The sequence below is a fragment of the Oceanimonas sp. GK1 genome (genome assembly GCF_000243075.1).
Taxonomy (GTDB): domain Bacteria; phylum Pseudomonadota; class Gammaproteobacteria; order Enterobacterales; family Aeromonadaceae; genus Oceanimonas.
Window position 1 is genome coordinate 2,901,414 of the sequence record NC_016745.1, and the last position, 113,986, is coordinate 3,015,399.

Here is a 113,986-nt window from a genome sequence, read left to right on the forward strand (position 1 = left end):
TGTTGCAGGCGCAGCCACTGGTTGACAAAGTGATCCATAAAGCCGCCCAGGGTCAGCCACATGATAAAGAGGCCACACACCATGCTGATGGCAAAGCCCACGCTGAAGATATTGAGCTGGGGAGCGGCCCGGGTCATCACGCCGAAGCTGAAGTTGATCAACAGCATGGCGACGATGGCCGACAGCGACATGGCCACCGCCGCCTGAAACAGCAGGGTCAGCAGGCCGGCAAGGTTCTGCCAGTCTCCTACGGTAAAGCCGCTGGCCGCCACCGGCACCGAGGTAAAGCTGAGCACGATGGCTTCGATCATCACCAGATGACCGTCGAGGCCGAGAAACAACAGGGTGCCCAGCATCAGATACAGTTGGCCCACCACCGGCGCCGACTGGCCGTTGAGCGGATCCACCATGGAGGCAAAGCCCAGACTGGTCTGCATGGCGATGATCTGGCCGGCGGTGACAAAGGTTTGCAGCAAAAACTGGGACAGCAGGCCAATCACGGCGCCGATCAGCACCTGCTGAACGGTGATCAGAAAGCCCTGCACCGAGAACAATTCCACCGCCGGCATGGCCGGCAGTACCGGCGCCACCGCAATGGTAATGGCCACCGCCAGCAACAGCCGAGTATAGACCGGCGTAAGATTGGCGCCAAACATCACCATGGTCATCATCAGACCGGCAATGCGGAACAGGGGCCAGAGGTAGGACGCCAGCCATTGCATCAGCTCGGCGGTGGTGTAGTTCACCCTAACCCACCACCTGCGGAATCAGCTCCATCAGCTCGTAAAAATAATCTATCAGCATGCCAAAGCCCCAGTGGGCCCCCACGGCCAGGGCTCCCAGGGTCACCAGCAGGCGGGGCAGAAAGCTCAGGGTCTGCTCGTTGATGGAAGTGGCCGCCTGAAAGATGGACACCAGCAGGCCCACCGCCAAGCTCGGAAAAATCACCGCCGACACCAGCACCGTCACCAACCAGAGGGCGCTGCGAAACAGGTCGACAAAGGTTTCCGGGCTCATTAGCTTGCTCCCAGTCCGAAGCTGGTGGCCAGCGTGCCCATGATCAGGTTCCAGCCATCCACCAGCACAAACAGCATCAGCTTGAAGGGCAGGGAAATCAGCATGGGCGACAGCATCATCATGCCCATGGCCATCAGTATGCTGGCCACCACCAGATCGATCACCAGAAACGGCAGAAACAGCATAAAGCCGATTTGAAAAGCGGTTTTCAGCTCGCTGGTCACAAAGGCCGGGATCAGCACCCTGAGCGGCACCTCGGCCTCGCTGTCCACCTGCACATTGGCAATATTAAGAAAGGTGTCGAGATCTTTGACCCGGGTCTGGGCCAGCATAAAGTCGCGAATGGGCAGCTCAGCCCGGGCCAGGGCCTCCCTGGAGCCGATTTCTTCCGCCAGGTAGGGCTGCAGCGCCTCAGCGTTCACCCGGTCCAGTACCGGCGCCATGATAAAAAACGACAGGAACAGGCTGATGCCGATCAGCACCTGGTTGGACGGGCTCTGCTGCAGGCCCAGGGCCTGCCGCAGAATGGACAGCACCACAATAATGCGGGTAAAGGAGGTCATCATGATGACCACCGCCGGCAGGAACGACAGCGCCGTCATCAGCGCCAGCACCTGCAGGGTGAGGCTGTATTCCTGGCTGCCGTCCGGGTTGGTGGTGACCGTCACCGCCGACATGCCCTGTTGGGCGAAAGCCGGACTAGCCAGCAGCAGCAGCAACAGCGGTAATAGGCAACGAACTCGGCTCACCCGTTATTCCTTTTCATATAAATTTGCTCCAACCTGTGCGGCAGATACCATTTTGGTAGCGCCTGAGGCGCTAAGGCAGGCTGGCAGCCTGCGCTCCACCGAAGCGTGTCGTCCTGGAGCGCGGGCTGCCAGCCCGCATATTGCCGCTGAAGCGGCAACCTAGTCCCGACTGCGGAAAATACCCGCTTATTTTTTGCCCTCGGGCATGTCCAATGGCTGCTCCAGCTTGCCCAGACGATTGATATTCTGAGGGGTGATGCCCAGCAGCCACTGTTCCTCGCCCACCTGCACCACCACCAGTTTTTCCTTGTGGCCGAGCGCCAGGCTGGTGACCACCCGCAATTGCCGGTTGCCGCCCAATGCCGGCAGTTTCAGCCGACGCAGACCCCAGCCCAGAGCCAGCAGCAGACCAATCACCAGGGCCGACGACAGCGCCCAGGACCCCCACTGGATCTCCGGGCCGCCCTGAGCGTAAACGGGGGACGTCACTATTAAACAAAACAGGGTAGCTGCCGCTTTAGCCGGCAGGGCCTGTGCAACAGGCCTTGAATCCCCAGCCGCTTGCCGGTTTGCGCCGGCTAAAGCGGCGCCTACAACAGGCCGTGAAGACTCAGCCGTTTGCGGACTTGCTCCAGCTAAAGCGGCGCCTACCGCAGGCAATAAATGCCGACATGCATTCATGATGAAACCGGCGGATATCATCTGAGCTTTTTGATCCGTTCGGTCTGGCTGATCACGTCGGTCAGGCGAATGCCAAACTTGTCGTTCACCACCACCACCTCGCCGTGGGCGATCAGGGTACCGTTGACCATCACGTCCAGGGGCTCGCCGGCCAGCCGGTCCAGCTCCACCACGGATCCCTGGTTCAGCTGCAGCAGGTTGCGAATGCTGATCTGGCTCTTGCCCACTTCCATGGAAATGGTGACCGGAATATCCAGTATGGTGTCGAGCTTGCGCCGCTCCTCCTGGGTGATGGGGGTCTGGCCGTCGGCACTGAAGTCGTCCAGCTCCGCGGGCTTGACGCCCCCCTCCTGCTCCGCCATGGCATCGCCCCAAATATCATCCAGCTCGCTTTGATCGTTCTGCTCGCTCATTATGCGTCCTCAATGGTTCTTTCCAGTTCTTCCAGCTCGGCTTCGCCATCAATGCGCACGCCGCGGCGGGTCACTTCATGCAGTTCGGTTTTCACGGTTTCCGGCCGCTTGATTTTTTCGGTAATGCGAATGGCCATTTTTTCCTGAGTGCGCCCCAGCTGGGCTCTGAATGTGGGCAGCTCCTCCACCGACACCAGCAGATGCTCGGGCATTTCGACGGGAATAATATCCCCGGCCTGCCATTCCATGATGTCCCCCAGGGTGACCTGCTTTTCCAGCAGCCGGGTGGTCATTTCCACTTCCACGTCGAGAATTTCGTCCCGCAGGGCCTTGCCCCAGCGCAGATCGTTCTCGCCCTTGTCGCTCTGCACCCCGGCGTCCAGCAGCTCACGAATGGGCTCCAGCATGCCGTAAGGCAGGGTGACGTGAAAGTCGCCGCCACCGCCGTCGAGATCGATATGAAAGGAGCTCACCACCACCACCTCGGTGGGGCTGACGATGTTGGCCATGGTGGGGTTGACCTCGGAGTCCAGGTATTCAAACTCCACGTCCATCACCGGCGCCCAGGCTTCCTTGTAATCCTCAAACACCAGTTTCAGCAGCAGCTGGATCACCCGGCGCTCGGTGGGGGTGAACTCCCGCCCTTCAATCTTGGCGTGGCGGCCGTCGCCGCCAAAAAAGTTGTCCACCAGAATAAACACCAGCCGGGCTTCCATGGTCACCAGGCCAATGCCCTTGAGCGGACGAAAACGCACCATGTTGAGACTGGTGGGCAAAAACAGCGAATGCACGTATTCGCCGTACTTGATCACCTGCACGCCATTGATGGACACCTCGGCGGTGCGGCGCATCATGTTGAACAGGCTAATGCGCATATGACGGGCAAAGCGCTCGTTCACCATCTCCAGGGTCGGCATGCGCCCCCGGACAATGCGATCCTGGGACGAGAAGTCAAAGGAGGCTACCCCCCCTTCCGACTTGGCTTCCTCTTCCTTGACATCGTCCACCCCGTGCAGCAGGGCATCGATTTCATCCTGGGATAACAGATCGCTCACAACTCACCTATTGCATCACTATGCTGGTAAACAACACTTTTTCGAACAGCCGCTTTTCCAGCACCTCGGCGGTGGCATGGTTCAGCTCGTTCAGGGCTTCCTGGCGCAACGCCTTTTTATTGGCGGCAGTCAGGTAATTGTCGGCACTCTGGCGGCTGAACACCTCCAGCAGGGTGCTCTCCAGCAGGGGCAGGTGCAGCTTGGCCAAGGCTTCGTTCGACTCACCCCTTACCATCAGCTGGGCTTCTATCTGCACCAGCCGGTCTCGGGTGCCGCCGGGCACGCTGAAAATAAAGGGCTGAGACAGGCTGACGTAAATGGCCCGGTTGCTGGTGTCTTCCGGCCCGGCGTTTTGGGCCGGCTCGGCCGGGCTCATCAGCCACCAGGCCGCACCGCCACCGGCGCCGGCCAGCCCCACCAGCAGCAATATCCAGACCAGTTTGCGTTTGTACCATGCCACCCTGGGAATGGTGAGATTCTCTGCCATGGCGTGTCCTTAAAGGTTTGGCCCGTTATATTCAGGCAAAAAAGTCGATGCGGCCATCACTGGCAGACGAGCCCGCAGAATAAGTGCCGTAGGCCGGCTCGCCTTCACCGGCATCCGCTTCAAACGGGGAAGAATTATGCCCATTTTCCCGGCCCGTTGCACCCTGTCCCGAGGCGCCGTTCTGGGCCGAGCCCTGCTGGCTGGCAAAGCCGCCCACCTGGCCCTGGCCCAGCTGAATGCCCTGCTGGCTGAGCAGATCCCGCAGCCGCGGCATGGCCTGCTCCAGCATGTCCCGGGCCTGGGTGTGCTGGGCCTGAATCTGCAGGCTGACCTCGCCCTGCTCAAATTTAAGCTGAATGCGCATGCCTCCCAGCTCGGAAGGATTGAGGCGAATATCCGCCTCCTGCAGGTCCTGGTTCACCATCACCTGCACCTGCTGGCTGAGCTGGCGGGCATTCTGCTCCGGCGCCCCCTGGTGCAGGTTAAGCTGCCGCTCCCCCTGGGGCTGAGGCGCCCGCTCGGCCGCGGTGGCACCGGCTTCGCGACCAGCGGTCACCGCCGCCAACGGCTGTTGCCCGTCCGGTGTCACCGGCGGCTGGCCGCTGGCGTCACGGGTCACACTGCCCTGAGTCTGGGTCATGGCATCGCTCAGCTGCTCGGTGCGGGAAGCATTATCTTCAGGCTCCGCCGACTCGTCTTTCGCCTCGGCGGCGTTATCCATCACCGGCAGGTCGGTATCGGGAGAATCGGTGTTGCTCACCAAGGCCTGCTCGGTGGCCATGCCGGACTGCTGGGCCTGTTGCCAGCGGCGGCCATGCTCAATCTGGGCCAGCCACTCCGGGGTGGCCGGCTGGCGCTGGCTGTCCTGGCGAGTGATAGCGGCATCCTGTCTGGGCTGAGCGGCCTGCACATCACCCTCGGCGGCCGATGGGTCATCAGGCACCGGGGCGGAAGACACCGAGCGGACGGAGGAAGACTCGGCCACCGCGCCTTGGAAGGATGCCCCGGTCTGACGGGGATTGATGCTGTCCGCCGGGCGTTCACCGGCCGGTTTGCCCTCGATAGCCTCCTCTCCGCCAGCGGCGGGCAGGGTTTGCTCACCGGTTGGGAGCCCCGCCGCTTTTTCAGAAACCTGGGGGGTCACCGGCGCGCGTTCGGCTCCGCTGACCGGCGACATGGTGAGGGTGGAAAGGGATATTCCCGCGGCCCGGCCCGCGTTGTTTGATTCAAGTTTGTCTGACTCAGGCTTGCCGGCATCGGGCTTGCCGGGCACCGGTGGTGCCTCGGTCTGGTCGGCAGAAGACGACGGCGCGGCCACGCCCCGGCTCGGCGTGTGTGCCACGGGGCTTTCCTGCGCCACACCCTCAACCACCGTTTTCCCCTCACCGGACGACGCTTTCCCATCGGCGGCCGGCGGCGTCTCAGGCTGGGCCGCGGACATTAAGGGCTTTTGCAACGCATTGCCGCCCTCGGTGGCGGCAGCCGGTGGCTTGCTGGCCGGCTGCCCGGCAGCCTCCTGGACACCGGACACGGGGTTACCCTGCCGGGACAGGGAGGGCTCGTTTTCCGGCGGCTCACTGAGAGTATTTGCCGCCTCCGGCAGCGCCTTGCCGCCCGGCACCACTACCGGCACTACCACCGGCACAACGGCGTCATCGGGCAAAGCGGCGCCGGTGTCAGCTAGCTGCTCCCCGGCGTCAGGCTCACTCTGCGGCTGGTCGGCATCGGTCTTTGAAAGGGGGGCCGTTGACGGCGTCTCGGCACCGGAGTCAGCCTGGGCAGAAGGCTCAACCCCGGCAGGTTCGGCGTTGCCGCCGTCGGCGGGCGCTGCCGCGGCAAGGGTGCCGGCGGACTTTTCCGCGCCGGTGTCGGCCTCGGTGGCGGCCTGCGCCAGCAGCTCGGCAAAGCCGGAGGACTTTGCCGCGTCGCCCACCGGCGAAACGGCCCTTGCTGAACCCATGCCGCCGGACAGGGCGGGAATGACTGTGGTCATGCTGATCCCTTGATTGTCGCTGTGGCCACCGTGGCCCGAATGCTGGTCAACTGCCAGAGCAGGTGATGAAAGCAAGTTATGTACCAACTTTGCGGTTTCCTGCCCCCCCCTTCACGCCCTTCACCCTTGGTAAGGGGAGGTGCACAAGGGCTCGGTCATGTATTCCCTCCCCTTTGCAAGGGGAGGGTCAGGGAGGGATTGGAAACCTACAGCGGCTTGCGGTGAAAGCGGTAAATGGCGAGGTTGTCGAGCATCTTCTGCTCCTGACGGGCGGCTTCCTGTTGCTTGCGCTCGCTTTCGCGCTCCATTAACTTGCCAATGGCCTGCTTGCGGGCGCGCACCGCCAACCAGGCATCGCGGCTTTGGGCCAATTGATCCCGGGCCTGCTGCAGGCCCTGCTGTTGCTGTTGCTGGGCCACTTCCAGCTTGTCGATAAAGCCACGGAAATGGCCGAACTGGTGGGCTTCCAGCCCGCTTCGGCCGCGCTGCTGAAAGGTCTGCACATACTGGCGCTGATACTGGCTGAGGGTCTGCAACTGCTGCTCCATCTGCTGCAGCTGCAACTGGGCGATATTGAGCTCCGCCGCCGCCTTGCGCTCTTCCCCCTCCAGCTGCTCCAGCAACAGGGTCAATGCCCGGCTCATCCGCCAGCCCTCAGCAGCGGCATGGCCACTACCGCCAGCTCCTTGAGGCAGGACTCGAAGTCAAACACCTCGGTCATGGTCTGGGTCAGGAAACGATCCAGGCGCGGACGAATGGTAATGGCCATGTCGAGCCTGGGATCGGCGCCGCTTTTGTAGGCCCCCAGGTTGATCAGATCGTGGTTCTGCTGGTAGAGGGCATAGGCCTGCTTGAGCACCCTGGCCTGCTGCTGATGCTCCGGGGTGGTGACCGCCGTCATCACCCGGCTGATGGACTTTTCAATGTCGATGGCCGGGTAATGTCCGCTGTCGGCCAATTGACGCGACAGCACGATATGGCCGTCGAGAATGGCCCGGGCGGCATCGGCAATGGGATCCTGCAGGTCGTCGCCCTCGGTGAGCACGGTAAAAAAGGCGGTAATGCTGCCCTGGCCTTCGCCGCCGTTGCCGGCCCGCTCCACCAGCGCCGGCAATTTGGCGAACACCGAGGGCGGATAGCCCTTGCTCGCCGGCGGCTCCCCCACCGCCAGGGCAATTTCCCGCTGGGCTTGGGCATAGCGGGTGAGCGAGTCCATCAGCAGCAACACGTTCAGCCCCTGATCCCGATAATACTCTGCCAGGGTCAGGGCGGTTTCACAGCCCTTGAGCCGCATCAGCGGCGAGGCATCGGCCGGGGCCGCCACCACCACGGCGCGGGCCCGGCCTTCGTCCCCCAGGATCACGTCGATGAACTCCTTGACCTCCCGGCCCCGCTCGCCAATAAGCCCCACCACCACCACATCGGCCCTGGCGCCCCGGGTCATCATGCCCAGCAGCACACTCTTGCCCACCCCGGAGCCGGCAAACAGCCCCATGCGCTGGCCCTGGCCTACGGTAAGCACCGAGTTGATGGCGCGCACCCCCACGTCCATGGGCGCCTCAATGGGCTTGCGGGCCATGGGGTTGATGGGGCGGGAGACAAAATCGGCGGTGGTGGCGGTGTGAATGGGGCCGAGGCCGTCCAGGGGCTGGCCAATGCCGTCAATCACCCGGCCCAGCAGCGCCATGCCCACGGGCACGCCGGTGCCCTCGCCGGCCGGGGTGACCCGAGCGCCGGGGATCACCCCTTTCAGGGATTCGCTCGGCATCAGGTAGAGCTTGTCGTCGGCAAAGCCGACCACTTCCGCGTCCATGTCGCCGAACTGGGTTTGTACCTTGCACTGGCTGCCCACGGCGGCGGTGCAGCCCACCGCCTCCAGGGTCAACCCCACCACTCGGGTAAGCTTGCCGCTGGCGGCCATGGGTGGCGTCAGGCCGGCGGTCTGGTAGCCGGCCAGCCGCTCAGCCAGCGTCATGGAAGCGGCTCCAGTTGGCCTTGATAAAGTTGGCCATCAGGGCATCGATACGGCCGGCCAGGCTGATATCCAGCTCCGACATGGCGGTGGTGAGCCGAAGCTCGCCCCGCTCCAGCCCGGGCTCGGCCACAAACTCCCAGCCCCGTTTGGCCTGGGCTTGCTCGTTGTAATGTTCGGCCAGCAGCGCCAAATCCTCGGCGTGCAGGTAAAAGGTCAGCGGGCCGTCGTGACGGGGCAGCGCCTGCAGCGCTTCCTGTACCGTGGCCAGCAACAACTTGGGCGAAACGCTGGCCTCGGCTTTCAGCAGGTTGCGGGCCAGCTCCATGGCCAGGGTAACCAGGCTTTGCTCCACCACCTGATCAACCTGCGCCAGGGGTGCCTGCAGCCGTTCGACCAAGGTATTCAGTCGCGCCAGCTGCTGTTGAATCTGCTCGCGCCCTTCTTCCAATCCCTGCTCCAGCCCCTGTTGCAGGCCGGCCTCATGGCCTTGCTGCATGCCCTGCAGCCGGCCTTCTTCCCGGCCCTCGGCCAGGCCCTGCTCTTTGCCCTCGGCATGGCCTTCCTCAAAAGCGGCCTGACGAATGGCTTCCAGCGTTTCGGCGGTAAGGGGCTCGGGGGCAGGCTCTTCATCGGGCTCGGGAGGGGGCGGCTCGGGCTCGTGGCTGCGCAGGTGCAGGGCCGCGTGCTCTTCCCGGGGCGCACGGGCCGGCTCCAGCTCGGGCCACTGCCAGGCGGCCTGGCCGGCGGGAATACGGCCCTTGGCGTTATAGCCACTCATACGTAATCATCTCCGCCGCCCTTGGACAGCATGAGATCACCGCTGTCGGACAACCGCCGGGCCACCGCCAGGATCTCCCGCTGGGCCGCCTCCACATCGCTGACCCGCACCGGCCCCATGGCCTCGAGGTCTTCCTGCAGCATTTCCGCCGCCCGTTTCGACATGTTGCCGAAAAACTTCTCCTTGAGCTGATCGTCGGCGCCCTTGAGGGCCCGCTGCAGCAGATCGGCGTTAACCTCGCGCAACAGCACCTGAATGCCGCGGTCGTCCACGTCGATGAGGTTTTCAAACACGAACATCAGATCCTGGATCTTCATGCTCATTTCCTCGTCCTGATCACGAATGGAGTCCATCAGCGCGCCTTCCACCGAGGTGTCGAGGTAGTTCATGATGTCGGCGGCGGTCTTCAGGCCCCCCATCTTGGCGGCCTTGGCGTTGCTCTTGCCGACAAACTGTTTCTCCATGATGTCGTTGAGCTCCTGCAACGCCGCCGGCTGCACTTCTTCCAGCTCGGCAATGCGCATGATGAGATCCAGCCGCATGGGCTCGGGAAACTGCTGCAAAATGGCCGCGGCCTGATCGGCATCGAGGTAGGACAGCACGATTGTCTGAATTTGCGGATGCTCGTTGTGAATGATGCCGGCCACCTGGCGGGCGTCCATCCACTTGAGGGAATCGAGGCCGCGGGAGCCGGCGCCAGCGGCAATCTGGTTCACCAGCCGGCCCGCCTTGTCTTCCCCCAGGGCCGCCACCAGGGCGTTGCGCACAAAGTCCTGGCTGCCCACGCCGATTTTGGTGAAACGCTGAATGTCTTCAATGAACAGCCGGTGCACGGCACTGACCCGCTCCGGGCTGAAATCCCCCATGGCGGCCATTTTCATGCCCAGGCGCTGCACCTGCTTCGGGTCCAGGTGGCGAAAAATCTGGGCGGCGTCGTCCTCCCGCAGGCTCAGCATCAGCAGCGCCGCCTTGTCGGTGCCCGTCATGCGCGACAGCAGCTGCCGCTGCGCGTCGGTAATTACCAACTCCTGTTCATTACTCATCGCTCTGTACCCAGTCTTTGATCACCTGAGCCGCCAGATCCGGCTCGTTGGCCACCAGCGCCCGTACCGCCGCCAGCAGGTCTTCATCCTTATTGAGGTTGGGCAGGCGGAGCTGGCCGTCCTTGATGCCGAACATGCCGTCTTCCAGCTCCGCCTGCTGGGCCAGCAGCTCCAGATCGTCACTGCCCGCCAGGGCACTCTGACCATCGAGATCCAGCTCGTCGGCCTTGTCATCGATGTTGAGCAGCCGTTTCACCATGGGCCGCACCAGCGCCAGCAGCAGCACCACCAGCACCAGCACGGCGCCCAGAATGCGGGCCAGCCGCCAGAACCAGGCCTGCTCGTAAAAGGGAATGTCGGCCACGGCGTCGAGATCGGGCCGGTTGAACGACATGCTCACCACCTCGATGGCATCGCCCCGGCTGACGTCAAAGCCCAGGCCGCCTTTCAGCAGGCGTTCGATACGGGCCAGCTCCGACGCTTCGAGCGGCACGCGATCGAGAGCGCCATCGGCCTGGGTGACGGTCTTGTAATCCACCGCCACCGACACCGTCAGCCGGCGGATGTCGCCCACGGCGCTTTCGGTGTGGCTGATGGTGGTGTCGAGCTCAAAGTTGCGGGTGGCCTCACGCCGGCTGCGCTCGGTGCCGGTTTTTTCCGAGGCCTGGCCCGCTTCTTCGGGAATATCCGCATCCATGGGCGGCTGATTGGTGAGCGCCCCGGGAATGCCGATGGCGCCCATGCCGGAGGTGTTGTCTTCCATCACCATTTCCGAGCGCACCGCCGGCATGTCGGGATTGTAGGTTTTCACCGTTTGCTGACGACGGCGAAAATCGAGGCTCAAATCCACCTCGGCGGTGTAGTTGCCCAGCCCCAGCACCGGGCTGAGAATGGCGTCAATCTTCTGGCGGTATTCCTCTTCCTGCTGCTGCTGCAGCTCGAACTCGCGCCGGTTGCGGGCGGCCAATGGATCCTGAGAGCCGGAGTTGAGCAAGCGGCCGTTCTGATCGGTGACCGTGACCCGGCCCGGGGTCAGATCCGGCACCGCCGAGGCCACCGTATCCACAATGGCGTCCACTTCTTCCTGACGCAGGCTGCTGCCCCGGCGCAGGTTCAGCACCACGGTGGCGCTGGGCTTGCGCTTGTCGCGCACAAAGACGTTTTCCCGGGGAATGGCCAGCAGCACCTGGGCCCCGGCCACACTGTTGTACTGCTCAATCACCCGGGCCAGCTGACGCTCCCGGCTGAGGTTGAGGCGTTCGCGCTCCAGCCGCTGGCTAATGCCAAAACCGGGGTCGGACAGCAAAATGCTGTCGCCTTCCGGCGGGCTCTGGGTCAGCCCGGAGCGACGCAGGCTGAGCTGAATGTCGGGGTATTGATCGGCGCGCACCAGCACGCTGTTGCCGTCGATTTTGTATTCGATTTTCTGGGCGTCGAGAAAGTCGAGGGTTTCGATCAGTTCCTGATTGCTGTACACCCCCAGCGGCCGCATTTCGGGCTCCTTGCCCCACAGCAGAACGAACACCGCCATGGCCAGACAGATGGCCAGGGCCAGCACAATCACAATCTGACGCAGTACATCGGCATTGCCCAGCAGGGCAAAGGGCGTGCTCTTGCGCTCCTGGGCCTCCATGGCGGCGCCATCATTATTGGCAGGAAGCGTGCTCTTGTCGGTTTCCGCCAGCGGATTGTCAGCCACCCGTCAGCTCCTTAAACCGGCATGTTCATGATGGTTTTGTAGGCATCCACCAGCTTGTTGCGCACCTGTACGGTGGCCTCAAAGGCAATGCTCGACTTCTGAGCCGAGATCATCACCTGCTCCAGGCCCACGGCAGGATCCCCCAGCTCAAAGCGGGTGCGCAGCTCACCGGTGGTTTGCTGCAGGCCGTTGACCTTGTTCACGGCCTGGCCCAGCAGCTCGGCAAAGTCCTGACGAGGACCGGTGCCCTGCACCGGGGCCAGGTTTTGGGCCTCGCCCTGCATTGACTGCATTTCGGCCAGCAGCGCGGCGGCTTTAATCTCCATCAGGTTGGCTCCTCAATCAGTAAACTCATATCACCAGGCACGCATCTTAATGCAAAGGCCGGGCCAGTTCATCTTTTCAGCGTCAAGCGGGTACTTCAATGCCCGCCTCCCGCATGCGGGCCAGCTTGTAGCGCAGGGTGCGCGGGCTGATGCCCAGCAGCTCCGCCACCTCCCGCCGGCTGCCGCCGCTGCGGCGCAGCGCCTGCAAAATAATGCGGTGCTCCTGGCTTTCCAGCTCTTCTCCCAGCTCCTGAGCCGGGCCAGGGGGCACCGGTACGGCAGCCGGGCTGCCTTCATCCAGCAGAATATCGCCGGCGGCGATGTCACTGCCAGCGGCGAGGATCAGCGCCCGCTGCATCACGTTATCCAGCTCGCGCACGTTGCCCGGCCAGTGCCAGGCCAGCAGGCGCTGTTCGGCCCTGGCGGAAAGCACCACGCCATGCCGGCCCTGAGCATGAGCGTGACGAGCCAGCAGAAACCGGGCCAAAGGCAGAATGTCGGCGGGGCGTTCTGCCAGTGCCGGCCAGGCCAGCGGAAACACGTTCAGCCGGTAGTAGAGATCTTCCCGAAAACGCCCCTCATTCACCGCCTGGCGCAGATCCCGGTTGCTGGTGGCCAGCACTCGCACGTTGAGCCGCAGGGTTTTACGACTGCCCAGGCGCTCCACCTCCTGCTCCTGCAGCACCCGCAACAGCTTGGCCTGAAGAGCGACGTCCATTTCGGTGATTTCATCCAGCAGCAGGGTGCCCTCGTGGGCCTGCTCAAACTTGCCCGGGCAGGCCTGCACCGCACCGGTAAAGGCGCCCTTTTCGTAACCGAACAGGGTGGCTTCCAGCATGTTGTCGGGAATGGCGGCGCAGTTGATGGCCACAAAGGGCCGTTCGGCCCGGTTTGAACGGCGGTGAATATAGCGCGCCAGTACCTCCTTGCCGGTGCCGCTGGAACCTGTGATCATCACGCTGGCATCGGTGGCCGCCACTCGACCCGCCAGTTGCAGCAGTTGGCGGCTGGCGGCGTCTTCGGCAATGGGGTCTTCATCCTGTTGCAGCGCCGGGCGCACAAAACGGCGCACCCGCTCCAGCAGGACATCGGGGGTAAAGGGTTTGGCCAGGTAATCCACCGCGCCGGCGCGCATGGCGGCCACCGCCCCCGACACCTGGGCGTGGGCGGTGATCACCAGCACCGGCAGCCCGGGCAGGCGCTCACTAATCCAGCCAAGCAGCTCCAGGCCGTTCATGCCCGCCATCTGCACGTCGGTGATCACCATGCGCACCGGCCTTTGCTGCAGGTAGATAATGGCGTCTTCGGCGCTGGCCACGCACGCACAAGGAAGGCCGGCCAGCTCCAGGGTATCCTGCAATGCCTGCTGCAGACCGGTGTCGTCTTCCACAATCAGAATATCGGTATTCATGGGGATTCCTCATGCCTTGCCAGTGGCAGCCACAGGCTGAAACAACTGCCTTGTTCCGGTACGGAGCTGACCCCCACCCGGCCCTGATGGGCGCGCAGCACCGATGCCACCGCCGCCAGCCCCAGCCCCGTGCCCTGGTTGCGGGTGGTAAAGAAGGGGGTAAAAATCTGCGTTTGCAGGGCCGCATCCATACCCTTGCCATTATCGGTAAGCCGAATCAGGGCCCAGTCTCCTTCCCGCTCAGCATTCAGTTCAAGCGCATCGGCGCCCGCCTCCACGGCGTTTTCCAGCAGATTGAGCAAAATGCCCTTCAGGCTGTTGCCGTTACCCAGCACGTTCAGCCCACTCTCGCTCTGGCAATCAAGGCGGGCTTTGCCCGCCAGCAGGGCCGTGGCGGCCTCGGCAGCGCTGTGCAGCAGGCGTTCCACGCACAGCGGCTCGGCCAGGGTGGCCTGATCGGGCCGGGCATAGAGCAGAATGTCGCTTATTTGACGCTCAATGTCGGTGAGCCTGTCCATCAGCCGCTGCTGAAAGCGCTGCCGCTGCGCCGTATTCAGCGCCGGGTTCGCCAGGTTGGCGCCATAGAGCATGGCGCCCGACAGCGGGGTACGGATCTGGTGCGCCAGCGTCGCCGCCATGCGGCCCAAGGCTGCCAGCCGCTCGGCGTGGCCCTGCTGCTCGGCCCAGGCCCGGGTGGGAGTGAGATCGGTAAGCTGCACCAGCTGGCCGGGCTGGCCTTCCAGGTGAGAGGTGGCCAACTGCACCCTGCGGCCATCTTTAAGGGAGACTTGCAGGCCGTCGTCGGGCCGGGGGGCAAAGGCCCGGTTGATCACCTCAAGCCAGGGCATGTTCAGCAGGGGCTCGCCCAGCAGCGCCCGGGCGGCGGCATTGGCCCGACTGACGGTGCCCTGGCCATCCACCCACAGTAATCCCCCGGGCATGGTATGAAGAATTTCTTCAAGGCGCTCGGGGCCCAGCAGGGGAAGCCAATGGGTGTTGGTTTGGGTTGGCGTAGATATGCTCATGGCACCCATTATTCAAAATGCGTGCCAGTCGCAATATGCATGGGCAAGGACACAAGGGCAAAGGTGCTGTCATTCCGGCCACCGAGCCGGAATCTTGTGGCACCCAGGGTCGCATTGAAAAAGATGCCGGCTCAAGGCCGGCATGACTGATCTACGCGCAAATGAGCCGGTCAGTCCCGCCCTATGCCGTATTTCTTCATTTTTTCCACCAGGGTGGTGCGGCGCATGCCCAGGTGCTCGGCGGCCCGGGCCACCACGCCATCGTGGGCGTCCAGCGCCTTGCCAATCATGTCCACCTCAATCGTGGCCAACATTTCCTTGAGGTTGACCCCCTCGCTGGAGAAGTCGGGCACTTGCCAGTCGCCGTTGCTGGCGGGGGTATCTTCTTCTGAATCAAAATCAAAGAAGGTGGCGCCTTCTTCATCGAAAGTGGCGGGTTCATCGGCAAAAATAGAAGCCAGCGCCGCTTGCTCGTCCATTTCATCGAACGACTCGGGCACATAGTCGCCCCGGTATTTTTCCGGCAGATCGCCCGGCTCTACTTGCTGATTCGGGCGAAGGATCATCATGCGCTCTACCAGGTTCGACAGCTCGCGCACATTGCCGGGCCAGCGATAGCCCTGCAGGGTCTGAACGGCCGCCGGTGAAAAGCCAAGCTCCACCCTGTGCTCGCTGCGGTGGCGGGACACCAGCTCCGTCAGCAGCAGCGGCAGATCCTCCCGGCGCTCGCGCAATGGCGGCGCCGTGATCGGAAACACATTCAGGCGGTAATAGAGATCTTCCCGAAAACGCTGTTCACCGATCATCACCTCCAGATCCCGGTGAGTGGCGGCAATCACCCGCACGTTGGCCTTGATGGGCCGGGTGCCCCCCACCCGCTCAAAACTGCGCTCCTGCAACACCCGCAACAGCTTGACCTGCATGGGCAGGGGCATATCACCGATTTCATCCAGGAACAGGGTGCCGCCGTCCGCCAGCTCAAAGCGCCCTTTACGGGCCGACACCGCCCCGGTAAAGGCGCCTTTTTCATGACCGAACAGCTCGCTTTCCAGCAGTTCTGCCGGAATGGCACCGCAGTTGATGGGCACAAAAGGGCCATCGGCCTGTTGCGACAGCGAGTGAATGGCGCGGGCAATCACTTCCTTACCGGTACCGGACTCCCCCAGCAGCAATACATTGGCCTGCTTGTCGGCCACCTGGCGGATCAATCCCTTTACCGACTGCATGGCAGGGCTCTCCCCTACTAGGAACTCCTTCAGGCACCGCTCGTGCTGCTGGCTTTCGGCCTTCGGCCGCCATTGCTCAGCCAGCCCCAGCAGCCGGGTAAGCTCGTCGTAGGTCAGTTCGCTCAGGGTGCCCAGCAGATTGGCCGCCTTGCTGCGGCAGGGACTCAGGGTAATGAAGACATGATGGCCGTGGTTTTTCATTAACTCGTCGGGCGGAAAGTCCGTTTCCCCCAGCAATACCGTCATGGTGTGCAGCTGCTCCCGCAACCACGCCAGATCGTTGGCGCGACTGCCACTGCGCCACTGCACCTGCATAAAGGAAAGGATAGCTTCCAGTCTTGACCGCCGTTCCTGGTTATGATCCATGATCAAGACACAGCCGTTAAAGCCCATAGGGTAAATATCCTTTTAATTCAGTTAGTTATTGATTTGACTTGAGAGCTTATCCCTGGCTCGGCACCAGCTTAACATTGAAGCGGTACAGACGTGAAACCAAATAAGTCGTAATTCTGACACAAGCGTCAAAACAACTCGACAAAGATAGACGTAAAAAACCGGATAATGTTGATCTAGATCAAACTTGAGAAAGTGGGTAAGTGGTTTTCAACCTAAAGCAGAGCAAACGAGTCAAGATTGGAGCCCGGCTGTGGCGGGAAAATGGCGCTTACACTTGGCATGGAATATGATATTCCAATGCCTTAGCAATTATAATCACGCACTCACCTCCATGTGTTCGGAGTCGTCCTTGAAGACCATACTGCAACTTGTTGGAAGACAAAAACCGCTTTTTTGCAAGGATCTTACTGCCAATGAACAAGCTTTGCTCGATTCTGTTCGAACTTCCCGTTTCCTCGTTCTCGGCGGTGCTGGCTCCATCGGCCAGGCGGTAACCAAAGAAATATTCAAGCGCAACCCGGTCAAACTGCATGTAGTCGACATCAGCGAGAACAACCTGACCGAGCTGGTGCGTGACATTCGCAGCAGCTTCGGTTACATCAATGGTGATTTTCGCACCTTTGCATTGGATATTGGCTCAGTCGAGTACGATGCCTTTTTCAAGGCGGACGGCGGATATGACTATATTCTGAATCTGTCCGCGCTCAAGCATGTACGTAGCGAAAAAGATCCCTACACCCTGATGCGGATGATCGATGTCAACGTGTTTAACACCGATAAGACTCTGCAACAAGCCATTGACGCCGGGGTGAAGAAATATTTTTGCGTATCCACCGATAAGGCAGCCAACCCGGTTAATATGATGGGGGCTTCCAAGCGTATTATGGAAATGTTCCTGATGCGCCGTAGTCTGGAAATTGATATTTCCACCGCTCGTTTTGCCAATGTTGCCTTTTCCGATGGCTCCTTGCTGCACAGCTTCAACCAGCGACTGGAAAAACGTCAGCCAATCGTGGCCCCGAATGATGTCCGCCGATACTTCGTAACGCCGCAGGAGTCTGGCGAGCTGTGCCTGATGTCATGCATCTTTGGTGAAAACCGGGATATTTTCTTCCCAAAGCTCAGTGAAGCATTACATCTGATCACCTTCGCCGATATCGCCATTAAATATCTGGAGCAAAAGGGACTAGAGCCGGTGCTGTGCAGCAGTGAGGAAGAGGCCCGCGAGCTGGCCAAAACCCTGCCGGACCAAGGCAAATGGCCCTGCCTGTTTACCGGCAGTGACACCACGGGCGAGAAGGACTTCGAGGAGTTCTTTACCGAGCAGGAAACCCTGGACATGGAACGCTTTGTCAATTTGGGGATCATCAAGAACGATCCTGTTTTTGATGCCGAACGTTTGCAGATGTTTGAGCGCCGTATCAGCGAAATGAAAGGTAATCTGGCCTGGAGTAAACAGGAGCTGGTAGAGCTCTTCTTTGAGATGATCCCCGATTTTGACCACAAGGAAACCGGCAAATATCTCGATGGTAAAATGTGAGGTCACCGTGCATCAGCAACTAATCGACTTTATTCGGGATACTTACGCCACCAGCGATTTTATCCCGCTGCATGCCCCTACCTTTGCCGGCAATGAAAAAGCCTATCTGGCCGACACCATCGACAGCACCTTTGTTTCCAGCGTGGGCAAATTCGTTGATGAATTTGAAGTGAAAGTGCGTGAGTTCACCAACACGGGTCGTGCGGTGGCCACCGTTAATGGCACCGCCGCGCTGCATGCTGCTCTGCACTTGGCCGGGGTACGGACGGGCGATCTGGTGATCACCCAGGCGCTGACCTTTGTCGCCACCTGCAATGCTCTGCATCATATGGGCGCCAGGCCAGTGTTTGTTGATATTGAGCCCGATGCCTATGGGCTCTGCCCGGTGGCCACGGCAACCTGGCTGGCGGAACATGCCGAGCTGGATAATGCCGGCGTTTGCCGCCATATAAACAGCGGCGCAGCTATCAAGGCCCTTATGCCCATGCATACTTTTGGTCATCCGGCCAGGCTGGATGAACTGATGGCGCTCTGCCAGCAGTGGAATCTTTGTCTTATAGAGGATGCTGCCGAAAGTCTGGGCTCTTTCTACAAGGGCCGGCACACCGGTACACTGGGTCGGTTCGGGGCGCTCAGTTTTAACGGCAACAAGGTGATCACCACCGGTGGTGGTGGCATGCTGCTGTGCCAGGATGCTGAAGACGGTGCCAGGGCCAAGCATGTGACGACCACCGCCAAGGTGCCGCATCCCTACGAGTTCTATCACGATGAACCCGGCTTCAACTATCGTATGCCCAATCTCAATGCCGCCCTGGGCTGTGCTCAGATGGAGCGACTCAACACCATACTGGCGAGCAAGCGGCAGCTGGCTGCGCGCTATGCCGACTTTTTTCAGAGCACCGATTACCGTTTTATCAAAGAGCCGGCCTACGCCCGCTCCAACTATTGGCTGAATGCAGTGCTGTGCCCGAATGTAGAAAGTCGCAATGCCTTGCTGGAAATCACCAATGCCCGGGGGGTGATGATACGTCCGGTATGGCAGTTGATGCACCGGCTGCCGATGTTTGCTGATGCACTGCGTGGAGACCTGGCTCACTCCGAATGGGCCGAGGCTCATTTGGTGAATCTGCCCAGCTCACCAACAGAGGCCTGACATGCGAAACATTGCGGTATTTACCGGGACCCGGGCCGAATATGGATTGCTGTATTGGTTGCTGAAGGATATTCAGCAGGAACCAGAGCTGAGATTACAGTTGCTGGTGGCTGGTATGCATTTCTCGCCAGAATTCGGCATGACTTACCAACAAATAGAAGCAGACGGCTTTCGTATCGACGAAAAAGTCGAAATGCTGCTGTCTTCCGATTCAGCAGTCGGCACGGCAAAAAGCATTGGTCTGGGCGTGATTGGCTTCGCAGATGCGCTGAGCCGCATGGCACCCGATGCGTTGGTGATCCTCGGGGACCGGTTTGAGGCACTGGCAGCGGCCCAGGCGGCGATGATCCTGCGCATTCCCGTTGCCCATATCCACGGGGGCGAAATCACCGAAGGTGCCTATGATGATGCCATTCGTCACGCCATTACCAAGCTGAGCCTGCTGCATTTCACCTCTACTGCCGAGCACCGGCAGCGAGTGATCCAGCTGGGCGAACATCCTGACCGAGTACATAACGTGGGTGCCATTGGGCTTGACCATTTGCAGCGTAGCAACATGATGACGGTGGCCGAGCTGTCAACGTCATTAGGCTTTGCGCTTGAGCGCCCTTATTTTCTGGTGACCTATCACCCGGTGACATTAGCGTCCGAGCCCGCCAGAGCGTCATTTAAGCAGTTGCTAAAAGCCCTGGATTATTTTCCTGAGCATCAGGTTATTCTGACCTACCCCAATGCCGATGACGGTGGCCGTGACATTATTCCGCTGCTGGAAACCTATGCCAGTCAGCAAGCCAGCCGGGTGCTGGCGATCCCCTCTCTTGGGCAGCAGCGTTATCTGAGTGCGGTAAAGCACGCCGCCGCCGTGGTGGGGAATTCATCCAGTGGCCTGATTGAAGTGCCTTCATTTGGCGTGCCAACAGTAAACATTGGTGCTCGCCAGCGCGGTCGGCTGGCAGCAGACAGCGTCCTGCATTGCGACGCCATCACCCCTGCGATTGTTGACGCGCTGCAGGTGGCGCTGGCAACAGATGTGAGTCAGGTACGGAACCCGTACGGCCAGGGGAATACCAGTCAGTCCATTGTCAATACACTCAAGACGGCGGAGTTGTCAGTGATTAAAACCTTCTACGATATCCACAAGGAAAGCTAGGCATGATCAAGATTATCGCGGAGGCGGGTGTTAATCATAACGGCAGTGCCGAGCTGGCGTTTAGGCTGGTGGAAGCAGCACACGCCGCCGGTGCCGATATCGTCAAGTTTCAGACGTTCAAAGCTAAAAATCTGGTCACCAGGACAGCACAGCAAGCAGAATACCAAACTCGTAATACCGGTGTTGCAGAGTCTCAGTTTGATATGCTCAGTCGGTTAGAGCTGGGCTTCGATACTCATAAAGCTCTGATTGCTCGTTGTCATGAGTTGGGCATCGAGTTTATGTCCACGGCGTTCGACTCCGAAAGCCTGATATTTCTGGTTAAAGAGCTCGGCCTGACCACCCTGAAAATTCCGTCTGGTGAGCTGACCAATGCGCCCTTTGTACTTGAGCATGCTCGTACAGGCTGTGATCTGATTGTCTCTACCGGCATGGCAAGCCTGGCTGAAGTAGAAGCCACGCTGGGTGTTATTGCCTTTGGGCTAACAGCGGACGAAGCAGCCTTCCCCAGTGAACAGGCCTTTACGGAAGCGTATGCCAGTGAAGCTGGCCAATCGGCACTGAAGCGCAGGGTGACGCTGCTGCACTGCACCACCGAATACCCGGCACCCATAAATGAAATCAACCTGCGGGCTATGCAGACCATGGCCACCGCCTTTGGGTTAACGCCGGGCTACTCCGATCACAGTGCAGGAATCACCATTCCGGTGGCGGCGGCGGCACTGGGCGCCCGTTTGATTGAAAAACACTTCACACTCGACAAAAGCATGGAGGGGCCGGATCACAAAGCCTCTCTGGAGCCCGATGAACTGGCCGCCATGGTGCAGGCGGTACGCGATGTGGAGCTGGCCCTTGGCAATGGCATCAAGGGGCCTCAACCCTCTGAAGTCAAGAACAAGGCTGTAGCACGCAAGAGCCTGGTGGCAGCGGCCCCCATCCGCACCGGTGAGCTGTTTACTGAGAATAATCTGGCGGTAAAACGCCCTGGCGATGGTCTTTCTCCCTATGGCTACTGGGCCTGGCTAGGGAAACCGGCAGGGCGCGATTATCAGGAAGGGGAGCTGATCCGTGACTAAGCCGCTGGTGATCCTGGGGGCTGGTGGCCATGCCGCCGGTCTTGCCGAGATCCTGAAAAAACAAGGACATATCCTGTTGGGCGTGGTATCGCCTCACCCGTTGGCTCCTCGTGGACCTCTGGCAGATGTGCCTCATATCAACGATGATGAAGCATTACTAGAGCAGTTCGGCCCGGAGCAGGCTGAACTGGTAAACGGTGTGGGGGCCCTGCCAGGCCAAGACCTGAACTGGAGATTGTTTCAGCGCTTTACCGGCCTTGGATACCGTTTTGCATCAGTGATATCACCTCATGCCATCCTGTCCGAGTATGTCACCCTGGGACAGGGCGTTCAGATCATGGCCGGTGCGATTGTACAGGCAGGTGTGCAAATCGGTGGCAACACCCTGCTTAACACCGGTTGTATTGTTGAGCACGATTGTTGTATTGGTGCTCACAATCATCTGGCCCCAGGAGCAACATTAAGCGGTGGAGTAATCACTGGTGAACAGGTGCATGTAGGAACTGGGGCCAATATTATTCAAGGGATAACCATCGGTAAGCATGCAACCATTGGTGCTGGCACAACTATTGCCAGAGATGTAATTCCTTACCAAAAGTTGATACCGGCACCAAGCCGTATCATTAGCTAAGGGGTAACCTATGGCCGAATGGAAAAGTATTGTTTTAGAACCCCATGCCACCATCCGCGATGCCATGAGAGTAATTGACCAAGGTGCACTGCGTATTGCCTTGGTCTGTGACGCACAGAAAAGATTGCAGGGCACGTTAACCGATGGCGATATTCGCCGTGGTTTACTCATCGACTGTAATATGGAAGACTCGGTTTTAAGAGTTATGAATAGCAATCCCAAGACCGTCAAAGTCAGTGATAGCAGAGAAAAACGACTATCAGTTATGAATAAACACGGTTTATTGTCACTTCCTATAATTAATGACCAGAACATTCTTGCTGGTCTTGAAACATTACAAAATGCTTTAATTCCAAAAGTACGTGACAATCCTGTATTTATCATGGCAGGTGGATTTGGCACCCGTTTGAGGCCGCTCACCGACTATTGCCCCAAACCTATGCTACGAGTAGGCGATAAACCTGTACTGGAACATTTAATTGAACGTTTCATCAGCCAGGGGTTTTATCGATTTTTTATATCTACCCACTTTATGCCAGAGATAATCCGTGATTATTTTGGTAATGGCGAAGAGCTGGGTATCAACATCCAATATGTTCATGAAGAATCACCTCTGGGAACAGGTGGTGCACTGGGTTTGTTACCAGTTGATTTACCGGAATTACCCTTAATCATGGTAAACGGCGATGTAATGACCAAGGTTGATTTTAATCATCTTCTTGCACACCACGAGCAACATACATTTGATGCAACCATATGTGTGCGGGAACTTGAACACCAAGTACCATTTGGTGTAATAGAAAGTAATGACTACCTGATTACTCGTATGGTGGAAAAGCCCACTTTTCGTTATCGTATCAATACTGGCATTTACGTACTCAGTCCTGCCTGTGTGGCAGCAGTGGAGTACGGTACCAAAATAGATATGCCTTCCCTTCTTGAGCAGCGTTTAGCTCTCCACGAAAAGGTTGGTATCTATACCAGCCATGACTACTGGCTGGACATCGGAAGGATGGATGACTTTCAAAAGGCTCAGCAAGACATAAAAGGTTTCTAATCATGAATATTGCCATTATCCCTGCCAGGGGCGGAAGTAAGCGTCTACCGAATAAAAATATAAAACTAATGGCTGGGAAGCCTATGATCTGTTGGACAATTGAAGCTGCGCTTACCTGCAATATATTTGATCACATTTTTGTAAGTACAGACAGTGAAGAAATTGCCAAAATAGCAATAGAGTCGGGTGCAGTAGTACCGTTTTTAAGGCCTGCTAGTCTTTCAAGTGATGAAGCCTCTACCTATGACGTCGTGTCTCATCTGATAGACTGGTTTGAATCAGAGCATGAAGAAAAGGTAAACACCATCACCATTCTTCAACCAACATCACCATTAAGGACAGCTGAAGATATTAAAAATGTCTTCGGGATAATAAACAATCACACTGCCAACGCTGTTATCTCTATATGCCCATTAGAGTACCCACTTGAGTTCTGTAATACATTAAATAAAGGTAACACCATGAAAGACTTCATAAAGCCAGAGAACATCAAGCGCTCACAGTTAGTGAGGCCCGCATATAGAGTGAATGGCGCTATCTACTTAATGAAAAGAGAAATGATAAATAACGGTAAAAACATTTATAGCGAGTCTACATTACCCTATATCATGAGTGCGAAATCATCAGTAGACATAGACACCCTAGATGATTTTGAGTATGCCGAGTATTTGATGAAGAAATCACTCGGCACACTGTACAAATAATTTAGCATCAAATATTGAGCAGCTTCCTGACACTATCCACAATACCATCAATGGCTTGAGCCCTTTTGGCACTGTTGTTTACCGGCAAACTGATATGAGGTGTCCCGGGATAATTAAGTGACTCTTTTACCAGCTCACCATTTTCTGGTAGATAATCGGCACCATAGATAACTGTTCTAGTCCCAACCGCTTCAGCCAAAATAATTGGAGCAATATGAGCCCCTAAAACCAGATCAAGGTTAGATAACATGGCGGCAGTGTTCTCAAAATCATCTCTTTGATCAAGCTCATCAATGTTATAAACTACTCTGCCAGTAAGTTTTTCAATTTTATCAAGCTCTTCACTACACTCAGCATACATGCAGTTAATGAATTCGACCTCAGGTAATTTTGAGATAACAATAGCCATTTCATCAGCAGAAAGATAGTAAGTAGCTCTGGAGCCATAAACCAAGCCACTTCGCCAGGCAATTCCTACTCTGGGCCTATCTGTCGCTATTATTGAATCAAGTTTTCTCTTCCACTTTTTCTTCAGAGAATGTTCAACCCAATAGTAGTCTTTATTGAACAAAGCGTGACCATAGGCTTGATAGTGCAGTGCTGGCAAGTCACCGGACAGCACAATCACATCAGCGTCAGCAAGTACAGAAGCATCCATATTTTTCAATGTACGTGCATTTTTTTCATTCATGGGAATAAATGAAATTTCAGGAAAAAGACGCTCGAAAGGTACTAACAAACGCTCTCTGCAGTAAGCTTTTACAATAGCACCTTGCTCTATTAGCCACTGATAATTGCTGGCAAAGTAAAGCTCATCACCAATACCTTGCTCTCTTAAAAGAAAAACTTTCTTTCCCGCTATGGGCTCACCATTCCAGATTCTTTTCTTGAAAGAGTCAAAGTTACTCTTGAATCTTAAGCTACGACCGCAAAGATACGCCTTATAAAAAGAATCTTTATCTCGAAGAGCAAGATAATAGAAATGTTTATTCCATTCATTTTCTTTATGAGAGGATATATATTTATCCAGGCTACAGCTAACTTCATATGACTTCCTGATCTCGCCAATATTCATATAAAAACGGACCAAATCAGCGGCAATCTCAGTATCACGGGGCATCAGTTTAAAGAGAGTGAACAATTCGTTCGCTGCTGCAACAAGAGCATTTTTATCAAACCACTGCTTACTTTCATCCACTGATTTATATCTGGCCAGCGCTTTATATTTTCTAAAGACAATGTCACTATCATCATCTTCAACTACTGCGGAGAAGTATTCATATGCTTTATGAAAGCTATCATTTTTGTAATTAAAATATCCCAAGTATTTCTTAATCACATTGTCATCGGGGAATTTCTTTGATAGCTTTTCTAAATAGTAAATGAAAGCAGGAGTGCCATAACTCTCTTCTATTACTTCCGCCAGAATATCCAAACAGTCGAAGAAACCTTGGCTTACAGCTTTATCGAGATAATGAAAAGCCTGTTCAAACTCTTCATTCTCTCTCAACACATATCCAAATAATGCATTGGCTCTGGCATTTCCTGAGTCTATCAGTAGTACACCATTCAATAATTTTGAGGCCTGGTCTCCTTTGTCTTGCTTAATCATCTTGGAGCAAGTGAATACAACTGAGTCGATAAGCTCGTTTGTTGATTCTATAGCCCATATATCGGACTCATTATTATCGCCTTCGGAAAGCTCGTACAGAGCTTCGTAGATTGAAGATAACCTTGCCAACACATGAATTTCTGCAGGGTGCGACTCTTGGAGTTTGAGGTAAAGAGGAAGTGCTGATTCGTAACATTGAAGATAGTAATAATTTTCTGCCTGAGATAACATAAAGTCTGAATTATCTGGAGAAAGAGAAAGCAGCTTTTCACCATACTCTACAGCCTTGCCAAAGTCTTTCATCTCCTGCAGCAATTTAACCAGGGTATGCAACAGCTCAATATTATTATTATCGATTTCAAGGAGTTGCTCAAAAACCACCAAGGCCCCACTCAGGTTACCCTCGTGATAACAATGCAGCCCTTCATCGATAAGCTGATCGACTTTTTTGATATTTTCATTCATATTATGCTGCATTGACTATATCCTACTTCATAAAATCGTTATTTCTGATACTCAACCGGGATGGAATCCCAACCCTCTTTTATACCCCTCAGTAAACTACTGACCGATTCCAAACGCTCAGCATCATTGTTACTGTTAGCCTGAACCAGTTCATTCATCATAAATTCATAAAGATTCTCAAGATTGTTAGCTATCTCACCACCAGCTTCATGATCTAATGACATTCGCAGCTCAGCCAATATTAACAAAGTCGCAGTCAACAACTCACCACGCTCGGCATAGTCTTTATTTTCAATAGCCACTCGCGCCTTTGCCATACGCTCCAGTGCACCCGCCAGTAACATCTTTACAACCTGGTACGGGCTGGCTACTTGTTTTTGACTGTCCAACGCCACAGATTTGTATGCTTTCATTGAGCCACGCATAGCATTACCTCTCATTATACTTAATACTATTATACGCCTTAACAAGACGCTTTCCTTTATTAATTTCTTTTAATTTATTACCTAGCTTATTCTGTAACTTCTCAGATTTATCTTTTAAATTTTTAGAGCGTTCAATTAACTTGCTTACATCAGATACAGGGATTGCACCAGATGTTATTAGAATATTCAACTCATCCAGGATCCTGGCTCTGGATGAAAGCTCACTCTGAATTAGAGTCTCATCCAGCTCTTCTTCTTTATCCAGCTCCTGAACTAACCGCTCGTCAATCAGCTCTAAATCCCTAAGCAAACTCACTGGTTATCACCCATTCCTGGCATATTAGAAAAAGCAGCCATAACGGAATTCAACTGCTGATTCATTTTTGCAACCATCATATCCATGGATGAAAACTGCTTATATACTCTCGCTTCAAAACCTGCCATATACTCCTCAAACTTATCGGCATCCGTCTCTAAGCGACGCATTTGTTGATTTAAGGATTCATTTCTCTTGGTTAAAACACCATCTCGACCTGTGTAGCTATCAATTAGATCATTAAATTTATTGCTGATTCCGCTTTCGGATGAAAACAAAAAACCTACTTCATCGAAGTTTGCTGTTAGCTGTTCTTTCAGTACACTTTCATCTAGCTCTAAAGTGCCATCTTTTTTCGTTTTGACACCAAAATCATTCAGGCTTGTCATTGATCCTGATGCACCTGATACAGCTTCACTCAGCATGTCTCTCATTTTTGACTTGAGGCCACGGGTTGTGCTATCACCATTCAATGGGCCAGCCTTTTCACTTACAGCATTATATTCACTCAGGTTGTCAACAACGTTAATAACTTTATTATAGGCCGTTACAAATTCCTTGATGCTTTCCTCAACAGCCTTTTTATCGTAACCTATGGTCAAGGTCGTATTTGGATTAGATCCCGTGGCATCATTTACTTTTTTAAGATCAAATGTAACATCGGCAATTGCATCTTTTATTTCATTGGACTGACTGGTAACTACAGCGCCATCTATTGAAACCTTGGCATTTTTAGCAGCCTGAATCTCGTATGTTGTTCCAAGATTATTTAGGCTAAACCCACCCTCACCATCATTGTTGCTGCTGGCTGCTACAGAGATTTTACTGTCTTCCCCGGTTTTATCAGAGAAATAGACTAATCGGGAACCAAGGTCATCGGTGATGACAGTGGCTCGTACTCCTTTGTTATCTTCAGCGTTGTTGATGGCAGCCGCCACCTCTGCCAGGGTACTTTTTTCTTTATCTATATTGACGGTAAAAGATTCGCTACCGACCTGCATGGTCAGACTGCCTGAGCCTAACGCCTTGTCCGCAGCTACAGCATCAGAGCCAAGCTTATGAGCCTGTGCCAACTGCATTACTTGTATAGAGTAGCTACCGGCCACGGCACTACTTCCAGCTCTGGCAGTAATATAATCATCCTTATCCAGCGTGACTGAGCGCTTTTGAAAGTCTCCATTATCACCCAGTTTTTTCAGAGCACTATTAAAGCTATCAAGCGCACTTTTGATAGAGCCGTAGGAAGATAATTGAACATCAATAGTATCGGCACGTCGCGACAGCTGTTGATCCTTGGCCGCACGCTCACCGGCTACGGTTGCATCAACAAAGGCCTGAATTGGAAAACCGGAGCCTACGCCGGGTAACTTTAAATCAGCCACAGTGGTTTCTCCTATGCTTTGGTATCAATCAAGCCCCTGCTTGCTTCACTCAGACGGGTGATCACATCCAGCAGTTCTTCCGATGGGATCTGACGAACCACATCACCAGTATCGCTGTCTAGCACAGTCACTATATGCCGGCCGGAGTCTTCGTCTACTCTGAATTTGAGGCCACGGTTAAAAGTACTGACAAATGACTCAACCTGCTCTGCCATCTCTTCCAGTTGCTTAGCCGTCAGTTCAGTTTCCTGAGGTTTGCTCACCCCTTGTACTGCCTGGGCGGTTTGAGTAACTTCGTTACCGACAGGTTTAGTTGCCACAGGAAGCTGTTTATTTAGTGCATCAGCTGTTGTGGTTTGCACCCGTTGGGAAGGGATATGCGTGTTCATGTTTGAGCCCTCATCACCAAAACTAAGACGCCGTTCAGCTTAACGACCTATTATCTATGGCATTAAGCTCAACGGCGAACAAACCGGGGGAATGCCCCCGGTAAATATCAGGCTTAGCCCAGCAGAGACAGGGCAGCCTGCGGAATTTGCTTGGCCTGAGCCAGAATGGAAGTACCGGCCTGCTGCAGAATCTGCTGTTTGGTCAGGTTAACGGTTTCGGCGGCAAAGTCCACATCCTTGATACGGCTCATACCGGCTGCAGCATTTTCCCGAATGTTGGCCAGGTTGTTGATGGTGCTGTCCATCCGGTTTTGGAATGAGCCCAGCTTGGCGCGTTGTGAATCAATGGTGCCAATCGCATTATCAATCAATGAAATAGCACTACCAGCCGCACTGTTATCAGCGACAGTAATCGTTTTTACTATCAATGCACTAGCATCCAAGGCGTCGATGCTCAAGCTTACGGTTTCGCCTTCATTAGCACCGACCTGAAAAATTTTACCGGCGAAGGAGCCGTTCAGCAGGTTCTGGCCACCAAAGGTGGTCTTTTCTGAAATCCGATCCAGCTCCGCTTTCAATTGGGTCAATTCTTCCGAAATTGCTTCTCGGTCTTTAGTGTTGTTTGAATCGTTAGCACCCTGCACAGCCAGATCCCGCATCCGCTGCAGAATATTGGTGGACTCATCCAGTGCACCTTCAGCGGTTTGCGCCAGAGAAATACCGTCCTGAGCGTTTTTAATCGCCACCCCCAAGCCACGAACCTGAGAGTTCAGACGGTTGGAGATTTGCAGGCCGGCCGCGTCGTCCTTGGCGGAGTTGATGCGGCTACCGGTGGACAAACGCTCCATGGAGGTAGCCAGGGCGTTGGAAGACTTGTTCAGGTTGCGCTGGGCACCCATTGCAGTGACGTTAGTGTTGACTGTAATCGCCATAATAAACTCTCCGTTGAGGTTTGTTCCGGCCCGTGCCGGTAGTGCGTTGTTATCTTAAGGTATCGGCGAGGTTTTCGGCTTCTTTAGCGTTTTTTCGCTGTGTTCTGACCAGTACCACCCTGCCTTTCATAAGGGCTATCGGCCTCGTTTGACCAAGCTTTAGAGTGTTTTTTGGTAAGGGGAATTATTGCCGCTTCGCGGCAAGTCGCGGGCATTCGCCCGCATGCCCCCCCTTCGCGGGGGTGACGTCAGGTTTAAGCTGGATTGTGCTCCGCCAGCAGTGCAATCAATCCATCTTCATCCATAATGGCCACCCCCAGCTCCTGGGCCTTGGTGAGCTTGGAGCCGGCGGCTTCGCCCGCCACCAGCACGCTGGTTTTGGCGGAGACGGAGCTGGCTACCTTGGCGCCCAGCGCCTGCAGCGCCGCCTTGGCCTCGTTGCGGGGCATGCGGCTCAAGGTGCCGGTCAGCACAAAGGTCTGGCCCGCCAATGGCTGAGCGTCGGCCTTGGGGGCTTCCATGGCCGGCCAGGTGAGGCCGCAGCCGCCTTCATTGCGGGGCTGAACCAGAGCCTCCACCACTTCCCGGTTGTGGGGCTGGCGGAAGAAGTAGTAGATGTGCTTGGCCACAATTTCGCCCACGTCCGGCACTGCAATCAGTGTTTCCACCTCGGCGTTCATCACCGCATCCAGCTCCAGAAAATGCCGGGCCAGGTTATTGGCGGTGGCCTCGCCCACTTCGCGAATGCCCAATGCATAGAGAAAGCGTGGCAGCGTGGTGTGGCGAGCCTTGTCAAAGGCGGCCAGCAGCTTGACCGCCGACTTCTCGCCCATGCGCTCCAGCCCCATCAGGGTTGGCTGGTCAAGATGAAACAAGTCCGCCGGGGTTTTTACCAGATCATGATCCACCAGTTGCTCCACCAGCTTGGTGCCCAGGCCTTCAATGTCCAGCGCCTTGCGTGAAGCAAAGTGGCGCAGGGCCTCCTTGCGCTGGGCGGCGCAGATCAGCCCGCCGGTGCAGCGGGCCACGGCTTCACCTTCGATGCGCTCAATGTCGGAGTCACACACCGGGCAACGCTCGGGAAAGGCCACGGCCCGGGCATGTTCGGGGCGGCGCTCCAGCACCACCCCCACCACCTGAGGGATCACGTCGCCGGCTCGGCGCACGATCACGGTGTCGCCAATCATCACCCCCAGCCGGGCGATTTCATCGGCGTTGTGCAGGGTGGCGTTGGACACGGTCACCCCCGCCACCGCCACGGGTTTCAGCTTGGCCACCGGGGTAATGGCGCCGGTGCGACCCACCTGAAACTCTACGTTCAGCAGCTCGGTCAGCTCTTCCTGGGCCGGAAACTTGTGGGCGGTAGCCCAGCGCGGTGCCCGGGCCACAAAGCCCAGCTCGGCCTGCAGCGCCAGCTCGTCCACCTTGTACACCACGCCGTCAATCTCGTAGGGCAGTTGATCCCGGCGCGCCAGAATATCGTCATGATAGGCCTGGCAGCCCTCTCGCCCGCTCACCCGCTTCACCTCGGGGCTTACCGGCAGGCCCCAGCCCTTGAGGGTTTGCAGCACATCAAAGTGACGCTCGCCCAGGGGCGCGCCTTCCACCAGCCCCACCCCGTAGCAGTAAAAGGCCAGCGGCCGGCTGGCGGTAATGCGGGAGTCGAGCTGGCGCAGGCTACCGGCGGCGGCGTTGCGCGGGTTGGCGAACACCTTGCCACCCTCAAGCCGGGCGCGCTCGTTCATGCGCTCAAAGCCGGCCCTGGGCATATAGACCTCGCCCCGCACTTCCAGCCGTTCGGGCCAGCCCGCGCCCCTAAGCCGCAGCGGCACGGCGCGAATGGTGCGCACGTTTTCGGTAATGCCCTCACCGGTGCTGCCATCGCCCCGGGTAGCGGCCTGCACCAGCCGGCCCTGCTCATACACCAGGCTCACCGCCAGGCCGTCGAGCTTGGGCTCACAGCAAAACGTCAGCGGCTCGCTCCGGCCCAGCCGGTCGAGAATGCGCTTTTCAAAGGCGGCAAGCTCGTCTTCGCTGAACACATTGTCGAGCGAGAGCATGGGCAGGGCGTGCTGCACCTCGGGAAAGGCCGACACCGGCGCACCGCCCACCCGCTGGCTGGGTGAGTTCGCGTCCTGCCATTCGGGGTGTTCGGCTTCCAGCGCCAGCAGCTCGCGCATGCAACGGTCGTACTCCGCATCGGGCACGGTGGGCGCGTCTTCCAGGTAGTATTGGTCATTCCAGGTGTTGAGCTGTTCGCGCAGGGCGAGAAGGCGGGCGTGGGCGTCGTTCATTCAGATTTCACTTAAAAAATTAAAGGCCTGCTGCGCAGGCCCTGCCAGCTAAAGCGGCAGCTACAAAATCCCTGCCGGCCATAGCCGTCGTTACAAGATCCTTGCCGGCAGAAGAGGCAGTTGCAAAGGGCCCGGTATGCCGGGCCCTTGTTGAAAGAAGTTACCGGGCCTGGCTGTCGTAGTCGCGCAACTGCTCGCGGCAGTGGGCCAGGTAGTCGGGGCTGATGGGCGAACGCTCGGCATCAAACAGCAGGGCGTCCAGCTCCTCGGCCAGGTTCTCGGCGGTCTGCACCATCAGGTTGAACTGGTTCTTGGCCATGCCCGGGCGCGGCAACTGCATAAAGATGGACACGCCCGGGGTATGGAAGTCGCTCATGGCCTCGGGGTTGAAGGTGCCGGGCTTGACCATGTTGATCAGGCTGAACAGCACACTGCCCTGCCCCGCCGGGGTCTGGTGATGATGGAAAATATCCATCTCGCCAAAGTGAAAACCATTGGTTGTAAGGGCGCGCATCAGGGCAACACCGTCCATCTGCTGGTTGGGGCGGGCCATCAGGTTGATCACATACACGTCCTGCCAGGTGCGCGGCACCTCGCGCAGGGCCGGCTCGGGCTTTACCGGTTGCGGCGCGGGCGCCACTTCCTCGGCAGGAAGCTCGGGCTCAACGGCTGGCTCGGGCACCGGCTCCGGTTGAACCGCCGCCTTGGGGGCCGGCTCGGGCTGTGTCGGAGCGGCGGCCGGACGCAAGGGCTCGTCAAACAGGGGGTCGAACTCGTCTTCCGGCTCTTCTGCGGTGGCTTGGGGTGCCGGCTTCACGGGCGGCGGCTTGAGCCCGGACACCACGGGCTGTACCTCGTCGTCGTCATCCAGGGCGGAAAAATGGGGCTCTTCGCGCCGGCCGGGTTCGGCCACCGGCTCGGCCGCCTTACGGCCACTCACCACCCGCACTCGGCCGATGCCGTCCTGATCGAAGTTGTTATTCACGGCCGGCTCCGACGCCACCTTGCCCATGGGTTTGTTACGCATGGAAGGCTGGCGCTCCTTCTTGCTGGTCCACAGTCCATGGATCAGCAGGGCGGCAATGGCCATGGCGCCCAGAATAATCAAGATAATTCGCAAATCCTGCATTATCGTTTCTCTGTTTTTGTTGCCGGCCGAGCCGCTGGCACCGGCGCAATCCATAGGGGTTATCCCGAATACTGCGACAAGGGTATGTTTACCATTCGGGTTTGACAAGAGTCTGGCGGGCACTGGTGACACAAAATCATGGGCTTTACCCGCCTGAGCCCGCCTTTAACGGGAAAATACACTGCGACAGGCGCTTTCGCGCGGCGGTGGCGGCCGGGCAGCCGCATCTTTAGAATATGCGCTTCGTTTAAGGAGAGGTGTTATGTCTGCCAGTTATCACAGTGCCAGTGGGCCGCAATATCTGATGAAAGGGTTACAGCTTATCGGCGAACAGGATCTGCGCCCCTTTGTGCTGGTACCGCTACTGATCAACCTGCTGCTGTTTGGCGGGGCCTTCTATTACCTGTTCACCCAGCTGGAAGCCCTGTTCGCCTGGCTGGCCCAGCAAACCCCCGATTACCTGCACTGGCTGGGCTATGTGCTGTGGCCGCTGGCGCTGGTGAGCATAGTGGTGGTGTTCTCGTTTGTGTTTACCGGTTTTGCCAATATGCTGGCGGCGCCCTTCAACGGCCTGCTGGCGGAGCGGGTGGAGCTCAAGCTCACCGGTCATCCGGTGCCCGACAGCGGCTGGCTGGACTTGCTCAAAGACACGCCGCGCATGCTGGGGCGGGAATGGCGCAAACTGGCCTATTACCTGCCCCGGGCCCTGGGCTGCCTGCTGTTGTTTCTGGTGCCGGTGGTGGGCCAGACCCTGGCGCCGCTGATCTGGTTTGCCTTCAGTGCCTGGATGATGGCCATTCAGTATTGCGATTACCCCTTCGACAACCACAAAATCGATTTTACCCTGATGCAGCGGGAGCTCGGCACCAAACGCCGCCTGACCTGGGGCTTTGGTGCCAGCGTCACCCTGTGCTCCAGCCTACCCTTTATCAACCTGCTGGTGATGCCGGTGGCGGTGTGCGGTGCCACGGCCCTGTGGGTGGATCACTTTTACCAGCTGCGTACCGGGCCGGTGTCCAGGTGAACAAAGTTGGAGCTGGGGTAGTAGCCCACTCCCCCCACCGCCAGCTGGCGGGCGGCCTGGCGCAGGTGGGTCAGCTCAACCCCGGGCAGGCGCAAGTCGATGGCCTGGCCCTTCATGTGGTAGCTCTTTTTGGCCACCCCCGAGCTGGTGCGGCGCAACATGGCATTGGTGGACGGTGAGCGGTAGCCGGAGATGATCTGAATTTCGCCCTGCTTGCCCAGACGATGCTGCAGCAAAAACAGCTGGTCAAACAGTTTCGGATCGATGCGGTGCACCTCGTTGCTGCGAAAGTCCCGCATCACCTCGTTAAAGGACGCCAAGCCCTCGTCAAGATACTGGCCTTCTTCCCAGAAGCTGGCACTGACCTTTTCACCGGTATGCAGGTTGTGCAGACTGAGCGTGCGCACCGGCGCCGACAAACTGGCCTCGGCGGGCTTTGGCAGCAGGGCGGCGGCACCCAGTCCTCCCAGCCCCAGCAGAAAACGACGACGACCCAGCTGGCGTTTCAGCATATCACCTCCTCTTAACGACAAACCAACGAAAAGCCGGGTCACGATAAGGTGATCCGGCCTTGTTTAAACATCAAAGTGAGTGAAAGCTAACCCGGAACAAACCAGTGGATCAACAACCATTGGTTATAAGGACCCGTTTGAAAATTAACCAGGCCGGTCAGCTTTGCCGCTGCGACGGCAGGAAGGGATCCGCCAGGTTTTTGTCGAAGTCGTAGATGTCGTCCCGAAAGCGGGGCAGGCCGTCGGCCCCCAGCCAGCCCCGCCAGTACACCATAAATACCGGCAGCGGCTCGCTCACCGGCAGCCAGCGGGTGCGCTGGCTGGCCTTGAGCTCGGCCAGCCGCTCAGGACTCCAGTTGGCACTCAGTAACCACAGCGCCAGTTGCTCGGCGTTGGCCACCCGCACACAGCCGGAGCTGAGCGCCCGGCTGTCGCGGGCAAACAGCCCCCGGGCCGGGGTGTCGTGCAGGTAAATGGCGTCGTTGTTGGGCAGGTGAAACTTCCAGGCGCCCAGGGCATTGCTGCTGCCGGGCTTTTGCCGCAGCCGGAACGGAAAGCGGTTTTCCATATAGAGCACATATTGCCATTCCTCGGCAGGCACCACCCGGCCGGCACTGTCGATCACCTCAAAGCCCTGACGGGCGATATACCCCGGATCCCGGTACAGCTGGGGCACGATGTCTTTATTGATAATGGAGCGGGGCACGTTCCAGGGCGGGTTGACCACCACATTGGTAATGGCACTGTGCATAATGGGGGTGCGGCGGCTGTCGCGGCCCACGATCACATCGCTTTCCAGCACCGACACCCGGTTCTGGTAAAGCCGCAGCCGGTATTCGGGAATGTTCACCAGCAGGTAGGACGCCGGCAGGCTGTCGCCAATCAAAGTGCGCAACATGCTGCGCATCAGCAGCTGGGCCCGGCGCCGGGGCGGCAGATCCAGCCAGCCATAGGTGTGGGGGCCGACCACGCCGTCCACGGTCAGCCCGTGGCGATGCTGAAAGGCCGCCACCGCCGCCGCCAGGGTCTGGTCGAACAGGCCGGGATCCTCTGGCTCGGGCCCGGGGGGCAAGTCCCCCAGCCGTTGCAGCCGCCGGCGCAACTGTAGCACCGCGTCACCACGCTCCCCCGGTCTTAGGGTGGCGCCGGCAATGGCCGGCCAGGGCTCGTCGGCCAGGGCCAGCAGCCGGGCCAGCTGCGCCTTGAGGGCCTCGTAATCACCGTAACCGGGCACCAGCTCGCGCACCAGTGCCAGCCGGTGTTCGCCGGCGGCACCCAGCCGGGCCACTTCCTCTTCGCTGGCGGTGAGCACCAGCTTGTGGGTTCGCAGGTACTGGCGCTGTTCAAAGTCCAGGGTGGCCCACTGGCGCCAGAAGGCGGCCAGCCCCAGCCAGAGGCGGTCGTCCGCCGCCTCAGAGGCGGTGTCGGCAGATACCGCCTGTTGCCAGCGCCGGGTCAGCTCCGGGTGCACGTCGGCCAGGGCCAGCTCCAGCCCCAGCTGGTGCAGTTGCAGCCGGGCCTGGGGTGCTTCCTGCCAGGTCGAGGCCAGGGCGGTGAAACTCAGCAGGCACAGGCCGCACAACCAGCTGGTAACAAGGGTTCTTTTCATCAGTGCGGTTCCGCTACTCCGTGATTTATCATGGCCGGCAGCCTTTGCCGTCCGGCCAGGTTTTTTATGACTGTACGGCAAGGGCGCCGTCAAAAACACCGGTGGTGTTGAAAAACAGACAGGGATCCCGATCACAGGCTTTCATTCAGAGAGAAACAAACAGGCCATAAGGAATATGATTTTATCATTTAATAACATATTGTTATAACAAATCGTCACTTCTCATTCCCGCAGGAAGGATTAAGCTGACACTGTATTCCTTTATTCGTGTTTATTTACATCAGGGACAGCCACCATGAGCAAGATTTTTGAAGACAATTCTCTCACCATTGGCCGCACACCTCTGGTCAAGCTGAACCGGGTCAGCCAGGGCCGCGTGTTTGCCAAGGTGGAAAGCCGCAACCCCAGCTTCAGCGTAAAATGCCGCATTGGCGCCAACATGATCTGGGACGCGGAAAAACGTGGTGAGCTGGTGGCCGGCAAGGAACTGATTGAGCCCACCAGCGGCAATACCGGCATCGCCCTGGCCTTTGTGGCGGCGTCCCGGGGTTACGCCATTACCCTGACCATGCCCAACACCATGAGCCTGGAGCGCCGCCAGCTGCTCAAGGCCCTGGGTGCCAACCTGGTGCTGACCGACGGCGCCAAGGGCATGAAGGGCGCCATTGAAAAGGCGATGGAGCTGAAAGAAGCCGAGCCGGAAAAATACGTGCTGCTGCAGCAGTTCAACAACCCCGCCAACCCGGAAATCCACGAAAAGACCACCGGCCCCGAGATCTGGGAAGACACCGACGGTGAAGTGGACGTCTTCGTGGCCGGCGTGGGCACCGGCGGCACCCTCACCGGTGTGTCCCGCTACATCAAACACACTCAGGGCAAGGCCATCACCACCGTCGCCGTAGAGCCGGTGGAATCCCCGGTGATCACCCAGGCCCTGGCCGGTGAAGAGATCAAGCCCGGCCCCCACAAGATTCAGGGCATTGGCGCCGGCTTTATTCCCGGCAACCTGGATCTGTCCCTGATCGATCGGGTTGAACAGATCAGCAGCGAAGACGCCATCGACATGGCCCGCCGCCTGATGAAGGACGAAGGCATTCTGGCCGGCATCAGCTCCGGCGCCGCCGTGGTGGCCGCCAACCGCATTGCCGCCCTGCCCGAGTTCGCCGACAAGAACATCGTGGTGATCCTGCCGAGCTCCGGTGAGCGTTACCTGAGCACCGCCCTGTTCCAGGGTATCTTTACCAAGCAGGAACTGCAGCAGTAATCTGCCGTTACCGAAAGGCGCCGCCAGGCGCCTTTTTTGATGCCGCTTTTCCCCTTGGCAGCAACTGTTTATCTGCTTTCAGGCCGTGCTATCATCATCAGCTGAATCCTTAAGGAGCTGAGACAATGGGTCTGTTCGATAAACTGAAAAAAATGGTGTCTGACGATACCGGCGAAACCAATGCTATCGAGGTGTTTGCGCCCCTTTCCGGTGAAATCGTTCCCCTTGAGGAAGTGCCGGACGTGGTGTTTGCCGAAAAGATCGTGGGCGACGGCATCGCCATCAGGCCCAGCGGCAATAAAATGGTGGCCCCCTGCGACGGTACCATTGGCAAGATTTTTGAAACCAACCATGCCTTTTCCATTGAATCCGACTCCGGCCTGGAGCTGTTTGTGCATTTCGGCATCGACACCGTCGAGCTCAAAGGCGAGGGCTTTACCCGGGTGGCCCAGGAAGGCCAGCAGGTGAAAAAGGGCGATACCGTGCTGGAATTCGACCTGGTGCTGCTGGAGCAAAAGGCCAAGTCCACCCTCACCCCAGTGGTGATTTCCAATATGGACGAGGTCAAGGAGCTCGGCCGGCAAAGCGGCATTGTCACCGCCGCCGAGGATGTGATCCTGCGGGTGAAAAAGTAACCCTTATGTTCACCTGGCTTAAAAACCTGTTTGCCGCCTCTGCCCCGGCCGGCCCCCGCTTCGAGCCGGAGGAATACAAGGGTTTTACCATCATCCCCGAGCCGGGGGCCGAGGGCGGCCAGTACCGGCTGCAGGGGCGCATCCTGCAGGAGCGGGACGGTGAGCCGCGGGAATACCGGCTGATCCGCGCCGATCTGCTGCCCACCGCCGAGCAGGCCGCCGAACTGATGGTCAGCAAGGCCAAACGGCTGATTGACGAAAACGGTGAGCGCCTGTTTGACTGACTGGCCCGGCTTTCGCCGGCACCTGCGTTACCTTGGTGAGCGCCGCCTGCTGGTGATCAGCGGCGCCGCAGCCTGGACGCAAGCGCAAGCGCAGCAACTGCTGGCCGGTGAGCCGCCTTCAACCACCCTCTGGCTGGGCGATGCCCCCGCCGAATTTCCCCATTGCCCCATGGGCAAATACCACACCGCCCTGGGGCGGGAATATCGCAACCTGGTCTTCAATGCGTACAGCGGCCTGCACCCCGACGCCCTGGGCGCCGCCGGCGGCGCCTTGGCCGCCGGGGGTGTACTGCTGCTGCTGTGCCCTCCCCTAAGTGAGTGGCCCGCTTTTGCGGATCCGGATCTGCGCCGCTACGTGGCCCTGCCCGAGCAGGCCCACGGCCGGACCAGCCGCTTTATTGAACGGATATCATCGCTGCTGAAAGCAGACTCAGACGTGCTGATCTGGCGGCAGGGGCAGGACTTTCCGCCGTTGCCGGCCCGGAGCGGCCCTGAGTGGCACGTGCGTCCCGATGCCAGGGGTTGTCTCAACGACCAGCAGCGCCATGCCCTGGCCCTGCTGCTGCACAGCGCCCGCACTCACCGCCCTCTGGTGCTGACCGCAGATCGGGGCCGGGGCAAGTCCAGCCTGCTGGGACTGGCGGCGGCCCGGCTGCTGCGCGCCGGCAAGCGGGTGCTGCTCACCGCGCCCAGCCCGGGGGCCGCCGCCCAGGCGCTGGCGCACTGCGACCGGCCCCTTGCCTTTATCGCCCCCGACGCCCTGCTGGCGGAGCGGCCCGAGGCCGATGTGGTGCTGGTGGACGAAGCCGCCGCCCTGCCGGTGCCCATGCTGCTGCAGCTGGCCCGCCGTTACTGCTGCCTGTTCGCCAGCACCGAGCACGGCTACGAGGGCACCGGCCTGGGCTTTGCCCTCAAGTTTCAGCCGGCACTGGCGGCCCTTCATCCCGGCTTTCGCCGAGTGCACATTCACACGCCGGCCCGCTGGAGCCACACCGACCCGCTGGAAGCCCTGCTGTTTCGGCTGCTGGCGCTCAATGCGGATCCCCCCGCACCGCCGGCTACCGGCGAGCCCCGCATGGCATGGATAAGCCGCTCCCGGCTACTGGCCGACGAGACCTTGCTGCAACAGATCTTCGGGCTGCTCACCCTGGCCCATTACCAGACTCGGCCGAGCGATCTGCGCCAGTTGCTGGACGCCCCGGGGGTCTCGCTGGCGGTGATGTTCCGGCACACCGTGCCGGTGGCGGCGGCCCTCTTGCTGCGGGAGGGGGGGCTGGACCCGCGCCTGGCAGAGCAAGTCTGGCGGGGCCAGCGCCGGCCCCGGGGGCATTTGCTGCCCCAGTCGCTGTGCTTTCACGGCGGCCTGGCCGAAGCGGGGGAGCTCCGTTATGAACGCATTATGCGCATTGTGGTGCACCCGGCCTGCCAGCAGGCGGGCCTGGGCTCGCGGCTGCTGGGCTGGATCAAGAGCGAGATTAACACCGACTTTCTCGGCACCAGCTTTGGCGCCAGCCCCGAGCTGCTGGCGTTCTGGCAGGGCAATGGCTTTCGGCTGGTGCGCCTGGGCCAGGCCGCCGACGGTGTCAGCGGCCTGCCGGCGGCCATGATGTTGTGGCCGGCCAGCGAGCGGGCTCAGGCCTTGCTGCCGGAATGGCAGCGGCTGTTCAGCGCCGATCTGCATGGAGAGCAGCGCCAGGGACCGGCAGCGCTGTTGCTGCCCCCGGCGCACCCCGATGCGCAGCGGGATCTGCGGCGCGCTTATGACTTTGCCTTTCACCACAGAGACCTGTACTCGGACCGCCCGGCCCTGCGCCGGGTGGTGGAACGCAGGTCACCGGCAGTGGCGCTGAGCCCGCAACAACAGCGGCTGTTGCAGGCGGCGCTGGCACCGGGCGCAGATCCGGCCCGGCTGGCAAAGGAGCTGGGCTACCCCGGACAGAAAAGTGTGATCGCAGCACTGCGCCAGACCGTGGCCTGCTACTTTTAGTTCCAGTTGAAACATGAAGTCATTATGCTATTGACCTGAATGGGGCTAATCTTCAACTGACGGTTTTCACCCACCTGCTTTTTTTCTTCAGGAGCGGCATAGATGGAACTACTTACCTCACTGTTAACTTCGATCAACGGCGTCGTCTGGGGCGTGCCCATGCTGGTGGGCATTCTCGGCCTGGGCCTGTACCTGCAACTGGGGCTGGGCCTGATGCCCATTCGCAAGCTGGGCACCGGTTTTAAGCTGCTGTTTACCCGTACCGAAGCCGGCGCCGGGGAAATTTCCCCCTTTAACGCCCTGATGACGGCCCTGTCGGCCACCATTGGTACCGGTAACATTGCCGGTGTGGCCACCGCCATCTTTTTTGGTGGCCCCGGCGCGCTGTTCTGGATGTGGATGACCGCCCTGGTGGGCATGGCCACCAAGTATGCCGAGGCGGTGTGCGCGGTGAAATACCGGGAAACCGACAAGCTGGGCAACCATGTGGGCGGCCCCATGTATTACATTCGCAACGGGCTTGGTGCCAAGTGGGCCTGGCTGGGTGTAGCCTTTGCCATTTTTGGCGGCTTTGCCGGCTTTGGCATCGGCAACACGGTGCAGGCCAACTCGGTGGCCGACGCCCTGGATGCGTCCTTTGGCATTTCCCACATCATGACCGGCGTGGTGCTGATGGTACTGGTGGGCCTGGTGCTGATCGGCGGCATTCGTTGGATTTCGGAAGTGGCAGGCAAGCTGGTACCGCTGATGACGGTGTCCTACTTTGCCGCCGGCATGGTGGTGCTGGCCATGAACCTGAATGCCATTCCCGCCGCTTTTGGCCTGATCATTGAGCACGCCTTTAGCCCCATCGCCGCCCAGGGTGGCTTTGCCGGCGCCGCCGTGTGGGCCGCCATTCGCTTTGGCGTGGCCCGGGGGGTGTTTTCCAACGAGGCCGGCCTGGGCAGTGCCCCCATCGCCCACGCCGCCGCCAAAACCGACAACCCGGTGCGTCAGGGGCTGATTGCCATGCTGGGCACCTTTATCGACACCATCATCGTCTGCTCCATTACCGGCCTGGCCATTATCGTCACCGGCAGCTGGACCAGCGGTGAGGCCGGTGCCTCGCTCACTACCCTGGCCTTCTCTCTGGCCATTCCCGGTGGTGAATACATCGTGTCGGTGGCGCTGGCGATCTTTGCCTTTACCACCATTCTGGGCTGGAGCTTTTACGGTGAAAAATGCGTGCAGTTCCTGTTCGGGGTCAAGGCGATAGTGCCCTTCCGCATCGCCTGGGTGCTGGCCCTGCCCATTGGTGCCACCCAGTCGCTGGAGTTTATCTGGTTGCTGGCCGATACCCTCAACGCCATGATGGCCATTCCCAACCTGATCGCCCTGGCGCTGCTGAGCCCGGTAGTATTCCGCCTGACCCGGGAATACTTCGCTCGGCAGCAATAACACCCGGAATGAAAAACCGGGAATGAAGATTCAGACGCCGCGATAAACCGCGGCGTCTGTTTTGTTATACTGCTGGCAGCCTATATTCAGGACATTGTTAATGCATTCACATCCCCATTATTCCCAGAGTGCCATCCATGAACTGGTTCGCGCTTATCCGCTGCTGAAGCCGCTGATGGCACTGAAACCGGTCACCTGGTTCAACCCCGAGCGCCAGCCCCTGGAGCGGGCGCTGGCGGGCGTGAACCTGACCGCCGACGACGTGGCCGACGCCGCCGAACGGCTGGGACGTTTCGCCCCCTACTTTCGTGCCGTATTTCCCGACACCCGGGCGCTTAACGGCCTGCTGGAGTCGCCGCTGCAGGCCATTCCCGCCATGCAGCGGGCCATGGATGTGCGCCATGAGCAGCCCCTGGCCGGCACCTTGCTGCTGAAGCGGGACGATCTGCTGCCGGTGTCCGGCTCCATCAAGGCCCGGGGCGGCATTTACGAGGTGCTGCAGCACGCCGAAAAGCTGGCGCTCAAGGCCGGTCTGCTGCATCTGGACGACGATTACGCCAAGCTCGACAGCGACGAATTCCGCGCCTTTTTCGGCCGTTATTCGGTGGCGGTGGGCTCCACCGGCAACCTGGGGCTGTCCATCGGCATGATCAGCGCCCGGCTTGGCTTCAAGGTCAGCGTGCACATGTCGGCGGATGCCCGGGAATGGAAAAAGGCGCTGTTGCGCCACCACGGCGTCAAGGTGGTGGAATACAGGAGCGATTATTCGGTGGCGGTGGCCGAAGGCCGGGCCCAGGCCCAGAACGACCCTTATTGTCATTTTGTGGATGACGAAAACTCGGTGCAGCTGTTTCTCGGCTACGCCGTGGCCGGCCAGCGGCTCAAGGCCCAGCTGGAGCAGCAGGACATTAAAGTGGACCGCGAGCATCCGCTGTTTGTCTACCTGCCCTGTGGCGTGGGCGGCGGCCCCGGCGGTGTGGCCTTTGGCCTGAAACTGGCTTTTGGCGATGCGGTACACTGCGTGTTCGCCGAGCCCACCCACTCTCCCTGCATGTTGCTGGGAGCCTATACCGGCCTGCATGACGCCATTTCGGTGCAGGATCTGGGCATCGACAACATTACCGCCGCCGACGGCCTGGCCGTGGGCCGGCCATCCGGGTTTGTGGGCCGGGTGATGACGCCGATGCTGGACGGGTTTTATACCCTGCCCGACGAGCAGCTGTTCAGCCTGTTGGCTCTGCTGGCGCGGCAGGAAAATATTTATCTCGAGCCTTCGGCCCTGGCCGGCATGCCCGGCCCCTGGCGGGTGGAAGGCGAAGAGCAGGGTTACCGGGAGCGCATGGGGCTGACCCAGGCGCGCCTTTCCCGGGCTCATCACCTGGTGTGGGCCACCGGCGGCGGCATGGTACCGAAGGAAGAAATGGCCCACTATCTGGCGGCGGGGGCTGCCGCAGAATAAGTGTTCCGTCATACCGGCCTTCAAGCCGGTATTTTTTTACCTGTCACCGAGCCACCGGCTTCGGACTCCGGGTCAAGCCCGGAGTGACAACCTCCTCGGGATTAAAACCAGCCGCTGTTCAGCTCATCCTTGCAGCGCCAGTACTGCTCGGCATAGCGTTTGGCCCGGTTTTCCACCTTGCGTGACACCCCCAGCAGCCAGCGCTTTTTCAGGTGGCTGCCGCGGCGGTAGCCGGTCCAGCCTTCGTGGTAGTTGAGGTACTGGCCGTAGGCGTCCCATTTCGACACGCCATTCAGCCGGCTGGATTTGCTCATGTACCAACCCATAAAGTCGATGGCGTCGTCAAAGTCGTCCCGGTCGGCCCAGCCGCTGCCGGTTTCCCGCTGGTAATCGGCCCAGGTTTCGTCCTTGGCCTGGGCGTAGCCATAGGCACTGGACGCCCGGCCATAGGGAATAAACAGAAACCAGCGCATGGGCGGCCGGGCATCGTGGCGGAAGCTGCTCTCCTGAAACATCATGGCCATGGTCACGTGCACCGGCGCGCCCCATTTTTCCCGTGTTTCCTCCGCCGCCTCGTGCCAGTCGGGGTATTGCTCAAAAATGGCGCAAAGATTGGCGGGGTTGTTGGGTGGTGCCGTGGCACAGCCGGCCAGTACCGACACCACCAGGGTAAGAAAAAGACATTGCCGGGCTCTGAACATGATGGGGTCCTATTATAAGTCAGTCTCAAATAGTGCCTTCCGTGCCGGTATTTTTCCACATTCTCCAGACGACATTATTTAATCACTGAAAATGCATAATCATACTTTGTCACTGCCCAGGCCAGGCAGTAGAATGCGGGTCGGCTATCATAGTCACGAATGATCACGCTTTCGGCACTCGGCTTTTGGCACCGGCTTTTAGCAACAAGGGACACCTGATGCGCTTTTACTTTCCCATCGTCATCATCGACGAAGACTTTCGCTCCGAGAACACCAGCGGCTCCGGCATTCGCGAGCTGGCCTCGGCCATTGAAAAGGCCGGCATGGACGTGGTGGGCTACACCAGTTATGGCGACCTGACGTCCTTCGCCCAGCAGCAAAGCCGGGCCGCGGGCTTTGTGTTGTCCATCGACGACGAGGAGCTGGCCGGCAGCCGGGAAGAAGCCCATTCGGTGCTGGAGCAACTGCGCCGTTTTGTGGAGCAGATCCGCCACCGCAACCCGGACATCCCCATTTACCTCTATGGCGAAACCCGCACCGCCCGCCATATTCCCAACGCCATACTGCGGGAGCTGCACGGCTTTATTCACATGCACGAAGACACCCCCGACTTCGTGGCCCGGCATATCATTCGCGAGGCCAAAAGCTACCTCGACTCCCTGGCACCGCCGTTTTTCCGCGCCCTGACCCACTACGCCCAGGACGGATCCTATTCCTGGCACTGCCCCGGTCACTCCGGCGGCGTGGCCTTTCTGAAGTCGCCGGTGGGGCAGATGTTCCATCAGTTCTTTGGTGAAAACATGCTGCGCGCCGACGTGTGCAACTCGGTGGACGAGCTGGGCCAATTGCTGGATCACACCGGTCCGGTGGCCGCCTCGGAGCGCAATGCCGCCCGTATTTTCAACGCCGATCACCTGTTTTTCGTGACCAACGGCACCTCCACCTCCAACAAAATCGTGTGGAATTCCACGGTGGCCCCCGGTGACATCGTGGTGGTGGATCGCAACTGCCACAAGTCGATTCTGCACGCAATCATGATGACCGGCGCCGTGCCGGTGTTCCTGATGCCCACCCGCAACCACTACGGCATTATCGGCCCCATTCCCCGCAGCGAGTTTGAACCGGCGCGCATTCGCCAGAAAATGGAAGCCAACCCCTTCTGCCGGGAAATTCTGGCGAACAACCCGGACATCAAGCCCCGGGTGCTGACCATTACCCAGTCCACCTACGACGGCATTCTCTACAACGTGGAAGAGATCAAGGGCCTGCTCGACGGCGAGATTGAAACCCTGCATTTCGACGAGGCCTGGCTGCCCCATGCCGCCTTTCACGACTTTTACGGCGATTACCATGCCATTGGCGAGGGCCGGCCGCGCTGCGAGGACTCCATGGTGTTTGCCACCCAGTCCACCCACAAGCTGCTGGCGGGCCTGTCCCAGGCCTCACAAATTCTTATTCAGGACGGTGAAAAAACCCGGCTGGATCGCCATGTGTTCAACGAAGCCTACCTGATGCACACCTCCACCAGCCCGCAGTATGCCATTATCGCCTCCTGCGACGTGGCGGCGGCCATGATGGAAGAGCCGGGCGGTACCGCCCTGGTGGAAGAATCCCTGGCGGAGGCCCTGGAGTTCCGCCGGGCCATGCGCAAGGTGGGTGACGAGTACGGCATAGACTGGTGGTTCAGGGTGTGGGGCCCGGACGATCTCACCGATCACGGCCTGGATGAACGGGATGCCTGGATGCTACGCTCGGAAGACGGCTGGCACGGCTTTGGCGACATCGAGCCCGGCTTTAACCTGCTGGATCCGATCAAGGCCACCATTCTGACCCCGGGACTCAACATGAAGGGCCAGTTTGCCGACTCGGGCATTCCGGCTGTGGTGGTCACCAAGTACCTGGCCGAGCACGGCATCGTCATCGAAAAAACCGGGCTCTACTCCTTCTTTATCATGTTTACCATCGGCATCACCAAGGGCCGCTGGAACACCATGGTCACCGAGTTACAGCAGTTCAAGGACGACTACGACAACAACGTGCCGCTGTGGAAGATTCTGCCCCAGTTTGTACAGAGCCAGCCCCATTACGAGCGGGTGGGGCTGCGGGATCTGTGCGATCAAATTCACGCCGTGTACAAGGAAAACGACGTGGCCAGGCTGACCACGGAAATGTATCTGTCGGATCTGGTGCCGGCCATGAAACCGGCGGACGCCTTTGCCCGAATGGCACACAAGCAGATTGAGCGAGTGCCGCTCGACGCGCTGGCCGGCCGCACCACGGCGGTGATGGTGGCCCCCTACCCGCCCGGCATTCCGCTGCTTATTCCGGGTGAGGTGTTCAACGACACCATCATCAGCTACCTGCGTTTTGCCCGGGAGTTCAACCAGCGCTTCCCCGGTTTTGAAACCTATATTCACGGCCTGGTGGCGGAAGAGCAGCAGGGTGAAACCCGCTACTTTGTGGATTGCGTGGCGGAGTAAAAAGCAGAGTGAAGTAAAAAACAGGGCCGGCAAATGCCGGCCCTGTTTTATTTCAGTCGCTGCAGATAGTTATTAAATGTAATTAAACAGGCTCATGTTCTGCACCTTGCCGAACATACTCTGGGTGGCCTGCAGCGCCACCATGGTCTGGCTGAACTCCCCGGTGGCCTTGGCATAATCCAGATCCTCCATACCGCTGCGCAGCTTGTTCAGAGTCAGGCCCATGTCTTCGTGGGTCAGCTGCTGGTTTTCAATACGCTGCATGCGGTTGCCGGTGTCGGCCCGTACTCGGGTGAGGTGATTCGCCACGGCATCCAGTTCAGCTAGAACATCAGCCATCTCACTCTGTCCGGCAGAATTATGACCGTCTTTTTCCAGCCAGTCCTTGGCCCGATTCAGCACATCAAAAACATTGAGCTGGTCTTCACCAGTGCCATCTGTAACGCCGGAAGACAAAGTAATATTATCACCCGACTTGGCTTCCCCTTTGACAACGATTTCCACACCATCCACCTTGATTGGCTGACCGGGCACATAGGCTTGTGCTGGCGTCACCTGAGGATCACCATTTTCATCCTTGTAGCTGACACTGACTTCCATGGTGCCGGCGTTATCGGTAAACGTCAGTCCATAGGGGTGACCGTCATGAAAGCTGCCTTTATCTTTGATCTTGGCTTGTTCAACATTGAGAGAGCCTTGATTATCCTTGTCGTATTCAACAGTGAAATCCCCTTTGGGATTAGGCACACTGCCAAACACCAGCTCACCGCTGTGGTTAATGCCGACCCTTACCTTATCGCCCACCACCATGTTGCGTTCACCACCGTCGCCACTATAAGTCACGGAGCCATCGGGCTGGCGCACAAAAGGTGAGCTGTCGGTCTGAAAACCACCGAAAATATACTGGCCAAATTCGTCCTGGGTATTGGCCAGGTCCAGCATTTCATCGATACGGCTTTGCAATTCTTCCTTGTAAGCATCCCGCTCCAGCTGAGTAATGGAGCCATTGTTTGCTCCCAGCATGATCTCCTTTACCTGCTGGGTAAGCGTTTCGGCGGAGCTCAGTGCCCATTCTTCCCGGCGCAGGCGGTTTTCCGCCAGGTTGATGTTGTTCTGATACTGATCAAGCTTACGCAGCTCCTGCTTATAGTTGAGGATGCCGTTGGCCGCAACCGGATCGTCGCTGGCGTGCTCCACCCGCTTGCCGGAAGACATCTGCCCCAGTTGCTGGTTGGCTTCCGAGGTGCGGCCACTGATGTTGTTCAGGTTGCGCTGAATAAACTGAAAACTGGCAATGCGCATCATGGCTCCTTAGCGGATCTGCAACAGGGTGTTCATGGTTTCGCTGGCGGTGGACACCACCCGGGCCGCCGCCATGTAGGACTGCTGAAAACGCAGCAGGTTGGCGGCTTCCTCGTCGAGGTTGACCCCCGAGGTGGACAGCATGCGATCGTAGGACTGATCGTACGCCGCGCCTGCCGCTTCCGCCTTGACCCCCTGGTTGCGGGTCATGCTACCAATGCCCACGGCGGTCTGGTTCAGGCTGTCGGTGACGGTGGACTTGCCGTTATTGAGCCACTTTTTATTCTGCAGCTCGGCAAAGGCCAGGGCGTTCTGGTTATTACCCGAACCACTGGCCTGGCGGATTTCAAACTGGTCAAATAGTTTGGGATCACCTTCCAGAGTCAGCTCAATATCGCCAAAGGTAATCTTATCGTTTGCATCTGGTGTACCACTGAACAGTGAGGCCCCGTTGCCATCGAGCACGTTATAAACCAAACCACCAGAACCGTCATCTTCGACTTTCAACATAACCGGATAAACAGGTGGACTAGCTGGCGGCGTATTTACCAGGCTCACAGAGACTTTGGCGGTGCCGGTATTATCCCCATCGGGGCTGACCATCAGGGAGCCGGAAGCGGCAATCTGATCACCGGTATTGAGCTTCAGCTCCAGATCAATGGCGCCCTGGCGGGTGGGCTGCACCAGCATTTCGTCATTGGTTGCCGGCTCGTCGGTCAGCGTCAGGCTGAAGCCCAGTTTATCGCTCATATCCAGCACCTTGGCGTTGGGATGCGCCGGATCGACCGGATTGGCTGCCACCGCTGATATGGTGTACTGCTCTCCCGTGGTCACATCGGTCAGCAGGTATTGATCACTACCCTGGTATTTCAGGCTGTACTCCCCGCCGGTGAGCTTGCCGGTATCGGTAATTTCCACCTCGCCGGTGACATTGGGATTATTGCCCACAAAGCGCTTGGCCATGTCTTCCGGGGCATTAATGTCGTTAAACATATTGAGGCCGGCATTACCGTTGAGATCAACGCCTTGTGTCTGAATCTTGTTAAAGGCGTCGGCAATGGCGATGGCGGTTTTGCCCATGTCGCTGAGGTTGGGGCCCAGCACCTGATCGCGGTAATGAAACAGGGCGCCCATTTCACCGCCCAGGGCCTGGCTGCCCTTGATACGGGTGCCCTGGCCGTTACTGTTGGGGGCTACCAGATACAGTTCGGTTTGCTTGTGATCCGGCGAGCCGGGCCGCACCTCCATTTGATAGGCCTGGTTGCCGGACACTAGCGGCTCGCGCCCGCCCAGCATCACCGAAATCATGCCGTTATTATCCTTCAGGGTGGTGATGTGCACCTGCTGGCCCAGCTCCTGAATAAGACGGTCCCGCTGATCCAGCAGATCGTTGGGGGTGCCGTTCTGGCCCGCATTAAGAATTTGCTGGTTAAGATCGGCAATGCCGGCGGTGATCGAGCTGATGTGATCGGCCCGGGATTCGATATCCCGGTTCTTGATCATTTGCTCCTGCTCCAGCGAGCTGTAGAACTCGTTGAAGTGATCAACAATGTCCTGGGCATTGGCCAGCATCAGTTCCCGGTTGCCCAGGTTGCCCGGGTTGTCGGCCACGGCGTTAATGGCACCGTAGAGATCATCCAGGCTGCTGGCCAAGCCGGCATTGACGCTGGTCATGGTCTTGTCGAGATAGCTGAGGTGATTATAGAGCGCCTCGGCCCCGGCCTTTTCGGTGTTGTTGACCAGCACATCCCGAAAGGCGTATTCCTGATACATGCGGGTGACGTCGGTCACTCGGGTGCCGGTGCCGTAAAAATTGCCCCCCGAGAACATGTGCAGGGTGGTGGCCTGCTCGGCCCGCTGCCGGCTGTAGCCTTCGGTGTTCACGTTGGCAATGTTGTGACCAGTGGTGGCCAGCTGGGCCTGGGCCGCCAGCAGCCCGCTCACCCCGGTTTGGTACATATCAACAGCCATGGTGTGTCCTTATGCTTGTGAGGCCAGCCGGTTGACGGTATCGAGCACCGCCGCAAGCTTGCTGGCATAGTTCGGATCGGTGGCGTAACCCGCCTGCTGCAGGGCCTGAAAATATTGCCGGGGGGAGCCGGTTTGCTGCAGTGCCTGGTTGTAGCGGGGGTTCTCGTTCAGAAACTGCACATAGTCGTCAAAGCTGTCGTTAAAGGAGGCATAGGATCTGAACGGCGCCTTCACCTGCACGGCAATGCCCTGCTCGTATTCCAGAGTGCTGACCCAGGTTTTCTGTGCTTTCCAGCTGTTATCGGCCTTGATGCCAAAAAGATTATGGCTGGACTCGCCATTTTTTCTGCCGATGATTTTCTTGCCCCAGCCGGTTTCCAGCGCCGCCTGGGCCAGCATGGCCTTGGGATCCAGCCCCAGCCGCTCCCCCGCCGCCGTGGCCGCCGGCAACAGCCGGCGCACGAAGTCTTCCGGCGAGTCAAATTTTTGTCCGGCCGCCAGGACCACGGCGTCTTCAGATGGGTTTTGCGCCGTCTTCAGCGGCGGTTTGGGCTTGTCGCTCTCGCCTGCGCTTTCTTCCGGCGGACGCACCACCTTGCCATGAATGCGGCGCACATTATCCAGGCTGAAATGGCGCGCTTCGGGAGCCGCCTTGGCCTCTTCACCGCCGCCGAGCTGGCGCACGATAAGATCCGACAATCCCAGGCTGCCCTGACGGCTGAGCTCGCTGCTCATCTGCTGATCGTGCATGTCCTGGTAGAACTGGGTGTAGCGGCTGTTCATGGGGCTGTCGGCTTCAAACACCTTGTTGGCATCCCGCATCGACTTGAACAGCTGCTGGGTGAACAGGCTCTCGAACTGACGTGCGGCCTCATCCAGCGCCTTGCCCCTGTCCTTGGCAAAGCCCTGCTGCCGCAGCCGGTCCAGCCCCTGAATGTCGTTGGCCAGCAGGCTGTTCTGCACGCTGTCGATGTTTTTCATGCCTTGCCTCCGCTCACCCTGTGCCTGTTAAATAATCACCAGTTCACCCTGAATGGCGCCCGCCTGACGCAGGGCCTCCAGTATGGCCACCAGATCCCCGGGGGCCACGCCCACCTGGTTCACCGCCCGCACCAGATCGTCCAGGGTGGTGCCGGTATCCAGCTTGAACATGCGGCCGTCCTGCTGCTCCACATTGATGGTGGAGTTGGGCACCACCACCGTCTCGCCGCCGGCCAGGGCATTGGGCTGGGACACCTGGGGATTTTCATTGATGGTAATAATGAGCCCGCCATGGGTGATGGCCGCCGGCTTGAGCTGCACCTGCTGGCCAATCACCACGGTGCCGGTACGGGAGTTGACGATGATCTTCGCCGCTTCGTCGGCCACATCCACGGTCAGGTTTTCCAGGGTCGACAGAAAACTGACGCGCTGACCGGTGTCCCGGGGGGCATAAACGGTGACCGAGGTGGCATCCAGGGCCTGGGCGCTGGCGGGACCGAGCAGGTCGTTGATCACCTCCGCCATGCGTTTGGCGGTGGTAAAGTCGGGCCGGTGCAGGTTAAAGGTAATGGTGTCGCCCCGGCCAAAGGAGCTGGGCACTTCCCGCTCCACCATGGCGCCGCCGGGAATGCGCCCCACGGTCGGCGTGTTGATCATGATGGAGGAGCCGTCGGCCCCTTCGGCGCCGAGGCCCCCCACCACTAGGCTGCCCTGGGCCAGGGCATACACCCGGCCGTCCACCCCTTTCAGAAAGGTTTGCAGCAGGGTGCCGCCGCGCAGGCTCTTGGCCTCGCCGATGGCCGACACCGTAATGTCGATGGTCTGGCCCGGCTTGGCAAAGGGCGGCAGCTCGGCATGCACCGCCACCGGCGCCACGTCGTTCATCTTGGGCCGCAGGTTGTCGGGCACGGTAATGCCGAAATTGGTCAGCATGGTGCGAAAGGTCTGCTGGGCAAAGGCGTTGTTGCGCTCGCCGGTGCCGGGCAGGCCCACCACCAGGCCGTAGCCCACCAGCTGGTTGGCGCGCACCCCGGCCACCGAGCTGATGTCCTTGATCCGCGCTGCCTGGGCCGGCAGCGCCAGCAGACACGCCAGCAACAGGCCGCTCAAGAATTTCATGCCGTTACTCCTAGAAGGGGAACCAGGGGCTGTTAAAGAACTTCGCCAGCCAGCCTCGGGACTGGGTATTGGCAAAGTCTCCGGTGCCGCCGTAGTAAATGCGGGCATTGGCCACCCGGGTAGACTCCACCCGGTTGTCGGAGCTGATGTCCTGGGGCCGGATCATGCCGCTGATGCGCACATATTCCTCGCCGGTGTTGAGCATCAGCCACTTCTCGCCCTGCACCATCAGGTTGCCGTTGGGCAGCACCTGCGCCACGCTCACGGTAATGCTGCCCTGCAGGCTGTTGCTCTGATTGGTGTTGGCCTGACCGTCGAAGTCGTTATTGCTCGACATGCTGGCGGTCACCGGGTAGCCGGCCACATTAATGGCCTGACCACCGATGTTGAGGGGGTTGATGTTCAGGCTGCTGTCCTTGGCCTGCTGGGTCGTGGCCCGTTTCTGGGCCCGGGTCGACTCGGCCAGATCCACGGTAATGATGTCCCCTACCCGATGCGCCTTGATGTCGGAATACAGGCTGTTGGCGTAGTTGTCCTGAAAAATGGCGCCGTTGGGTTCCAGCTGCTCGTGGCCGGGGCCCGGCATCACGGGAGCATAGTCCGGATCGTCCGGCTTGGGGGTATAGGGCGTGGAGCTGCAGGCCGCCAGCAGCGTGGCCGAGCTCAGGATCAGGACAAGTCGCATGGCGGCCTCCGGTTACAGCTGCTGGTTCACGTAGGCCAGCATGTCGTCCACGGCGGAGATCACCTTGGAGTTCATTTCATACACCCGCTGGGCCTGGATCAGGTTGACCAGCTCCTCGGTGACGTTGACGTTGGAGGTTTCCAGCATACCCTGCTTGAGGGTGCCAAACCCGTCGGCGCCGGCAATGCCCTGCAAGGGCGCGCCGCTCGACTGGGTGGCCAGATAGAGGTTTTCCCCCTTGGGCTGCAGGCCGGCGGGGTTTGCAAAGTCGGTGACGATGATCTGTCCGATCACCTGCCCTTCGGCCTGCCCGGCCAGCTGCACCGAGACCTCGCCGTTGGTACCCACGCTGATGCTCTGGGCGTTTTCGGGGATCTGCATTTCCGGCAGCAGCGGATAGCCGTTGCCGGGCGTCACGATAATGCCTTCTTCGTTGAGGGCAAACTGGCCGTTACGGGTGTAACCGGTGGTGCCGTCGGGCAGCAGTACTTCAAAAAAGCCGCGGCCGTCGATCATCACGTCGAGAGCATTATCGGTAGTCTGCACACTGCCCTGAGTAAAGGTTTTCTGGGTGGCCACCACCTTGCTGCCCGCCCCCAGCATCAGGCCCGACGGCAGGTTGCTGTCGGCAGTGGCCCGGCCCCCAGGCTGGTGCACGTTCTGGTAGAGCAGATCTTCAAAAATAGCCCGGCCCTTCTTAAAGCCCACGGTACTGGCGTTGGCCAGGTTGTTGGAGGTCACGGAAATGTTGGTCTGCTGGGCATCGAGCCCGGTTTTGCTAATCCACAATGCGGGGTTCATTCTGCTCTCCTTTAGCCAATGCGCAGCAACTGGGCATGGGCCTTGTCGTTCTCTTCGGCGTGACTCATCATTTTCAGCTGGGTTTCAAAGCGCCGTTGCAAATCGATAAGGTGGGTCATCTCGGCAATGGGGTTGACGTTGCTGCCTTCCAGGGCGCCGGCAATCAGCTGTACCTGGGCCGAGGCGGGCTCGGCTTCACCGTCCTTGCGACGGAACAGGCCGTCATTGCCTTTTTCAATCTGCTCAAGGGCGGGCAGCACGGTTTTAATGCGCTGCAGCTCGGCGCCGCCATCGGCGGGCTCGCCTTCCAGCCGGGCAAAGATGGTACCATCCTTGTTGATCTCCAGCTTTTCCAGGGGCAGCGGCAACACGATGGGGTTACCGCCGTCATCCAGCACGTTCTGGCCGGTGCTGGTCTGCAGCAACCCTTCCACCGACACCTGCAGGTTGCCGAAACGGGTGTAGGCCTCGGTGCCATCCGCCGCTTCTACCGCCAACCAGCCGTCACCGGCCACCGCCACGTCAAGTTCCCGACCTGTGGTCTGAATGGGGCCGGCGGCAAAGTTTTGCCCCGGCCGCTCGGTCATGGCAAACACCCGGCTGGGCAAGCCTTCACCAAAGGCCTGCATGGCCCGGGCCTGCTCCAGATCGGCACGAAAGCCGGTGGTATTGGCGTTGGCCAGGTTGTTGGCGCGCAGGGCCACGCTGTGCATGTTTTCCTTGGCGCCCGACATGGCGATATAAAGCAGGTGATCCATTTCAGCTCCGCTGTTGGCCGATGGGGTAATGGCGGGATTAATGCAAAATTGGTGCCATTGAAATGCGGTGAGGGGTGAGGAGAGAAGCGTGAGTGAGTAGCCTCACGCCTTATCCCTCACGGTTTGTATTAGCGGATTTGCAGTATGGTCTGCTGCAGGGTGCTGTTTACTTCCAGTGCCCGGGAGTTGGCCTGGAAGTTGCGCTGGGCAGTGATGAGATCCACCAGTTCGCTGGTCAGGTTGGTGTTGGACTGCTCCAGCGAGGCCACGCTCACCTTGCCGAAAATACCGGTATTGGGCTGGCCGGTTACCGCATCCCCCGACAGCAGGGATTCGCGCCACTGGGTATCGCCAATCTGGGTCAGGCCCTGCTCGTTGGGAAAACGGGCCATGGCCACGATCCCTAAGTTCTCGGTGCTGCCGTTGCTGTAGGTGGCCTGCACCAGACCATCGGCGCCCACGTCCACCTTGGTCAGCCGGCCCACGGTATTGCCATCCTGGCTGTTGGAAGTTACTTCAAAGGGGCCGGAGTTAAGGGTCGCTGAAGTGATATTAACATCTATGGTCTGGGTGGGATCCGAGCCATTGGTAAAGCCCAGCGCATTAGTGGTGAGGCTGCTAGGGATCGGAGCCGTCAGCACACCACTGTTGTCAAATTCCAGCTGGGTAGGTGCCCCAACTGCATCGGCGCCATCCACATACACATACATCTGCCACTGGTTAGTGCCCGCCGGTGCGGTGCTATCCTTGACAAAATACTGAGTCAAGGTATGGGTGTCACCCAGAGAGTCGTATATTGTCATCGAGGTCGACGAGGTATAGGTCGCCGAGTTGGTCGGATCAAAACTGGCCGGATCTACCGCTCCCGCCTTAACCGGCAAATTAAGGCCGGTATTGACTTCGCTGGTCGCCTGGGGCTCGCCCGCCTTGTCGGGAATGCGCAGCGGCTGAGTGCTGTTCAGGCCCAGACCCGCCGGCGTACCGTCCTGGTTGGCCCGGTAGGTCTGCAGGTAATGCCCCTGGGAGTTGGTCACATAACCTTCGTCGTTCAGACGAAAGGCGCCGGCCCGGGTAAAGGTGCGATCCAGCGAGCCCACTTCGTTGGACATCACAAAAAAGCCGCTGCCGTTAATGGCCATGTCCAGGGAGTTGTTGGTGAACTGCATCGCGCCCTGGTGGAACTGCTGGGACACGGCGGCGGTCTGCACGCCGCTGCCGGACTGGGTTTTGGCGTTGGCAAAAATGGAGTTGGCATACACATCGGCAAACTCGGCGCGGGATTCCTTGAAGCCGATGGTGTTGACGTTGGCAATGTTGTTGGCGGTCACGTCCAGATCTTTCTGGGAAGCGTTGACGCCGCTGAGCGCAATATTAAAAGACATCGGTTCTCCTTACGCCGCCTTGCGGCTGGCTATTTCCAGAATTTGATTAAGGGGCAGGCCGCCCAGGCCCGCCAGGTTGACCAGAGTCGGGCTGTCGGCACTGCCCAGGGTCACGCTGTTGACCCGGGCAAAGGCCAGGGCGCTGAGCTCTTCCCGCTGGCCGTCGATCAGCCCACTGACCTTGATCTTGTACTTGCCGGTGGCCGCCGGCTCGCCGGCATCGTTCAGGCCATCCCAGGTGAAATTGACGTTGCCACGCTGATCCCCTTCCAGCGGAATGGTGCGTACCAGCTCGCCTTTTTCGTTCTCGATGCGGATCATGACGTTGGAGGCCCCCGAACCGGCCACCACCACCCCATCCACCGGCTCATTGTTGTCCCAGTAGGTCATGGCGCTCGGCACCAATACCTTTTGCCCCACCAGGCTGGAGGCCTGCAGCGCCTGGCTTGAAGTCATTACTTCGCTCAGTCCGCCCAGCTGCTGGCTCATGTTGTTGATGCCGTCGGCGGTGGTAAAGGACGTCATCTGGGCGATCATCTGGGAGTTGTCCGCCGGCTTGAACGGATCCTGATAGGCCAGCTGCTGGGTCAGCAGGGCAAAAAAGTCTTCCTGCTCCAGCTGGGCCCGGCTGTTATCGGCGGCCTTGTCCGCCGGGCTCTGCTCTCCCGGCCACTTGAGGCCGTTAAGGTAGTCGTTATTCACCTGCATGGCTTATCACCCCTTGCCCAGCCGCAGGGTCTGCTGCAGCATCTGCTTGGCGGCGTCGGCCACCTGCACATTGGTCTGGTAATTGCGCGAGGCGCTCAGCATGTCGGTCATTTCTTCCACCACGTTGACGTTGGGCTTGTAGATAAAGCCCTCGGCGTCGGCCAGGGGATGATCCGGGTTAAATTCCTTTTGCAGGGGTTTGTCGGTTTCGACAATGCCCATGATTTTGACGCCGACGCTTTCCTGACGATCCGACAAGGCCCGATCCAGATCGGCGGCAAACACCGGCTTGCGGGCCCGGTAGGTCTGATCGATGCTGGAGCTCACGCTGTCGGCGTTGGCCAGGTTACTGGCGGTGGTATTCAGGCGGACCGACTGGGCGCTCATGGCACTGCCGGAAATATCAAAGACCTTAAAAAGGCTCACATCGAGTCTCCTTTTATCGCTTTCAGCAGGCCGGAGATCTTGCTGTTGAGAAACTCCAGCGAAGCCTGGTACTGCAGGGCGTTTTCCATGTAGCTGGTGCGTTCGGCCTGGACGTCCACGGTATTGCCGTCGCCGGTATCGGGCTGGGTAGGCACCCGGTACTGCACCGTGCCGGGGGGCGCCAGTTCAACGGCGAAATGGCGTTCGCTGGTACGGCTGAGGGAAAAGCCCTGGGCGTCCTGGGCACGGCTGAGGGCGGCCTGAAAGTCCATGTCTTTCGCCTTGTAGCCCGGCGTGTCGGCATTGGCCAGGTTGCCGGCCAGCAGCTCGGCGCGCTCCGAGCGCGCCAGCAGTGCCTGCTGGTGAATACCGAAGGCCTTGTCGAAAGAAATCGTCACCGCCACCTCCTGCGTTGTCGTGACCCAACCATTGGGCCATAACGAAGCAAAAGGTGTGCCAGATTTACTTGAGTCGGTAAATGATCCCCGGGGTACAGCGGATCATTTCAAACCGGTCAGACAGGCCGGTGAGGGACTCGGACGCGCCGAGCAGCAGGTAGCCACCGGGATTAAGGGCACCGGCAAACTGGTTAAGAATTTTGGATTTGTTCTCGGGAGAGAAATAAATCAACACGTTACGACAGAAAATAATGTCGAACTTGCCCAGTGAGGCATAGCTGTCGAGCAGGTTATAGGAGCGAAAGCTGACCATGTTTCTGATCCCCGCCTGCAACTGCATGCGACCCTCGCTCAGGGGAGTAAAAAAACGGCTGCGCCGCTCCGGCGACAGCCCCCGGGCCAGCGACAGGCTGTCGTAAATGCCGGTTTTGCAGTGCTCGAGCATGGTGGCGGAAATATCGGTGGCAAGAATTTGCAGCCCCGGCAAGGCCCCCGGCCGCCGGGCCGAATATTCCTGGGCGGTCATGGCAATGGAGTAGGGCTCCTGGCCCGACGAGCAGGCCGCGGACCAGATACGTAACGATTTGCCGGGCTTGGCCAGCTCCGGAAACAACCGCTCGCTGAGCTGAACAAACGGATAGACATCCCGAAACCAGAGGGTTTCGTTGGTGGTCATGGCGTCGATCACCGCCGTTTTGAGCTCCCGCTCCCGCAACTGCATGGAGCGCTCCAGCAGCTCGCCCATGGACGCAATGCCAAAACGCGCCAGCAACGGTGCCAGCCGGCTCTTGACCAGGTACTGCTTGCTGTTGCCCAGCACAATGCCGGTGTTGCTTTCCAGAAACCGGCAAAACGCCAAGTACTGCTCATCGGTGAAAGTTTTCATCCGTGTTCGTTACACCTTGTTCAGAGCGCGTTATTAACGGCCGTGGCCAGCTCATCGGGCTGAAACTTGGCAATAAAATTGTCGGCCCCGACCTTTTCGACCAGGGCCTTGTTGAAGACGCCGCTGAGGGAGGTATGCAGGATCACGTGCAAATCTTTAAGTGCCGGATGATTGCGGATTTCGGCGGTGAGGGTGTAACCGTCCATTTCCGGCATTTCCACGTCGGAGATCACCAGTGACAGTTGCTCGTGAATGGGGCCCTGCCCGGCCAGCTCCAGCAGCTTGTTCAGCGCCTGTTTGCCGTTTTCGGTGACGATGCATTCCAGCCCCAGGGATTCCACCGCCTTTTGCACCTGACGGCGGGCCACGGACGAGTCGTCGGCGATCAGCACCGGCTTGTGCTGTACCGCCTGTCGGTGGGACTGCTCAATGATGGACGCGTTCACCTCGGTGCTGGCCGGGGAAATTTCATCAAGGATCTTTTCCACGTCGAGAATTTCCACCAGCTCACCGTCGATTTCGGTCACTGCGGTCATGTAGTTGAAACGACCGGCCCCCTTGGGCGGCGGCAGTATCGACTCCCAGTTGACATTCACAATGCGCTCTACCGAGTTCACCAGAAAGCCCTGCACCGAACGGTTGTATTCGGAGATGATGGCAAAGCTGGTATCGGTCTGCTCAATGGGGCGGCCGCCCATGGCCTTGCTCAGATCGATAATGGAAATGGTCTGGCCGCGAATATTGGCCACCCCTCGAATCACCGGATGACGCTGGGGCAGGCTGCTGAGCCGGGGACACTGCAACACTTCCTTGACCTTGAAGACATTGATGCCAAATCTTTGGCGGCCATTGAGCCGGAACAACAATAATTCCAGCCGGTTCTGGCCCACCAGCTGGGTTCTCTGGTTTACCGAGTCAAGTACTCCCGCCATTATTCCGCCTCCAGAACGATTCGTGATGCCAAGCTTAAGGCGCATGGCATGTTTTATGCATTATTTGTCATCTGCTGTCACCTAGCTTAACACCGGCAATGTGCCAGCGCTACTTGAGCCCGGCAAAGAACGGGACCGGCGACAAGGGCGTTATCGGCGATGGAGTGAAGATGCTTAATGGTTTTTTTCCCCGGCGGCACGGCCGCCCGCCGGCCGCAACCCGGTTGGGCCTGGCGCTGCTGGCGTTCATGCCGCTGCTGGCCCAGGCGAACGTGCACGAACAGATTGGCCGCTACGCCGAGGACTATGTGCGCGATTTCGTGGTCGCCGGCCCCCGGGACAAAGTGGAAATCGAGGCCGCCGGCATTGATACCCGGCTGCAGCTGACCGAGTGCCCGGGCATGCTGACCGCCGAGCTGCGCGGCAGCGGCGAGGTCCGGCGCAACACCCATGTGCATCTGCAATGCCATGAAGAGCCGGGCTGGAGCCTGTTTGTGCCGGTACGGGTGCGCATTCTCAAGCCGGTGGTCACCGCCGCCTCCCCCATCGCCCGCAATACCCTGTTGCAGCCGGAGCAACTGCAGCTGAGCTACCAGGACGAGGTGCTGCTGCGCGGTGACGTCTTTGACGATATTCAGTCGCTGCTGGGGACCCGCAGCAAGCGGGATCTGCGCCCGGGCCGCCCGGTGCTTGCCAGCCAGTTGTGCGTGGTGTGCAAGGGCGACAAGGTCACCATAGTGGCCGAAACCGGCGGGCTGTCGATTCGCACCGAGGGTACCGCCGAGGAAGACGGCACCTTCAACGAGCATATTCGTATTCGCAACAGCCGCTCCGGGCGCCAGATTCAAGGGCGGATCAGCGAAGCCGGGGTGGTGAAGGTCGCCCTGTAAATTCTGCTAAAGTTGCCAGTAGATCGGTCGATAACCGAATGACAGCAGCAAATCAGGATTGAATCTTATGGCCATCGACAAGCTTCCTCCCGGCATTCATAACAGCCCGTCGGTCAGCGGCAACAAGTACCCGCAGAAAAACGACGCAACCCAGACCCAGCCCGGCTCTTCGCCTTCGGTCAGTGCCGGCCGGGATGAAGTGACCCTGACCCCGGAAGCCAAACAGCTCAGCCGTATGCAGCAAAGCCTGCAGGCCGGCGGCGACACCGACAACAGCGCCCGGCTGGACGCCATTAAAAAGGCGGTCAATGAAGGCAGCTATCAGGTGAATGCCGACCGGCTGGCGGGCAACATCCTCAATCTGGAACAAGACATAGAGTCCCTGTATTAATGAGTCTTGATACGCTGCTGCAACAACAACAGGAACAACTTCAGCGCCTGCTCGATCTGACCGAGCAGGAGCTTGCGCTTATCGTCAAGCGCAAGGCGCTGGAACTGCCGCCCCTTACCGAGCAAAAGCAACAGCTGCTGCTCGCCATTCAGGCCACCGATGCCAGCCTGTGCGCCCATCCCGAGGTGACCGAACTGACCACCACGTACCGCCCCCGGGTCGATGCCCTGCGTGACCTGATGGCCCGCTGCCAGGACCGTAACCAGGTGGCGGAGCAGGTGCTGGAGCAGTCCCTGGCCGGCACCCGCCAGCTGGCCAATATTCTGAGCCGGCTGCACGAGCGCCAGAGCATGACTTACGATCAGAAAGGCCACACCAAAGGCATCAACAAGGGCGCCGGCTTCAAGGTGTAAGCCGCCCCTTCGCCCGTTACAGCTCGCCCCGCCGCAATCTCTGATAGAGCGCCAGATCCAGCTCCAGCTCGGTGACGTACATGTCGCCGTCGGGGTAGCTGTTGACCACCCGCGCGCCCCGCACCACGCCCCGGCTGGAGCTGCTGACGGTGCCGTCCTGCAGAATATGACTATCGAGCTGGCTGGAACTCGATACCCTCACTCCGCTCAGCTGTTCGCTCAGCTCCCGGTAGGCATCCAGGCGCGAGGCGCGCATGGCGTGCAGCAGTTTCTGCTGATAGTCCCCGGGCCGCTGCAGGCTGATGGGCGCATAACCCACCGCATAAAGATGGCCCCTGGCGGGGGCGTCGGCCGAGCCCTGGCCGGCACAACCGGCAAGGCCGACCAGCGCCAGCAGGGCCAACAGCTTATTTGTCATAACGTCTCCTGATGTGCTCGGGGATCTCGGGACCTCGCGTGTTCAGCATGGCCGCCACCAGGTAGTCGGGCACAAACTGCTGGGCACTGCTGACCATGCCGTGATCCGCCATGGAGATCAGCCGGGCATTAATCAGTTTGCCCCCCAGGGTGTCGCTGATGGTGCCGTGCAGCAGATACTGGGCATTGATGCGCCCGCTCAGCTGACGGTAATCCCGGCTGGTGCTGACATCTCCCTCGGGGGTGATGCGAATAAAGGGCAGCGCCTTGAAGTCCACCACCTTGAGGCCGTACTGATTAAGCTGAAACATCATGGTTTCCGATAACAAGCGGCCGAATTCGTCCTGGCGGGTGTAATCTTCCTGACTGACAAAGCCACTGACGGCAATGCCCGCCTGCCGGTTCATGTTATGGGCCGACGACACCAGCCGGTAGGCCAGCGCCGACATGTGCTGCTGCAGCTGGGTCTGGCCGCCCACCAGTGAAGGGCCGGCCTCGGGCAGGTAGGCGCTGCGGGTGCCGGCACTCATGCGCATGGGCACCCCGTCCTGGCTGTGGCGAGGGGAACGAGCGGGCGCCGGTGGCTCTCCCAGGGCCTGGTGACTGACATAATGAGCCGCATGATCGTGAGGCAGATAGTGGTTTTGGCCGTCAAACCGGGGCTGCCCGGTACAGGCGGACAACCCCAGCACGGCGGCCAGAATAAGGGCTCTGGTCATTCACAGGCTCCCGTTGTTAAAGAAACTGATGATATATCGGCCGCCGGAGCATGAACTTTACTCAGACAGCCGGTGATGGCGGCAAACCGCCCGGCAAGAATTTTGCATAAACCTTGCCATATTCTCACTGGAACCGCGATTTTTTCAAAAGCGGCTCACCGTTTGACAGGATGCGTCCGTGATCAAAAACCCCCTTGCCGTGCTGTTGCTGTTGTTTCCGCTGCTGGCCCGGGCCGACTGGTATCAGGCCGAAGGCTCGGCCCCCCTGAGCCTCGGCGCCGACACCGCCCGCCAACAGGCGCTGGAGCAGGCCCTGAGCGATGCTCTGCTGCAGTCGGGCGCCTCCCTGAACACGGTGCAGTCGGTCACCAACGGCGCCTTTGCCGGCCAGCAGCTGGATATTTCCGCCCAGGGCGAGCTGATGGACTATCTGATCCTCAGCGAGCGCCGGGAGCAGGGCCGGCTGTGGCTGACGGTGCGGGCCGACATCTGGCCCGGCGAGCGCCGCCAGGAACAGTGCGCCGGTCGCTACCGCCCGGGCATGAGCCTGACGCCCATCACGCTGCAGCACCCTCAGCAGGGCGCCACCGGACAGATCTATGAACTGGGCACGGCGCTCACTCGGCGGCTGGCGAGCCGGCTGGAACCCAGCGTCAATATTACGTCTACCCTTGCCCACGGTCTGGACACCGACCCCGCCCTGCCCCGGGAAGCGGGGCTGCGCCGGGGCGGCGACCTGCTCGCCGGCAAACAGCGGTCCCGGCTGCTGCTGAGCGGGGTGATCGAAGACATCAGCATTGAGGATGGCCACTGGACCAAGTGGACCTTTTCCGAGATTCCCCGGGCCTTTCGCATGCGCATCACCCTGGAAGACAGCCTCACCGGCGATGTGCTGCTGCAGCGCCAGTACCAGACCCGCTCAAGCTGGGACTACCGCCGGCACGACAAGGTCAATGTGCATGAACAGGGCTTCTGGCAGTCCGGCTACGGCCAGGCGGTGGAGCAGGTCCTGGCGAACATCGGCCAGGACGTGATCAAGGCCCAGGCCTGCCTGAAGGCGGTGGGCAACATAGTGCAGCAGTCGGAAGAAGGCATACTGATGGATCTGGGCCGGCGGGAAGGCATTCAGGTGGGCGACCGGTTTACCCTCACTCACCGTCGCCAGCTTACCCCGGGCTATTACAGCGAGACCTCGTCAAAGGCCGCCTTTGTGGTGCAGCAAAGCCATGGCGACTACAGCCTGCTGGCCCCGGCCGACGCCGAAGCCAGGGCCATGACGGTGATGCCCGGCGACCGCCTCACCCAGCTGTAGCCCTGCTCGAATAACCGCCAAACGCTCGGCACAACGTTGCGCCACCGGAAGAAATTTGCAATATTGTGCCCGCCTTGTCCCCGTAGTTTAATGGATAAAACAAGCCCCTCCTAAGGGTTAGATGCAGGTTCGATTCCTGCCGGGGACGCCAGGCCTTCGCTGTTTCCCCGCCTTTTCTGTTACATTGGCCCCATCTTGATAACGGGAGCCATTCATGACCAGATCCGTGCTTATTACCGGTTGCGCTACCGGCATTGGCCACGCCGCCGCCCATTACCTGCACCAGCAGGGATTCAACGTCATCGCCTCGGCCCGCAATGAGCAGGACGTGGCGCAACTGCGCCAGCAAGGGCTCAAGGCGGTGCACTTGGATCTGGCCGATGAGGCCAGCATCGAGCGGGGGCTGGAGCAGGCCCTGACGCTGACGGACGGCCAGCTGTATGGTCTGTTCAACAACGGCGCCTACGGCCAGCCCGGCGCCCTGGAAGACGTGCCCACCGCCGCCCTGCGCGAGCAGTTCAACACCAACCTGTTCGGCACCCATCACCTCACCCGGCTGGTACTGCCGCTCATGCTCGGTGCCGGAGCAGGCCGCATTATTCAGAACAGCTCGGTGCTGGGGCTGGTGGCCATGCAATACCGCGGCGCCTACAATGCCAGCAAGTTCGCCCTGGAAGGCTACACCGACACCCTGCGTCTGGAGCTGACCGACACCAATGTGCATGTCAGCCTGCTGGAGCCCGGCCCCATCGAAACCCGCTTTCGTGCCAACGCCAAGGCCGCCTTTCTGCGCCATGTCGATATGGCGCACAGCCGGCACAAGGCGGGCTATCAACAGACCCTGGCCCGGCTGGACAAACCCGGGCCCAGCTCCCGCTACAGCCTGCCGGCGGACGCCTGCCTGCCGCCGCTGCTCCATGCCCTGACCAGTCAAAGGCCCAAAACCCGCTATCCGGTCACCCGTCCCGCCGTGATGCTGGGCTGGCTGCGCCGGCTGCTGAGCGACCGGGCCCTGGATCGGCTGATGCAAAAAGCCGGCGGCTGACACACGACCGCAGCCCAGACACCCTACTCTGAACGGACAGACCCAAAGGGCGGAAGATCATGAAACGGATATTGTCTCTTTTATTGTGGCTCTGGTGCGGCCAGGCGCTGGCGGCCCCCGCCCTGTGGCAGGCCAGCCGGGGCGAGCAGCAGCTGTGGCTGTTTGGCTCAATCCACCTTGGCGACGAACGCCTTGCCTCCCTGCCACCTCCCTTGCTTCGGGCCCTGGAGCACAGTGACCTGCTGCTGCTGGAGGTGGATCCCCTTGCCATTCGTCCCGACAGTTTTGCCAGTCTTATCGAGCGTAATACCGACTGGCGGGAAAGGCTGGGCCGCCGCCTTGCCGGCAAGCTGGCACAGGCCGTGGAGCACAGCGAGCACCCGGCCCTGCAGCAGTTGCCGCCCTGGCTGGCGGCCCTGCAATTGCCCCAGCTCAGGGCCGCCGAGCTGGGCTTTCACCCTGGCCAGGGGGTGGACATGCAGCTGCGGTTGCTGGCCCGGGACCGCAAGCTGCCGGTTACCGGGCTGGAACAACCGGCACTGGTGATGGAGCTGCTGGCCTCCCTGCACCAGCGCGGCCTTGAAGACGACTTTGTCGAGCACAGCCTGGCCGAGCTGAAACAGATGCAGGAACACCTCGACCGGCTGCTCACCACCTGGCTGAGCGGCGACGAACAGGCCCTGCTTGCGCTGTTGCAGCAAGCGCAAAGCCCGGCGCTGACTCGCTTTATCGAGGAAGAGCTGCTGATCCGGCGCAATCACCTGTGGCTGGAGCGCCTGGAGCAACTGGCGCCGGCCCGGGCGCTGATGGTGGTGGGCGCCCTGCACCTTTATGGTGATCAGGGTCTCATTTCCCTGCTGAAGCAGGCGGGCTATACCCTTAACAAAGTTGAGGATACGCCGCTTTATTGATCAGGATCAGCATGGGCCGGGGTGGTCCCGTTAGGATGGGTTCAACGGAGAGCGCGAAAGGAGACAACCCATGGCATTCTGGCTCGATTTAATGTTTGGCAGCGACGTGGGCTTTATGTCCATGATGGTTATCATTGCCACCACCTTGCTGATCAGTTTTTACGCCGGCTATTTCGTCTACAAGGTGATGAAGTCCGATCCCGGTCAAGAAGCCGGTAAATAATCCCACAGGTTAAACAACGGCGGAGCCCGACCTCCTCCTCCCCCGGGTTCCGTCGTTTCCCCCTTCTCTGCATTTGCTTATACTGCGGCTAATCCCTGATACAAGGAGCCGCGCCATGAGCCATTCCGACCGGTCGCCCGACTGGTCGTCCTTTCTTGATGAACTGGACGGCCTCATCCCCATTGAGCAGGACACCCTGGCCACCGGGCAGCGCAACGGGCGGGACGCCGACGCCCTGGCCGAACGCCGTCGCGCCGCCGAATCCGAGGCCGAAGCCGCCGAGCCCGGCCTGTCTCTGGACAGCGTGGTGCTGCTGCGCCCCGACGACATCGTCAGCTACAAAAAGCCCGGTGTGCAGGACGGCGTGTTCAAAAAGCTGCGCCTGGGCAAATACCCCTGCGAGGCCCGCCTCGATCTGCATCACCACAGCGTGGAGCGGGCCCGGGATGCCCTGCTGAACTTTATTCGCGCCTGCCTGCGCCAGGATATCCGCTCCATGATAGTGGTGCATGGCAAGGGCGAACGCAGCCAGCCGCCGGCCCTGCTCAAGAGCTATGTTTCCGGCTGGCTGCCCCAGTTGCCGGAGGTACTGGCCTGCCACAGCGCCCAGCGTCAGCACGGCGGCAGCGGCTGCCTTTATGTGCTGCTGCGCAAGAGCGAACAGGCCAAACAACACACCCGCGAGCGGCTGCAAAGCCGCCAGGGCTGACTTTTTTCGCAAGGATCACGCCATGTCTTATTCCTCACTGGAACAGCATTTTGAACGGCTGCACCACCTGCAGCACCTGGGCGCCATCTGTGGCTGGGATCAGGCCACCATGATGCCCGCCGGCGGCAGTGAAGCTCGAGCCGAAGCTCTGGGCACCCTGGCGGTGCTGTGCCACCAGCAGTTGCAGGACGAACGCCTGGCAGACTGGTTTGAACGGGCCGGGGGCGAACCGCTGGCACCCGAACAACAACAGAGCCTGGCCGAAATGCGCCGGGCCTGGCGCGATGCCACCCTGCTGCCGGCAGATCTGGTGCGCGCCCGCTCCCTGGCCGGCTCCCGCTGTGAGCATGCCTGGCGCAGCCTGCGTCCGGCCAACGACTGGGCCGGCTTTCTGCCACTGTTCGAGGAGGTGCTGGCGCTGTCCCGGGAAGCCGCCGCCGCCCGGTCCGACGCCCTCGGGCTGTCCCGTTATGACAGCCTGCTGGAGCAGTATGAGCCGGGCATGCGCAGCCAGCGCCTTGATGAGCTGTTTGGCGAGCTGGACGGCTGGCTGCCGGGGTTGATCGCCGAGGTGCAGGAGAAGCAGCGGGGGGAAACCGTGCTGCCGTTGCAGGGCCCCTTTGCCACCGACCGGCAAAAGGCGCTGGGGCTGGCGGTCATGGGCTGGCTCGGCTTTGACTTCAACCACGGCCGGCTGGATGTGAGCGTCCATCCCTTTTGCGGTGGCGTCAGTGAAGACGTGCGCCTGACCACCCGCTACGACGAGGCCGACGTGGCCCAGGCGCTGATGGGCATTATTCACGAAACCGGCCATGCCCGTTACGAGCAGGGGCTGCCCGCCGCCTGGCGCCGGCTGCCGGTGGGCCAGGCCAGATCCATGGGGGTGCATGAGTCGCAGAGCCTGTTTTTTGAAATGCAGCTGGCCCGCCATCCGGCTTTTCTCGCCCGCCTGTCACCGCTGCTGGCGCAGCACTTTGGCGACCAGCCGGCCTTTGCGCCCGGCAACCTGGCCCGGCTTTACACTCGGGTACAGCCAGGGCTGATCCGGGTGGATGCGGACGAAGTCAGCTACCCCGCCCATGTGATGCTGCGCTACCACATCGAGCGGGATTTGATCGAGGGCAAACTGGAGGCCCGCCACCTGCCCGAGCGCTGGGATCAACTGATGCAACACTACCTGGGGCTCAGTACCAAGGGGGATGACCGGAACGGCTGTCTGCAGGACATTCACTGGACCGACGGCAGCTTTGGCTATTTTCCCAGCTACACCCTGGGCGCCCTCTACGCCGCTCAGCAGGCGGAAGCCATGCAGCAACAGCTCGGCCCCTTTGAGCGCGTGCTCGAGGCGGATCTTCCCGCCGTGTTTGACTGGCTGGAGCACCATATCTGGCGCCATGCCAGCCTGTTGTCCACCGAGGCGCTGATGACCAAGGCCACTGGCCAGGCACTCAGCGCCACGCCCTTTCGCCGCCATCTGGAGCAACGCTACCTCGGCTGATTCAGGCTATGCTGAAATACGGGCCGCAGGGAAGCAGGCCAGGGAGGGCGAACAGTGGATGAAACCAAGCCGCGCCACCAGCTGGTGGTATTTTACGACGGCTCCTGCGAGAGCTGTATTAAAGACCGGGCCCGCTACGAACGCTGGGCCGGCGACAAGGGCAGAGACATCTGCTGGTTTGACATTACCGACCGGGAAGAGGTGCTGCTGAGCCTGGGGATCAGCCCCCAGCAGGCGCTGCAGGAGCTGCATGTGCAAACCGCCGGAGGTGAAATCTACTCTGAGCTGGACGCCTATATTCTGCTGATGAAACGGGTTCCCCGGCTCAGGCCCCTGGCGCTGCTGATTGGCCTGCCGCTGATCCGCCCGGCGCTGTCCCGGCTTTATCGCCACTGGGTGCGCAACCGGCTGGAGCGGGAAGGCCGGCTCTGACGCCACAGTGACAGCCCAGCCGGCCTTGGGCATAATCGATTAACCACACCTCAATCCGCGGGAGTGCCATGCGTTACGCCCATATCACCGGCTGGGGCAAATGCCTGCCACCGGCCGTGCTGAGCAATGACGGTCTCAGCACCATACTCGATACCTCCGACGACTGGATTCAAAGCCGCACCGGCATTCGCAACCGGCGCATCGCCCACGTCAATACTTCCCACATGGCCACGGTGGCGGCCCGCCACGCCCTGGCCGCCGCCGGCCTTGAGCCGTCACAGATTGACGGCATCATTCTGGCCACCGCCAGCCCCGACAGCCTGGTGCCCAGCGCCGCCTCGGCGGTGCAGCGCAACCTGGGCATTCAAGCCGCCGCCGTGTTTGATCTCAACGCCGCCTGCACCGGTTTTCTCTATGCCCTGAGCGTGGGCTCGGCGCTGATCAAGGCGGGCAGCATGAAGCGGCTGCTGGTGATCGGCGCCGAGCGGCTGACCCACTACCTGGACTGGACCCGGCGGGACACCGCCGTGCTGTTTGGCGATGGTGCCGGTGCCGTGGTGCTGGAAGCCAGCGAGCTGCCTGCCGGGCTGCTGGCCGACAAGCTGGGCTGCGACGCCGAAGCCCGGGACATTCTGGCGGTCCCCGACTCGGGCACCAGCCGCACGCGTTTTGCCCATGTGGACGGCCTGTTCGAGGTGAATTTCGAGGGCCAGGAGATCTTCAAACGGGCGGTGCGGGGCATGGCCGAGGCCGCCACCCAGGTGCTGGAGCAGGCCGGCGTCAGCCCGGAGCAGATCGATCTGCTGCTGCCCCATCAGGCCAACCTGCGCATTATCGAGACCCTGGCCAAAAAAATGGCGGTACCACCGGAAAAAGTGATGATCAATATTGCCGACTACGGCAATACCTCGGCGGCCACCCTGCCCATTGCCCTGTGCGAGGCCCTGGAGCAGGGCCGGGTGCGCCCCGGCGCCCTGCTGCTGACCGCCGCCTTTGGCGCCGGCCTGACCTGGGGCGCCGGGGTGATCCGCTGGGGCGAGCGGGTCACTCCCCTTGGTCACAGCGATGCCGCCCTCCCCTCCTGTGAGCACAGCGCGCTGGAGCTGCTGGCGCCGGCCATTGAAGGCTGCCGGCGAGCCCATGGAAAAACGTAAGACGGGAGACGGGAGACGGGAGACGGGATATCTTACTGGAGTGGCCCCGATAAAGTAGACACTTAAGTTAAGCGGCAGCTGCGTAGGCATTGGGAGTTATTCCTCCCAGCGCCATGTGGCGCCGCACTTTCGGGTAATACTCGTCCGTATAATACCGGACTTCATCTGCCATTTCGTCTCTTCCGAGCATTCCTAATGGATGTGTCCATTCCTTCTTGAGCAGCGCGAAGAAGCTTTCCGAACAGGCGTTATCCCAGCAGTTACCTCGCCGAGACATGCTGATGGTGATTCCCCGTGTAGTGAGCCATCTCATCACCTCTTCGCTGCGATACTGACTCCCCTGGTCAGAGTGGAACAACAACTGTGTCCCATCTGGCCGCTGATGTTGCCATGCCTGCTCAAGGGCCTCCAGCACCAGCTGGGCGCTATTGATGGCACCCATGGCTCGGCTCACCACGCGACGTGTACCCAGGTCCAGGACTACTGCGATGTAGAGCCAGCCTTCGTGGCACCGGATTTGAGTAATATCTGATACCCAGACTCGATTTGCCGCACCAACCGAGAAGCGGCGATTCAGCAAGTTCGGTAGCACAGGCAAGAATGATGTCGGCTTTTGATACCCTGTTTTAAGAGCCGTGCATGAATGGTAACCAGCGTCTCTCAGCAAGCGCTGAACCTGGTTCTTGCCGCAGCAGAACCCGGCATCCCGTGCTTCCAGCCACAGCTTGCGATAACCCGGCACATTCTTCTGTTGCCTGGCTCGCTCGAGCAGGAAGGTTTTCAGAGTTTGTCGCTTGATGACACGTTCTCCCGGAGCATGCTGACGTGCTCGCCAACGATAATATCCCGCTCGTGACACATTGAGTACTTCACACATTATCGAGACCCGCCAGCGTTGACTTCGGTGAGCCTCGATAAAGGCAAACCTTACTTGCTGTGCTTGGCGAAGTACTCTTGCGCCTTTTTTAGGATTTCGTTCTCCAGCTCTTTTCGTTCAAGCAGCTTCTTCAGTCGAGCATTTTCACGCTCCAGATCCTGCAAACTTTTTTCTGGTCCGATGTTTTCAACTGCTTTGTCAGATGATTTCTTGGTCATGATCCACTCTCTGCGCCAGCGACTCAATTGGTTAGGATGGATCCCGAGTCTGCCAGCAAGCTGAGCTTGTGTCTCTGTGGTGGATAGCGAGGCCTCGACGGCCTCACGTTTGAATGCATCGCTAAAGTGACGGTGGGGTTTGTACTTCATAACACCTTCTCATTAAATGAAGGTGTCTACTTTTTTCGGGCCAGTCCATACGTCAAACGTTTTACGTCCAACGTCTGACGTATTACCTTGAGCACCTCAGGCGGTGGCGTGTACCGCTTCCAGCACCTCGAGCATGCGCTCGGGCTGCTGGGGCAAATAGGCATTCAGCTGACCCTGCATCCGTGCCAGGGTGCGGGGATGCAGGTTGGAGGTGACTTCCGCCGGCAGCTTGTGGCGGGAGGGTTTGAGCGGCTCGCCACGCATCGCCAGCAGCAGGCGCAGGCTGTCCTGTTGCAGCTCCCCCGCCAGCCGGCTCAGGCCCGCAGCCCGGTTTTGGTCAATTTCCTCGGCAAACAGCGGCGGCGTGGGTTCGGGCAGTGCAAAATGCCCCCGCCAGTCGGGCTGACCCGCGACGGTGACCGGCTCATCAATGCGCGGCAGATCCCGCGCATCCTCCGACAGCATGGCCAGCAACAGGCCAAAATCGCCGCGACGGCCCTGGTGGACCGCCTGATTAAGGCTGTCTCCCAGTTGGCTGTCGTTTATCAGCAGATTGGCGTGAACGGGTGCTGGCATCAGTGGGTAAAAGTTTAAAAGTTAGGCGTTTAAACCCTTATCGGCCGGAAACCCCCGAATTTTAGTAAATTAATTGCCATCAAGGGGTTCACATCGCCGTGTGTTTTGGTAGTATTCGCCCCACTGATGTGGAGGGGTTCCCGAGTGGCCAAAGGGATCAGACTGTAAATCTGACGGCTCAGCCTTCGCTGGTTCGAATCCAGCTCCCTCCACCACCATTTCGAGTTTGTCGCCGCGGCGCTGAACCACACAATTTGCAAGTTTACTCGTGGAGGGGTTCCCGAGTGGCCAAAGGGATCAGACTGTAAATCTGACGGCTCAGCCTTCGCTGGTTCGAATCCAGCTCCCTCCACCACCATTGAAAAGCCGGTGCATGATGCACCGGCTTTTTTGTGTGCCGTCACCTCATGGTACCCGCCGCGGACAGAAGCTGACGCACGTCAGGGTAATCCGGCACTGGTCATGGCCGTTCATCACCCATACTCAGGTTATCTCCAGGCGCCACAACAGCGGGTTGTGGCCAAGCGGTAAAGGAGATAGCACATGAGCTCTTCACTGACGCACACCGAACTCCGGCTGCTGCCCCTGCTAGCGGCACTGTTGCTGCCCCCACCGGCCCTGGCCGACCGGGCCCACTACCGGGATCACCATCGCCTGCAACAGTATGGCCAGCAACAATATGGCCAGCCTTACGGGAAATATCGCCCCCATCATGGTTTTCGCCATCCGGCTGAACGCCGCCACAAGGTGCTTCGCCCACACCGGCATGACCGGTATGAGCGCCATCAGCATCGCCGGCTGCGGGTCGTGGAGCCGCATTACTACTCCCCACCCCGGGTGCTGTACCGGGGCCGCTCTTCACCGGGCGCCGGCATTTCGGTGATCCTGCCCCTGGGCAGCCTGATCCAGACGCTTCCCGGCGGCTACATCAGCCTGCACATCAACGGTCATCCCTACTATTACCAGGGCGGCAATTACTATCGTCCTCACCGGCATGGCTACCGGGTGGTGGCGCCCCCCGGCCACCGCTGGTAAGGCTTAGTCGGGCTCCCGCAACTCGGCCTCCAGCCGGCGCTGGTGATGTTCCGGCGAGGTAGTACGCCGGGCCAGCATGCGGTACATGGCGGGCACAATAAACAGGGTCAGCAGGGTCGCAAGCGCCACACCGCCAAACACCACCATGCCCACCGACTGACGACTTTCCGCGCCGGCGCCCCCGGCGAGGATCAGTGGCACGGCACCGGCCACCGTGGTAAAGGCGGTCATCAGAATGGGCCTGAGCCGGCGCACCGCGGCCTCGGTCAGGGCCTCGTCAAAGGCCAGCCCCTTGTCCCGCAGCTGGTTGGCAAACTCCACGATCAAAATGCCGTTCTTGGTGACCAGGCCAATCAGCATCACCATGGCGATCTGGCTGTAGGCATTGAGGGTAATGCCGGACAGGTACAGCCCGAGCAGGCCGCCCACCAGCCCCAGCGGCACCGTCAGCAGCACGATAAAGGGATGCACAAAGCTCTCGAACTGGGCCGCCAGGATCAAAAACACCACCACCAGCGCCAAACCGAACACAAAGGCCACGTCGCCCTGATTGGAGCGGTACTCCAGTGACTCGCCCTTGTAGTCCACGGTGGCGGCATCCGGCAGGTTGTCGCGCACCAGGTCATCCAGGTATTCCAGCGCCTCGCCCAGGCTGTAGCTGCCCACCAGGTTGGCGCTCAGGGTGATGGCCTTTTTGCGGTTGTAGTGATTGAGCGAGCCCGGTGCCCCTTGTTCGCTGAGGCTGACCAGGTTGTCGAGGGAGACCAGCTCGCCGCCGCCGGTGCGCAGGTAAAGCGAGGCCAGATCATCCTGGCGGCTGAAATCCGCCTCCCGTCCCTTGAGAAAGACATCGTATTCTTCCCCCTCGCGAGAATAGGTGGTAATGGCCTGGCCGCCCAGCATCACGTTGAGGCTGTCGGCCACCTCGGTGACCGAAATGCCGAGGCTCGCGGCCCGGCGCTGGTCCACCTGCACCAGCAACTCGGGTTTGGTACGGTCGAAGTCAAGCTCCAGATCGCTCAGCCCCGGGTTGTTCCGGGCCAGGCCACGCAGTTGTTCGGCCCAGTCCAGCAGTTGATCGTAATCGGATCCGCCCAGCACGAATTCCACCGGGGTGCTGGAGCCGCTGCGAATCGACGACGGCAGTATGGGGATCACCAGCACATCGGCCACGTCCCGGGTCAGCTGACGAATGCGTCCGGCCACCGCCGCCGCCGGCATGTCCCGCTCGTCCCAGCCGGAGAGACTGGCGAACATAATGCCGCTGTTCACCCCGTCGCCAAAGCCAGGGGAGCGTACCGTCAGGCTGCTGATAATGCCCTCCTCACGCAGTGGCATCAGCCGCTCTTCCACCTCGCCCATGGCCCGGCTCATGCGCTCAAAGCTGGCTCCTTCGGCCCCCTTGACCATCACAAACACCACCCCCCGGTCTTCCTGCGGGGTCAGGCTCTGGGGAATTTCCCGAAACAGCAGCACAATGACGCCCACCGCGGCCACCATTACCACCGGCGCCCACCAGCCATGCCGGAGCTCCCGCTCCAGCAGCCGGCGATAGCCCCCCTCAAGACGGGCAAACAGGGCGTCGAAGTGGCGCGCCAGCCAGCCCGGTGACGACTGCACCCGCAGCAGCTTGCTGCCCATCACCGGACTCAGGGTCAGGGCCACCAGGGAAGAAAAGCCCACCGCCGCCGCCAGCAGCACCGCAAACTCGGTAAAGATACGGCCGATCACGCCGCCCATAAACACAATGGGCAGGAACACCGAAATCAGGGTGAGGGTGGTGGCGATGACCGCAAACCCCACTTCCCGGGTGCCATGCCAGGCCGCCACCAGCGGCGAGCGGCCCCGCTCCAGATGGTGGTGAATATTTTCCAGCACCACGATGGCATCATCCACCACCAGGCCGATGGCCATGATCAGCGCCATCAGGGTAATGAGGTTGACCGAAAAGCCCATGACCAGCGCCACGATAAAGGCACTGATCAGCGACACCGGCACCGTGACCGCCGGGATCAGGGTGGCGCGCACCTGGCCAAGAAAGATGTAAATCACCAGCACCACCAGTGCCATGGTGATCAGCAGGGTCTGGTAGACCTCGTTAATGGCGCTTTCAATAAACACCGAGCTGTCGTAGGTCCAGGTCAGCTCGGTGTTGCCGGGCAGAAAGGGCTGCTGGGCCAGTACCGCCCGCTTGACCCCCTCAATAACATCCAGGGTATTGGCCTGGGTTTGCTTGACGATGCCAAGGCCCACCACGTTCTGGCCATTGGAGCGGAACAGGGTGTCTTCGGGTTTTTCCCCTTCCTCAATGTCGGCCACATCCCGCAGATACACCCGCTCGGTGGCGTCCAGGCGGCGGATCACCAGGTTGCCGAAGTCGGCGGCACTGTTGTAACCGCGCGCGATGCGGGTGGCGAAGTTCTGCTGCTCGTTTTCCAGGGTGCCCGCCGGCAGCTCCACGTTCTGACTGCGCAGGGCGGCGGCAATGTCGGCCACGGTTACGCCCCGCACCGCCATGGCCGCGGTGTTGAGGCGCACGTTCATCACCCGCTCCTTGCGGCCGCCCACCCACACCGAGCTGACCCCGTCGAGCAGGCTGAACCTGTCGGCAAGCACGTTTTCGGCGTAATCCCCCAGCTCCAGGGCCGACAGGCCGGTGGATCTCAGGGTCACCCACAGGATCACGTCGTTCCGGCCGGTGTCCTTGGTGACTATCGGTGCATCGGCGTCGTCAGGGAGCCGCCGGGAAGCCCGGGATACCGCCTCACGCACGTCGCTGGCGGCATTGTCCAGATCCCGCTCGGGGTTGAACTCCACCGTGATACGGGAACTGCCGTCGCTGGTACTGGAGCTGATGAACTTGACCCCACTGATGCCCGACAGCTCGTCTTCCAGCCGCTTGGTCACCTGGCTTTCCATCACGCTGGCACTGGCACCGGTGTAATCGGTGCGCACGGTCACGATGGGCGAGGTGGTGTCGGGCATTTCCCGAAGCGGCAGCTCGAAAAAGGCAATCAGCCCAAATACGCACAACATCAGGCTCAGTACCGTGGCCAGCACCGGCCGGGCAATGGCCAGTTCAGAGAGCCGCATCGGTCACCTCCACCTGGATTCCGTCACGCAGCTTGACCACGCCTTCATTCACCACCCGCTCGCCGGCGGCCAGCCCCTCGCGGACCTGGATCCAGTCACCCAGGTTGCGGCCCACCACCACGCTGCGCCGGCTAACCTTGCCGGCGTCATCCACCACGAACACATAACGCTGGTTGCCCGCATAGAGCAGGCTGCTGGCCGGTACCGCCAGGCTGGCGCCGTTATCCAGGGTCAGCTGCACCCGCATCAGCATGCCCGGCACCAGGGCGCCGTCGCTGTTGTCAAACTCCAGCCGCACCTGGGCATTGAGGGTATCGGGGTTCACCGCCGGCGCCACCACCGCCAGCCGGCCGGTAAAGATTCGCTCCTCGCCGTAAGCCTCGGTAGTGGCCTGCAGCAGATCCCCCACCTGCAGTTTGAGAAAATGCTTCTCCGGCACCGCCAGATCCAGTTTGAGCCGGCTCAAATCGTAGAGCTCGGCCACCTCATCATTGGCCCCCAGCAAACTGCCCGCCGCCACATCGGTGAGCCCCATCACACCGGCAAAGGGCGCCTTCAGGCTGAGGTAGTCCGCCTGTACTTCGGCCGCCTGCAGGCGGGCCTCGGCGACCGCCACCGCCGCCTGCTGGCCTTCCAGTTCGGTCTGGGTGACCGCCTTGCGCCGGAACAGCGCCTGGTAGTTGGCCAGAATACGCCGGGCATCCTGCAGGGCGGCCCGGGCCTCGTTAACGTCAGCTCTGGCCGCCCGGTCGTCCAGGCTCAGCAGCAGCTGGCCCTGCTCTACTTGTTGTCCCGGCACAAAGTGCACATCGGTAACCCGGGCACCGACCTGAGGGGCGATGGCCACCCGCTGGTTGGCCTTGAGGGTGCCCACCAACTGTAACCGGGCCGGCAGTTGCTGCTCGGTCACGGTAATGGTGCTGACCACGGGCCCCTGCTGAGCCGGCGCCAGGGCAGAAAACAGCAGCAGGCCGAGGGCGAGCGCCATGGAATAATGATTTTTTTTCATGCACTTGATTCCAAACACAAACTGCTCCCAGTGTACCTGTTTGGCACGGCCAGACTATGTCAATGTCGGCCAAAGTTGTCACAAAGTGTGGCAAGGGCAGCAGACCGGCGGCGGCGGACAAAAATCCCGCTACGCTTATTGAGAAGCGGCGGTACGCAGGGAGGCGGCATGAACAGCGGCAATATCGTGATTACCGGGGCGGCCCGGGGTTTGGGGTTGGGCATGACCCGTTACTTTCTGGGGCACGATTACCAGGTGCTGGGGGTGGACATCGACAAGGACGCCCTCGCCCGACTGGATCAGGCTCAGGTGCCCGGGCTGCAACTGGTGCACCTGGACGTAACCGAAGAGACCTCGGTGCAGAACCTGGCCCGGCTGGTGGAAAGCCGCTTTGGCCGGCTGTGCGGCATTATCAACAACGCCGCCATCAGCCAGCCCTGGCATGAACCCATCGACAAACTCTCCCTCAGCCACTGGCAACGGGTGCTGGCGGTCAACCTTACCGGCCCCATGCTGATCTGCAAGCATTTGTCGCCGCTGCTCGAGCAGGGCGGCGCCATCGTCAACATCGGCTCCACCCGGGCTCACCAGTCGGAAGCCGACTGCGAAGCCTATGCCGCCTCCAAGGGCGGTCTGGTGGCACTGACCCATGCCCTGGCCATCAGCCTGGGGCCAAGGGTGCGGGTGAATGCCATCAGCCCGGGCTGGATCGACGCCTCGGCCCTGCAGCCGGGGCAGACTCCGGCTCCGGGACCGGCGGATCACGCCCAGCACCCGGCGGGCCGCGTGGGGCAAGCCAACGACGTTGCCGCCCTGGTGCGTTTTCTGCTGTCGGCGGAGAGCGGCTTTATCACCGGACAGGAGTTTATTGTGGACGGCGGCATGAGCAAACGCATGATCTACCATGATGAGCCGGCTGCCGACTGAGGCGCTTTCTGCTAGCATGGGGCCAAATTTTTCAACTCCATCGCTTCATGAAAGTCATTTCCTTCAATATCAACGGCCTGCGTGCCCGCCTGCACCAGTTGCAGGCCCTTATCGACAAGCACAATCCCGACATTATCGGCCTGCAGGAAACCAAGGTGCACGACGAGGCCTTTCCCCTCGACGCCGTCCAGGCCATGGGCTACCACGTTTACTTTCACGGCCAGAAAGGCCATTACGGCGTGGCCCTGCTGAGCCGGGAGCCGGCTCAGGCCATTGTGAAAGGCTTTCCCACCGATGCCGACGACGCCCAGCGGCGCATGATCATCGGCCGTTTTATCCGCCCCGACGGCAGCCCCCTGACCGTGCTCAACGGCTACTTCCCCCAGGGGGAAAACCGCAAGCATGAAACCAAGTTTCCGGCCAAGGAACGCTTTTATCAGGATCTGCAGCACTACCTGAACGAATATCACCGTCCCGACGAGGCGCTGGTGGTGATCGGCGACATGAATATTTCCCACACCGATTTGGACATCGGCATCGGCGAGCCCAACCGCAAGCGCTGGCTGCGGGAAGGAAAATGTTCCTTTCTGCCGGAAGAGCGGGAGTGGATGGAGCGCCTGCTGGGCTGGGGCCTGCACGACACCTGGCGCCGGCAAAACCCGGACAACGCCGAGACCTACTCCTGGTTCGACTATCGCAGCAAAGGCTTTAACGACAACCGCGGCCTGCGCATCGACCTGATCCTGGCGACCCAGCCTTTGCTTGAGCAGCTGGCCGACACCGGCATCGACTATGAGCTGCGCGGCATCGAAAAACCCTCGGATCACGCCCCCATCTGGGCCAGCTTCAAGGATTAAGCTCGTCTGGTTGCACGCGGAGTGCGAAGCAGCAGCAGGTTGGGACTCGTCCCAACCTGCTATTCCCCAGTCCCCGCAGTTACACCTTGCGCGGCCGCAAATGGCGGAACCAGCGGTTCTCCAGCCGGCGAAAACCCCATACCAGCAGAAAGGTCAGGCACATGTACAGCAGCCCTGCCGCCAGAAACGCCTCGAACGGCGAATAGTAACGGGAATTGACGATACGCGCCGCCCCGGTGAGATCCACTATGGTGATCACCCCCGCCACGGCCGAGCCGTGCAGCATGAAGATCACTTCGTTGCTGTAGGCCGGCAATGCCCGGCGAAAGGAATTGGGCAGGATCACCCGGCGCAGGGTGGTGAGCCGGCTCATGCCAAAGGCGTAGGCGGCTTCTATCTCTCCTTTGGGCATGGCATTGATGGCGCCCCGGATGATCTCGGCGGTATAAGCCCCGGTGTTGAGGGTGAAGGCCAGCACGGCGCAGAACCAGGCCTGGCTGAACCACACCCAGGCGGCGGAGTCCTTCAGCCACTGCCACTGGCCGGCACCGTAATAGATAAGAAACAACTGCACCAGCAGCGGCGTGCCGCGAAAGAAGTAAATATAGGCCCAGGCCGGCCCTTTCAGCAGCCAGTTGGCACTGTTGCGCATAATACCCATTGGGATGGCGATCAGCAGACCCAGCAGCAATGCCAGGGCCACCAGCCAGACGGTGGTGTACAGCCCCTGCCAGTACACCGGCCACTCATTGAGAATGATGTCAAAGTTCATGGCTTACCTCCCCGGAATGGCGTAGTGGCGCTCGGCCCAGCGCAGCATGGAGGTAGACAGGGTGGTGAACAGCAAAAAGATCAGCGCCACCGCCATGTAAAAGGTAAAGGGCAGTTGGGTCGCCCCCGCCGCCAGTGACGCCTTGCGTACCATATCGTCCAGGCCGATGATCGACACCAGCGCCGTGGTCTTGAGCAGCACCAGCCAGTTATTGCCCAGCCCCGGCAGGGCGTGGCGCATCATTTGCGGAAACAGCACCCGGCGAAACACCAGTAACGGGCTCATGCCATAGGCCCGGGCCGCTTCCAGCTCGCCCTTGTCCACCGCCAGAATGGCGCCGCGAAAGGTTTCCGCCATGTAGGCGCCAAAGATAAACCCGATGGTCACAATGCCGGCGATAAAGGGGCTGATCTCGAGGTAGTCCGGCACATAGCTGGTCCACTCGTGGTTGGGATCGCCGCCCCCCAGCCAGTTGTTGAGGGTTTCATTCAGGGAATAGAGGGAGTTGTTGAGCAACACCTGACCGCCAAAAAAGATCAGCATCATCAACACCAGATCGGGAATGCCCCGAATGACGGTGGTGTACAGGGTGGCCAGCCAGCGGGCCGGACGCACCGAAGACAGCTTGGCCAGCGCCCCCAGCAACCCCAGGGTAACCGCCAGCAGCAATGACAGCAGTGCCACCTGCAAGGTCACCCAGGCCCCCTCAAGCAGGGCGCCTTCATAGCCTTTTAAATCGAACATCACGACTTCCTGTTATGCCGGCTATCCATTCTCGACTCAGTGCATCAGCGAAAATCAGATTCGAACGCAGACTCGGCGTAACCCCCTCCCTGGGGGCTCCGCTGCGCCCTCCCTGGCGCAGAGGGTCTGCTTATCGAAACCTGATTTTCGCCCCGTTAATGCTGCAATACCAAGAAGCAGGGCCGGCTACCGCTGAATTACTCGCCGTAAACGTCGTAATCAAAGTACTTGTTGTTCACTTCCTGATACTTACCGTTGGCACGCAGATCCAGAATGGCCTGATTCAGCTTTTCTTTCAGATCCTGGTCCTGCTTGCGCACGGCAATACCAAAACCTTCGCCGAACCATTGTTCATCGGTCACCGAGGGGCCCACAAATTCAAAGGCATCGCCCCCTTCCTTGTTCAGCAACCCTTCTTCAATGGCGGTGGCGTCGAGGAAGACGTAATCCACCCGACCGGCCTTGAGATCCAGGTAGGCGTCATCGGCGTTGCCGTAGCGCACCAGGGAGACATCGCCACCAAAGTTGTCGGTCAGGTACTTGTCGTGGGTGGTGGCAATCTGCACGCCCACTTTCTTGCCGGCCAGACCTTTCTTGGACAGTTCAAATTCAGTGCCCTTGCGGGCCACGAACTTGTTGGGGACCAGGGCGTATTTGCCGGTAAAGTCCACGGTGCGCTTGCGCTCTTCGGTAATCGACATCGCGGCGATAATGGCGTCGTACTTGCGCGCCAGCAGGGCCGGAATGATACCGTCCCAGTCCTGAGCCACCAGCTGGCATTGCACCTGCATCTGCTCGCACAGGGCATTAGCCATGTCCACGTCAAAGCCCTGCAGCTCGCCGTTTTCATCGGTCCAGGAAAACGGCGGATAAGCGCCTTCTATACCAAAACGTACGGTTTTCCATTCCTTTGCCTGCACGGCGCCTGCCGCCAGGGCCGCCATGATGGCGCCCGCAACCCACAGTTTTTTCATGGCCTTGCTCCTTGTGTTAATCAATATTGGCTTTAGTAAACCGAAGAAATAAATTGCCGGAACCGCTCGGAAGAAGGATGGGCAAACACTTCCCTGGGATCCCCCTGCTCTTCCACCAGCCCCTGGTGCAGAAACATCAGCTTGCTCGACACATCCCGGGCAAAACTCATCTCGTGGGTTACCACCAGCATGGTGCGCCCCTCTTCCGCCAGGGCGCGCATCACGCCCAGCACCTCGCCCACCAGCTCGGGGTCGAGTGCCGAGGTGGGCTCGTCAAACAGCATGACTTCCGGCTCCACCGCCAGCGCCCGGGCAATGGCGGCGCGCTGCTGCTGGCCGCCGGACAGGTGCCCCGGATAGTACTCCCGCCGTTCATACAACCCCACCCGCTGGAGCAGGGCTTCCCCCTTTTCAATGGCTTCCTTTCTGGGCACGCCCAGCACGTGCACCGGCACTTCAATGATGTTCTGCAAAATGGTCATGTGGGACCAGAGGTTGAAGCTCTGAAACACCATCGCCAGCCGGGAGCGAATACGCTCCACCTGGCGCATGCTGACCGGCTCTCGCTCGCCGGCCCGGTTGGTGCGCATTTCAATCAGTTCACCGTGCAGCCGCACTTCGCCTGCTGACGGGGTTTCCAGCAGGTTGATGCAGCGCAGAAAGGTGGATTTGCCAGAGCCGGAAGAGCCGATAATGGAAATCACGTCTCCCTTTTCGGCGGTAAGATCGATGCCTTTGAGTACTTCCAGCGAGCCATAATGCTTGTGCAGGCCCGTGACTTCGAGGGCGGGTTTGCTCATCCGTTAGACCTTCTGTTGCCGGGCCAGTCGATTGACCCGGTTCTTAACCCCAAGCGTTAACAAGCCGTTAACCTTTACCACAAAATTTACCACTTGCCTTGCTCAATAACAACACAATCGGCCACAAAGGACGAATTTCGTCGGTTTTTTATACTAAATTTACCGCTGTCACAGTATAAAGTTATGCATAAAACAAGAATAAAATATCACTCACCGTGCTTTCCCGCCTCCCGGGCGATAAGGCACTCAGGACGCCCGGCTGCCCTTTCCTGATATTTACTGGCAAATCAAACCGTTACTGGCCAACGCCAAGGCCGGCGGCTTTTTTTTAACGAATGGCTCACGTATGCTGTCGGCATTAACATTAACGGTCAAAAATTGCGCCTGAACCCTCAACTGGAAAATTATTCTCATGTACTCCGGCATGCTCATCGTATTACTGCCTCTGGCCCTTGGCTATTGCATACCCTGTCGCTCCCAGTCGCTGGTGCATTTTATCAATGTGGCGGTGGCACGCATGGTGTACCTGATCCTGTTTCTGATGGGGATCAGTCTGGCCTTTGTCGATAATCTTAGTACTCATCTGGGCACAATTTTCACCCTGTGTGGCGTTTTTCTGGCCTGCATCACGGTGTGCAACCTGGCCGGGCTCTGGCTGCTGGACCGGGGCCGGGGCCGGGTACAGGGCGAACGCGGTGCCCCTGCCATCAGTAAATGGGCGCTGCTGCTCGACTCGGTCAAGCTCTGCCTGGTGATCCTCGGCGGCCTGGGGCTGGGCCAGTGGCTGGATCCCGAGTGGTTCGCGGTAGACACCCTGAGCGAATGGGCACTGATGCTGTTGCTGCTGCTCATCGGCATTCAGCTGCGCAACTCGGGCATGAAGCTGCGCCAGATTTTGCTCAACCGCTGGGGCCTGGCCATTGCCCTGATGGTGGTGGTCAGCTCCTGGCTGGGCGGCCTGGCGGGCGCCTGGCTGCTTGATATGCCCCTGAGTCAGGGGCTGGCCTTTGCCTCGGGCAACGGCTGGTATTCGCTGTCGGGCATTCTGATCGGCGACCAGCTCGGTCCGGTGATGGGCAGTGCCGCCTTTCTCAATGATCTGGCCCGGGAGCTGATCGCCATTCTGATCATTCCGGCGCTGATGCGCCGCCATCCAAGCTGTGCCATCGGCTATGGCGGCGCCACCGCCATGGACTTTACCCTGCCGGTGCTGCAGCGCTCCGGCGGCGTCACCATAGTGCCCGTGGCCATTGTGTCCGGTTTTGTGCTGAGCCTGGCGGGCCCGGTGCTGATCCTGGGATTTTTGTCGCTGAGCGTGGGCTGATACGGGGTTTATGAGGCGATAAATCGTACAAAAAAGCACCACTCCTTTATGCTTTCCCCTTGCACCTTTGGCTGCAATCAGTATTGTGGTGGGCAGGTTTTTTGATTCTCTTTCAAAGCAAGGACACTGAATGATGAAAAAAGTAGGTCTGGTCGGCTGGCGCGGTATGGTCGGCTCCGTTCTGATGAGCCGCATGGTGGAAGAAGGTGATTTCGCCCGTATCGATCCGGTTTTCTTCACCACTTCCCAGGCCGGTCAGCCTGCCCCCGATTTCGGTAAAGACGCCGGCACCCTGCAGGATGCCTACGACATCGAGGCCCTCAAGGCCCTCGACGTGGTACTTACCTGCCAGGGCGGCGACTACACCAAGGACGTGTATCCCAAACTGCGCGCCGCCGGCTGGAACGGCTACTGGATCGACGCCGCCTCCGCCCTGCGTATGGACGACGACGCCCTGATCGTGCTGGATCCGGTGAACGGCAAGCAAATTCAGGACGCGCTGGCCAACGGCGCCAAAACCTTTGTGGGCGGCAACTGCACCGTGAGCCTGATGCTGATGGCCCTGGGCGGCCTGTTTGAGCAGGATCTGGTGGAGTGGGTATCCGTGGCCACCTACCAGGCCGCGTCCGGTGGCGGCGCCCGCCACATGCGCGAGCTGGTTACCCAGATGGGCATACTGCGCGACGAAGTGGCCGCCGAGCTGGCCGACCCGGGCTCCGCCATTCTGGAGCTGGAGCGCAAGGTTACCGAGAAAACCCGCAGCGGCGCCCTGCCGGTAGACAACTTCGGCGTCCCCCTGGCCGGCAGCCTGATCCCCTGGATCGACACTCAGCTGGACAACGGCCAGAGCCGGGAAGAATGGAAAGGCCAGGCCGAAACCAACAAGATACTGCAGACCGGCGCCGCCATTCCGGTGGATGGCCTGTGCGTGCGTATCGGTGCCCTGCGCTGCCACAGCCAGGCCTTTACCATCAAGCTGAAGAAAGACATCTCTATTCCCGAGATTGAAAAGCTGCTGGCCAGCCATAACGACTGGGTCAAGGTGATCCCCAACGACCGCCAGCAGTCCATGGAAGAGCTGACCCCGGCCGCCGTGACCGGCACCCTGTCCGTGCCGGTGGGCCGCCTGCGCAAGCTGAACATGGGTCCCGAGTACCTGTCCGCCTTTACCGTGGGCGACCAGCTGCTGTGGGGCGCCGCCGAGCCCCTGCGCCGCATGCTGCACCTGCTGCCGTAAGCAGCTCCCACTGTTGCTGAAAACGCCCGCCCCGTGCGGGCGTTTTTGTTGATGGCAATTCACCCCAGAGCGAAGCAGCAGCGCGGTTGCGCTTCGCCGACACGCTTCAAGCACCTCCCTGTGTCGCTCGGCAAATGTCATCCTTGACATTTGACGGTCGGCTACGGCAATCCCCACTGCCGCTTCGTGAGGCTGCTGTGTTGGCTGCTAAATACTGACAGGCAGCTTCGTGCCCAACCAAGGAGGGCAAAGGGTGTCTGCTTCGCCGTGCCCTCTGCGCCAGGGATGGCGCAGTGGAGCCTACATGGAGGTATTCACGGCGTGCCGGAGAAGCAATGCGCTTTGCCCGACGAATGCACGGCTTCGGCCTGCCACTTGGTTTCCCCTTGTTCAAATTATCGCCTCGGGTTAGGATCAGCGCCCTTTTTTGCCGATCGTGCCCGAGGTACTCATGAAAACCTTTATTCCCAGCAAGGACGCCGCGCTGGAAGACTCCATCAGCCGCTTTCAGGACAAACTGCAGGCCCTGGGCTTCAACATTGAAGAAGCGTCCTGGCTGAACCCGGTACCTCACGTCTGGTCGGTGCACATTCGCGACAAAGACTGCCCGCTGTGCTTTACCAACGGCAAGGGCGCCACCAAGAAGGCGGCGCTGGCCTCGGCCCTGGGTGAATACTTCGAGCGTCTGGCCACCAACTACTTTTTTGCCGACTTCTACCTGGGCCGCGACATCGCCGAGGGCGACTTCGTGCACTACCCCAACGAGCAGTGGTTCCCCATTCCGGCCGACAATCAGCTACCCGCCGGCCTGCTCGACGACTACACGCGGGGCTTTTACGATCCCGACGGTGAACTGACCGCCGACATGCTGGTCGATCTGCAATCGGGCAACGAAGAGCGCGGCATCTGCGCCCTGCCCTTTGAACGCCAGGGCGACAACCAGACCGTCTACATTCCCATGAACATCGTCGGCAACCTCTATGTGTCCAACGGCATGAGCGCCGGCAACACCAAGACCGAGGCCCGCACTCAGGGCCTGTCGGAGGTGTTTGAGCGTTCCATCAAGAACCGCATCATTGCTGAGCGCATCAGCCTGCCGGCCATTCCCGACGAGGTGATGGCCCGCTACCCGCACATTCAGGAGTCCATCGCCGCATTGGAGGCGGAAGGCTTCCCGATTTTCGCCTATGATGCCTCTCTCGGCGGCCGCTTCCCGGTGATCTGCGTGGTACTGTTCAACCCCGCCAACAGCACCTGTTTCGCTTCCTTCGGTGCCCACCCGCGCTTTGCGGTGGCGCTGGAGCGCACCGTGACCGAGCTGCTGCAGGGCCGCAGCCTGAAGGATCTGGACGTGTTCGTACCGCCCTCCTTCGAAGACGACGAAGTGGCCGATCACCACAACCTGGAAACCCACTTTATCGACTCGTCGGGCCTGATCAGCTGGGATCTGTTCCAGGAACAGGCCGATTATGAGTTTGCCGACTGGGACTTCAGCGGCAGCTCCGAGGAAGAGTTCAACCACCTGATGGCCATCTTCAACCAGCTGGAGCAGCCGGTGTACATCGCCGACTACGAGCACCTGGGTGTGTATGCCTGCCGTATTCTGGTGCCCGGCATGTCCGACATCTACCCGGTGGAAGATCTGGAACTGGCCAACAACAACATGGGCGCCGGTCTGCGCGCCACCCTGCTGAGCCTGCCCGGCAGCGATGCCGACGGCGAACAGCTGATGGGCCTCTATGACCGGCTGGAAGAGGAAGGTCTGGACGACTTTACCCGCGTGCGCGAGCTGATTGGCATCGCCCCCAACAAGGGCACCGCCTGGCACACCCTGCGGGTGGGCGAGCTCAAATGCATGCTGGCCCTGGCCGCCGGCGAGCTGGAAACCGCCCTCGACTACGCCGACTGGACCCTGAGCTTCAACGCTTCTGTGTTCACCGAAGCACGCGCCCGCTACTACCGCTGCCTGAAGGCCTCGCTGGAGCTGCACCTGTCCGACGACCGCGAGCCGGAGCAGTATCGTGCCGCCTTTGGCCGCATGTTCGGCGAGGACGTGGTGGCCGAGGCCTGGGCCCAGATTGACGGCAGCGCCCGTTTCCACGGCCTGACCGCCGCCGACGAAAGCCTGCAGGACTTCGCCGCCCATCAGGCGCTGCTGGCCACCTACGAAAAGCTGCAACAGGCCAAGCGCGCCGCCAGCTGGTGATGTGCAAACAGGTTTCGGCATGGTTCAACCCGTCATCCTGACGAAAGTCAGGATCCAGCCGCAGGAAGATACCGGGTCAAGCCCGGTATGACGAACCTTTAAACGCGGTGCAATGTTTACCCGTTGGGTTTGGATCACGTCTTTAAGGCGATTGATATAAGTCGGAACCTGCAACAAAAAGACCCAGGCCTTGGCCCGGGTCTTTTACTATGAAAGATGGGAAAACCGGAACGATTCCAGTTCCTGGTCCCCATTCCCTATTGCTTACGATTTCTGCTTTTTCAAAATATCCTTCAGCCCGGCTTCGTCGATGGCGCCGGGCACCAAGGTGCCGTCGGGGAACACCAGTGCCGGGGTGCCGTTCAGCCCCAGGGCGCGGAACAGGGTGAGGTTCTGGTTCAGCTTGTCGGCGATCTCGTCGCTGTCGGCCCTGGCCTGCAGCTCCTTGGCGTTCAGGCCGGCCTTGCCGGCGATGGTGGCCAGGGCCGCCGCCTGCACCCGCTTCTGGCTCATCAGTGCCTGGTGCAGTTCTTCATATTGTTTGGGCGCTTCCTGGGCCGCCGCCAGCGCCAGCCGCGCCGCCTTGACCGAATCCGGGCCCAGAATGCCGATGTCCTTGACGATGACTTTCAGCTCCGGCTCGCTCTTCAGCACCTCCAGCAGGGTCTGGTTCAGCCGGTGGCAATAGGGGCAGTTGTAATCGGTGAAATACACCATCTCCACCTTGCCATTGGGATTCCCCATAATGCCGTCGGTCTTGTTGGCAAACAGCTGGGCCGACTGCTCCTTGAGCTGTTTGGCGAACTCGGCCTGCTGGGCCAGACGATCGTTTTCTTCCAGCTTGACGATGGCATCCCGCAGCATTTCAGGCTCGGCCAGCAGGGCTTCCCGCACCCGCTGCTGAAACTCTTCCCGGCTCAGGTCGGCCTGGGCCATGGCCGGCAGGCCGAGGGCCATCAGGGGAACCAGCATTTTCAGTACACCATGTTTCATATTGTTCTCGCTTGTAAGCAATGAGTGGACACAGCCTACCAGAGCCGGCCGGCCACCAGAAGCCGGGTTACTTGTTGATCAGGTAATCCCTGTCATAAAAAATACACACCCACCGGAAACGGCAGGCCACCAGAGGCCCCCCGTTATTTGTTGATCAGGTAATCCCTGTCATAAAAGGTGCACACCCACTGGGGCCGGAACACCACCAGCAGAGTAATGGCCATGCCGTTGAGCAGGGCTTCGGGAAACAACAGCAGCGGCAGTATGCTGAGATAGTCGTTCTGCACCATGGGCCAGCCGTATTGTCCCGACCATACCATGTAGCCGGCCATGGCCAGACTTTTGGCGGCCATGGTCAGGGCGGCGTTGAAAAAACCGGCCACGAAGATATACACAAACAGGTGCCGGTACAGGTAACTGTAGGTCAACAGGAACACAAAATAGCTGACCGCAATGGGCAGCATCACTCCCAGCACCAGGTTAACGCCGAATTCGGACCAGGGCTCAACACCAAAGGCGGTCACCAGCGCCAGCGCCAGCAGGGCCATCAGCTGACTCAAGCGCCAGCCCAGCATCAGCGCCAGGGTGGTCAGCCCCAAAAAGTGCACCTCTAGGCCGTCGCGAATGCCCGCCTGCAGCATCCACAAGGGCACCAGCGCAATGGCCGCGCCAAAACACAGGTGCTGGCGCCTTTTGTCCGCCAGCAGGGCGCGCCAGTCCACTTGCCAGGCGATAAGCACCATTGCTACCGCCCCCAACAGCCACATCATCATTGCCCGTTCCCGTTTATTCGCTTGTTGCCAGATTATCACAGCAGCAAACGGGGGCCGAATACCACCGATACCGGCAGAGGCGATTCTGAATCACCGGAACATATCCCCACCCACATTCTGAAAACCCGGAAAAAGACCAACATCACCGCCGCATGACCCATTAATAATCAAACACTTACAAAATAAAACAGTCATGCAACCTTTGGCATCAAACCTGCAACACTGACAGCGCAAACCCATAACCAAGGACTGTGAATCAATGAAGATAATCAAACACTGCCTGCTCGGTGCCTCCCTGGCCCTGTCCGCCACCACCACCCAGGCCGCCGAGTTCATCAACGTGCTCACTGGCGGCACCAGCGGCGTCTACTACCCGCTCGGCGTGGCCATCTCCCAGCTTTACGGCGAACACATTCCCGACGCCAAGGTACAGGTGCAGGCCACCCGGGCCTCGGTGGAAAACCTGACCCTGCTCGACCGGGGACGGGGCGAGGTAGGTTTCGCCCTGGCCGACAGCGTGGCCGACGCCTGGAACGGCGAAGCGGAAGCCGGCTTCAAGACGCCGCTGAAAAAGCTGCGGGCGGTGGGGGCCACCTACTCCAACTACATTCAGATCGTGGCCCGGGCCGACAGCGGCATTACCAGCCTGGAGGATCTGAAAGGCAAGCGCATCTCGGTCGGCGCTCCCCGCTCCGGTACCGAGCTCAACGCCCGCGCCATCTTCAAGGCCGCCGGCCTCGGCTACGACGACTTCTCCCGTACCGAATACCTGCCCTTTGGCGAGTCGGTGGAGCTGATGAAAAACCGCCAGCTGGACGCCACCCTGCAGTCCGCCGGCCTCGGCATGGCCGCGTTCCGCGATCTCGCCTCCCACGCTCCGGTGGTGTTCATCCCCATTCCCGAAACGCTGGTGGCCAGCATCGGCAACGACGCCTACCGCCCCGGGGTGATCCCCGCCGGCACCTACACCGGCCAGGACGAGGACGTGCCCACCGTGGCCATCAGCAACCTGCTGATCACCCATAACAAAGTCTCGGACGATACCGCCTATCAGATGGCAAAGCAGGTTTATGAAAACCTGCCGGCCCTGCGCAATGCCCACAACGCCGCCCATGGCATTGATCCGGAGCTGGCGGTGGATGGTCTGCCCCTGCCGCTGCATTCAGGGGCCGAGCGTTACTTCAGGGAAAAAGGCTTGATGGAGTAACCCGACAACGCCGTCTTCGCGGCGGCGTTCCCCTCGACCCCTATGACGATAACAACAGCCTGGCCGTCCGGCGGACGGCACAGGCGGAGAGAAAAAATGAGCAGTCATCAGACCCGGCATCACGCGCTGATTTTTTATGGCGCCCTGTGTTTTTCCATCTTTCAAATCATCACCGCCGCCTTCAGCCCGTTGTCCACCACCGTGGTGCGGGCCGTGCACGTCGGCTTCCTGCTGTTCCTGGTGTACCAGTTGTACGGTGCCCGGGGCCAGCCCCTGTCCCGCCCCTCGGTGTGGGGCATGCTGCTGGGCGCCCTCGCCCTGTTGTTCGCCTTCTACCACTGGTGGTTCGAGGCGGATCTCATTTATCGCGCCGGCGACATGAACCAGGCCGACTGGGTCATCGGCAGCGTGACCCTGCTGATGGTGTTCGACGCCGCCCGCCGGCTGATGGGCTGGGCGCTGCCACTGATCTGCCTGGCCTTCGTGGGCTACGCTCTGTTCGGCCAGCACCTGCCCGAGGCGCTGATGCACCGAGGCTACGGCCTGGATCAGGTGGTGTCCCAGCTGGCCTTCAGCACCGAGGGCATCTACGGCACCCCCACCTATGTGTCGTCCAGCTACATCTTCCTGTTTATTTTGTTCGGCGCCTTCCTGGAACAGGCGGGCATGCTCAAGCTGTTCAACGACGTGGCCATCGGCTCGGTGGGCCACACCCGCGGCGGCCCGGCCAAGGTGTCGGTGCTGTCCTCCGGCATGATGGGCACCATCAACGGCTCCGGCGTGGCCAACGTAGTCAGCACCGGCCAGTTCACCATACCGCTGATGAAGAAGTTCGGTTACAAGGCCGACTTCGCCGGGGCGGTGGAAGCCACCAGCTCCATGGGCGGCCAGATCATGCCGCCGGTGATGGGCGCCGTGGCCTTTATCATGGCCGAAACCATCAACGTGCCCTACGTGGAAATCACCAAAGCCGCGCTGATCCCCGCCGTGCTCTACTTCTTCACCGTGTTCCTGATGGTGCACCTGGAAGCGGGCCGCGCCGGCCTCAACGGCCTGCCCAAGGCCGAGTGCCCCAACCCGGTGAAGGCCCTGAAGGAGCGCTGGTACCTGCTGCTGCCGCTGGTGGCGCTGGTGGTAATGCTGTTCTCCGGCTTCACCCCGCTGTTCGCCGGCATGATGGGCCTGACGCTCACCGTGGTGCTGATCATGGGCAACGGCATTGCCCGGCATCTGGGCGCCAGGGGGCTACGCTACGCCTTCTGGATTGGCCTGGGCCTGGCCTGCGCTAGCTTTAACCACTTCGGCATCACCGCCATCTTCGTGGTGGTGGCGGTGCTCGCCGTGCTGTTGCTGGTCAAACGCGAGCAGGGCATTCTGTCCACCGTGGTCAACGCCCTTTACCAGGGCTCCCTGCACGCCCTGCCGGTGGGCGTGGCCTGCGCCCTGGTGGGGGTGATCATCGGGGTCATCTCGCTCACCGGCGCCGCCACCATTGTCGCCGGCTACATCATTCAGCTGGGCGAGCACAGCCTGCTGCTGTCCCTGGCGCTGACCATGCTCACCTGCCTGGTGCTGGGCATGGGCATTCCCACCATTCCCAACTACATCATTACCAGCTCCATCGCCGCCCCGGCGCTGCTGGAGCTAGGGGTGCCGCTGATCGTGTCGCACATGTTCGTGTTCTACTTCGGCATCATGGCGGATCTGACCCCGCCGGTGGCCTTGGCCGCCTTCGCCGCCTCGCCCATCGCCAAGGCCTCGGGGCTGCGCATCGGCCTTCGCTCGCTGCAGATCGCCATCGCCGGCTTCGTGGTGCCCTACATGGCGGTATACGCCCCCGAGCTGATGCTGCAGGGCGACGCCGATCTTGCCGCCACCGTCTTCGTGGTGTTCAAGGCGCTGCTGGCGGTGTCGCTGTGGGGCATGGGCGCCATCGGCTACTGGCTGAGCCCCTTCGCCTGGTGGGAGCGGCTGAGTGCCGTGGTGGCCGCCGCCCTGCTGGTGTTCTCGCTGCCGATGACCGATGAGCTGGGGCTGGGCCTGGCCGCCCTGCTGCTGGGACGCCACTGGTGGCAAAGCCGACGCCGCGCCCCCGTGGCGGTCACCGGGTGATCTGCCTGTTTTCCGCTGCCACCACCGTGATGCTGCTGACCGGCAGCATCACCCTGAGCTGGCAGCACTCGGTGGAAAAGACGCGCTGGGAAGAGCAATATCGGGCCGAAGGGCCATCGCTGCGCCTGGTCCGGGCCAGTGTGCAGGGATCGGGCGCGGGCATGGAGCCCCCGCCCGAGGCCAGGCTTCTCCACGGCCGCTGGCACTGGCAGCCGAACCTGCGGTTGCCGCAGGTTACCCTTGCGGGCTCGGGGTTTACTGGCGAATATACCCTCTGCTTTTCATCGGGTCGGTGCCATCCGCTCAGCCACTGGCTGCCAGCCGGCCATGCCGTCACCCTCGCCAGCTGTGAATCGGAGGCCAACTGGAGCCATTATTGAAAAAACGCCTGCTCAAGCTGTGTTTATTACTGCTGTTTGCCCTGTTGCTGTTGCTGGTGTGGCGCGGCAGCTGGCAGCATCAGGCCCGGGAGCAGGAAATACGCGCCCAGCAGCAGTTGCAAATCTACCGGGCCGCGCTGGAGTCGGAAATTGCCCGCTTTGAGAACATTCCCCGCGCGCTGCAATCCCACCCGCTGCTGACCCGCGCCCTGCAACAGCCGGCGCTTGCCACCACCATCGACGGCGCCAACCGGCTGCTGCAGCAGCTGGCCGAGGATACCGGGGTGGAAGCGCTCTACCTGATCGATGCCAACGGCGACACCCTGGCCGCCAGCAACTGGCATCTTCCCCACAGCTTCGTGGGGCAGAACTATCGCTTTCGTCCCTATGTGACCGATGCCCTCAAGGGCAGTTTCGGCGAATTTTATGCCGTGGGAGCGACCACCCGCATTCCCGGCTATTTTTTCGGGCTGCACATGACAGCGCCGGACGGCACCAAAGGCGTGCTGGCGGCAAAAATCACCCTGCTGGAGCTGGAGCGAAGCTGGCAACCGTCCCGGGATCTGGTGCTGGTGGTGGATCCGGATCAGGTGATTGCCCTCGCCTCCCGGGCCGGGCTCAAGTTCAAAACCCTGACGCCGCTGAGTGCGGCGGCACGCCAGCGCCTGGACAATGCCCGCCAGTACACCCCCATGCCGCTGGCCCCCCTGGCGACCGCCCCCGATGAACAACACATTGAATGGCAGGGGGAGCCCTACGGCATCAGCGAGCTGGCGCTGCCCCGGCTGCAATGGCGCATGCAGTTATGGTGGCCCAGCCGGCAACTGGCGATCAATGCCAGCCTGCTGACCGCCCTCACCGGTGTTGGTGTGATTGCGCTGTTGCTGCTGCTGCTGTACTGGCGCCAGCGCCGGCGCTACCATCGCATGCAACGCCGGGCCCGCAGCGAGCTGGAACAGCAGGTGATGTCGCGCACCGCCGCCCTGGCGGCGGCCAACCACCAGCTGGAGCAACAGATCCAGGAACGCATTCAGGCCGAGGCCAGGCTCAGATCCATGCAGCACGAGCTGATCCAGACCAACCGGCTGGCGGCCCTCGGGCAGATGGCCGCCGGCGTGGCCCACGAAGTGAACCAGCCCCTGACCGCCCTGCGCAACCAGTCGGTCAACACCCTGCTGCTGACCCAGCGAGGTCGATTCGACGAGGTGCAGACCAGCCTGCAGACCATGGGGCGGCTGATTGATCGCATTGCCAGGCTGACCTCCCAGCTCAAGTTGTTTGCCGCCACCCGCCGCAGTACCAAGGGTCACGCCCGCCTGGAGGAAGCATTGGCCAATGTGCTGAGCTGGCTGGCTCCACGCCTGGCCGAGCAGCATATTCACCTGGAGGTGCCGGCGGACAAGACCCTGTCACTGCCCATGGCGCTGCACGCCCTGGAGCAGGTGCTGGCCAACCTGCTGACCAACAGCATCGACGCCCTGGCCGGCACCACTCCCGCCTGCATCACCCTGACCGCCGGGCCGGACTGGCTGCAATGGCAGGACAATGGCCCCGGCATCGCCCCCGAGCTGGTCGACAAGCTCACCGAGCCGTTTTTTTCCACCAAGCAGGCCGGCCAGGGCCTGGGCCTTGGCCTGTCTATCGTCCGGGATCTGGTGGAAGCCAGCGATGGCCGGCTGGACATTCAGTGCCCGCTCACCGGCGGGATCCGATTCCGAATTGACTGGAGCCCTCATGAACCCGACCCCCATTGAAGTCTGGCTGGTAGAAGACGACGAGGATGTCCGCCAGACCCTGCTGCAAACCCTGCAACTGTCCGATATTTCTGCCCGGGGCTTTGCCCGGGCCGAGCAGGCGCTGCAGGCCCTGCCGGCAGAGGCCCCGGTGGTGATCCTGTCCGACGTGCGCATGCCGGGCATGGACGGCCTGGCCCTGCTGCAACAACTGCAGGGTCGCGATGCCGAGCTGCCGGTGCTGCTGCTGACCGGCCATGGCGACATTCCCATGGCGGTGGAAGCCATGCGCCTGGGCGCCCAGGATTTCTTTGAAAAGCCCTATCAGCCCGAGCAGTTGCTGCACAGCCTGCGCCGAGCCATGGACAGGCGCGCCCTGGTGCTGGAAAACCGCCGCCTGCGCGAACAACTGGCGGCGCGCCGGGATCCCGGCCTGCTGCTCGGCCACAGCCCGCAAATCGAGCTGCTGCGCCGGCAGATCGACAACGTCGCCGACACCAGCGCCAGTGTGCTGATCCTGGGAGAAACCGGCACCGGCAAGGAGCTGGTGGCGCGCAGTCTGCATCAGGGCAGCGGTCGCAAGGGCCACTTTGTGGCGATCAACTGCACCGCCCTGCCCGAGTCTATCTTTGAAAGCGAAATGTTCGGCGCCGAGCCCGGCGCCTTTACCGGGGTCACCAAACGCCGTATCGGCAAGATAGAGCACGCCGACAACGGCACCCTGTTTCTCGACGAAATAGAAGGCATGCCCCTCAACCTGCAGGCCAAGCTGCTGAGGGTCTTGCAGGAGTCGGTGCTGGAGCGCCTGGGCGGCAACAAACTCATCGAGGTGGATGCCCGGGTGGTGGCCGCCACCAAGATCGATCTGCAGAGCGCCGGCGAGGCCGGACTGTTTCGCCCGGATCTCTATTTCCGGCTGAACGTGGTCACCCTCAGCCTGCCCCCGTTACGGGAGCGGCGGGCGGATATTCCGCTGCTGTTTCTGCACTTCGTGGAGCAGGCCCGCGCCCAGTACAACCGGGACGCCGCGCCGCCGTCCGACGCATTGCTGCAACAACTGCTCCGCCGGGACTGGCCGGGCAATGTACGTGAACTGCGCCACGCCGCCGAACAGTATGTGCTGGGGGTGCTGGCGGTGGCGACTCAGGCGGCGCCGTTGTCCCTGCCCGGCCAGCTCGCCGCTCTTGAGCAACAGTTGATCCTGGACGCCATGCACCGGGAAAACGACAATGTCGCCCGGGCTGCTGAGCGGCTTGGCATTCCCCGCAAGACGCTGTACGACAAGCTGGCCAGATACCGCAGCGGCGCAGGCGCCCTGCGCTGACACGGCGCGGCCGGCCTTAACGCACGGTCGCCAGCTGGTAATCCATTTTGCTGAGGGTGGCGGTTACCGACAACTGACGGTTTTCCTCGTGGCTTATCTGTACCAGCATGTAGTCGAGCTCGGGCGCCACCCAAAAGCGGGTTTTGCGCTTGCTGTCGCCCCGGTCCCGCTCCACGATCAGGGTATCCAGAGTGCCAATGCCGGTGCGCAGCGCCTCGGTGCCCACCACCTTGAAGGGGGTGGCCTTGATTTCACCGTCACGGATCACCTTGTAATCAAAGGCCTGCTTACCGGCCATCAGGTCGCAGCGGGCCTCAAAGAAGAAACTGACCGGATCGAACACGCCCCCTTCTGCCGACAGCAGCTTGTCGCCGTCCTTGTCCTGGTAAAGCACCATGTCGGTGTTCTGATCAAACATCAGCCGCTCTTCCCGGGTCACCCCGAACGCCTTGGCCTTGTAATTGAAACTGTCGGGCCGGGCGGTACAGTCCTGCCAGCCAAAACTGGCTTTTTGATCCACGTCGAGCAGCCAGTGGCGCAACGAAAAATGCACGTGGTACTGATCCCGGTTGCGATCAATGGTCAGGGTATTCACCCCCCGGGTCGGATCACCGTTGAGAATGACTGAAAACTCGGCACGCAGTTGCTCGATGTCCCGCGCGGTGGCGGTGGTTGCCATCATCAGGCCGGTCAGCGCCAGCAGGCAGTGTTTCAACATGAATAGTTCCTCGCTGATAAGCCACCCCGGTTCACGGAGCTTGTGTGTCAACCATACACCAGCACTCGCCAATGGCGAAGCGGTGTGCCCCGGCATGGTGCGTGGTGAGTCCATGATGGCCGGGCCTGCACCAGACCGGATCACGAAAATGTGGCCGGGCGGTTCTCAGCCGCACCACAAACCCCTATCATACAATGAAAAATGGAACAGGTTTCCATTGAATACTTTACCCACACAAGGATTTCGCACTCATGGACACGGGTTACAGCATTATTATTGCCGATGACCATCCCCTGTTTCGCAACGCCCTGCATCAGGCCGTGCAACTGGCGGTGAAAGGCGCCCGCCTGCAGGAAGTGGACAGCATCGACAACCTGCTGCAGCTGCTGGCGGCAACCGACGAGGTCGACCTGCTGCTGCTGGATCTGAAAATGCCCGGCGCCAGCGGCTTTTCCGGCCTGACCCGGCTGCGCGCCCTGTATCCGGCATTGCCGGTGGTGGTGGTGTCCGCCAGCGAGGAAACCGGCGTGGTGCAGCAGGCCATGCGGCTGGGCGCGGTGGGCTTTATTCCCAAGTCGTCGCCCATGCCCACCCTGGTGAGCGCGCTCAATACCGTGCTGGAAGGCGATGGCTGGTTTCCGGAAGGCATCAGCCTGGATGACGCCCCCGAGGACGACATGGCCGAGCGCCTGGCCAGCCTCCCCCCCCAGCAGTTCAAGGTGCTCACCATGTTGTCGGAAGGCAAGCTCAACAAGCAGATCGCCTACGAGCTGGAGGTGTCGGAAGCCACCATCAAGGCTCATGTCACCGCTATTTTCCGCAAGCTCGGGGTCAAGAACCGCACCCAGGCGGTGATCGCCCTGTCGCAACTGGAAGGCGGCGAGTTCTGACACTAGGGAATAGGGACTGGGGACTGGGGACTGGGGACTGGGGACTGGGCATCATCATGTAGGCGCCGCTTTAGCCGGCGCAAGCTCGCAGATTACGAGTCCTTCAAAGCCTGTTACACAGGCTCTGCCAGCTAAAGCGGCAGCTACATACCAATCCCTATGCCCTCTAATCCCGTTCTAATCCCCGCTTTTCACCAAATGCTGCAACAGCGCCCGTAACTTCAGCGGCTTGACCGGCTTGCTCAGGTAGCTGAGATCCTGCTGTTGCAGCTGTTGCTGCAGTTCGGGCTGGCGGTCGGCGCTGATAACCACCGCCGGAATGCCGCCAAACTCCAGCCGCAGCATATTGATCACCGACACGCCGGTTTCGCCGTCGTCCAGGTGATAATCCGACAGTATCACCTGAGGCTTGAAGCCCTCATGGCACAGGCGTCTGGCCTCGTCGCCGCTGCCCGCCAGGGCCACCTCGCAGCCCCAGCGGCCCAGCAGGCTCTTCATGGCGGTAAGAATGTCGGCCTCGTTATCGATGCACAGTATTCTCAGCCCAACCAGCCGCTGGCCGGCGCCGGCCACCGCCACCGGCGCCGGTACACCCGCCGCCGGCCGCAGCCGGGAGCGCGGCAGGGTCACGCTGAAGACCGAGCCCCACCCTTCCACCGAGCGCACCCCCAGGCGGTGACCGAGAATGCCCGCCAGCCCCTGGGCGATGGCCAGGCCCAGACCCAGGCCCTGCTGATGGCGCTGACCCGCCTCCAGGCGGGTGAACTCGTCAAAGATCACATCCAGCTTGTCGGCGGGAATGCCGGGTCCGTTGTCCCAGACCTCAATGCGAACCTGCTCGCCGGCCCGGCGCAGGCCCAGCACAATATGACCGCCGGCGCTGTAGCGCAGGGCATTGGTGAGAAAGTTTTGCAGAATACGCCGCAGCAACCGGGGATCGCTGTGCACCGCCAGTGTGCTGCTCACCACCGAAAACCGGCCTCCCTGCTGCTCGGCCAGTACACCAAGCTCGGCCTTGAGGGTGTCGAACAGTTCCTCAATGGCAAAATCCTGGGGCCGGGCGGTGAGCTTGCCCGACTCCAGCCGGGACATGTCGAGCAGGTCGCCGATCAGCTCCTCTGCCGCCGTCAGGGAGCGGTCGATATGATCCGCCAGCCGCCGGCTTTCGTCGTCACCGGAGGTTTCCAGCCAGGACGAGGCGAACAGTTTGGCGGCGTTCAGGGGCTGCATCAGATCGTGGCTCACCGCCGCCAGAAACCGGCTCTTGGAGGCGTTGGCCAGCTCCGCCTGGCGGTTGGCTGCCAGCAACTGCTCGTTCACCGCCGACAGCTCGCGGGTGCGTTCCGCCACCCGCTGCTCCAGCATGACATTGGCGTCTTTCAGCACCTGTTCGGCCTGGCGAAAGGTGGTGATGTCGCTGAAGGTCATCACGAAACCGCCGCCGGGCATGGGGTTGCCCTGCACCTCGATCACCCGGCCGTCGGGCCGGGTGCGGGACGACACATGACGGCTGCCCGCCTTCATGAAGGCCACCCGCCGGGACACATGGCGGTCCACGTCGCCGGGGCCACAGAGCCCTTGGCTGGCGTTATGACGAATGATGTCGGCGATGGGCCGGCCCACCCGCACCAGCCCCGGCGGATACTGGAACAGCTCCAGGTAGCGCCGGTTCCAGGCCACCAGCCGAAGCTCCTTGTCCACCACCGAAATACCCAGGCTGATGTGCTCGATGGCCCCCTGCAGCAGGCCCCGGTTAAAGCGGAATACATCGCCGGCTTCGTCGACGATGGTGGCCAGCTCGTCCAGCTCCATGGAGCGTCCCTGCACCGCGGACGCCAGCACCAGCCGGGCCGAGGAGGTGCCGAACACCCCGGCCAGCACCCGCTCGGTATGGCGAATAAGGCTGGCCGGCGCCTGCATGCTGCCTTCCAGGGTGCCCTGCTCGCCGGCATAGCGGGCAAAGGCACGCTTGACCCTGGCCTCGCCCACAAAGCGCGACGCCAGCTGCTCCAGATCCCTCACCGTCACCTTGGCCCGGTAGACGTCGTCGTCGTCCTTGTGATGGCGGCCCACAAAGGCGGCGGCCTGAAAACGCTCGCTCACCGAGGGCACCGACAGCCAGGAGCCCACCAGGTAGCCGGCCAGGTTGCACAGCAGGCTGAGCAATATGCCCCAGGTCACCGGGCTCATGTCCGCCAGCCAGCCCATGGCCGGCGGGGTCAGCAGCCAGAGCACCACGTTGGTGCTGGCGTCGCCGGCAAACAGCCCGGTCTCCGCCATCAGGTTCAGCAGCCACATCAGCATGCCCAGGCTCAGGCCCCAGTAAGCGCCGCGCCGGTTGCCGCCGCGCCACAGCAGCCCCAGCACCAGCGCCGGGGCAAACTGGGCGATGGCGGCAAAGCTGAGGTAGCCGATGCGCGACAGACTGCTGATGTCCCCCAGCCACAGAAACACCAGCCAGGCGGTGGCCATGATCACCATAATGGCGGTACGGCGCACATTGAGCAGCAGCTGGGCCACGTCCTCAAAGCCGGCCCCCTGCAACTGGCGCCGGCGCAGTATCATGGGCAGCACCAGATCGTTGCTGATCATGATGGCCAGGGCGATGGTGGAGATGATCATCATGCCGGTGGCGGCCGAGGCGCCGCCGATAAAAGCCAGCATGGCCAGGTTGGCATGGCCCAGCTCCAGCGGCAGGCTGATCACATAGGTGTCGGGCGAAGTGCCCGCCGACAGCCACTGCTGCCCCGCCAGGGACAGCGGCAGCACCAGCAGACCGAACAGCAGCAGATACACCGGAAAAATCCGCCGGGCCCAGCGCAAATCCACCGGGCCGTGGTGCTCCACCACCGCCACGTGAAACTGGCGCGGCAGGCAGATAATGGCGCTCATCGACAGCAGGGTATAGACGCCGATGTCCAGCAGATGGCCGCCGCTGACCCTGCTCAGGGAGGCGATAAAGTCCTCGGTGACCATCACCCGCTGCTGATTGGGAAAGGCCAGGATCAGCCAGAGGGCAAAGCCGCCCACCACGATAAAAGCCACCAGCTTGACCACCGACTCGGCGGCAATGGCCACCATGACCCCGCGCTGGTGCTCGGTGGCGTCGATATGGCGGGTGCCAAACAGCAAAATAAACAGCGTGAACAGCAGGGTCACCATCAGGGCCACTTCACCCGCATCCCGGCCGGCGCCGCCCACCACCTCCGGCGCCATCAGGTTGAGCCCCATCACGATGGCCTTCAGTTGCAGGGCGATATAGGGCAGCACGCCGACGATGGCGATCAGGGTGATAAACACCGCCAGCCGCTGGGACTTGCCGTAGCGGGCCGCGATAAAGTCGGCAATGGAGGTAATGTGCTCGCGCTTGGCCACGTCGATCAGCCGGGCGATAAAACGCCCGCCCAGGGTGAACATCAGAATGGGGCCGAGATAAATGGTGAAATAGGTCCAGCCGTCGGTGCTGGCCTGGCCCACGGTGCCGAAAAAGCTCCAGGAGGTGCAGTACACCGCCAGCGACAGGCTGTAGAGCATGGGCCGCAGCCGCCGAATGCGGTTGCCCATGCGTGGCCGGTCGCCCAGCCAGGCCAGCAGAAACAGCACCCCCAGGTAGGCCAGCGCAATGTTGATAACGGTCCAGCCCTGCATCATGTTCGCCTTTGCTCCTCACCCAAAGGCCTGGCCAGCAGCCAGGCCACCGGCAGCACCAGGGCCGCCATTAACCAGAAAGTGTGCCCGCCAAGCTGTGCAAACAGCAGACCCGACAACATCAGAACCAAGCCCGACACCATGCCGAGGGAAATGGACGCATACAAGGCCTGGGCACCAAAAACCGCGGCCGCATCCAGCTCCCGGCTGATAAAGCGCACCGCCCCCAGGTGGCTGAGCCCGAAGCTGCCCGCGTGCAGCAGCTGAGCCAGAACCAGCCAGGCCAGCTCGGTGGTGGCCCCCAGCATCAGCCAGCGGCACAGGGCACAGATCAGCCCCGCCAGCAGCAAGGCCCGCGCGCCCAGATGGCTCAGCCATTTGCGATCGCCGGCAAACACCAGGATTTCCGCCAATACCCCCAGCCCCCACAAATAGCCGATCACGCTGGTGCTGTAGCCCTGCTGTTGCCAGTACAGGGCGCTAAAGCCGTAGTAAAAGGCATGGCTGCCCTGCAACAGGGCGGTGATCAGCAGGCAGCGCCCCACCCCCGGCCGGCGCAGCACCTGCATCATGCCCTCGCCGGCGCGGCTGGCCGGCTGCTCGGCGGGCAGCGGGTGAGGCCGGGTCAGGGTCAGCAGCAGCATCAGCCCGAGCGACATCAGCAGGCTGTGCAAAATCCACTGGTTGCCGAGCCGCTCGCTGAGCAGGCCCACCACCAGGTTGGCGGCAATAAAGGCCGCCGAGCCCCACAGCCGGGTTTTGCCGTAATCGAGATGAACCTGCACGATATAACGGCTGGCCATGGCCTCGCTGAGGGGAATCAGCGCCGGGTAAAACAGGTTGACCAGCACCGTCAGCACCAGCAGCCCCAGGCTCGACTGCCAACCGTAAAAGGCGGCAAAGCCCAGCAGGCTGAGCAGGCAGAGCCCCTGCATCACCGGCAGCAGGTGACGGGCCGCCCGCACCCGGCTCATCACCCCGAGCGTGCCGACGCAGCGCACCGCCATGCCCAGCCCCAGCAGCAGGCCAATCAGCCCGGCCGAGGCCCCGGCATGGCCCAGCCACAGGGCCCAGAAGGGCAGAAAGGTGCCGTAACCGAAGTAATAGAGGGCAAAAAACAGTGAAAGCCAGTATGCAGGCGCCATGTTCCGGTTCGTATGAAAAGCCGTGCCGGCTATGATAATCACTTTGGCGGTAAATTACCGTTATCCCTTATGCCAACCGAGGTGATGCCATGCGCTTGCTGACCATCCTGCTGCTCTCCCTGGTGCTCGCCGGCTGCCAGGCCAGGGCCACTCCGCCGTCCACCCTGTTTGATTATGAGCTGCGGGATGCCGGCGGCCGGCCGGTGCCCCTGAACCAGGCCGCCGGGCGCCTGGCCGAGGCCGACGTGATCATGGTGGGAGAGCTGCACGGGCATGCGGGGGTGCACCGTTTCCAGGCCGAATTGCTGGCGGCACTGCTGGCGCAGCCCCGGCCGCTGGCCCTGGCCATGGAGCAGTTCAGCCGTAACCATCAGGCCGTGCTCGACGCCTACCTGGCCGGCAAGCTGGGCGAAGATGCCCTGATTGAGCAGGCCGATGCCTGGCCGGGCTATCGCAGCGACTACCGCCCATTGGTGGAGCTGGCCAGGGCCGCCGGCATCGACGTGCTGGCCGCCAACGCCCCCCGGGCAATCGTGCGCTGCATTGGCCGCGAGGGGCCGGCTTACCTCAGCCGGCTGCCGGCCAGCCACCGGGCCTGGGTGGCCGAGCGGCTGACCCTGGATGACGACGCCTACAAGGCCCGCTTTATGGCCAGCCGCTTTCACGGCGAAGCCCCCACCGAGAACCAGTTTGCCGCCCAGACCAGCTGGGACGACACCATGGCCGAGAGCATTCAGCATTATCTTGAACGCCACCCCGGTTACCGGGTGATGCTGACCGTGGGCCGTTTCCATATCGGTGATGGCCTGGGCACCGCCCAGCGTCTGGCCCGGCGCCATCCCGGGCTCAACATGGTGCTGATTTACCCGGTGCTGCCCGACGAGGCGGCGGCGCCGGCGCCACTCTGGTCGCTCCGGGTACAGGCCCTGCCCGCTCCCCGGCTGCCGGGCGAGCCGCTGCCCGCCATTACCCTTAGCGATCCCGACTGCTGAGGCTCAGCCCGGCAGGCAGCGGTTGCGGCCGCCGGCCTTGGCCCGGTACAGGGCCTGGTCGGCACGCTTGATTAGCTGCTCGTAGTCCGGGTGGCCGTCAAAGGTGGCCACGCCGCCGCTGACGGTAATCTGAATGCGCTTGCCATCGGGCAGCGACAGTTCGCTGTTCATCAGCTTGTCGCGTACCTTGTCCGCCACGACCAGGGCCTGCTCGGCGCCGGCTTCCACCAGCACCACCAGCAGCTCTTCGCCCCCATAGCGAAAACAGAAATCGCTGCTGCGCACCGAGTCCGCCAGCAGGCCGGCCACCTGCTGCAGTACCCTATCTCCGGCCTCATGGCCGTGACTGTCGTTCACCTGCTTGAACCAGTCCACATCAAACAGGATCACCGAAAACACCCCGCCACTGCGCATGGCCAACCGCACCTCCCGGTTCAGTACCGCCGGCAAAAAGCGCCGGTCCAGCAGCCGGGTCAGGGCATCGCGTCCGTGCTCCAGCTCGATAAAACGGTCGAACAGGGTGGTCAGCAGAAAGCCGAGGGCACGCAGCTCCCGCTGCAGCGCGGCCATGCTCTCGGCCATGCGGACCCGGTCTTCCCGGGTTTCCCATAAGGCCGGCAACAGTTGCAGATCGATGGTACGCAGCATTTCAGCCATTTGCTCAAGCTCGGGGGCACCTTCAAACACCGACATCGCCTGGTGGTGAAACCAGAGGCCAAACTCCGCATGACGCAGAGTGCCCTGCACCGCCTCGGGCTGGTGCAGGGCAAACACCAGCTCCTGGCTCCAGTCGAGCAGCGAGGCCCGCTGCCGCTCCCGCTCCACCGACAGGTTCATGCCCAGGTTGTGCAGCCGGTAGGCCTCCGCCGCCCGGCTTTTGCGATCGGCCCCGGACACAAAGGCCTGGCTCATCAGCTCCAGGGACAAGTCGATCACTTCCACCAAGTAGGTGGCCGCCTGCAGCCAGTCGGCGGGCGCCGGCCAATGTTGGGTCACCTGCTCCAGCAGGCACTTTTTGTGCAGCCGGGCACCGGCCGACACCAGGCTGATGGGCACATTGATGCGCGCATGCACGCGCCCCACCTCAAACTGGCGCTCCACCGCCGCCGGGACCTGCTCCGGCTCCTGCACCGAGAACACCTGCTCCAGCCAGCGGATCATCGACGCCATCAGCTGGCGGTTGACCTGCTCGTGTTCCAGAAAGCGCCGCGCCTCGGGCTGGGCCATCATCTGCTGATAGAAGTTTTCCGCCAGTCCCCGGCTGTGGGCCAGCACCAGCTCATTCATGCGCGTTCTCAGTGCCGCATCGTAGTCGTGCAGAATTTGCCGCCACTGGGACTGGCCATATTCGAGAGGATTTATCATAAGGAGAGGCTACTTTAGAACTTTTGATAAATTGTACCGGAGTTTGAGCCCCAAACCTACGACAACCCAAGTCGCACTGAAGGTGCACCCGGCGCTTTTGATTTGAGAAAGATTCGGGCACATTGGCCTTTTGCCCAGAGAGAGCCCCTACCTCCATGAACGCATACCTGCTGCTGGCCCTCGCCATTGCCGCCGAAGTGGTGGCCACCACGGCCCTCAAGGCCGCCGCCGGCTTTACTCGTCCGGGGCCGTCGCTGCTGGTGGTGTCCGGCTACGGCCTCGCCTTCTGGCTGCTCGGACTGGTGGTGAAAACCGTGCCGGTGGGGGTGGCCTACGCCATCTGGTCCGGCGCCGGCATCGTGCTGGTGACCCTGCTGGGAGTGCTGTTTTACCGGCAGCTCCCGGACTTCCCGGCCATGCTTGGCATGGGGCTGATCATCGCCGGGGTGGCGGTGATCCAGCTATGGTCAAACAGCGGCGGCCACTGACAGCGAGCCGCTCATCAGGATGAAAGCGACATGATAGTGTGCGGACACAGAGGCGTGGCCGGCCTGGCGCCGGAAAACACCCTGGCCGGGTTGCGCGCGGCCCATGACCTTGGCCTGAGCTGGGTGGAAATCGACGTACAATTAAGCCGCGACGAGGAAGTGGTGGTGATCCACGACGCCACCGTCAACCGCTGCAGCAATGGGCAGGGCCGAGTGCGGGCGCTGGACTGGGCCGCCTTGTCCCGGCTCGATGCCGGCGCCTGGTTTGGTCCTGCGTTTGCCGGCGAGTCCATTCCCCGGCTGGCGGACTACCTGGCGCTGGCCCGACAACTGGACATCCGGGTCAATGTGGAGCTGAAGGTGTTTCCCGGCGACGATGCAGCCCGCCTGAGCCAGCGGGTGAGCGAGGTGGTTAACGAGCAGCCAATGCCTGCCGGCGCCCTGCTGTTCTCCAGCTTTGAACCGGCCTGCCTGGCCCACCTGCAGCCACTGGCCCCCACCGTTGCCCGCGGCCTGCTGGTGGAGCGCCTGCCCCCCGACTGGCACGCCCAAGTGCAGCGGCTGGGCTGCACCGCCCTGCACTGCAATCATCGTTACCTGCGCCAGCAACAAGCCACCGCCGTCAAGGCCGCCGGCGTCTTGCTGCACTGCTATACCGTCAACCGCCCGGCGCGCATGCATACCCTGGCCCGCTGGGGCGTGGACATGATTTTTACCGACAACCCCCAAGGCTATTCCGCCGGCTGAGGCCAGCCCCCTTCCTTCGGAACGCCTTATTTATGGCTTTTGGCGCTTTTCTGTTATCATGGCGCCACTTTGCCCAACGGCAATCCCTCAATCGTCCGCCAGGACCTTGTTAGTTCGGAGTCTCATGTCATTTGCTTCCCTCGGTCTGAACGATAACCTCGTTCAAGCCATTCACGAATGCGGTTATACCCAGCCGACCCCTATTCAGCAACAGGCCATTCCGCTGGTACTGAAAGGGGGCGATCTGCTCGCCGGCGCCCAGACCGGCACCGGCAAGACCGCCGGTTTCGGCCTGCCCATGCTGCAGCGCCTTAGTGAAACCAAGGCCCGCCCCCTGGCCAACGGCCGGGCCCCGGTGCGCGCCCTGGTGCTCACTCCCACCCGCGAGCTGGCCGCCCAGGTGGAAGAAAACCTGCGCGCCTACGCCAAACATACCGATCTGCGCACCCTGGTGATGTTCGGCGGCGTCAGCATCAACCCGCAAATGAAGGCACTGGGCCGCAAGGTCGATATCGTGGTGGCCACCCCGGGCCGGCTGCTGGACCATGTGTCCCAGCGCTCCATCGATCTGTCCCGAGTGGAAATGCTGGTGCTGGACGAAGCCGACCGCATGCTCGACATGGGCTTTATTCGCGACATTCGCCGCATTCTGGCCCTGCTGCCCAAACAGCGGCAGAACCTGCTGTTTTCCGCCACCTTCTCCGACGAAATCAAGACCCTGGCGGAAGATCTGCTGCACCAGCCCGAGCACATTGAAGTGGCCCGTCGCAATGCCACCGCCGAGACCATTTCCCAGCGCTTCTTTGAAGTGGACAAGGGCCGCAAACGCGCCCTGCTCAGCTACCATATCGGCCATCACAACTGGCGTCAGGTGCTGGTGTTCACCCGCACCAAGCATGGCGCCAACCGCCTGGCGGAACAGCTCGACAAGGACGGCCTGCCGGCCATGGCCATTCACGGCAACAAGAGCCAGGGCGCCCGCACCAAGGCCCTGAGCGAGTTCAAGAGCGGCGGCATTCGCGTGCTGGTGGCCACCGACATCGCCGCCCGCGGCATCGACATCAGCGAGCTGCCCCACGTGGTCAACTACGAGCTGCCCAATGTGGCGGAAGACTATGTGCACCGCATCGGCCGCACCGGCCGGGCCGGCAGCAACGGCGAAGCGCTGTCGCTGGTCAGTGCCGAGGAAAAACCGCTGCTGAAGGCCATTGAAAAACTCATCAAGCAAAGTGCAGACCTGGAGCAGGTAGCCGGGTTCGAACCCGATCCCAACGCCCCGGTGGCCGCTCCCGAGCCTTCCCGCGGTGGCAACCGGGGACGCCAGGGTGCAGGCCAGCGCAATGGGGGTCAACGCAGTGGTGGCCAGCGTAGTGGTGAGCAGCGTAGTGGCGGTGGTCAGCGCGGCAACGGCGGTGAAGGCAACCGCAACGGGGCCAATGCCCAGCGCCGCCGTCCCCGCAGCAATGGCAACGGTGCCCGTTCAGCCAGCCAGAACGGTTAATCGGCATACCGGTTGAAAGACATCTGGCGCTGCCCGGGTCTGTTCTGGGCGGCGCTGATGCGCCCGCGAGTCCAGGTTTGTAGTGTTTTTTCTCATTTCGAGCATTGCCCGGAGGAAACATGAATACAATGGTACGTCGCCTTTCAACCGGCTGCGCTGCGCTGGCCCTGCTGGGCTCCAGTGTCGTCATGGCAGCCCATCACGAAGAAAAAGCGGATATTGTGGACACCGCCGTTGCGGCGGGCAGTTTCACCACCCTGGTCACGGCGGTACAAGCCGCCGACCTGGTGGATACCCTCAAGGGAGAAGGCCCCTTTACCGTTTTTGCGCCCACCGACGAGGCCTTTGCCAAGCTGCCCGCCGGTACGGTGGAGGACCTGCTGAAGCCGGAAAACAAGGAGCAGTTGGTTTCCATACTGACCTACCATGTGGTACCCGGCAGCATCATGGCCGCCGATGCCATGAACGCCACCAGCGCCACCACGGTGCAGGGTGGCGATCTGGCCATCAGCACCTCGGGTGACCAGGTGATGATCAACGACGCCACTGTGGTACAGGCGGACGTTAAGGCCAGCAATGGCGTGATCCATGCCATCGACACCGTGCTCATGCCCTGAGCCAGCATAATGGCCACCCTTGGGGTGGCCGTTTTTATTGCTACCGCCGCCGGCGGTTCAGCCAGTGCACACCCCCGCCGATCACCAGCCCCCAGAAGGCGCTACCAATACCCAGCAAAGACACGCCCGACGCCGTCACCATAAAGGTGAGCAGGGCCGCGTCCCGCTCGTGCTCGTCGCGCAAGGCCAGGGTCAGGCTGTTACCAATGGTGCCCAGCAGCGCCAGCCCGGCAATGGCCATGATGAGCTCTTTGGGCAAGGCGGCAAACAGCGACACTACGGTGGCGGCAAACACCCCCAGCAGCAGGTAAAACAGCCCGGCCCAGAGGCTGGCTCGATAGCGCCGCTCGGGGGCCGCATCCACTTCCGGGCCCATGCAGATGGCGGCGCTGATCGCTGCCAGGTTAAAGGCAAAGCCGCCAAAAGGCGCCAGCAGCACACCGGCCAGGCCAGTCACACTGACCAGAGGCGAAGCCGGCACGCCATAACCGTGGGCGCGCAGCACCGCCACCCCGGGCACATTCTGCGAGGCCATGGTCACCATAAACAGCGGCAGGCCCACGCCGATCAGACTGGCCAGGCTGAAAGTGGGCCAGGTCAGCAGCGGGCTGGCCGGCTGCCAGTCGAGCCGCTCCACCTGCAGCAGCCCCATGCCTGCCGCCAGCCCCAGCCCGGCCAGCAGACACAGAGGGATCACATAGCGGGGCAGGCGCCGGCGCAGCGCCAGGTACACCGCCAGCATGGCAATCACCAGTACCGGTGCCGTCTGCACCGACACGAAGAGATCCAGCCCGAAGTTGAGCAGCACGCCCCCCAGCATGGCCGCCGCCAGCCCGCCGGGCAGCAGCCGCATGATGTGATCAAACCAGCCGGTCAGGCCGCACACCAGCAGCAGCGCCGAGCTGAACAGAAAAACCCCCACCGCCTCGCTCATGGGCAGGCCGGCCAGGGCCGTCACCAGCAGGGCCGCACCGGGGGTGGACCAGGCGGTAAGCACCGGCTGGCGGTAACGCAGGGTCAGCAGCAGGGTGGTCAGCCCCGAGCCCAGCCCCAGCGCCCACATCCAGGAGCTGGTCTGGGCCTGGCTGGCACCGGCGGACGCCGCCGCCTGAAAGATAATGGCGGCCGAGCTGCTGTAGCCGACCAGCACGGCAATAAAACCCGCAGACAGATGAGACAGGCTGAACATGAGCGCTCCAAAAAAAAGGCGCAGCCGGGCTGCGCCTTGGGTCATGATGAAAAATTACTTCCGGGCTTTCAGCAGTTCGGCGCACAGACGCACAAAATCCGACGAGGTCACCATGCCCTGCAGCCGGCCCTCGTCATCCACCACCGTCAGGCAGCCGTGCTTGTTGCTGAGAAAGAAGTCCACCACCTCGGTCAGCGGCGCCTGCACATCCACGCTTTCCATGTCGGCGTCGATGATCTCCATCACCCGGCACTGGCGCTCGCGCCGCTCCAGGGCGCTGACGCCATAGTCCGACAGCAGGCTCATGATGGTGGCGATCATGCGCTTTTGCGTGAGGACCCCCAGCAGCTTGCCGGTCAGCGGATCCACCACCGGAATATGGCGAATGCTTTTCTCCCGCATCAGATCATGGGCATCCTTCAGGGTCGCGGTCTGATCCAGGGTCAGCAGATCGCGGGTCATGATGTCGCCGACGTGTTCTAGGGCCATGAGCAACTTCCTTTTCCTTGTTTGTCACGAGTAAGACCAAGTATGTGCCCTGTTTTGGCACAGCGCCGCGGCGGTTGCAAACAAAAAACAAAAAGCCCGCTAAAATCAGTGACTCGCGAGCAGGAACGGTGCTTTTAGCAGCACCGGAAAGGAGAAGGCCATGGCCGGAGGCGCCGGCCATCACACCATGGCATGCTAATGCAAAACGTTATCATTTAAATAGACATTGAGATAAAAATCCGTATGCTGAGGGCTTCATTCTTTTCTGATTGTTTTTGAGGGTGGATCGTGAGCCTGAAACGCTACGGCCTCTTTGCCGTGACTTCGTTGCTGCTGCATGGATTGCTGGCTCAGGCCATGGATCGCCAGACACTCGACATGGCGCTGGCGCCCGCCGAGAATCCGGGCCCCATCAGTGTGCAGATGATGCCGGCCGTCACCCAGCCCCCCGCGCCCACGCCACCGGAGCCGCCCAAACCGGAGCCAAAGCCCGAACCCAAGCCGAAGCCAAAACCCGAACCCAAGCCGGAGCCAAAGCCCGTACCCAAGCCGAAGCCAAAACCCGAGCCCAAGCCGGAACCAAAGCCCGTGCCCAAGCCGGAACCAAAACCCGTGCCCAGGCCGGAACCCAAACCCGTGCCCAAGCCAACGCCCGAGCCAACGCCCGAGCCGGCCAAACAGGCGCCCAAAGCCCAGCCCCAGCAGGCAAAAGACAGTGCGCCCAAGCGCATTGAACAGCCGAGTTTCCGCACCCGGCCCGCTCCCATCGCCTACCCGACCCAGGCCCGCCGTCGCGGCCTGGAAGGCACAGTAGTGGTGGAAGTGTGGCTGGATGAACAGGGTAAACAAACCAAGCGCGTGCTGGCCCGCTCTTCCGGCGTCAGTGTGCTTGACAAGACAGCGCTCAAGGCCATCGCCAAATGGCGTTTTTCCGCTTATGTGGAAAACGGCAAGGCACTGGCCCACCGCGTACAGATCCCCATTCGTTTCAAACTGGATTAAATCATGTCGTTTCTCAGTCAACTGCACCAACAACTGGGCCTGATGAGCTGGCCCCTGATCATCTGCTCCGTCATTACCCTGGCCCTCTGGCTGGAGCGGATCTTGAGCCTGCTGTGGGTGAGCCTGCGCGGCGAGCAGGAAAAACGCCGCCTGCGCAGCCAGGGACTCTCCTACCCCGGCGAAGCCTCGGAGCAATCGGTTTCCGTGATGCTGCAGGGATGCCGGCTGCTGATACAGCACAAGGAATGCCCCAAACCGATTCGGGAAGATCTGGCCGCGGTCTGGCTGCAGCATCAGCGCCGCCGGTTGCACGCCGGCCTGCGGGTGCTGACCCTGGTGGGGGTGATCAGCCCCTTGCTGGGCCTGTTGGGAACGGTACTGGGCCTGATAGAGATGTTTAAAAACATCGGCGCAAGTGGCGAGCCGGTGACCCCGGCCCTGCTGGCCGACGGCCTGGGCCTGGCCATGAGCACCACCGCCGCCGGCCTGCTGATCGCCCTGCCCGCCATTGCGGGGGCCCAGCTGTTCGGGCTCTGGGCCGATCGCCTGCTCGACCGCCTCACCCACGAGCTGAACCGCTGCAACCTGTACCTGGAAGGCCTGAGGCTGGGAGACCAGGCATGATTAAAAGCCCGGAGGCCAGCCAGTCCGCCTGGCGTGCCATGACCCCCGATATTACCCCCCTGCTCGATATTATTTTTATCGTGCTGGTGTTTTTGCTGCTGACCGCCAACATTCCCCTGCAGTCTCTGGAGGTCGACTTGCCCAAGACCGACAGCGAGGCGCTGTCCACGGTGCAGGACGACAAGAGCATGACCATCAACATGATGGCCGGCAGCCCGGCCTGGGCGCTGCAGGGTGAACAATATGAAGACTGGGATAGCTTCAAACCGGTGCTGGAAGGCAACCTGGAGGCCCTGAAAAAAGCCGAGCTGATGCTGGCCTCGGACAGTACGGTCACCGTAGACAACATGATGAAGCTGCTGGCCTTTTTGCAGGAGCATGAGATCCAGGCCACCCAGATCCTGATGGAGCAGGAAAAGTGAATCAGCACCACTAAAATAAAGCCGGGCGGTACTCAGGTACCGCCCGGCTTTACTCGGCATGGCCCGGTATTACGCCGATAACCGGAACCGCCCCACCAGCTGGTTCATCTGACCCGCAAGCCGTGCCAGCTCGTCGCTGGCCGACGAGGTCTGGGTGACGCCGGTAGCACTTTGCTCGGCAATGCTGCTGATGGTGACCAGGTTACGGTCGATCTCCCGGGCCACCTGAGCCTGCTCCTCTGCCGCGCTGGCAATCACCAGGTTCATGTCGTTAATCTCCCCCACCCGCTCGGCAATGCGGTTCAGCGCCTGCTCCGCTTCACCGGCCATGGCTCTGCTGCGGCTGGCATAATCGGCGCTCTGTTGCATTTCACTCACCGACTCACCGCTGGCCTGCTGAATGGTGGAGATAATCCGTTCAATCTCGGCGGTGGAGCTCTGGGTTCGCTGGGCCAGATTGCGGACTTCATCGGCCACCACCGCAAAGCCACGGCCGGCCTCGCCGGCCCGGGCGGCTTCAATGGCGGCGTTCAGCGCCAGCAGGTTGGTCTGCTCGGCAATGGCCTGGATCACATCCAGCACCTGACCGATATTGGCCGCTTCGGTGGCCAGCCGCTCAACCGTGCCGGAGGTACTGTCGAGCTGATCCGCCAGTTGCTCGATCACGCCTCGCGTGGCAGTAACCTGTTGCCGCCCTTCTTCCGCCACCCGGGAGGTTTCACCGGACGCCGAGGACGTGCGGTTGGCGTTGCCGGCCACTTCTTCCACCGCCGCCGACATTTCGGTCACCGCCGTGGCCGCCATCTGCACTTCCTGATGCTGCTGATTAATGCCTCTGGTGGTTTCGCCGGTCACCGCATGCAGCTCTTCCGCGGCCGCCGCCAATTGCGTGGATGAGCCCTGAATTTCCCGCAGGGTGGTATTCAGCGCCAACTGCATATCCCGCACCGACTGCTGTACCTGCGCAATTTCGTCATTACCACTGCATTCCACCGCATGGCGCAGATCGCCCTCGGCCACCTGGGCCGCCGCCGCTTTCAGGGTTTCCAGCGGCTGAGTAATGCTGCGGATCAGCCACAGGGCCAGGCCGCCGCCCAGCACCAGCATCACCAGCAGCCGGCCAATCACCCCGTTGCGGGTCTGTTCGTAGGTGGTGATGGCATCCTTGTATTCCTGGCGGGACTGCTCCAGCTGAATCTCCATCAGGCGTCCAAAGCCTTCGCTCAGGGGATCGATCCGTTGATACAGCTCCTGGCGGATAAACCGGATCAGCGCCGCTTCATCCTGCCGGCGCAAGATGTCGGCCAGGCGGGACAGGGGCGCATCGGCAGCCTCCATCAGAGGAAGCAGCTCCTGCACCAGGCGTGCCTCCTCGGGCACCATTTGAGTGTCACTGTAAAGGCGCCAGTGCTCATCAATCTGCTGACGAGCCTGGTCCAGCTCGCTCAGTGCCTGAGCATAAGACAGATCACCACTGCGCACCTTCTGGCTGCTGTCCACTATGTTCACCGCATACATATCGGCGATCACCTTGAGATCCCGCAGCGGCACCACCCTGTCCTGGTAGACGGTATTGAGGCCCGCCACACTGCGCTGCAGCGCCGTCAGTCCGCTAAGCCCCAGAAACAGGCAGCCCAGCAGCAATAACCCGGTCAGCACCAGCAAACGTGTTTTAATCGACCATTTACGCAACATGATAATGTTTAGCTCCCTTAAGGGCATGAAGTTGAGAAGAACCTCTGTAAGCGACGTAACAAGGGTGTTGTCACGCGGCCATCAAAAAAGCCTTTATTATCAATAACCTTGTTATCATTCTTATGATCAAGGAACCGTCAGGCGAGAAAAATCTTATACAGATAACACCAGACTGTACAACTTTTTTTGTACATCCTCACCGTTGGGTTGCGTATGAAACCGCAACAAAACACGCGGTGGTGACCCCCTTGATTTCACTTCAGGGGCTGCAGGCTCCGTGCTATAACTGAGCCCCCTTGATTCGGGAGTGCCCCTGATGAAACAACCACGCAAAATAAAAATAAGAAAAGGCCTGCTCTCATGCCTGTTGCTGACGGCGCTGTGGACCCCTTTGCTGGCCTCCGCCGCCGCCATCGACAAACACGCCCAAAACCCGGTCTGGATGGACTGGGCCTTCCTCGGTAATACCGTGGCGTCCGCCTGCCTTACCCGCTGGTGCAACAACCGCGAACCGGAATAACCCCGAGGGCCGCAGGGACGCGGCCTTGCCTGTTTTTTCGCCTTCTCACCGTCTTTCCTTTCTGCATTTGTGACTCCCGCCCCAAGATTGGCAACAATCTATTAACACCAATAAGACGAAAGTATAGGGTTTTCTGACCATAAAGGTTTACAACCCACAATAAACGCAGAAACAATCAAGGACGAAACCATGAACAACATTACCCGCAACCTGCTTCTTGCCGCCGGCCTGGCCCTCTCTCCCCTCGCCCAGGCCATGGCCGCCGACAAGGCCGATATCGCCGTGCTGATCCCCGGCAAACACGACGACGGCGGCTTTATGCAGGCGGCCCACCGGGGTTACGAGAAAATCCGGGATCAGCTGGATGTGAACGCCAGTTTTGTATCCAATATTTCCGCCACGTCCGATCCGGTGCTGCTCACCGAGGCCATGCGTGAGCTGGCTCAACAAGGGCCCGACATGATCATTGCCCACGGCGGCCAATGCAACGGCCCGGCCCAGACCGTGAGCCAGGAATTCCCCGACATCAAGTTCGTGGTGATTCAGGGCCATGTGCAGGGACCCAACCTGTCCAGCTATGTGGTGCGCCAAGAAGACTCCGCCTGGCTGGCCGGCGCCCTGGCGGGCTTGACCACTCAATCCGACGTGGTCGGCCACATCTCCGGTGCCTGGCCCACCCCCGGCCTGATCGGCCGCGCCGCCTTTTATGACGGCCTGATGCACGTCAACCCGAACGCCAAATACCTGACCTGGTTCACCGGCGATTTGGACAACACCGGCATCAACGCCGAGGCCGCCGCCGCCGAAATCGCTCAGGGCGCCGATGTGATCTACACCATGCTCAACGCCGGCCGCCAGGGCGTGATTGACGAAATCAAACAGCACAACGGCGAGGTGCGCCACATCGGCAACGTGTCGGACTGGACCCAGGTGGACAACACCTTTGTGGGCTCGGCGGTGGCCGATGCCAGCGTGGCCATTCTCAATGCCGCCGAGGACTTCACCACTGGCCAGTGGCAGCCCAACCGCATCACCGAAATCGGCCTGGGTCAGGGCGAAGTGGTCAAACTGACCCTGGCGGACGACGTTTCTCCCGAGGTGCGGGCCAGACTGGATGAACTGGCCCAGCAGCTCATCAGCGGCGAGATCACCATGAAAACCACCTACGAAGGCCAGGAGTTCCACCCCGCCACCGGCGAATTTGTGGATCAGTCCTTCAAGGAAACCCTGAAGACCCAGTCCTGATCCTGCCGCCGAGTCTGACTAAATACAGGCTGCGCTATCGCCGAAAGGAGGGCAAAGGGAACTGCTTCACGACCGATCAAATGCCATGGATGGCATTTGCCGAGCGACCCAAGGAAGGGCTCGAAGCGTGTCGTGAAGCAGTCCCTTTGTCCGACTTCCTCCGCACTCACAGCTCCTCTTTACCCGCAAACACTCCCCTTAGCCGGCATTAAAGCTTCGCTTTTCACTCCACTCGCCTCTGGCATTCCCCGCCCAGCCAAGTACCATATAGCGCCATGGCCCTGCGTTGGCCGCGGGCTGTGGCTCAGCCTGCCAGGACGGCCTGTCAACTCACTGATTTATCAGGACAATATAGAAATGGCTCAATTTGTTTACACCATGCACCGCGTGGGCAAGGTGGTTCCGCCCAAGCGTCATATTCTGAAAAATATCTCCCTGTCGTTCTTCCCCGGCGCCAAAATCGGCGTACTGGGTCTGAACGGCGCCGGTAAATCCACCCTGCTGCGCATCATGGCCGGCATCGACACCGAGATTGAAGGTGAAGCCCGCGCCCAGCCCGGCATCAAGATTGGCTACCTGCCCCAGGAGCCCCAGCTCAACCCCGAGCACACGGTGCGCGAGGAAGTGGAAGAAGGCGTGGCCGAAGTGGCCGGCGCCCTCAAGGAGCTGGACGCGGTGTACGCCGCCTATGCCGATCCGGACGCCGACTTCGACAAGCTGGCCAAGCGCCAGGGCGAGCTGGAAGCCATCATTCAGGCCCACGACGGCCACAACCTGGACAACCAGCTGGAGCGCGCCGCCGACGCCCTGCGCCTGCCGCCCTGGGATGCGGTGATCGGCAAGCTGTCCGGGGGTGAGCGTCGCCGCGTGGCCATGTGCAAGCTGCTGCTGGAAAAACCGGACATGCTGCTGCTCGACGAACCCACCAACCACCTGGACGCCGAGTCCGTGGCCTGGCTGGAGCGCTTCCTGCACGACTACGAA

109 protein-coding genes and 3 tRNA genes (2 of these 112 only partly in view) are annotated in these 113,986 nt (G+C 60.7%); 52 read left to right on the forward strand and 60 right to left on the reverse strand.

Annotation, left to right across the window (positions count from 1 at the left end; translation table 11 throughout):
* The 17 genes from fliR to GU3_RS13780 form a co-directional block, all read right to left on the reverse strand.
* Positions 1–746: the 5' portion of a flagellar biosynthetic protein FliR gene (gene fliR / locus GU3_RS13700; RefSeq protein ID WP_014293124.1), read on the reverse strand. It extends 43 nt beyond the left edge of the window; 746 of the gene's 789 nt are visible here — the first part of the coding sequence; the start codon lies at positions 744–746; the stop codon falls past the left edge of the window.
* A 1-nt stretch (position 747) separates the two neighbouring features.
* The gene (fliQ, locus tag GU3_RS13705; protein ID WP_014293125.1) at positions 748–1,017 is read right to left on the reverse strand and encodes a flagellar biosynthesis protein FliQ; all 270 of its coding nucleotides are present in this window, start codon (positions 1,015–1,017) and stop codon (positions 748–750) included.
* Positions 1,017–1,766: a flagellar type III secretion system pore protein FliP gene (gene fliP, locus GU3_RS13710; protein WP_014293126.1), complete on the reverse strand. Its 750-nt coding sequence runs from the start codon at positions 1,764–1,766 to the stop codon at positions 1,017–1,019. The genes fliQ and fliP overlap by 1 nt, the downstream gene beginning before the upstream one ends.
* 186 nt (positions 1,767–1,952) lie before the next feature.
* Complete coding sequence (gene fliO, locus GU3_RS13715) at positions 1,953–2,255, reverse strand: flagellar biosynthetic protein FliO (protein WP_014293127.1); 303 nt, start codon at positions 2,253–2,255, stop codon at positions 1,953–1,955.
* Positions 2,256–2,464: 209 nt separating this feature from the next.
* A complete protein-coding gene (gene fliN / locus GU3_RS13720) occupies positions 2,465–2,860 on the reverse strand; it encodes a flagellar motor switch protein FliN (RefSeq protein ID WP_014293128.1) in 396 nt (131 codons plus the stop codon).
* On the reverse strand, positions 2,860–3,915 hold the full coding sequence (fliM, locus tag GU3_RS13725) for a flagellar motor switch protein FliM (RefSeq protein ID WP_014293129.1): 1,056 nt from the start codon (positions 3,913–3,915) through the stop codon (positions 2,860–2,862). The genes fliN and fliM overlap by 1 nt, the downstream gene beginning before the upstream one ends.
* A 7-nt stretch (positions 3,916–3,922) precedes the next feature.
* Positions 3,923–4,402, reverse strand: a complete 480-nt coding sequence (locus GU3_RS13730; protein ID WP_014293130.1) for a flagellar basal body-associated FliL family protein — start codon at positions 4,400–4,402, stop codon at positions 3,923–3,925.
* Positions 4,403–4,433: 31 nt separating this feature from the next.
* Entirely contained in the window at positions 4,434–6,395 is a 1,962-nt protein-coding gene (locus GU3_RS13735) for a flagellar hook-length control protein FliK (RefSeq protein WP_014293131.1), read from the reverse strand.
* Between the two features lie 206 nt (positions 6,396–6,601).
* On the reverse strand, positions 6,602–7,039 hold the full coding sequence (gene fliJ, locus GU3_RS13740) for a flagellar export protein FliJ (RefSeq protein ID WP_014293132.1): 438 nt from the start codon (positions 7,037–7,039) through the stop codon (positions 6,602–6,604).
* A complete protein-coding gene (fliI, locus tag GU3_RS13745; protein WP_014293133.1) occupies positions 7,036–8,370 on the reverse strand; it encodes a flagellar protein export ATPase FliI in 1,335 nt (444 codons plus the stop codon). The genes fliJ and fliI overlap by 4 nt, the downstream gene beginning before the upstream one ends.
* Entirely contained in the window at positions 8,357–9,148 is a 792-nt protein-coding gene (gene fliH, locus GU3_RS13750) for a flagellar assembly protein FliH (RefSeq protein WP_014293134.1), read from the reverse strand. Before fliH ends, fliI begins: the two co-directional genes overlap by 14 nt.
* Entirely contained in the window at positions 9,145–10,191 is a 1,047-nt protein-coding gene (gene fliG, locus GU3_RS13755; protein ID WP_014293135.1) for a flagellar motor switch protein FliG, read from the reverse strand. The genes fliH and fliG overlap by 4 nt, the downstream gene beginning before the upstream one ends.
* The gene (fliF, locus tag GU3_RS13760) at positions 10,184–11,875 is read right to left on the reverse strand and encodes a flagellar basal-body MS-ring/collar protein FliF (protein ID WP_371245763.1); all 1,692 of its coding nucleotides are present in this window, start codon (positions 11,873–11,875) and stop codon (positions 10,184–10,186) included. Before fliF ends, fliG begins: the two co-directional genes overlap by 8 nt.
* Positions 11,876–11,901: 26 nt before the next feature.
* Positions 11,902–12,216 carry a flagellar hook-basal body complex protein FliE gene (gene fliE / locus GU3_RS13765; RefSeq protein WP_014293137.1) on the reverse strand — a complete coding sequence of 105 codons (315 nt, stop codon included), beginning with the start codon at positions 12,214–12,216 and terminating at the stop codon, positions 11,902–11,904.
* An 82-nt stretch (positions 12,217–12,298) separates the two neighbouring features.
* A complete protein-coding gene (locus GU3_RS13770) occupies positions 12,299–13,627 on the reverse strand; it encodes a sigma-54 dependent transcriptional regulator (RefSeq protein WP_014293138.1) in 1,329 nt (442 codons plus the stop codon).
* A complete protein-coding gene (locus tag GU3_RS13775; RefSeq protein WP_014293139.1) occupies positions 13,624–14,661 on the reverse strand; it encodes a PAS domain-containing sensor histidine kinase in 1,038 nt (345 codons plus the stop codon). The genes GU3_RS13770 and GU3_RS13775 overlap by 4 nt, the downstream gene beginning before the upstream one ends.
* A gap of 161 nt (positions 14,662–14,822) precedes the next feature.
* Positions 14,823–16,271, reverse strand: a complete 1,449-nt coding sequence (locus tag GU3_RS13780; RefSeq protein ID WP_014293140.1) for a sigma-54-dependent Fis family transcriptional regulator — start codon at positions 16,269–16,271, stop codon at positions 14,823–14,825.
* A 352-nt stretch (positions 16,272–16,623) separates the two neighbouring features.
* On the opposite strand from GU3_RS13780, the gene GU3_RS13785 reads away from it, so the two are divergent.
* Genes GU3_RS13785 through GU3_RS13815 form a run of 7 tightly spaced genes read left to right on the forward strand, consistent with a single transcriptional unit; the run spans position 16,624 to position 23,585 of the window.
* Positions 16,624–17,814, forward strand: a complete 1,191-nt coding sequence (locus GU3_RS13785) for a UDP-N-acetylglucosamine 4,6-dehydratase (RefSeq protein WP_148265911.1) — start codon at positions 16,624–16,626, stop codon at positions 17,812–17,814.
* A gap of 7 nt (positions 17,815–17,821) precedes the next feature.
* The gene (locus GU3_RS13790) at positions 17,822–18,967 is read left to right on the forward strand and encodes a LegC family aminotransferase (protein ID WP_041543810.1); all 1,146 of its coding nucleotides are present in this window, start codon (positions 17,822–17,824) and stop codon (positions 18,965–18,967) included.
* A 1-nt stretch (position 18,968) separates the two neighbouring features.
* A complete protein-coding gene (gene neuC, locus GU3_RS13795) occupies positions 18,969–20,117 on the forward strand; it encodes a UDP-N-acetylglucosamine 2-epimerase (RefSeq protein ID WP_014293143.1) in 1,149 nt (382 codons plus the stop codon).
* 2 nt (positions 20,118–20,119) lie between these two features.
* The gene (gene neuB, locus GU3_RS13800; protein ID WP_014293144.1) at positions 20,120–21,193 is read left to right on the forward strand and encodes an N-acetylneuraminate synthase; all 1,074 of its coding nucleotides are present in this window, start codon (positions 20,120–20,122) and stop codon (positions 21,191–21,193) included.
* Positions 21,186–21,824 carry an acetyltransferase gene (locus GU3_RS13805; RefSeq protein WP_014293145.1) on the forward strand — a complete coding sequence of 213 codons (639 nt, stop codon included), beginning with the start codon at positions 21,186–21,188 and terminating at the stop codon, positions 21,822–21,824. Before neuB ends, GU3_RS13805 begins: the two co-directional genes overlap by 8 nt.
* Before the next feature lie 10 nt (positions 21,825–21,834).
* Complete coding sequence (locus GU3_RS13810) at positions 21,835–22,881, forward strand: nucleotidyltransferase family protein (RefSeq protein WP_041543245.1); 1,047 nt, start codon at positions 21,835–21,837, stop codon at positions 22,879–22,881.
* Positions 22,882–22,883: 2 nt separating this feature from the next.
* Entirely contained in the window at positions 22,884–23,585 is a 702-nt protein-coding gene (locus tag GU3_RS13815) for a cytidylyltransferase domain-containing protein (protein ID WP_041543247.1), read from the forward strand.
* Positions 23,586–23,592: 7 nt separating this feature from the next.
* On the opposite strand, the gene GU3_RS13820 is transcribed toward GU3_RS13815, so the two are convergent.
* The 8 genes from GU3_RS13820 to zipA all read right to left on the reverse strand — a co-directional run bounded on the left by GU3_RS13820 (position 23,593) and on the right by zipA (position 32,529).
* Positions 23,593–25,662 (reverse strand): lipopolysaccharide assembly protein LapB, encoded by a 2,070-nt coding sequence (locus GU3_RS13820; protein WP_158308470.1) that lies wholly within the window; start codon positions 25,660–25,662, stop codon positions 23,593–23,595.
* Between the two features lie 38 nt (positions 25,663–25,700).
* Positions 25,701–26,075 carry a flagellar export chaperone FliS gene (fliS, locus tag GU3_RS13825; protein WP_237711149.1) on the reverse strand — a complete coding sequence of 125 codons (375 nt, stop codon included), beginning with the start codon at positions 26,073–26,075 and terminating at the stop codon, positions 25,701–25,703.
* Between the two features lie 16 nt (positions 26,076–26,091).
* The gene (locus tag GU3_RS13830) at positions 26,092–26,403 is read right to left on the reverse strand and encodes a hypothetical protein (RefSeq protein WP_014293150.1); all 312 of its coding nucleotides are present in this window, start codon (positions 26,401–26,403) and stop codon (positions 26,092–26,094) included.
* The gene (gene fliD, locus GU3_RS13835) at positions 26,400–27,785 is read right to left on the reverse strand and encodes a flagellar filament capping protein FliD (RefSeq protein ID WP_014293151.1); all 1,386 of its coding nucleotides are present in this window, start codon (positions 27,783–27,785) and stop codon (positions 26,400–26,402) included. The genes GU3_RS13830 and fliD overlap by 4 nt, the downstream gene beginning before the upstream one ends.
* A gap of 11 nt (positions 27,786–27,796) precedes the next feature.
* Positions 27,797–28,174, reverse strand: coding sequence for a flagellar protein FlaG (locus tag GU3_RS13840; RefSeq protein WP_014293152.1), 378 nt, complete (start codon positions 28,172–28,174; stop codon positions 27,797–27,799).
* A gap of 113 nt (positions 28,175–28,287) precedes the next feature.
* Positions 28,288–29,106, reverse strand: a complete 819-nt coding sequence (locus GU3_RS13845; RefSeq protein WP_041543253.1) for a flagellin domain-containing protein — start codon at positions 29,104–29,106, stop codon at positions 28,288–28,290.
* Positions 29,107–29,360: 254 nt separating this feature from the next.
* On the reverse strand, positions 29,361–31,400 hold the full coding sequence (gene ligA, locus GU3_RS13850; protein ID WP_014293154.1) for an NAD-dependent DNA ligase LigA: 2,040 nt from the start codon (positions 31,398–31,400) through the stop codon (positions 29,361–29,363).
* A gap of 160 nt (positions 31,401–31,560) precedes the next feature.
* Positions 31,561–32,529, reverse strand: coding sequence for a cell division protein ZipA (zipA, locus tag GU3_RS13855; RefSeq protein WP_041543812.1), 969 nt, complete (start codon positions 32,527–32,529; stop codon positions 31,561–31,563).
* A 262-nt stretch (positions 32,530–32,791) separates the two neighbouring features.
* Between zipA and cysZ the strand changes: the two genes are divergently transcribed.
* Entirely contained in the window at positions 32,792–33,553 is a 762-nt protein-coding gene (cysZ, locus tag GU3_RS13860; RefSeq protein ID WP_014293156.1) for a sulfate transporter CysZ, read from the forward strand.
* Here cysZ and GU3_RS13865 read toward each other — a convergent pair.
* Positions 33,520–34,065 carry a DUF882 domain-containing protein gene (locus GU3_RS13865; protein ID WP_014293157.1) on the reverse strand — a complete coding sequence of 182 codons (546 nt, stop codon included), beginning with the start codon at positions 34,063–34,065 and terminating at the stop codon, positions 33,520–33,522. The genes cysZ and GU3_RS13865 overlap by 34 nt on opposite strands.
* Positions 34,066–34,222: 157 nt before the next feature.
* Positions 34,223–35,674, reverse strand: a complete 1,452-nt coding sequence (locus GU3_RS13870) for a murein L,D-transpeptidase (RefSeq protein ID WP_014293158.1) — start codon at positions 35,672–35,674, stop codon at positions 34,223–34,225.
* A gap of 295 nt (positions 35,675–35,969) precedes the next feature.
* Here GU3_RS13870 and cysK point away from each other — a divergent pair, with 295 nt between their 5' ends.
* The 6 genes from cysK to dsdA all read left to right on the forward strand — a co-directional run bounded on the left by cysK (position 35,970) and on the right by dsdA (position 42,740).
* On the forward strand, positions 35,970–36,938 hold the full coding sequence (cysK, locus tag GU3_RS13875; RefSeq protein ID WP_014293159.1) for a cysteine synthase A: 969 nt from the start codon (positions 35,970–35,972) through the stop codon (positions 36,936–36,938).
* A 125-nt stretch (positions 36,939–37,063) separates the two neighbouring features.
* Entirely contained in the window at positions 37,064–37,573 is a 510-nt protein-coding gene (crr, locus tag GU3_RS13880) for a PTS glucose transporter subunit IIA (RefSeq protein ID WP_014293160.1), read from the forward strand.
* A gap of 5 nt (positions 37,574–37,578) precedes the next feature.
* Complete coding sequence (locus GU3_RS13885; RefSeq protein ID WP_014293161.1) at positions 37,579–37,857, forward strand: HlyU family transcriptional regulator; 279 nt, start codon at positions 37,579–37,581, stop codon at positions 37,855–37,857.
* Positions 37,850–39,844 carry a tRNA(Met) cytidine acetyltransferase TmcA gene (locus GU3_RS13890; RefSeq protein WP_014293162.1) on the forward strand — a complete coding sequence of 665 codons (1,995 nt, stop codon included), beginning with the start codon at positions 37,850–37,852 and terminating at the stop codon, positions 39,842–39,844. The genes GU3_RS13885 and GU3_RS13890 overlap by 8 nt, the downstream gene beginning before the upstream one ends.
* Before the next feature lie 102 nt (positions 39,845–39,946).
* A complete protein-coding gene (locus GU3_RS13895) occupies positions 39,947–41,281 on the forward strand; it encodes a sodium:alanine symporter family protein (RefSeq protein ID WP_014293163.1) in 1,335 nt (444 codons plus the stop codon).
* 100 nt (positions 41,282–41,381) lie between these two features.
* Positions 41,382–42,740 carry a D-serine ammonia-lyase gene (dsdA, locus tag GU3_RS13900; RefSeq protein ID WP_014293164.1) on the forward strand — a complete coding sequence of 453 codons (1,359 nt, stop codon included), beginning with the start codon at positions 41,382–41,384 and terminating at the stop codon, positions 42,738–42,740.
* Positions 42,741–42,841: 101 nt separating this feature from the next.
* Here dsdA and GU3_RS13905 read toward each other — a convergent pair whose 3' ends face one another.
* A complete protein-coding gene (locus GU3_RS13905) occupies positions 42,842–43,441 on the reverse strand; it encodes a hypothetical protein (RefSeq protein ID WP_014293165.1) in 600 nt (199 codons plus the stop codon).
* Positions 43,442–43,659: 218 nt separating this feature from the next.
* Between GU3_RS13905 and GU3_RS13910 the strand changes: the two genes are divergently transcribed.
* Positions 43,660–45,921 (forward strand): arginine/lysine/ornithine decarboxylase, encoded by a 2,262-nt coding sequence (locus tag GU3_RS13910; RefSeq protein WP_014293166.1) that lies wholly within the window; start codon positions 43,660–43,662, stop codon positions 45,919–45,921.
* Between the two features lie 72 nt (positions 45,922–45,993).
* Here the strand turns inward: GU3_RS13910 and flgL are convergent, their stop codons facing one another.
* The 13 genes from flgL to GU3_RS13975 form a co-directional block, all read right to left on the reverse strand.
* The gene (gene flgL, locus GU3_RS13915; protein ID WP_014293167.1) at positions 45,994–47,223 is read right to left on the reverse strand and encodes a flagellar hook-associated protein FlgL; all 1,230 of its coding nucleotides are present in this window, start codon (positions 47,221–47,223) and stop codon (positions 45,994–45,996) included.
* Between the two features lie 9 nt (positions 47,224–47,232).
* Positions 47,233–49,194, reverse strand: coding sequence for a flagellar hook-associated protein FlgK (flgK, locus tag GU3_RS13920; protein WP_148265913.1), 1,962 nt, complete (start codon positions 49,192–49,194; stop codon positions 47,233–47,235).
* Positions 49,195–49,203: 9 nt separating this feature from the next.
* Positions 49,204–50,175 (reverse strand): flagellar assembly peptidoglycan hydrolase FlgJ, encoded by a 972-nt coding sequence (gene flgJ, locus GU3_RS13925; protein ID WP_014293169.1) that lies wholly within the window; start codon positions 50,173–50,175, stop codon positions 49,204–49,206.
* A gap of 27 nt (positions 50,176–50,202) precedes the next feature.
* Positions 50,203–51,294 carry a flagellar basal body P-ring protein FlgI gene (locus tag GU3_RS13930; RefSeq protein ID WP_014293170.1) on the reverse strand — a complete coding sequence of 364 codons (1,092 nt, stop codon included), beginning with the start codon at positions 51,292–51,294 and terminating at the stop codon, positions 50,203–50,205.
* 10 nt (positions 51,295–51,304) lie between these two features.
* On the reverse strand, positions 51,305–51,979 hold the full coding sequence (flgH, locus tag GU3_RS13935) for a flagellar basal body L-ring protein FlgH (RefSeq protein ID WP_014293171.1): 675 nt from the start codon (positions 51,977–51,979) through the stop codon (positions 51,305–51,307).
* 12 nt (positions 51,980–51,991) lie between these two features.
* Positions 51,992–52,780, reverse strand: coding sequence for a flagellar basal-body rod protein FlgG (gene flgG, locus GU3_RS13940; RefSeq protein ID WP_014293172.1), 789 nt, complete (start codon positions 52,778–52,780; stop codon positions 51,992–51,994).
* An 11-nt stretch (positions 52,781–52,791) separates the two neighbouring features.
* Positions 52,792–53,538, reverse strand: a complete 747-nt coding sequence (gene flgF / locus GU3_RS13945) for a flagellar basal-body rod protein FlgF (RefSeq protein WP_014293173.1) — start codon at positions 53,536–53,538, stop codon at positions 52,792–52,794.
* A gap of 128 nt (positions 53,539–53,666) precedes the next feature.
* Positions 53,667–54,920: a flagellar hook protein FlgE gene (gene flgE, locus GU3_RS13950; RefSeq protein WP_014293174.1), complete on the reverse strand. Its 1,254-nt coding sequence runs from the start codon at positions 54,918–54,920 to the stop codon at positions 53,667–53,669.
* A 9-nt stretch (positions 54,921–54,929) separates the two neighbouring features.
* Positions 54,930–55,628, reverse strand: a complete 699-nt coding sequence (locus GU3_RS13955) for a flagellar hook assembly protein FlgD (protein ID WP_014293175.1) — start codon at positions 55,626–55,628, stop codon at positions 54,930–54,932.
* A 6-nt stretch (positions 55,629–55,634) separates the two neighbouring features.
* Positions 55,635–56,054, reverse strand: a complete 420-nt coding sequence (flgC, locus tag GU3_RS13960) for a flagellar basal body rod protein FlgC (RefSeq protein WP_014293176.1) — start codon at positions 56,052–56,054, stop codon at positions 55,635–55,637.
* Positions 56,051–56,452: a flagellar basal body rod protein FlgB gene (flgB, locus tag GU3_RS13965; RefSeq protein ID WP_014293177.1), complete on the reverse strand. Its 402-nt coding sequence runs from the start codon at positions 56,450–56,452 to the stop codon at positions 56,051–56,053. Before flgB ends, flgC begins: the two co-directional genes overlap by 4 nt.
* Positions 56,453–56,516: 64 nt before the next feature.
* The gene (locus GU3_RS13970; RefSeq protein ID WP_014293178.1) at positions 56,517–57,338 is read right to left on the reverse strand and encodes a protein-glutamate O-methyltransferase CheR; all 822 of its coding nucleotides are present in this window, start codon (positions 57,336–57,338) and stop codon (positions 56,517–56,519) included.
* Between the two features lie 20 nt (positions 57,339–57,358).
* Entirely contained in the window at positions 57,359–58,270 is a 912-nt protein-coding gene (locus GU3_RS13975) for a chemotaxis protein CheV (protein ID WP_014293179.1), read from the reverse strand.
* A 170-nt stretch (positions 58,271–58,440) separates the two neighbouring features.
* Between GU3_RS13975 and flgA the strand changes: the two genes are divergently transcribed.
* The 3 genes from flgA (at position 58,441) to flgN (ending at position 59,964) form a co-directional block, all read left to right on the forward strand.
* Positions 58,441–59,160: a flagellar basal body P-ring formation chaperone FlgA gene (gene flgA / locus GU3_RS13980; RefSeq protein ID WP_014293180.1), complete on the forward strand. Its 720-nt coding sequence runs from the start codon at positions 58,441–58,443 to the stop codon at positions 59,158–59,160.
* Positions 59,161–59,227: 67 nt separating this feature from the next.
* Positions 59,228–59,551: a flagellar biosynthesis anti-sigma factor FlgM gene (gene flgM / locus GU3_RS13985; protein ID WP_014293181.1), complete on the forward strand. Its 324-nt coding sequence runs from the start codon at positions 59,228–59,230 to the stop codon at positions 59,549–59,551.
* Entirely contained in the window at positions 59,551–59,964 is a 414-nt protein-coding gene (gene flgN, locus GU3_RS13990) for a flagellar export chaperone FlgN (protein ID WP_014293182.1), read from the forward strand. The genes flgM and flgN overlap by 1 nt, the downstream gene beginning before the upstream one ends.
* 16 nt (positions 59,965–59,980) lie before the next feature.
* Here the strand turns inward: flgN and GU3_RS13995 are convergent, their stop codons facing one another.
* Positions 59,981–60,382, reverse strand: coding sequence for an LPP20 family lipoprotein (locus GU3_RS13995; protein WP_014293183.1), 402 nt, complete (start codon positions 60,380–60,382; stop codon positions 59,981–59,983).
* A complete protein-coding gene (locus tag GU3_RS14000) occupies positions 60,372–61,100 on the reverse strand; it encodes a FlgO family outer membrane protein (RefSeq protein ID WP_014293184.1) in 729 nt (242 codons plus the stop codon). The genes GU3_RS13995 and GU3_RS14000 overlap by 11 nt, the downstream gene beginning before the upstream one ends.
* Positions 61,101–61,278: 178 nt before the next feature.
* On the opposite strand from GU3_RS14000, the gene GU3_RS14005 reads away from it, so the two are divergent.
* The 9 genes from GU3_RS14005 (at position 61,279) to GU3_RS14040 (ending at position 68,384) form a co-directional block, all read left to right on the forward strand.
* Positions 61,279–62,412, forward strand: a complete 1,134-nt coding sequence (locus GU3_RS14005; protein ID WP_014293185.1) for a flagellar assembly protein T N-terminal domain-containing protein — start codon at positions 61,279–61,281, stop codon at positions 62,410–62,412.
* A gap of 76 nt (positions 62,413–62,488) precedes the next feature.
* Positions 62,489–62,563 (forward strand) — tRNA-Arg (locus GU3_RS14010).
* A 63-nt stretch (positions 62,564–62,626) separates the two neighbouring features.
* A complete protein-coding gene (locus GU3_RS14015) occupies positions 62,627–63,457 on the forward strand; it encodes an SDR family oxidoreductase (protein WP_014293186.1) in 831 nt (276 codons plus the stop codon).
* Between the two features lie 59 nt (positions 63,458–63,516).
* Positions 63,517–64,368 (forward strand): TraB/GumN family protein, encoded by an 852-nt coding sequence (locus tag GU3_RS14020; protein WP_041543256.1) that lies wholly within the window; start codon positions 63,517–63,519, stop codon positions 64,366–64,368.
* A gap of 70 nt (positions 64,369–64,438) precedes the next feature.
* The gene (locus GU3_RS16865) at positions 64,439–64,591 is read left to right on the forward strand and encodes a DUF3149 domain-containing protein (RefSeq protein ID WP_014293188.1); all 153 of its coding nucleotides are present in this window, start codon (positions 64,439–64,441) and stop codon (positions 64,589–64,591) included.
* Between the two features lie 115 nt (positions 64,592–64,706).
* On the forward strand, positions 64,707–65,300 hold the full coding sequence (gene smrA / locus GU3_RS14025; RefSeq protein ID WP_014293189.1) for a DNA endonuclease SmrA: 594 nt from the start codon (positions 64,707–64,709) through the stop codon (positions 65,298–65,300).
* Positions 65,301–65,322: 22 nt separating this feature from the next.
* On the forward strand, positions 65,323–66,798 hold the full coding sequence (locus GU3_RS14030; RefSeq protein WP_014293190.1) for a carboxypeptidase M32: 1,476 nt from the start codon (positions 65,323–65,325) through the stop codon (positions 66,796–66,798).
* A 54-nt stretch (positions 66,799–66,852) separates the two neighbouring features.
* Positions 66,853–67,230, forward strand: a complete 378-nt coding sequence (locus GU3_RS14035; RefSeq protein ID WP_014293191.1) for a thiol-disulfide oxidoreductase DCC family protein — start codon at positions 66,853–66,855, stop codon at positions 67,228–67,230.
* 68 nt (positions 67,231–67,298) lie between these two features.
* Entirely contained in the window at positions 67,299–68,384 is a 1,086-nt protein-coding gene (locus GU3_RS14040) for a ketoacyl-ACP synthase III (RefSeq protein WP_014293192.1), read from the forward strand.
* 67 nt (positions 68,385–68,451) lie between these two features.
* Here GU3_RS14040 and GU3_RS14045 read toward each other — a convergent pair.
* Positions 68,452–69,629 (reverse strand): IS3 family transposase gene (locus tag GU3_RS14045; protein ID WP_148265914.1). Its coding sequence is split into 2 segments (ribosomal slippage): positions 68,452–69,338 and positions 69,338–69,629, totalling 1,179 coding nucleotides; the frame shifts between segments, so codons are not numbered across the junction.
* 96 nt (positions 69,630–69,725) lie between these two features.
* Positions 69,726–70,205, reverse strand: coding sequence for a VC2046/SO_2500 family protein (locus tag GU3_RS14055; protein WP_014293193.1), 480 nt, complete (start codon positions 70,203–70,205; stop codon positions 69,726–69,728).
* Positions 70,206–70,335: 130 nt separating this feature from the next.
* On the opposite strand from GU3_RS14055, the gene GU3_RS14060 reads away from it, so the two are divergent.
* From GU3_RS14060 to GU3_RS17280, 3 genes are all read left to right on the forward strand, one after another.
* A tRNA-Tyr gene (locus tag GU3_RS14060) sits at positions 70,336–70,420 on the forward strand.
* Between the two features lie 55 nt (positions 70,421–70,475).
* Positions 70,476–70,560: transfer RNA gene (locus GU3_RS14065), tRNA-Tyr, on the forward strand.
* 188 nt (positions 70,561–70,748) lie between these two features.
* On the forward strand, positions 70,749–71,240 hold the full coding sequence (locus GU3_RS17280) for a DUF6515 family protein (protein WP_014293194.1): 492 nt from the start codon (positions 70,749–70,751) through the stop codon (positions 71,238–71,240).
* Positions 71,241–71,243: 3 nt separating this feature from the next.
* Here GU3_RS17280 and GU3_RS14075 read toward each other — a convergent pair whose 3' ends face one another.
* Both GU3_RS14075 and GU3_RS14080 read right to left on the reverse strand, forming a co-directional pair.
* Positions 71,244–74,333, reverse strand: coding sequence for an efflux RND transporter permease subunit (locus GU3_RS14075; RefSeq protein ID WP_014293195.1), 3,090 nt, complete (start codon positions 74,331–74,333; stop codon positions 71,244–71,246).
* Positions 74,320–75,342: an efflux RND transporter periplasmic adaptor subunit gene (locus GU3_RS14080; RefSeq protein WP_014293196.1), complete on the reverse strand. Its 1,023-nt coding sequence runs from the start codon at positions 75,340–75,342 to the stop codon at positions 74,320–74,322. The genes GU3_RS14075 and GU3_RS14080 overlap by 14 nt, the downstream gene beginning before the upstream one ends.
* 168 nt (positions 75,343–75,510) lie before the next feature.
* Between GU3_RS14080 and GU3_RS14085 the strand changes: the two genes are divergently transcribed.
* Both GU3_RS14085 and xthA read left to right on the forward strand, forming a co-directional pair.
* Positions 75,511–76,269, forward strand: coding sequence for an SDR family oxidoreductase (locus GU3_RS14085; protein WP_014293197.1), 759 nt, complete (start codon positions 75,511–75,513; stop codon positions 76,267–76,269).
* 47 nt (positions 76,270–76,316) lie between these two features.
* Positions 76,317–77,126 carry an exodeoxyribonuclease III gene (gene xthA, locus GU3_RS14090; RefSeq protein ID WP_014293198.1) on the forward strand — a complete coding sequence of 270 codons (810 nt, stop codon included), beginning with the start codon at positions 76,317–76,319 and terminating at the stop codon, positions 77,124–77,126.
* Between the two features lie 79 nt (positions 77,127–77,205).
* Here the strand turns inward: xthA and GU3_RS14095 are convergent, their stop codons facing one another.
* The 4 genes from GU3_RS14095 to GU3_RS14110 form a co-directional block, all read right to left on the reverse strand.
* Complete coding sequence (locus GU3_RS14095; protein ID WP_014293199.1) at positions 77,206–77,898, reverse strand: ABC transporter permease; 693 nt, start codon at positions 77,896–77,898, stop codon at positions 77,206–77,208.
* A gap of 3 nt (positions 77,899–77,901) precedes the next feature.
* Positions 77,902–78,642, reverse strand: a complete 741-nt coding sequence (locus GU3_RS14100; protein ID WP_014293200.1) for an ABC transporter permease — start codon at positions 78,640–78,642, stop codon at positions 77,902–77,904.
* A gap of 197 nt (positions 78,643–78,839) precedes the next feature.
* Positions 78,840–79,616, reverse strand: a complete 777-nt coding sequence (locus GU3_RS14105) for an ABC transporter substrate-binding protein (RefSeq protein WP_014293201.1) — start codon at positions 79,614–79,616, stop codon at positions 78,840–78,842.
* 32 nt (positions 79,617–79,648) lie between these two features.
* Entirely contained in the window at positions 79,649–80,416 is a 768-nt protein-coding gene (locus GU3_RS14110) for an ABC transporter ATP-binding protein (protein WP_014293202.1), read from the reverse strand.
* A gap of 412 nt (positions 80,417–80,828) precedes the next feature.
* On the opposite strand from GU3_RS14110, the gene GU3_RS14115 reads away from it, so the two are divergent.
* The 3 genes from GU3_RS14115 to ycaO all read left to right on the forward strand — a co-directional run bounded on the left by GU3_RS14115 (position 80,829) and on the right by ycaO (position 85,183).
* The gene (locus GU3_RS14115) at positions 80,829–81,740 is read left to right on the forward strand and encodes a lysine exporter LysO family protein (RefSeq protein ID WP_014293203.1); all 912 of its coding nucleotides are present in this window, start codon (positions 80,829–80,831) and stop codon (positions 81,738–81,740) included.
* Between the two features lie 133 nt (positions 81,741–81,873).
* Entirely contained in the window at positions 81,874–82,977 is a 1,104-nt protein-coding gene (gene asd, locus GU3_RS14120) for an aspartate-semialdehyde dehydrogenase (RefSeq protein WP_014293204.1), read from the forward strand.
* A 451-nt stretch (positions 82,978–83,428) separates the two neighbouring features.
* Positions 83,429–85,183, forward strand: a complete 1,755-nt coding sequence (ycaO, locus tag GU3_RS14125) for a 30S ribosomal protein S12 methylthiotransferase accessory factor YcaO (protein WP_014293205.1) — start codon at positions 83,429–83,431, stop codon at positions 85,181–85,183.
* Between the two features lie 264 nt (positions 85,184–85,447).
* Here ycaO and GU3_RS14130 read toward each other — a convergent pair whose 3' ends face one another.
* Together GU3_RS14130 and GU3_RS14135 are read right to left on the reverse strand one after the other, a co-directional pair.
* Positions 85,448–86,176 (reverse strand): DsbA family protein, encoded by a 729-nt coding sequence (locus tag GU3_RS14130; RefSeq protein WP_014293206.1) that lies wholly within the window; start codon positions 86,174–86,176, stop codon positions 85,448–85,450.
* A 143-nt stretch (positions 86,177–86,319) separates the two neighbouring features.
* Positions 86,320–86,949 (reverse strand): energy-coupling factor ABC transporter permease, encoded by a 630-nt coding sequence (locus tag GU3_RS14135; RefSeq protein ID WP_014293207.1) that lies wholly within the window; start codon positions 86,947–86,949, stop codon positions 86,320–86,322.
* Between the two features lie 259 nt (positions 86,950–87,208).
* Here GU3_RS14135 and GU3_RS14140 point away from each other — a divergent pair, with 259 nt between their 5' ends.
* The 5 genes from GU3_RS14140 (at position 87,209) to GU3_RS14160 (ending at position 93,705) form a co-directional block, all read left to right on the forward strand.
* Positions 87,209–88,156 carry a TAXI family TRAP transporter solute-binding subunit gene (locus tag GU3_RS14140; protein WP_014293208.1) on the forward strand — a complete coding sequence of 316 codons (948 nt, stop codon included), beginning with the start codon at positions 87,209–87,211 and terminating at the stop codon, positions 88,154–88,156.
* Positions 88,157–88,252: 96 nt separating this feature from the next.
* On the forward strand, positions 88,253–90,268 hold the full coding sequence (locus GU3_RS14145; RefSeq protein WP_014293209.1) for a TRAP transporter permease: 2,016 nt from the start codon (positions 88,253–88,255) through the stop codon (positions 90,266–90,268).
* Positions 90,226–90,648 carry a DUF1850 domain-containing protein gene (locus tag GU3_RS14150; RefSeq protein ID WP_237711150.1) on the forward strand — a complete coding sequence of 141 codons (423 nt, stop codon included), beginning with the start codon at positions 90,226–90,228 and terminating at the stop codon, positions 90,646–90,648. The genes GU3_RS14145 and GU3_RS14150 overlap by 43 nt, the downstream gene beginning before the upstream one ends.
* Entirely contained in the window at positions 90,645–92,402 is a 1,758-nt protein-coding gene (locus tag GU3_RS14155; protein WP_014293211.1) for an ATP-binding protein, read from the forward strand. Before GU3_RS14150 ends, GU3_RS14155 begins: the two co-directional genes overlap by 4 nt.
* Positions 92,383–93,705: a sigma-54 dependent transcriptional regulator gene (locus tag GU3_RS14160; protein WP_014293212.1), complete on the forward strand. Its 1,323-nt coding sequence runs from the start codon at positions 92,383–92,385 to the stop codon at positions 93,703–93,705. The genes GU3_RS14155 and GU3_RS14160 overlap by 20 nt, the downstream gene beginning before the upstream one ends.
* A gap of 16 nt (positions 93,706–93,721) precedes the next feature.
* On the opposite strand, the gene GU3_RS14165 is transcribed toward GU3_RS14160, so the two are convergent.
* Positions 93,722–94,423: a DUF3108 domain-containing protein gene (locus GU3_RS14165; protein ID WP_014293213.1), complete on the reverse strand. Its 702-nt coding sequence runs from the start codon at positions 94,421–94,423 to the stop codon at positions 93,722–93,724.
* A 251-nt stretch (positions 94,424–94,674) separates the two neighbouring features.
* Here GU3_RS14165 and GU3_RS14170 point away from each other — a divergent pair, with 251 nt between their 5' ends.
* Positions 94,675–95,313: a response regulator transcription factor gene (locus GU3_RS14170; RefSeq protein WP_014293214.1), complete on the forward strand. Its 639-nt coding sequence runs from the start codon at positions 94,675–94,677 to the stop codon at positions 95,311–95,313.
* Positions 95,314–95,490: 177 nt separating this feature from the next.
* Here GU3_RS14170 and GU3_RS14175 read toward each other — a convergent pair whose 3' ends face one another.
* The gene (locus tag GU3_RS14175) at positions 95,491–98,964 is read right to left on the reverse strand and encodes a PAS domain-containing hybrid sensor histidine kinase/response regulator (RefSeq protein WP_014293215.1); all 3,474 of its coding nucleotides are present in this window, start codon (positions 98,962–98,964) and stop codon (positions 95,491–95,493) included.
* On the reverse strand, positions 98,961–100,106 hold the full coding sequence (locus GU3_RS14180; protein WP_014293216.1) for a 3-phenylpropionate MFS transporter: 1,146 nt from the start codon (positions 100,104–100,106) through the stop codon (positions 98,961–98,963). The genes GU3_RS14175 and GU3_RS14180 overlap by 4 nt, the downstream gene beginning before the upstream one ends.
* An 89-nt stretch (positions 100,107–100,195) precedes the next feature.
* Between GU3_RS14180 and GU3_RS14185 the strand changes: the two genes are divergently transcribed.
* Positions 100,196–101,098, forward strand: a complete 903-nt coding sequence (locus tag GU3_RS14185; RefSeq protein WP_014293217.1) for a ChaN family lipoprotein — start codon at positions 100,196–100,198, stop codon at positions 101,096–101,098.
* A 3-nt stretch (positions 101,099–101,101) separates the two neighbouring features.
* Here the strand turns inward: GU3_RS14185 and GU3_RS14190 are convergent, their stop codons facing one another.
* Complete coding sequence (locus GU3_RS14190; protein ID WP_041543261.1) at positions 101,102–102,463, reverse strand: GGDEF domain-containing protein; 1,362 nt, start codon at positions 102,461–102,463, stop codon at positions 101,102–101,104.
* Positions 102,464–102,618: 155 nt separating this feature from the next.
* On the opposite strand from GU3_RS14190, the gene GU3_RS14195 reads away from it, so the two are divergent.
* The 4 genes from GU3_RS14195 (at position 102,619) to GU3_RS14210 (ending at position 105,816) form a co-directional block, all read left to right on the forward strand.
* Positions 102,619–102,951, forward strand: a complete 333-nt coding sequence (locus GU3_RS14195; RefSeq protein ID WP_014293219.1) for a multidrug efflux SMR transporter — start codon at positions 102,619–102,621, stop codon at positions 102,949–102,951.
* A gap of 30 nt (positions 102,952–102,981) precedes the next feature.
* The gene (locus GU3_RS14200; RefSeq protein WP_014293220.1) at positions 102,982–103,698 is read left to right on the forward strand and encodes a glycerophosphoryl diester phosphodiesterase; all 717 of its coding nucleotides are present in this window, start codon (positions 102,982–102,984) and stop codon (positions 103,696–103,698) included.
* Positions 103,699–103,822: 124 nt separating this feature from the next.
* Entirely contained in the window at positions 103,823–105,199 is a 1,377-nt protein-coding gene (locus GU3_RS14205) for a DEAD/DEAH box helicase (RefSeq protein ID WP_014293221.1), read from the forward strand.
* A gap of 119 nt (positions 105,200–105,318) precedes the next feature.
* Complete coding sequence (locus GU3_RS14210; RefSeq protein WP_202798261.1) at positions 105,319–105,816, forward strand: fasciclin domain-containing protein; 498 nt, start codon at positions 105,319–105,321, stop codon at positions 105,814–105,816.
* Positions 105,817–105,856: 40 nt separating this feature from the next.
* Here the strand turns inward: GU3_RS14210 and GU3_RS14215 are convergent, their stop codons facing one another.
* Positions 105,857–107,005 carry a benzoate/H(+) symporter BenE family transporter gene (locus GU3_RS14215; protein WP_050899412.1) on the reverse strand — a complete coding sequence of 383 codons (1,149 nt, stop codon included), beginning with the start codon at positions 107,003–107,005 and terminating at the stop codon, positions 105,857–105,859.
* Positions 107,006–107,059: 54 nt separating this feature from the next.
* Positions 107,060–107,494 carry an HPP family protein gene (locus tag GU3_RS14220; RefSeq protein WP_014293224.1) on the reverse strand — a complete coding sequence of 145 codons (435 nt, stop codon included), beginning with the start codon at positions 107,492–107,494 and terminating at the stop codon, positions 107,060–107,062.
* Positions 107,495–107,782: 288 nt separating this feature from the next.
* Here GU3_RS14220 and GU3_RS17240 point away from each other — a divergent pair, with 288 nt between their 5' ends.
* The 3 genes from GU3_RS17240 to GU3_RS14235 are packed head-to-tail and all read left to right on the forward strand — an operon-like array spanning position 107,783 to position 109,542.
* Positions 107,783–108,496 (forward strand): energy transducer TonB, encoded by a 714-nt coding sequence (locus GU3_RS17240; protein WP_014293225.1) that lies wholly within the window; start codon positions 107,783–107,785, stop codon positions 108,494–108,496.
* A 3-nt stretch (positions 108,497–108,499) separates the two neighbouring features.
* Positions 108,500–109,120: a MotA/TolQ/ExbB proton channel family protein gene (locus GU3_RS14230; protein WP_014293226.1), complete on the forward strand. Its 621-nt coding sequence runs from the start codon at positions 108,500–108,502 to the stop codon at positions 109,118–109,120.
* The gene (locus tag GU3_RS14235) at positions 109,117–109,542 is read left to right on the forward strand and encodes a biopolymer transporter ExbD (protein WP_014293227.1); all 426 of its coding nucleotides are present in this window, start codon (positions 109,117–109,119) and stop codon (positions 109,540–109,542) included. Before GU3_RS14230 ends, GU3_RS14235 begins: the two co-directional genes overlap by 4 nt.
* Positions 109,543–109,611: 69 nt before the next feature.
* Here GU3_RS14235 and GU3_RS14240 read toward each other — a convergent pair whose 3' ends face one another.
* Entirely contained in the window at positions 109,612–111,237 is a 1,626-nt protein-coding gene (locus tag GU3_RS14240; RefSeq protein WP_014293228.1) for a methyl-accepting chemotaxis protein, read from the reverse strand.
* A gap of 316 nt (positions 111,238–111,553) precedes the next feature.
* Between GU3_RS14240 and GU3_RS17165 the strand changes: the two genes are divergently transcribed.
* From GU3_RS17165 to ettA, 3 genes are all read left to right on the forward strand, one after another.
* Entirely contained in the window at positions 111,554–111,757 is a 204-nt protein-coding gene (locus tag GU3_RS17165; protein WP_148265917.1) for a hypothetical protein, read from the forward strand.
* Between the two features lie 189 nt (positions 111,758–111,946).
* On the forward strand, positions 111,947–113,002 hold the full coding sequence (locus GU3_RS14245) for a BMP family protein (protein WP_014293229.1): 1,056 nt from the start codon (positions 111,947–111,949) through the stop codon (positions 113,000–113,002).
* Positions 113,003–113,359: 357 nt separating this feature from the next.
* Positions 113,360–113,986, forward strand: partial view of an energy-dependent translational throttle protein EttA gene (gene ettA / locus GU3_RS14250; protein WP_014293230.1) — the 5' portion only. 1,041 nt of this gene lie beyond the right edge of the window; only the first 627 of its 1,668 coding nucleotides appear in the window; it begins with the start codon at positions 113,360–113,362; its stop codon lies off the right edge, out of view.

Bases quoted from the DNA above. Each gene is read 5' to 3' on its own strand.
- GU3_RS13840 (WP_014293152.1), bottom strand. From the start codon at position 28,174: ATGAACACGCATATCCCTTCCCAACGGGTGCAAACCACAACAGCTGAT.
- GU3_RS13775 (WP_014293139.1), bottom strand. From the start codon at position 14,661: ATGGGTGCCATGAGCATATCTACGCCAACCCAAACCAACACCCATTGG.
- GU3_RS14210 (WP_202798261.1), top strand. From the start codon at position 105,319: ATGAATACAATGGTACGTCGCCTTTCAACCGGCTGCGCTGCGCTGGCC.
- fliE (WP_014293137.1), bottom strand. From the start codon at position 12,216: ATGGAGATTAAAGCCGCCGCGCTGCTGGCCGAAATGCAGTCAATGCAG.
- xthA (WP_014293198.1), top strand. From the start codon at position 76,317: ATGAAAGTCATTTCCTTCAATATCAACGGCCTGCGTGCCCGCCTGCAC.
- GU3_RS13995 (WP_014293183.1), bottom strand. From the start codon at position 60,382: ATGACAAATAAGCTGTTGGCCCTGCTGGCGCTGGTCGGCCTTGCCGGT.
- GU3_RS14205 (WP_014293221.1), top strand. From the start codon at position 103,823: ATGTCATTTGCTTCCCTCGGTCTGAACGATAACCTCGTTCAAGCCATT.
- GU3_RS14085 (WP_014293197.1), top strand. From the start codon at position 75,511: ATGAACAGCGGCAATATCGTGATTACCGGGGCGGCCCGGGGTTTGGGG.
- GU3_RS13910 (WP_014293166.1), top strand. From the start codon at position 43,660: ATGCGCTTTTACTTTCCCATCGTCATCATCGACGAAGACTTTCGCTCC.
- GU3_RS14240 (WP_014293228.1), bottom strand. From the start codon at position 111,237: ATGTTGCGTAAATGGTCGATTAAAACACGTTTGCTGGTGCTGACCGGG.
- GU3_RS14055 (WP_014293193.1), bottom strand. From the start codon at position 70,205: ATGCCAGCACCCGTTCACGCCAATCTGCTGATAAACGACAGCCAACTG.
- fliJ (WP_014293132.1), bottom strand. From the start codon at position 7,039: ATGAGCCGGGCATTGACCCTGTTGCTGGAGCAGCTGGAGGGGGAAGAG.
- GU3_RS14100 (WP_014293200.1), bottom strand. From the start codon at position 78,642: ATGTTCGATTTAAAAGGCTATGAAGGCGCCCTGCTTGAGGGGGCCTGG.
- fliG (WP_014293135.1), bottom strand. From the start codon at position 10,191: ATGAGTAATGAACAGGAGTTGGTAATTACCGACGCGCAGCGGCAGCTG.
- flgN (WP_014293182.1), top strand. From the start codon at position 59,551: ATGAGTCTTGATACGCTGCTGCAACAACAACAGGAACAACTTCAGCGC.
- GU3_RS14195 (WP_014293219.1), top strand. From the start codon at position 102,619: ATGAACGCATACCTGCTGCTGGCCCTCGCCATTGCCGCCGAAGTGGTG.
- GU3_RS14190 (WP_041543261.1), bottom strand. From the start codon at position 102,463: ATGATAAATCCTCTCGAATATGGCCAGTCCCAGTGGCGGCAAATTCTG.
- GU3_RS13770 (WP_014293138.1), bottom strand. From the start codon at position 13,627: ATGAATACCGATATTCTGATTGTGGAAGACGACACCGGTCTGCAGCAG.
- GU3_RS14135 (WP_014293207.1), bottom strand. From the start codon at position 86,949: ATGATGATGTGGCTGTTGGGGGCGGTAGCAATGGTGCTTATCGCCTGG.
- neuB (WP_014293144.1), top strand. From the start codon at position 20,120: ATGATCAAGATTATCGCGGAGGCGGGTGTTAATCATAACGGCAGTGCC.
- GU3_RS14175 (WP_014293215.1), bottom strand. From the start codon at position 98,964: ATGATGCAGGGCTGGACCGTTATCAACATTGCGCTGGCCTACCTGGGG.
- flgG (WP_014293172.1), bottom strand. From the start codon at position 52,780: ATGAACCCCGCATTGTGGATTAGCAAAACCGGGCTCGATGCCCAGCAG.
- GU3_RS14105 (WP_014293201.1), bottom strand. From the start codon at position 79,616: ATGAAAAAACTGTGGGTTGCGGGCGCCATCATGGCGGCCCTGGCGGCA.
- fliS (WP_237711149.1), bottom strand. From the start codon at position 26,075: ATGAAAGCATACAAATCTGTGGCGTTGGACAGTCAAAAACAAGTAGCC.
- GU3_RS16865 (WP_014293188.1), top strand. From the start codon at position 64,439: ATGGCATTCTGGCTCGATTTAATGTTTGGCAGCGACGTGGGCTTTATG.
- zipA (WP_041543812.1), bottom strand. From the start codon at position 32,529: ATGCAGGATTTGCGAATTATCTTGATTATTCTGGGCGCCATGGCCATT.
- asd (WP_014293204.1), top strand. From the start codon at position 81,874: ATGAAAAAAGTAGGTCTGGTCGGCTGGCGCGGTATGGTCGGCTCCGTT.
- GU3_RS14235 (WP_014293227.1), top strand. From the start codon at position 109,117: ATGATTAAAAGCCCGGAGGCCAGCCAGTCCGCCTGGCGTGCCATGACC.
- GU3_RS17280 (WP_014293194.1), top strand. From the start codon at position 70,749: ATGAGCTCTTCACTGACGCACACCGAACTCCGGCTGCTGCCCCTGCTA.
- GU3_RS14220 (WP_014293224.1), bottom strand. From the start codon at position 107,494: ATGGCCCTAGAACACGTCGGCGACATCATGACCCGCGATCTGCTGACC.
- GU3_RS13735 (WP_014293131.1), bottom strand. From the start codon at position 6,395: ATGACCACAGTCATTCCCGCCCTGTCCGGCGGCATGGGTTCAGCAAGG.
- GU3_RS14130 (WP_014293206.1), bottom strand. From the start codon at position 86,176: ATGAAACATGGTGTACTGAAAATGCTGGTTCCCCTGATGGCCCTCGGC.
- flgM (WP_014293181.1), top strand. From the start codon at position 59,228: ATGGCCATCGACAAGCTTCCTCCCGGCATTCATAACAGCCCGTCGGTC.
- GU3_RS14115 (WP_014293203.1), top strand. From the start codon at position 80,829: ATGTACTCCGGCATGCTCATCGTATTACTGCCTCTGGCCCTTGGCTAT.
- GU3_RS14020 (WP_041543256.1), top strand. From the start codon at position 63,517: ATGAAACGGATATTGTCTCTTTTATTGTGGCTCTGGTGCGGCCAGGCG.
- GU3_RS14160 (WP_014293212.1), top strand. From the start codon at position 92,383: ATGAACCCGACCCCCATTGAAGTCTGGCTGGTAGAAGACGACGAGGAT.
- GU3_RS14200 (WP_014293220.1), top strand. From the start codon at position 102,982: ATGATAGTGTGCGGACACAGAGGCGTGGCCGGCCTGGCGCCGGAAAAC.
- dsdA (WP_014293164.1), top strand. From the start codon at position 41,382: ATGCATTCACATCCCCATTATTCCCAGAGTGCCATCCATGAACTGGTT.
- cysK (WP_014293159.1), top strand. From the start codon at position 35,970: ATGAGCAAGATTTTTGAAGACAATTCTCTCACCATTGGCCGCACACCT.
- GU3_RS14015 (WP_014293186.1), top strand. From the start codon at position 62,627: ATGACCAGATCCGTGCTTATTACCGGTTGCGCTACCGGCATTGGCCAC.
- GU3_RS14245 (WP_014293229.1), top strand. From the start codon at position 111,947: ATGAACAACATTACCCGCAACCTGCTTCTTGCCGCCGGCCTGGCCCTC.
- GU3_RS14095 (WP_014293199.1), bottom strand. From the start codon at position 77,898: ATGAACTTTGACATCATTCTCAATGAGTGGCCGGTGTACTGGCAGGGG.
- fliI (WP_014293133.1), bottom strand. From the start codon at position 8,370: ATGACGCTGGCTGAGCGGCTGGCCGGCTACCAGACCGCCGGCCTGACG.
- GU3_RS14230 (WP_014293226.1), top strand. From the start codon at position 108,500: ATGTCGTTTCTCAGTCAACTGCACCAACAACTGGGCCTGATGAGCTGG.
- flgA (WP_014293180.1), top strand. From the start codon at position 58,441: ATGCTTAATGGTTTTTTTCCCCGGCGGCACGGCCGCCCGCCGGCCGCA.
- GU3_RS14075 (WP_014293195.1), bottom strand. From the start codon at position 74,333: ATGCGGCTCTCTGAACTGGCCATTGCCCGGCCGGTGCTGGCCACGGTA.
- GU3_RS14185 (WP_014293217.1), top strand. From the start codon at position 100,196: ATGCGCTTGCTGACCATCCTGCTGCTCTCCCTGGTGCTCGCCGGCTGC.
- GU3_RS14140 (WP_014293208.1), top strand. From the start codon at position 87,209: ATGAAGATAATCAAACACTGCCTGCTCGGTGCCTCCCTGGCCCTGTCC.
- GU3_RS14110 (WP_014293202.1), bottom strand. From the start codon at position 80,416: ATGAGCAAACCCGCCCTCGAAGTCACGGGCCTGCACAAGCATTATGGC.
- GU3_RS13810 (WP_041543245.1), top strand. From the start codon at position 21,835: ATGGCCGAATGGAAAAGTATTGTTTTAGAACCCCATGCCACCATCCGC.
- GU3_RS14080 (WP_014293196.1), bottom strand. From the start codon at position 75,342: ATGAAAAAAAATCATTATTCCATGGCGCTCGCCCTCGGCCTGCTGCTG.
- GU3_RS14180 (WP_014293216.1), bottom strand. From the start codon at position 100,106: ATGGCGCCTGCATACTGGCTTTCACTGTTTTTTGCCCTCTATTACTTC.
- GU3_RS14165 (WP_014293213.1), bottom strand. From the start codon at position 94,423: ATGTTGAAACACTGCCTGCTGGCGCTGACCGGCCTGATGATGGCAACC.
- crr (WP_014293160.1), top strand. From the start codon at position 37,064: ATGGGTCTGTTCGATAAACTGAAAAAAATGGTGTCTGACGATACCGGC.
- ligA (WP_014293154.1), bottom strand. From the start codon at position 31,400: ATGAACGACGCCCACGCCCGCCTTCTCGCCCTGCGCGAACAGCTCAAC.
- GU3_RS14000 (WP_014293184.1), bottom strand. From the start codon at position 61,100: ATGACCAGAGCCCTTATTCTGGCCGCCGTGCTGGGGTTGTCCGCCTGT.
- GU3_RS13975 (WP_014293179.1), bottom strand. From the start codon at position 58,270: ATGGCGGGAGTACTTGACTCGGTAAACCAGAGAACCCAGCTGGTGGGC.
- flgE (WP_014293174.1), bottom strand. From the start codon at position 54,920: ATGTCTTTTAATATTGCGCTCAGCGGCGTCAACGCTTCCCAGAAAGAT.
- GU3_RS17165 (WP_148265917.1), top strand. From the start codon at position 111,554: ATGAAACAACCACGCAAAATAAAAATAAGAAAAGGCCTGCTCTCATGC.
- GU3_RS14215 (WP_050899412.1), bottom strand. From the start codon at position 107,005: ATGTTCAGCCTGTCTCATCTGTCTGCGGGTTTTATTGCCGTGCTGGTC.
- GU3_RS13955 (WP_014293175.1), bottom strand. From the start codon at position 55,628: ATGCAGGTGAATAACGACTACCTTAACGGCCTCAAGTGGCCGGGAGAG.
- ycaO (WP_014293205.1), top strand. From the start codon at position 83,429: ATGAAAACCTTTATTCCCAGCAAGGACGCCGCGCTGGAAGACTCCATC.
- GU3_RS13845 (WP_041543253.1), bottom strand. From the start codon at position 29,106: ATGGCGATTACAGTCAACACTAACGTCACTGCAATGGGTGCCCAGCGC.
- GU3_RS13885 (WP_014293161.1), top strand. From the start codon at position 37,579: ATGTTCACCTGGCTTAAAAACCTGTTTGCCGCCTCTGCCCCGGCCGGC.
- GU3_RS13865 (WP_014293157.1), bottom strand. From the start codon at position 34,065: ATGCTGAAACGCCAGCTGGGTCGTCGTCGTTTTCTGCTGGGGCTGGGA.
- GU3_RS13820 (WP_158308470.1), bottom strand. From the start codon at position 25,662: ATGAATGAAAATATCAAAAAAGTCGATCAGCTTATCGATGAAGGGCTG.
- GU3_RS14040 (WP_014293192.1), top strand. From the start codon at position 67,299: ATGCGTTACGCCCATATCACCGGCTGGGGCAAATGCCTGCCACCGGCC.
- GU3_RS13780 (WP_014293140.1), bottom strand. From the start codon at position 16,271: ATGGGCTTTAACGGCTGTGTCTTGATCATGGATCATAACCAGGAACGG.
- flgJ (WP_014293169.1), bottom strand. From the start codon at position 50,175: ATGAAAAACATCGACAGCGTGCAGAACAGCCTGCTGGCCAACGACATT.
- flgK (WP_148265913.1), bottom strand. From the start codon at position 49,194: ATGGCTGTTGATATGTACCAAACCGGGGTGAGCGGGCTGCTGGCGGCC.
- GU3_RS13905 (WP_014293165.1), bottom strand. From the start codon at position 43,441: ATGTTCAGAGCCCGGCAATGTCTTTTTCTTACCCTGGTGGTGTCGGTA.
- flgF (WP_014293173.1), bottom strand. From the start codon at position 53,538: ATGGATCACCTGCTTTATATCGCCATGTCGGGCGCCAAGGAAAACATG.
- GU3_RS14170 (WP_014293214.1), top strand. From the start codon at position 94,675: ATGGACACGGGTTACAGCATTATTATTGCCGATGACCATCCCCTGTTT.
- GU3_RS13870 (WP_014293158.1), bottom strand. From the start codon at position 35,674: ATGAAAAGAACCCTTGTTACCAGCTGGTTGTGCGGCCTGTGCCTGCTG.
- GU3_RS13930 (WP_014293170.1), bottom strand. From the start codon at position 51,294: ATGAAATTCTTGAGCGGCCTGTTGCTGGCGTGTCTGCTGGCGCTGCCG.
- GU3_RS14030 (WP_014293190.1), top strand. From the start codon at position 65,323: ATGTCTTATTCCTCACTGGAACAGCATTTTGAACGGCTGCACCACCTG.
- GU3_RS13970 (WP_014293178.1), bottom strand. From the start codon at position 57,338: ATGAAAACTTTCACCGATGAGCAGTACTTGGCGTTTTGCCGGTTTCTG.
- flgL (WP_014293167.1), bottom strand. From the start codon at position 47,223: ATGCGCATTGCCAGTTTTCAGTTTATTCAGCGCAACCTGAACAACATC.
- fliH (WP_014293134.1), bottom strand. From the start codon at position 9,148: ATGAGTGGCTATAACGCCAAGGGCCGTATTCCCGCCGGCCAGGCCGCC.
- GU3_RS14145 (WP_014293209.1), top strand. From the start codon at position 88,253: ATGAGCAGTCATCAGACCCGGCATCACGCGCTGATTTTTTATGGCGCC.
- fliQ (WP_014293125.1), bottom strand. From the start codon at position 1,017: ATGAGCCCGGAAACCTTTGTCGACCTGTTTCGCAGCGCCCTCTGGTTG.
- GU3_RS13815 (WP_041543247.1), top strand. From the start codon at position 22,884: ATGAATATTGCCATTATCCCTGCCAGGGGCGGAAGTAAGCGTCTACCG.
- smrA (WP_014293189.1), top strand. From the start codon at position 64,707: ATGAGCCATTCCGACCGGTCGCCCGACTGGTCGTCCTTTCTTGATGAA.
- cysZ (WP_014293156.1), top strand. From the start codon at position 32,792: ATGTCTGCCAGTTATCACAGTGCCAGTGGGCCGCAATATCTGATGAAA.
- fliN (WP_014293128.1), bottom strand. From the start codon at position 2,860: ATGAGCGAGCAGAACGATCAAAGCGAGCTGGATGATATTTGGGGCGAT.
- neuC (WP_014293143.1), top strand. From the start codon at position 18,969: ATGCGAAACATTGCGGTATTTACCGGGACCCGGGCCGAATATGGATTG.
- GU3_RS13730 (WP_014293130.1), bottom strand. From the start codon at position 4,402: ATGGCAGAGAATCTCACCATTCCCAGGGTGGCATGGTACAAACGCAAA.
- flgH (WP_014293171.1), bottom strand. From the start codon at position 51,979: ATGCGACTTGTCCTGATCCTGAGCTCGGCCACGCTGCTGGCGGCCTGC.
- GU3_RS13895 (WP_014293163.1), top strand. From the start codon at position 39,947: ATGGAACTACTTACCTCACTGTTAACTTCGATCAACGGCGTCGTCTGG.